The organism is Kitasatospora sp. NPDC057965 (genome assembly GCF_042887135.1).
Classification (GTDB): Bacteria; Actinomycetota; Actinomycetes; order Streptomycetales; family Streptomycetaceae; genus Kitasatospora.
Window position 1 is genome coordinate 1 of record NZ_JBHVPZ010000030.1, and the last position, 105,194, is coordinate 105,194.

95 protein-coding genes, 1 pseudogene and 1 riboswitch are annotated in these 105,194 nt (G+C 74.3%); of the genes and pseudogenes, 56 read left to right on the forward strand and 40 right to left on the reverse strand.

The features are described 5' to 3' along the window. Positions 1-53 precede the first annotated feature (53 nt). The 3 genes from ACFVVU_RS30785 to ACFVVU_RS30795 all read right to left on the reverse strand — a co-directional run bounded on the left by ACFVVU_RS30785 (position 54) and on the right by ACFVVU_RS30795 (position 4,360). Positions 54-1,451, reverse strand: coding sequence for a delta-60 repeat domain-containing protein (locus ACFVVU_RS30785; protein ID WP_387793518.1), 1,398 nt, complete (start codon positions 1,449-1,451; stop codon positions 54-56). Between the two features lie 649 nt (positions 1,452-2,100). Beyond that, entirely contained in the window at positions 2,101-3,267 is a 1,167-nt protein-coding gene (locus tag ACFVVU_RS30790) for a serine hydrolase domain-containing protein (protein ID WP_387793519.1), read from the reverse strand. 256 nt (positions 3,268-3,523) lie between these two features. Beyond that, complete coding sequence (locus tag ACFVVU_RS30795) at positions 3,524-4,360, reverse strand: SDR family oxidoreductase (protein WP_387793520.1); 837 nt, start codon at positions 4,358-4,360, stop codon at positions 3,524-3,526. 130 nt (positions 4,361-4,490) lie between these two features. Here ACFVVU_RS30795 and ACFVVU_RS30800 point away from each other — a divergent pair, with 130 nt between their 5' ends. Next, the gene (locus tag ACFVVU_RS30800; RefSeq protein ID WP_380687198.1) at positions 4,491-5,162 is read left to right on the forward strand and encodes a TetR/AcrR family transcriptional regulator; all 672 of its coding nucleotides are present in this window, start codon (positions 4,491-4,493) and stop codon (positions 5,160-5,162) included. 38 nt (positions 5,163-5,200) lie between these two features. Here ACFVVU_RS30800 and ACFVVU_RS30805 read toward each other — a convergent pair. After that, a pseudogene (locus tag ACFVVU_RS30805) lies at positions 5,201-6,007 on the reverse strand (arylamine N-acetyltransferase); the annotation flags it as partial. Positions 6,008-6,258: 251 nt separating this feature from the next. On the opposite strand from ACFVVU_RS30805, the gene ACFVVU_RS30810 reads away from it, so the two are divergent. Next, positions 6,259-6,471 carry a helix-turn-helix domain-containing protein gene (locus ACFVVU_RS30810; RefSeq protein WP_387793521.1) on the forward strand — a complete coding sequence of 71 codons (213 nt, stop codon included), beginning with the start codon at positions 6,259-6,261 and terminating at the stop codon, positions 6,469-6,471. An 83-nt stretch (positions 6,472-6,554) separates the two neighbouring features. On the opposite strand, the gene ACFVVU_RS30815 is transcribed toward ACFVVU_RS30810, so the two are convergent. Continuing rightward, positions 6,555-7,214: a TetR/AcrR family transcriptional regulator gene (locus ACFVVU_RS30815; protein ID WP_387793522.1), complete on the reverse strand. Its 660-nt coding sequence runs from the start codon at positions 7,212-7,214 to the stop codon at positions 6,555-6,557. A gap of 87 nt (positions 7,215-7,301) precedes the next feature. On the opposite strand from ACFVVU_RS30815, the gene ACFVVU_RS30820 reads away from it, so the two are divergent. From ACFVVU_RS30820 to ACFVVU_RS30855, 8 genes are all read left to right on the forward strand, one after another. Further along, a complete protein-coding gene (locus ACFVVU_RS30820) occupies positions 7,302-7,823 on the forward strand; it encodes a DUF1453 domain-containing protein (RefSeq protein ID WP_380687192.1) in 522 nt (173 codons plus the stop codon). A 148-nt stretch (positions 7,824-7,971) separates the two neighbouring features. Then, positions 7,972-8,520 carry a hypothetical protein gene (locus tag ACFVVU_RS30825; RefSeq protein WP_387793523.1) on the forward strand — a complete coding sequence of 183 codons (549 nt, stop codon included), beginning with the start codon at positions 7,972-7,974 and terminating at the stop codon, positions 8,518-8,520. Positions 8,521-8,608: 88 nt separating this feature from the next. Then, complete coding sequence (locus ACFVVU_RS30830) at positions 8,609-9,271, forward strand: class F sortase (protein WP_380715481.1); 663 nt, start codon at positions 8,609-8,611, stop codon at positions 9,269-9,271. Positions 9,272-9,395: 124 nt separating this feature from the next. Further along, on the forward strand, positions 9,396-10,310 hold the full coding sequence (locus tag ACFVVU_RS30835; protein WP_387793524.1) for a hypothetical protein: 915 nt from the start codon (positions 9,396-9,398) through the stop codon (positions 10,308-10,310). Further along, positions 10,307-11,074, forward strand: coding sequence for a two-component system response regulator CseB (gene cseB, locus ACFVVU_RS30840; protein ID WP_387793525.1), 768 nt, complete (start codon positions 10,307-10,309; stop codon positions 11,072-11,074). Before ACFVVU_RS30835 ends, cseB begins: the two co-directional genes overlap by 4 nt. Next, the gene (locus ACFVVU_RS30845; protein ID WP_387793526.1) at positions 11,071-12,324 is read left to right on the forward strand and encodes a sensor histidine kinase; all 1,254 of its coding nucleotides are present in this window, start codon (positions 11,071-11,073) and stop codon (positions 12,322-12,324) included. The genes cseB and ACFVVU_RS30845 overlap by 4 nt, the downstream gene beginning before the upstream one ends. A 309-nt stretch (positions 12,325-12,633) precedes the next feature. Continuing rightward, positions 12,634-14,043, forward strand: a complete 1,410-nt coding sequence (locus ACFVVU_RS30850; protein WP_387793527.1) for an LAETG motif-containing sortase-dependent surface protein — start codon at positions 12,634-12,636, stop codon at positions 14,041-14,043. 119 nt (positions 14,044-14,162) lie between these two features. Next, positions 14,163-15,230: a hypothetical protein gene (locus tag ACFVVU_RS30855; RefSeq protein ID WP_387793528.1), complete on the forward strand. Its 1,068-nt coding sequence runs from the start codon at positions 14,163-14,165 to the stop codon at positions 15,228-15,230. Between the two features lie 91 nt (positions 15,231-15,321). Here the strand turns inward: ACFVVU_RS30855 and ACFVVU_RS30860 are convergent, their stop codons facing one another. Then, a complete protein-coding gene (locus tag ACFVVU_RS30860; RefSeq protein WP_387793529.1) occupies positions 15,322-16,563 on the reverse strand; it encodes an FAD-dependent monooxygenase in 1,242 nt (413 codons plus the stop codon). Positions 16,564-16,677: 114 nt separating this feature from the next. Between ACFVVU_RS30860 and ACFVVU_RS30865 the strand changes: the two genes are divergently transcribed. After that, positions 16,678-17,277, forward strand: a complete 600-nt coding sequence (locus tag ACFVVU_RS30865) for a TetR/AcrR family transcriptional regulator (protein WP_380683757.1) — start codon at positions 16,678-16,680, stop codon at positions 17,275-17,277. Positions 17,278-17,329: 52 nt separating this feature from the next. Here ACFVVU_RS30865 and ACFVVU_RS30870 read toward each other — a convergent pair whose 3' ends face one another. Then, positions 17,330-17,974, reverse strand: coding sequence for a TetR family transcriptional regulator (locus ACFVVU_RS30870; RefSeq protein ID WP_380683758.1), 645 nt, complete (start codon positions 17,972-17,974; stop codon positions 17,330-17,332). A gap of 47 nt (positions 17,975-18,021) precedes the next feature. On the opposite strand from ACFVVU_RS30870, the gene ACFVVU_RS30875 reads away from it, so the two are divergent. After that, positions 18,022-18,966 (forward strand): oxidoreductase, encoded by a 945-nt coding sequence (locus ACFVVU_RS30875; protein WP_387793530.1) that lies wholly within the window; start codon positions 18,022-18,024, stop codon positions 18,964-18,966. Between the two features lie 13 nt (positions 18,967-18,979). Here ACFVVU_RS30875 and ACFVVU_RS30880 read toward each other — a convergent pair whose 3' ends face one another. From ACFVVU_RS30880 to ACFVVU_RS30905, 6 genes are all read right to left on the reverse strand, one after another. Further along, positions 18,980-19,618 carry a chloramphenicol phosphotransferase gene (locus ACFVVU_RS30880; RefSeq protein WP_387793561.1) on the reverse strand — a complete coding sequence of 213 codons (639 nt, stop codon included), beginning with the start codon at positions 19,616-19,618 and terminating at the stop codon, positions 18,980-18,982. Between the two features lie 257 nt (positions 19,619-19,875). Beyond that, positions 19,876-21,267, reverse strand: a complete 1,392-nt coding sequence (locus ACFVVU_RS30885; RefSeq protein WP_387793531.1) for a cobyrinate a,c-diamide synthase — start codon at positions 21,265-21,267, stop codon at positions 19,876-19,878. A gap of 19 nt (positions 21,268-21,286) precedes the next feature. Further along, complete coding sequence (gene cobO / locus ACFVVU_RS30890; protein WP_380683761.1) at positions 21,287-21,892, reverse strand: cob(I)yrinic acid a,c-diamide adenosyltransferase; 606 nt, start codon at positions 21,890-21,892, stop codon at positions 21,287-21,289. Between the two features lie 6 nt (positions 21,893-21,898). Continuing rightward, positions 21,899-24,019 (reverse strand): putative cobaltochelatase, encoded by a 2,121-nt coding sequence (locus ACFVVU_RS30895; protein WP_387793532.1) that lies wholly within the window; start codon positions 24,017-24,019, stop codon positions 21,899-21,901. Next, positions 24,016-25,554 (reverse strand): cobyric acid synthase, encoded by a 1,539-nt coding sequence (locus ACFVVU_RS30900; protein ID WP_380683763.1) that lies wholly within the window; start codon positions 25,552-25,554, stop codon positions 24,016-24,018. The genes ACFVVU_RS30895 and ACFVVU_RS30900 overlap by 4 nt, the downstream gene beginning before the upstream one ends. After that, a complete protein-coding gene (locus ACFVVU_RS30905) occupies positions 25,551-26,537 on the reverse strand; it encodes a cobalamin biosynthesis protein (protein WP_380683765.1) in 987 nt (328 codons plus the stop codon). Before ACFVVU_RS30905 ends, ACFVVU_RS30900 begins: the two co-directional genes overlap by 4 nt. A 33-nt stretch (positions 26,538-26,570) precedes the next feature. Further along, a riboswitch (cobalamin riboswitch) is annotated at positions 26,571-26,783 on the reverse strand. 180 nt (positions 26,784-26,963) lie between these two features. On the opposite strand from ACFVVU_RS30905, the gene ACFVVU_RS30910 reads away from it, so the two are divergent. Further along, positions 26,964-28,079 (forward strand): alpha/beta hydrolase family protein, encoded by a 1,116-nt coding sequence (locus tag ACFVVU_RS30910; protein ID WP_380683766.1) that lies wholly within the window; start codon positions 26,964-26,966, stop codon positions 28,077-28,079. 420 nt (positions 28,080-28,499) lie between these two features. Then, positions 28,500-29,774 carry a hypothetical protein gene (locus ACFVVU_RS30915; RefSeq protein WP_380683767.1) on the forward strand — a complete coding sequence of 425 codons (1,275 nt, stop codon included), beginning with the start codon at positions 28,500-28,502 and terminating at the stop codon, positions 29,772-29,774. 106 nt (positions 29,775-29,880) lie between these two features. Here the strand turns inward: ACFVVU_RS30915 and ACFVVU_RS30920 are convergent, their stop codons facing one another. The 9 genes from ACFVVU_RS30920 to ACFVVU_RS30960 all read right to left on the reverse strand — a co-directional run bounded on the left by ACFVVU_RS30920 (position 29,881) and on the right by ACFVVU_RS30960 (position 41,377). Next, positions 29,881-30,759, reverse strand: a complete 879-nt coding sequence (locus tag ACFVVU_RS30920) for a CDP-alcohol phosphatidyltransferase family protein (protein ID WP_380690165.1) — start codon at positions 30,757-30,759, stop codon at positions 29,881-29,883. Continuing rightward, positions 30,746-31,438 (reverse strand): phosphatidylserine decarboxylase, encoded by a 693-nt coding sequence (locus tag ACFVVU_RS30925; protein ID WP_030398303.1) that lies wholly within the window; start codon positions 31,436-31,438, stop codon positions 30,746-30,748. Before ACFVVU_RS30925 ends, ACFVVU_RS30920 begins: the two co-directional genes overlap by 14 nt. Positions 31,439-31,895: 457 nt before the next feature. Beyond that, positions 31,896-33,107, reverse strand: a complete 1,212-nt coding sequence (locus ACFVVU_RS30930) for an acyl-CoA dehydrogenase family protein (protein WP_387793533.1) — start codon at positions 33,105-33,107, stop codon at positions 31,896-31,898. Positions 33,108-33,265: 158 nt separating this feature from the next. Then, positions 33,266-33,769: a MaoC family dehydratase gene (locus tag ACFVVU_RS30935; RefSeq protein ID WP_380687594.1), complete on the reverse strand. Its 504-nt coding sequence runs from the start codon at positions 33,767-33,769 to the stop codon at positions 33,266-33,268. 28 nt (positions 33,770-33,797) lie between these two features. Next, positions 33,798-34,757 carry an HpcH/HpaI aldolase/citrate lyase family protein gene (locus ACFVVU_RS30940; protein ID WP_380687596.1) on the reverse strand — a complete coding sequence of 320 codons (960 nt, stop codon included), beginning with the start codon at positions 34,755-34,757 and terminating at the stop codon, positions 33,798-33,800. A gap of 23 nt (positions 34,758-34,780) precedes the next feature. Next, positions 34,781-36,808 (reverse strand): protein meaA, encoded by a 2,028-nt coding sequence (locus ACFVVU_RS30945; RefSeq protein WP_387793534.1) that lies wholly within the window; start codon positions 36,806-36,808, stop codon positions 34,781-34,783. Positions 36,809-36,818: 10 nt separating this feature from the next. Beyond that, positions 36,819-38,156 (reverse strand): crotonyl-CoA carboxylase/reductase, encoded by a 1,338-nt coding sequence (gene ccrA, locus ACFVVU_RS30950; protein ID WP_387793535.1) that lies wholly within the window; start codon positions 38,154-38,156, stop codon positions 36,819-36,821. A 360-nt stretch (positions 38,157-38,516) separates the two neighbouring features. Further along, positions 38,517-39,422: a TetR family transcriptional regulator gene (locus ACFVVU_RS30955; RefSeq protein ID WP_380690420.1), complete on the reverse strand. Its 906-nt coding sequence runs from the start codon at positions 39,420-39,422 to the stop codon at positions 38,517-38,519. A gap of 179 nt (positions 39,423-39,601) precedes the next feature. Beyond that, positions 39,602-41,377, reverse strand: coding sequence for a 3-hydroxyacyl-CoA dehydrogenase family protein (locus tag ACFVVU_RS30960; RefSeq protein ID WP_380687347.1), 1,776 nt, complete (start codon positions 41,375-41,377; stop codon positions 39,602-39,604). Between the two features lie 501 nt (positions 41,378-41,878). Between ACFVVU_RS30960 and ACFVVU_RS30965 the strand changes: the two genes are divergently transcribed. From ACFVVU_RS30965 to ACFVVU_RS30975, 3 genes are all read left to right on the forward strand, one after another. Further along, positions 41,879-43,378, forward strand: a complete 1,500-nt coding sequence (locus ACFVVU_RS30965) for a glutamine synthetase (RefSeq protein ID WP_387793536.1) — start codon at positions 41,879-41,881, stop codon at positions 43,376-43,378. Between the two features lie 229 nt (positions 43,379-43,607). Beyond that, positions 43,608-44,720, forward strand: coding sequence for an amidohydrolase family protein (locus tag ACFVVU_RS30970; protein WP_387793537.1), 1,113 nt, complete (start codon positions 43,608-43,610; stop codon positions 44,718-44,720). Positions 44,721-45,022: 302 nt separating this feature from the next. Then, a complete protein-coding gene (locus tag ACFVVU_RS30975; RefSeq protein ID WP_380687341.1) occupies positions 45,023-46,513 on the forward strand; it encodes a S8 family serine peptidase in 1,491 nt (496 codons plus the stop codon). A 152-nt stretch (positions 46,514-46,665) separates the two neighbouring features. Here the strand turns inward: ACFVVU_RS30975 and ACFVVU_RS30980 are convergent, their stop codons facing one another. Beyond that, positions 46,666-47,559: a HipA family kinase gene (locus ACFVVU_RS30980; protein ID WP_387793538.1), complete on the reverse strand. Its 894-nt coding sequence runs from the start codon at positions 47,557-47,559 to the stop codon at positions 46,666-46,668. Positions 47,560-47,718: 159 nt separating this feature from the next. Between ACFVVU_RS30980 and ACFVVU_RS30985 the strand changes: the two genes are divergently transcribed. The 9 genes from ACFVVU_RS30985 (at position 47,719) to ACFVVU_RS31025 (ending at position 58,589) form a co-directional block, all read left to right on the forward strand. Beyond that, positions 47,719-48,159, forward strand: coding sequence for an SRPBCC family protein (locus tag ACFVVU_RS30985; protein ID WP_355373574.1), 441 nt, complete (start codon positions 47,719-47,721; stop codon positions 48,157-48,159). Positions 48,160-48,326: 167 nt separating this feature from the next. Then, positions 48,327-49,484: a glycosyltransferase gene (locus ACFVVU_RS30990; protein WP_387793539.1), complete on the forward strand. Its 1,158-nt coding sequence runs from the start codon at positions 48,327-48,329 to the stop codon at positions 49,482-49,484. Between the two features lie 335 nt (positions 49,485-49,819). Beyond that, positions 49,820-51,343, forward strand: a complete 1,524-nt coding sequence (locus ACFVVU_RS30995; RefSeq protein WP_387793540.1) for an exopolysaccharide biosynthesis polyprenyl glycosylphosphotransferase — start codon at positions 49,820-49,822, stop codon at positions 51,341-51,343. 8 nt (positions 51,344-51,351) lie between these two features. Next, positions 51,352-52,671 carry an O-antigen ligase family protein gene (locus ACFVVU_RS31000; protein ID WP_387793541.1) on the forward strand — a complete coding sequence of 440 codons (1,320 nt, stop codon included), beginning with the start codon at positions 51,352-51,354 and terminating at the stop codon, positions 52,669-52,671. Beyond that, on the forward strand, positions 52,668-54,404 hold the full coding sequence (locus ACFVVU_RS31005) for a lipid II flippase MurJ (RefSeq protein ID WP_387793542.1): 1,737 nt from the start codon (positions 52,668-52,670) through the stop codon (positions 54,402-54,404). Before ACFVVU_RS31000 ends, ACFVVU_RS31005 begins: the two co-directional genes overlap by 4 nt. Positions 54,405-54,420: 16 nt before the next feature. Beyond that, entirely contained in the window at positions 54,421-55,356 is a 936-nt protein-coding gene (locus tag ACFVVU_RS31010; RefSeq protein ID WP_387793543.1) for a polysaccharide deacetylase family protein, read from the forward strand. A gap of 3 nt (positions 55,357-55,359) precedes the next feature. After that, complete coding sequence (locus tag ACFVVU_RS31015) at positions 55,360-56,523, forward strand: glycosyltransferase (RefSeq protein ID WP_387793544.1); 1,164 nt, start codon at positions 55,360-55,362, stop codon at positions 56,521-56,523. A gap of 15 nt (positions 56,524-56,538) precedes the next feature. Further along, positions 56,539-57,423, forward strand: a complete 885-nt coding sequence (locus ACFVVU_RS31020; RefSeq protein WP_387793545.1) for a hypothetical protein — start codon at positions 56,539-56,541, stop codon at positions 57,421-57,423. Continuing rightward, positions 57,420-58,589, forward strand: a complete 1,170-nt coding sequence (locus ACFVVU_RS31025) for a GNAT family N-acetyltransferase (protein ID WP_380683595.1) — start codon at positions 57,420-57,422, stop codon at positions 58,587-58,589. The genes ACFVVU_RS31020 and ACFVVU_RS31025 overlap by 4 nt, the downstream gene beginning before the upstream one ends. 20 nt (positions 58,590-58,609) lie before the next feature. On the opposite strand, the gene ACFVVU_RS31030 is transcribed toward ACFVVU_RS31025, so the two are convergent. Beyond that, entirely contained in the window at positions 58,610-59,740 is a 1,131-nt protein-coding gene (locus ACFVVU_RS31030) for a glycoside hydrolase family 26 protein (RefSeq protein ID WP_387793546.1), read from the reverse strand. Positions 59,741-60,116: 376 nt separating this feature from the next. Between ACFVVU_RS31030 and ACFVVU_RS31035 the strand changes: the two genes are divergently transcribed. The 9 genes from ACFVVU_RS31035 to ACFVVU_RS31075 all read left to right on the forward strand — a co-directional run bounded on the left by ACFVVU_RS31035 (position 60,117) and on the right by ACFVVU_RS31075 (position 67,088). Beyond that, the gene (locus ACFVVU_RS31035) at positions 60,117-61,049 is read left to right on the forward strand and encodes a hypothetical protein (RefSeq protein ID WP_380683593.1); all 933 of its coding nucleotides are present in this window, start codon (positions 60,117-60,119) and stop codon (positions 61,047-61,049) included. Positions 61,050-61,255: 206 nt separating this feature from the next. Then, positions 61,256-62,854: an ABC-F family ATP-binding cassette domain-containing protein gene (locus ACFVVU_RS31040; RefSeq protein ID WP_355373543.1), complete on the forward strand. Its 1,599-nt coding sequence runs from the start codon at positions 61,256-61,258 to the stop codon at positions 62,852-62,854. A 403-nt stretch (positions 62,855-63,257) separates the two neighbouring features. Beyond that, positions 63,258-63,491 (forward strand): helix-turn-helix domain-containing protein, encoded by a 234-nt coding sequence (locus ACFVVU_RS31045; RefSeq protein ID WP_350548483.1) that lies wholly within the window; start codon positions 63,258-63,260, stop codon positions 63,489-63,491. 232 nt (positions 63,492-63,723) lie between these two features. Further along, entirely contained in the window at positions 63,724-64,530 is an 807-nt protein-coding gene (locus tag ACFVVU_RS31050; protein ID WP_380684620.1) for an enoyl-CoA hydratase/isomerase family protein, read from the forward strand. Positions 64,531-64,694: 164 nt separating this feature from the next. Continuing rightward, entirely contained in the window at positions 64,695-65,210 is a 516-nt protein-coding gene (locus ACFVVU_RS31055; protein ID WP_355374676.1) for an Asp23/Gls24 family envelope stress response protein, read from the forward strand. Between the two features lie 40 nt (positions 65,211-65,250). Further along, complete coding sequence (locus ACFVVU_RS31060; protein WP_355374673.1) at positions 65,251-65,442, forward strand: hypothetical protein; 192 nt, start codon at positions 65,251-65,253, stop codon at positions 65,440-65,442. Beyond that, entirely contained in the window at positions 65,442-65,801 is a 360-nt protein-coding gene (locus ACFVVU_RS31065; RefSeq protein ID WP_387793547.1) for a hypothetical protein, read from the forward strand. The genes ACFVVU_RS31060 and ACFVVU_RS31065 overlap by 1 nt, the downstream gene beginning before the upstream one ends. 43 nt (positions 65,802-65,844) lie before the next feature. Further along, the gene (locus tag ACFVVU_RS31070; RefSeq protein WP_380684623.1) at positions 65,845-66,447 is read left to right on the forward strand and encodes a DUF6286 domain-containing protein; all 603 of its coding nucleotides are present in this window, start codon (positions 65,845-65,847) and stop codon (positions 66,445-66,447) included. After that, positions 66,444-67,088 (forward strand): alkaline shock response membrane anchor protein AmaP, encoded by a 645-nt coding sequence (locus ACFVVU_RS31075; protein WP_387793548.1) that lies wholly within the window; start codon positions 66,444-66,446, stop codon positions 67,086-67,088. Before ACFVVU_RS31070 ends, ACFVVU_RS31075 begins: the two co-directional genes overlap by 4 nt. 16 nt (positions 67,089-67,104) lie before the next feature. Here the strand turns inward: ACFVVU_RS31075 and ACFVVU_RS31080 are convergent, their stop codons facing one another. Next, positions 67,105-67,878 (reverse strand): SDR family oxidoreductase, encoded by a 774-nt coding sequence (locus ACFVVU_RS31080; RefSeq protein WP_387793549.1) that lies wholly within the window; start codon positions 67,876-67,878, stop codon positions 67,105-67,107. A 154-nt stretch (positions 67,879-68,032) separates the two neighbouring features. Here ACFVVU_RS31080 and ACFVVU_RS31085 point away from each other — a divergent pair, with 154 nt between their 5' ends. Then, positions 68,033-68,476 carry a MerR family transcriptional regulator gene (locus tag ACFVVU_RS31085; protein ID WP_380684626.1) on the forward strand — a complete coding sequence of 148 codons (444 nt, stop codon included), beginning with the start codon at positions 68,033-68,035 and terminating at the stop codon, positions 68,474-68,476. Positions 68,477-68,479: 3 nt separating this feature from the next. After that, entirely contained in the window at positions 68,480-68,812 is a 333-nt protein-coding gene (gene trxA / locus ACFVVU_RS31090) for a thioredoxin (protein ID WP_355374656.1), read from the forward strand. Between the two features lie 32 nt (positions 68,813-68,844). On the opposite strand, the gene ACFVVU_RS31095 is transcribed toward trxA, so the two are convergent. Both ACFVVU_RS31095 and ACFVVU_RS31100 read right to left on the reverse strand, forming a co-directional pair. Further along, positions 68,845-69,642 carry an SURF1 family protein gene (locus tag ACFVVU_RS31095; RefSeq protein WP_380684627.1) on the reverse strand — a complete coding sequence of 266 codons (798 nt, stop codon included), beginning with the start codon at positions 69,640-69,642 and terminating at the stop codon, positions 68,845-68,847. Between the two features lie 31 nt (positions 69,643-69,673). Then, a complete protein-coding gene (locus ACFVVU_RS31100; RefSeq protein WP_380684628.1) occupies positions 69,674-70,672 on the reverse strand; it encodes a DEDDh family exonuclease in 999 nt (332 codons plus the stop codon). 183 nt (positions 70,673-70,855) lie between these two features. On the opposite strand from ACFVVU_RS31100, the gene ACFVVU_RS31105 reads away from it, so the two are divergent. The 4 genes from ACFVVU_RS31105 (at position 70,856) to moaA (ending at position 75,206) form a co-directional block, all read left to right on the forward strand. After that, on the forward strand, positions 70,856-71,899 hold the full coding sequence (locus ACFVVU_RS31105) for a zinc-dependent alcohol dehydrogenase family protein (protein ID WP_380684629.1): 1,044 nt from the start codon (positions 70,856-70,858) through the stop codon (positions 71,897-71,899). A 263-nt stretch (positions 71,900-72,162) separates the two neighbouring features. After that, on the forward strand, positions 72,163-72,519 hold the full coding sequence (locus tag ACFVVU_RS31110) for a DUF485 domain-containing protein (RefSeq protein ID WP_380684630.1): 357 nt from the start codon (positions 72,163-72,165) through the stop codon (positions 72,517-72,519). Further along, on the forward strand, positions 72,516-74,126 hold the full coding sequence (locus ACFVVU_RS31115; RefSeq protein WP_380684631.1) for a cation acetate symporter: 1,611 nt from the start codon (positions 72,516-72,518) through the stop codon (positions 74,124-74,126). The genes ACFVVU_RS31110 and ACFVVU_RS31115 overlap by 4 nt, the downstream gene beginning before the upstream one ends. Before the next feature lie 90 nt (positions 74,127-74,216). Continuing rightward, positions 74,217-75,206 carry a GTP 3',8-cyclase MoaA gene (gene moaA, locus ACFVVU_RS31120; RefSeq protein ID WP_387793550.1) on the forward strand — a complete coding sequence of 330 codons (990 nt, stop codon included), beginning with the start codon at positions 74,217-74,219 and terminating at the stop codon, positions 75,204-75,206. A gap of 73 nt (positions 75,207-75,279) precedes the next feature. Here moaA and ACFVVU_RS31125 read toward each other — a convergent pair whose 3' ends face one another. The 6 genes from ACFVVU_RS31125 to ACFVVU_RS31150 all read right to left on the reverse strand — a co-directional run bounded on the left by ACFVVU_RS31125 (position 75,280) and on the right by ACFVVU_RS31150 (position 81,127). Then, positions 75,280-75,519, reverse strand: a complete 240-nt coding sequence (locus ACFVVU_RS31125; protein WP_380686838.1) for a hypothetical protein — start codon at positions 75,517-75,519, stop codon at positions 75,280-75,282. A gap of 258 nt (positions 75,520-75,777) precedes the next feature. Beyond that, on the reverse strand, positions 75,778-76,167 hold the full coding sequence (locus tag ACFVVU_RS31130) for a DUF3099 domain-containing protein (RefSeq protein WP_380686835.1): 390 nt from the start codon (positions 76,165-76,167) through the stop codon (positions 75,778-75,780). 104 nt (positions 76,168-76,271) lie between these two features. Further along, positions 76,272-76,820 (reverse strand): RNA 2'-phosphotransferase, encoded by a 549-nt coding sequence (locus ACFVVU_RS31135; protein WP_387793551.1) that lies wholly within the window; start codon positions 76,818-76,820, stop codon positions 76,272-76,274. Between the two features lie 26 nt (positions 76,821-76,846). Further along, entirely contained in the window at positions 76,847-78,253 is a 1,407-nt protein-coding gene (locus tag ACFVVU_RS31140; protein ID WP_387793552.1) for a metallopeptidase TldD-related protein, read from the reverse strand. Further along, positions 78,253-79,860 carry a TldD/PmbA family protein gene (locus ACFVVU_RS31145; RefSeq protein WP_387793553.1) on the reverse strand — a complete coding sequence of 536 codons (1,608 nt, stop codon included), beginning with the start codon at positions 79,858-79,860 and terminating at the stop codon, positions 78,253-78,255. Before ACFVVU_RS31145 ends, ACFVVU_RS31140 begins: the two co-directional genes overlap by 1 nt. 121 nt (positions 79,861-79,981) lie before the next feature. After that, positions 79,982-81,127, reverse strand: coding sequence for an MBL fold metallo-hydrolase (locus ACFVVU_RS31150; protein WP_387793554.1), 1,146 nt, complete (start codon positions 81,125-81,127; stop codon positions 79,982-79,984). A 374-nt stretch (positions 81,128-81,501) separates the two neighbouring features. Here ACFVVU_RS31150 and fabG point away from each other — a divergent pair, with 374 nt between their 5' ends. Beyond that, on the forward strand, positions 81,502-82,221 hold the full coding sequence (gene fabG, locus ACFVVU_RS31155) for a 3-oxoacyl-[acyl-carrier-protein] reductase (RefSeq protein WP_380686824.1): 720 nt from the start codon (positions 81,502-81,504) through the stop codon (positions 82,219-82,221). Between the two features lies 1 nt (position 82,222). Next, complete coding sequence (fabI, locus tag ACFVVU_RS31160) at positions 82,223-82,990, forward strand: enoyl-ACP reductase FabI (RefSeq protein ID WP_355374622.1); 768 nt, start codon at positions 82,223-82,225, stop codon at positions 82,988-82,990. A gap of 76 nt (positions 82,991-83,066) precedes the next feature. Here fabI and ACFVVU_RS31165 read toward each other — a convergent pair whose 3' ends face one another. The 4 genes from ACFVVU_RS31165 to ACFVVU_RS31180 all read right to left on the reverse strand — a co-directional run bounded on the left by ACFVVU_RS31165 (position 83,067) and on the right by ACFVVU_RS31180 (position 87,456). Next, positions 83,067-84,122, reverse strand: coding sequence for a hypothetical protein (locus ACFVVU_RS31165; RefSeq protein ID WP_387793555.1), 1,056 nt, complete (start codon positions 84,120-84,122; stop codon positions 83,067-83,069). Next, the gene (locus tag ACFVVU_RS31170) at positions 84,119-86,287 is read right to left on the reverse strand and encodes a DUF6571 family protein (protein WP_387793556.1); all 2,169 of its coding nucleotides are present in this window, start codon (positions 86,285-86,287) and stop codon (positions 84,119-84,121) included. The genes ACFVVU_RS31165 and ACFVVU_RS31170 overlap by 4 nt, the downstream gene beginning before the upstream one ends. 4 nt (positions 86,288-86,291) lie before the next feature. After that, entirely contained in the window at positions 86,292-86,630 is a 339-nt protein-coding gene (locus ACFVVU_RS31175) for a WXG100 family type VII secretion target (RefSeq protein ID WP_380683186.1), read from the reverse strand. Between the two features lie 151 nt (positions 86,631-86,781). Continuing rightward, positions 86,782-87,456 carry a FadR/GntR family transcriptional regulator gene (locus ACFVVU_RS31180; protein ID WP_387793557.1) on the reverse strand — a complete coding sequence of 225 codons (675 nt, stop codon included), beginning with the start codon at positions 87,454-87,456 and terminating at the stop codon, positions 86,782-86,784. A gap of 84 nt (positions 87,457-87,540) precedes the next feature. On the opposite strand from ACFVVU_RS31180, the gene ACFVVU_RS31185 reads away from it, so the two are divergent. The 3 genes from ACFVVU_RS31185 to ACFVVU_RS31195 all read left to right on the forward strand — a co-directional run bounded on the left by ACFVVU_RS31185 (position 87,541) and on the right by ACFVVU_RS31195 (position 89,684). Continuing rightward, entirely contained in the window at positions 87,541-88,842 is a 1,302-nt protein-coding gene (locus ACFVVU_RS31185; RefSeq protein ID WP_380683188.1) for a CynX/NimT family MFS transporter, read from the forward strand. Positions 88,843-88,906: 64 nt separating this feature from the next. Further along, entirely contained in the window at positions 88,907-89,029 is a 123-nt protein-coding gene (locus tag ACFVVU_RS31190) for an SGM_5486 family transporter-associated protein (protein ID WP_355374605.1), read from the forward strand. 127 nt (positions 89,030-89,156) lie between these two features. After that, positions 89,157-89,684 carry a histidine phosphatase family protein gene (locus ACFVVU_RS31195; RefSeq protein WP_355374602.1) on the forward strand — a complete coding sequence of 176 codons (528 nt, stop codon included), beginning with the start codon at positions 89,157-89,159 and terminating at the stop codon, positions 89,682-89,684. A 94-nt stretch (positions 89,685-89,778) separates the two neighbouring features. On the opposite strand, the gene serB is transcribed toward ACFVVU_RS31195, so the two are convergent. After that, a complete protein-coding gene (gene serB / locus ACFVVU_RS31200; RefSeq protein ID WP_387793558.1) occupies positions 89,779-91,053 on the reverse strand; it encodes a phosphoserine phosphatase SerB in 1,275 nt (424 codons plus the stop codon). Positions 91,054-91,356: 303 nt separating this feature from the next. On the opposite strand from serB, the gene ACFVVU_RS31205 reads away from it, so the two are divergent. The 3 genes from ACFVVU_RS31205 (at position 91,357) to ACFVVU_RS31215 (ending at position 95,990) form a co-directional block, all read left to right on the forward strand. Then, positions 91,357-93,930: an FHA domain-containing protein gene (locus ACFVVU_RS31205; protein ID WP_380683190.1), complete on the forward strand. Its 2,574-nt coding sequence runs from the start codon at positions 91,357-91,359 to the stop codon at positions 93,928-93,930. Positions 93,931-94,249: 319 nt separating this feature from the next. Beyond that, positions 94,250-95,347 (forward strand): GAF domain-containing sensor histidine kinase, encoded by a 1,098-nt coding sequence (locus ACFVVU_RS31210; protein ID WP_387793562.1) that lies wholly within the window; start codon positions 94,250-94,252, stop codon positions 95,345-95,347. Continuing rightward, positions 95,340-95,990 (forward strand): response regulator transcription factor, encoded by a 651-nt coding sequence (locus ACFVVU_RS31215; protein ID WP_355374594.1) that lies wholly within the window; start codon positions 95,340-95,342, stop codon positions 95,988-95,990. The genes ACFVVU_RS31210 and ACFVVU_RS31215 overlap by 8 nt, the downstream gene beginning before the upstream one ends. Here the strand turns inward: ACFVVU_RS31215 and ACFVVU_RS31220 are convergent. Then, complete coding sequence (locus ACFVVU_RS31220) at positions 95,987-96,787, reverse strand: hypothetical protein (protein ID WP_380683192.1); 801 nt, start codon at positions 96,785-96,787, stop codon at positions 95,987-95,989. The genes ACFVVU_RS31215 and ACFVVU_RS31220 overlap by 4 nt on opposite strands. Positions 96,788-96,936: 149 nt before the next feature. Between ACFVVU_RS31220 and ACFVVU_RS31225 the strand changes: the two genes are divergently transcribed. The 6 genes from ACFVVU_RS31225 (at position 96,937) to ACFVVU_RS31250 (ending at position 102,642) form a co-directional block, all read left to right on the forward strand. After that, the gene (locus ACFVVU_RS31225; RefSeq protein WP_355374589.1) at positions 96,937-97,728 is read left to right on the forward strand and encodes an ABC transporter ATP-binding protein; all 792 of its coding nucleotides are present in this window, start codon (positions 96,937-96,939) and stop codon (positions 97,726-97,728) included. 208 nt (positions 97,729-97,936) lie between these two features. Next, positions 97,937-98,359, forward strand: a complete 423-nt coding sequence (locus tag ACFVVU_RS31230) for an NfeD family protein (protein WP_355374586.1) — start codon at positions 97,937-97,939, stop codon at positions 98,357-98,359. 10 nt (positions 98,360-98,369) lie between these two features. Continuing rightward, positions 98,370-99,428, forward strand: a complete 1,059-nt coding sequence (locus tag ACFVVU_RS31235; protein ID WP_380683193.1) for an SPFH domain-containing protein — start codon at positions 98,370-98,372, stop codon at positions 99,426-99,428. A 179-nt stretch (positions 99,429-99,607) separates the two neighbouring features. Continuing rightward, the gene (locus tag ACFVVU_RS31240; RefSeq protein WP_380683194.1) at positions 99,608-100,366 is read left to right on the forward strand and encodes a sulfite exporter TauE/SafE family protein; all 759 of its coding nucleotides are present in this window, start codon (positions 99,608-99,610) and stop codon (positions 100,364-100,366) included. Positions 100,367-100,472: 106 nt separating this feature from the next. Beyond that, positions 100,473-100,775, forward strand: a complete 303-nt coding sequence (locus ACFVVU_RS31245; protein WP_380683195.1) for a 4a-hydroxytetrahydrobiopterin dehydratase — start codon at positions 100,473-100,475, stop codon at positions 100,773-100,775. A 109-nt stretch (positions 100,776-100,884) separates the two neighbouring features. Further along, on the forward strand, positions 100,885-102,642 hold the full coding sequence (locus ACFVVU_RS31250; RefSeq protein ID WP_387793559.1) for a PQQ-binding-like beta-propeller repeat protein: 1,758 nt from the start codon (positions 100,885-100,887) through the stop codon (positions 102,640-102,642). A 111-nt stretch (positions 102,643-102,753) separates the two neighbouring features. Here ACFVVU_RS31250 and ACFVVU_RS31255 read toward each other — a convergent pair whose 3' ends face one another. Next, a complete protein-coding gene (locus tag ACFVVU_RS31255; protein WP_387793560.1) occupies positions 102,754-103,290 on the reverse strand; it encodes an HNH endonuclease in 537 nt (178 codons plus the stop codon). Positions 103,291-103,592: 302 nt separating this feature from the next. Between ACFVVU_RS31255 and tyrS the strand changes: the two genes are divergently transcribed. Further along, the gene (gene tyrS, locus ACFVVU_RS31260) at positions 103,593-104,855 is read left to right on the forward strand and encodes a tyrosine--tRNA ligase (protein ID WP_355374682.1); all 1,263 of its coding nucleotides are present in this window, start codon (positions 103,593-103,595) and stop codon (positions 104,853-104,855) included. Positions 104,856-105,194: the final 339 nt, after the last annotated feature.

Below are 105,194 nucleotides of genomic sequence, written 5' to 3' on the forward strand. Positions count from 1 at the left end.
GCCCGAACCCCAAGGGGTTCGGGCCGCCGCCTTTCGCATCGTGCGCCGCTGGGTCAGTTGGTCTGGTAGCGCGCGGCGGTGAAGTCGAAGCCGGGGGTGAGGTCGGGCTTGGTCACGGTGGCGGTGCCGGCGGTGACCAGGCGGTTGCTGGAGTCGATGGCGGTGCCGCGGGCGGAGGCGCCGCCGGTGCCGAACGGCGTGGTGACGATGCCGGACGCTCCCCAGCTGGTGTCGAGGAGGCCGTTGGAGGTGTAGCGGACCACCGTCTGCACCCCGGTGTTGGGGTCCAGCGGGAAGGGCGAGACCTCGCCGCTCTCGCCGGCGGCGTAGATCCTGCCGGAGGGGCCGATGGCGATCGAGCGGGCCTCGTCGCCGAGGAGGGTGATCTTGGTGGTGGTCTTGCCGAGGGTGCCGAACGAGGTGTTGAGGCTGCCGTCGGCGTTCAGTTCGGTCAGGCCGAAGGCGCCCGCGCCGATGATGTTGAACGGGTCGGGCGACTGCGCCAGTCCGCCGAGGACGATCTTGCCGTTGTTGCCCCCGTTGGTCAGGGCGAGGCTGAACGCGAGGTCGGACAGCACTCCGAAGGAGACGTTGGTGGAGCCGCTGGTGCCGAAGGTGGTGTCCAGGCTGCCGTCGGGGTTGAACCTGGCGGCGAGGAAGTTGTCCGCGCTGGTCACCGTGTTGACGGAGAACCCGCCGGCGACGAGCTTGCCGTCGTTGCGCTGGGCCAGGCCGAAGAAGTGGCTGGTGGTGCCGAGCTGCAGCGTCGTGAGGCCGAGCCCGCCGCCGAAGGTGGAGTCCAGGGTGCCGTTGGGGTTCAGGCGCACCAGCAGGGCATTGGGTCCCGCCGCGCCGGCGCCGACGATCTTTCCGTCGGGCTGGATGACCAGGCTGCGGATGCCGTCGCCGAGTCCGCCGGAGACGTTGAGCAGGACCTTGCCGCCGGTGCCGAAGGAGGTGTCCAGGCTGCCGTCGGTGTTCAGGCGCGCGACCGCGACGTTGGCGGTCTGCTCGTTCGGGCCGGCCAGCCCCGCGACGACGATCTTCCCGTCGGAGGGCTGGATCGCCACGGCCCGGGCGAAGTTGGTGTTGGGCGCGGCGAGGAACGAGAAGGCGACGGTGCCGGGGACGGTGCTGGTGGGGCCGAAGGTGGTGTCCAGGCTGCCGTCGGTGTTGTACCGGGCCAGGGCGAACTGGGCGTTGCCGCCGGCGGCCGGGACGTTGATTCCGTGGCGGCCGGCGGTGACGATCTTCCCGTCGGAGGGCTGGATCGCCAGGGCGTTGGCGATGTCGGGCAGCGAGGGCGTGCTGCCGAAGTCGGTGGTCACCTTGCCGCCGGTGCCGAAGGTGGTGTCCAGCGCCCCCGGGGTGGCGCCGGCGGGGACGGCGGTGATGAGGGCGATGGCGACTCCGGTCGCGGCGGCGAGGCGCCGCGCGTTGAGCATGCGCATGACAGAATCCTCTTTCGCTGAGGGGGAGGCCGGGGCAGGGGCCCCGATAGCGGTGTGTGCCCACGGGTGCGCTCCGTTTGCGCGCATGCCCGAGCAGGCTGGAGGGAAGGATTGGTGCGGAACGTCCGACCGCACAGCGGCATCGGTGGATGCGGGCTGCGGGCCAGGAGGGGCACGCCACACGGAGGGAGACGGATCCGTCCGGGGAGTCAGGCGGCGGTTGGGCGCCTGCCCGGGCAACACGGGGCCGCCCCCCGTTGGCATATGCCGGAGGTTCAGGCCGACGACCGGTCCTGCGGAACCGGCCGCGTCGCCATCGTGGCGCACCGGCGCGCGCCGGGGCAAGGCTTTCCGGCCGCAAGCTTCCGTTCGCTCGGAAGTGGCGGGTGAGCGGGGGTTGATCGAACTCCCGTACGTCTTCGGGGCCCCGCGCGACCAGCGGATTCGCCGCCTTCGGACCCGGCCGGCCGGAGTTCCCTCCATCGGCGCGTTGCACCATCCCGCACGCCCCCTGGCGCACGCCCCTACGGCGTCGCAAGCGCCGGGAGCGTGAAGTCGCACCCGTGGAACTCCCGCGCCGGGACAGGAGTGCGGCCCCTCGCGCCGGACGAGCGCGAGGGGCCGGGGCGGCGTTCGGCCGCGGCGCCGCTCAGTGGCAGAACTCGGCCTCCCCGAGGGCGCGTTCACCCTCGACCCAGTCGGCGTTGGTGTTGAACACCGCCGCGTGGCGCCCGTCGCGCGTCGTGAGCGCGATGGTCGAGGAGCCGTGGATGGTGCCGCTGTGGCCCCAGACGGTGATCCCGCAGCTGAGCTTCACGCTGCCGATACCCAGCCCGGGACCGCCGGCGGCGGGAACCATCTCGTCCAGCTCGGCCTGCGGCAGCAACTGCCCGCGCATCAGGGCGGAGTAGAAGCGGGTCAGGTCGGCGGTCGTGGAGATCATCTCCCCGGCCGATCCGCCCCACGACGGGTTGAGTTCGGTGGCCTCCAGCGGCGTCGGCGAGCCGCCGAACAGCGTGGAGTAGCCGAGCGCGTGCGGCTGCGGCAGACCGGCGGCGGTGCCGGGCAGGGTCGTCGCGGAGAGGCCCAGCGGCCGGATGATCCGCTTCTCGATCTCCTCGCCGTACGGGCGGCCGGTCACCTTGGCGATGATCATCCCGGCCAGGACGAAGTTGGTGTTGGAGTACGAGCGGGACGTTCCCGGTGCGAACACCGGGGGGTGCGAGACCGCCGTCCGGACCAGGTCCTCGGGCCGGTAGGTGTCGAAGCGGTGGACCAGGAAGTCCGGACTGGCCAGCCGCTGGATCATCGTCGGATCCTCGTCGTAGGAGAACAGTCCGCTGGTGTGCCCCAGGAGCTGCCGGACCGTGATCCCCGCCCCGTCGTTCCCGTTGCCCTGCACCACGCCCGGCAGCCACTTCTCGACCGTGTCGTCCAGGGAGAGCCGCCCTTCGGCCCGGAGCTGGAGCACCACGGTGGCGGTGAAGGTCTTCGTCAGACTGCCGATCCGGAACCTTTCCCGGGGCGACCGGGGCTGCCCGGTCGCGGTGTCGGCGGCCCCGACCGCCGCCGACCAGCTGTCGCGGCCCTCGCGGACCCCGGATATCGTCCCGGGCAGGCCCTCGGCCCGGACGAGCTCCGCCATCGCCGCCCGCGTCGCGGCGTGCGGGCCGCCGTTGTGGGTGCCGGCCGTGCCGGCCGTGCCGACCGTGCCTGCCGTGCCGGCCGCCGCGGCCGATGTCACCGTTCCCGCCGTCACCGCGGCGGCCACCGCCACCGCGCCGAAGCCGCGCCGAAGCGCCCCCTGCCGAGCCATGCCGACCTCCAAAGGTCCGAATCGCCCGTCCCCCGTGATTGGATCAACGCCCCCTCGGCTCGGGGTGGTTCCCGTCCGATGTATCGTCAGCCAGAGCCCGCGGGCCGCCGTTGCACGTGCCGTTGGGGGCGCTGATGTTCAGCCTGAGCGCGCTGGACCCGGGGCGGAGCCTGTCCGCCGGCACGCGCCACGGCCGGTGACGGCGAACGGCGGCCGGGCCGGGACCGCTCCCGGCCCGGCCGCCGCCCGAGCCGTCTCAGAAGGTCAGCGCGGTGGGCTGGGCGTCGGGGCGGACCGCCGCGTCGGTGCCGCCGTCCACGAACAGGGTGGCCCCGGTGGTGAAGCGGGCCTCGGGCCGCAGGAACTGGTGCACCCAGAAGGCGATGTCCTCGGGCCGGCCGAAGAGGCCCAACGGCATGGGGGTGGGGAAGTCGTCGGCGTCCGGCTCCTCGCCCGCGCCGGTGGACCCGAGCATCAGCGGGGTGATCACCGCGCCGGGCGCGATGACGTTGAGCAGCACGCCCTCGCGCGCCCACGCCGGCGTGACGGCCGTCCGGCGCACCCAGCGGGCCAGGGCGAACTTGGAGGTCGCGTAGGCGGAGATGCTCGGCGCACCCTGCGCCGCCTGCGCCGCCTCGGCGGGGAGCGCCGCCAGGGCCGCGCGGGCGTGCTCGCGGGCCGCGTCCTCGTCGCCCGAGAGCAGCAGCTCGACGAGCTTCTCGTCGATCATCGGGACGGTGGTCGAGGAGTTGGAGCCGATCACCACGGCGCGCCCCGCCGAGGAGCGGGCGAGCGCCGGGCGCAGCCCCTCCAGCAGGTCGACCGGGCCGAAGTAGTTGATCGAGGCCACGGCGGCGGGGTCCTTCATCGCGGGGCCGACGCCGGCCACCGCGGCCACGCCGTCCAGGACCCCGTTGGAGGCGTCCAGGATCCCCTGGACGGCGGCGCGGCGGCCCTCGACGGTGCCGAGGTCGGCGGTGATGTCGGCGTCACGGAGGTCGACGCCGATGACGGTGTGGCCGGCCTCCCGGAGGGCGGCGGCGCTGGCGGCGCCCATTCCCGAAGCGGAGCCGGTGACGGCGTAGGTACCCATGGTGCGAGCCTCTCGATCACTGTGCGCGTGGGGGCGCACGGGACTGGCGGCGCGCCCTTCAGGGCGCTTGCCAATCAGGATTCAATCACTGATTGGATAGTAACTCGGGTTCCTGTGGTGCAATGGCGGCATGCCGGATGGAACAGCTCAGGACCAGAACCCGATCCCGGACACCGCCCCGGCCCCGGACGCCGGATCGACCCGGGACCGGCTGCTCGCCGCCGCCGAGCGGCTCTTCCTCCGGCGCGGTGTGGGCCAGGTCTCGGTCCGCGCGATCAACGCGGAGGCCGGCCTCAATCCGGGCGCGGTGCACTACCACTTCGGCTCCCGCGAGGGCCTGGTCGCGGCGCTGCTCGGGCGCGAGCTGATGCCGCTCTGGCAGGGGCGGCTGGAGGCGGCCACCGTGAACCCCGGGGCGACGGGGCCCGCGCAGGTGCGGACCCTCGTGGCGGCCGTCGCCGCACCGTTCGACGAGCTGGTGCGGACCGAGCGCGGCCGGATGCTCTGCCGCCTGCTCGCGCAGGCCATGCTCACCGCCGACCGGCCGCTCAGCGGCTCGCCCTGGGCGGGCACCGCTCCGTTCGAGGTCGTCCTCGGCCGGGCCCTGCCCGACCTGACCGTCCGCGAGATCACCGACCGCTGGCGGCTCGCGTTCACCACCCTCCTGGAGGCCTACGGGCGCCCGCTCGCCGCCGAGGTGGATTCCACCGCCGAGCCGTCGTTCCCCGAACTCTCCACCGTGGTGGCGTTCCTGACCGCCGGTCTGACCGCGCCCGGGGCGGCGGGGGGATCGGCGGGCTGACGGCCGGGGTGGAGGCCGGGGGGAGGGGTGATGCCGAACTCGGACTCCAGGACCGCCCGGATCCCCTCCGCGCCGTCGAGCTCCTCCACCGTCACGGTGCCGTCGTCCGCGGTGCGGGTGAGCCTGGTGCCGTCCAGCGACAGGTGTCCGTCGTCGAGCGTCCGCTGCGCGAAGAGGCGGCGGAACGGCGAGCGCGGGTGGGTGGCGACGTACCAGTTGGCGATGTTGATGTCCGGCGCCGGCGCCGGGTCGAGGGTGAACGACACCAGCTGCCGCCACTCGTCGCCGTGCCGGGCCTCCAGCACCCAGACCGGCACGGGGGCGTCCGCTCCCTCCAGCACCAGCCGGTGCCGACGGCCCCGGCCCTCCCGGGCCAGGCCGGGGATCATCGGCAGCGGCTCCAGCAGCCCGTCCGCCGACCCGAAGCCGACGTCCACGAGGTAGTCCGCCCCGTCCGCCCCGTTCGTGCCCTCCGCCTCGCCCGCCCCGTCCGCCCCGGGCACCCGGACGACCAGCACCAGGTGGGTGCGCGGCCGTATCTCCCCGGGCCGCGCGTTCACCCGTACCCGGCCGGTGTGCCGGTCGACGCCGTAGCCCAACTGCTCCAGCACGGCGGCGAACAGCGTGTTCTGCTCGAAGCAGTAGCCGCCGCGCGAGCCTGCGACGATCTTGGCCTCCAGATCGGCGACGTCCAGCGACGGCACGGTGCCCATCACCACGTCGATGTTCTCGAACGGGACGGCCAGCACGTGCGCGTGCTGCAGCGCCCGCAGCGTGGCCAGGGTGGGCGCCCGCCCGCCGTTCCACCCGACCCGCGCGAAGTACTTGTCGAGGTCGACGCTCATACCGCCACGGTACGGACCCGGCGGCGCCCCTGCCTCCGGCTGCGGTTCGGCCCGCCGTGGACCCTGCGACCTAGGACCCGACTCGGGCGGGGTACCGCCGTGATCCCGGCCCGGCACGGGAGAACGGGCGCTAGGTGTACTGACCACGGAGGTTGGTGACAGGGCTCACGGCGTAGTGATCTTGAGATGAGTGAGGGCCTTCTGGCCAGGTGTGGATTGCGACATCTGCACCTACAGCCAGAAAGGCCCTCATGCCACACCGTAACGCACCGCTGACCGAGACCGGACGCCTGCGCCTGGCCCGCTGCGTGGTCGAGGAAGGCTGGCCGCTGCGGCGGGCCGCCGAGCGCTTCCAGGTCTCGCCGACCACGGCCAAGTGCTGGGCCGACCGCTACCGCACGCTCGGCGAGGCCGGCATGAACGACCGATCTTTGACTCGGCGCCCCGCGGTCTCGTGTGAATGACTGAAGGCGGCGCCCATGGCCCCGACCGTGCTACGGGTGTCCGTACAGAGCGACGGCAAATCCGGCCCTGTGGAGCGAGCCCTTCATCGCGCGTCGTCACCTCGCCGTTCGGCCAGGTCGTGGAGGTGGCGGCGGAGGATCGGCAGGGCGGTGTCGGGGGCGACGCCGTCCGGGTGGAGGACCATGCCGAGGGCGAGGCCGTCCAGGAGGGCGGCGAGCCGTTCGGTCTCCAGGGGGAGGTCGAGGCCGGCGGGGACTCCACCGGAGCGGCGGGCCTCGTCCAGGACGCGGGCGACGAGGCGGCGGGTCGACTCGTGCAGCAGGGCCGCGCCGGGCCGCAGTTCGGGGCGGGTGCGGGCGGCGGTGGTGAAGGCCAGCCAGAGCACCGCCTCCTCGCGGCGGGGATCGTCCAGCGGGAGCAGCTCGGCCAGCAGGGCCTCGACGGCGGCGCGCCGGTCGAGCGGGGCGGCCGGGTCGGTCGGGTCGGCCGCGGCGGCCGGGTCGAGCAGTCGCTCGGCGTGGCCGCGCACGCGCTCGCCGATGCGCCGGCACAGCTCCTCCATCGCGAAGATCACCACCTCGGCCTGACCGTCGAAGTAGTGGCGCACCGAGCCGATCGCCAGGCCCGCCTCGTCGGCGATGTTGCGCAGCGAGGCGTGTTCCAGTCCGTCCCGGCCGACGATGCGCAGGACGGCGCGCGCCACGTCCTGGCGGCGGGCTTCGGGGCTGATGACCTTGGGCATGTTGTTGTTATAGCACGGTCGAGCTAAATTGAGCCGCAGGACCTCCGGGGCGGCAGACGGCCCGGGAACGCAAGGGGGGTGCGGGCCGTGAACACCTGGCTGCTCGTGACGGTCATCGCCGCGGCCGCGGTGGCCGTCGTCGTCAAGCGGTTGATCGGCGAACCGGTCAACGTCCGCGATCTGTTCGGCCCGCCGGTGGTGCTCACCGCCCTCGGCGTCTGGTCGCTGCTGGAGGCCGAGGACCTGAACGGCGCGGACGTCGGCTGGGTGGTCGGCGGCTGCCTGATCGGCCTGGGCCTCGGCGCGTTGCGCGGCGGGACGGTCGCGCTGTCCACCAGGAACGGCGTCCTCCACCAGCGCTACACCGGGAGGACCTTCCTCGTGATCGCCGTCGCCCTCCTGGCCTCGGTGCTCTACGGACTGCTCGCCCGCGAGCTCGGCATGCACGAGGACGCCCGCCCGCTCAACCTCTCCATCGGTGTCGGCTTCCTCGGCGAGGCACTGGTCATCGGCTACCGCGGGCTGCGCGGCGGGACGCCGTTCGCGCCGGAGAAGCCCGGCCCGCTCGACCGCTACGGCGAGCGGATCGACCGGCTCACCCGCCGCTGAGCGCCGACCCGAAAAGTCGTTACGCAGCCGATGAGCCGCTGTGACACGACCGGCCGGGGACCGCGACACGGGCTTTCTACCGTCGCTCTCGACGCACCGGCCACACCCGGCCGGGACCCGCGTCACCGAGGATGAATGGAGAGTTCGCATGGCCACGCGTACCACCAGGAACCGCGCCGTTCTGCGGATGTCGGCCGTCTGCGCCCTGACCGGCGCCGCGCTGCTGACCGTCGTCACGGGCGGGCAGGCCTGGGCCGACGGCGGCGCCGGTGCCGCCACCCCGACCGCCACCCCGTCCGCCAAGGCCCCGGCCGCGGCGGGCAGCACCGGCGGCGGCACCGCCCAGCCGGCCCCGGCGCCGCCGACCGTCGCCCCGGCGCCGCCGACCGCCGTTCCGTCGCCGTTCGTCTCCGCGGTGCCGACGGTCTCCCCGGTGCCGAAGGACGCCACGCGCCCGGTCGCTCCGCTGCCGTCGCTCACCCGCGACGCCAACGGCGCGCCCGTGCCCGCCCCCGACCCGGCCTCCGGGCAGCCGCAGGTCCGTGAGGTGCCGAAGGGCGCCGCCCAGGCCGGTGACGGGTCCACCGCCGGTGACTCCTCCGGCCTGAAGCTGGTCGGCGGCGGCGCGGTCGCCGCCGTCGGCGCCGGGGCGCTCGGCTTCGCCGTGCTGCGCCGCCGGTCCGGTGCGCGCGGCTGACGACGGCCACCGTGGCGGGCGTCGTCGTGGGGGGCGCGCCCGGCACGGCGGGCCGCGGCCGTGCGGGCTGAACCGGAGCGTCTTCGGGGTGGCCGGGCTGCTCTGCCTGGCGCTCGGCGCGACCGTCGCGCTCTCGGACCACCGGGAGCCCCCGGTGGTCCGGGTGGAGACCTCGGCCCGGCAGGGCGCGGGGGACACACCGTCGACGGGGACCGGGACCGCCGCTCCGGCCGCCACCGACAAGGGGACCGGGACTACCGCCCCGCGCCCGTTCGCGGCCTCGCCGCCGACCCGTCTGCTCGTCCCGGCGGCCGGCGTCGACGCCCCGGTGACCGGCCTCGGCCTGAACACCGACGGCACCGTCGAGGTGCCGTCCGCCGAGCGTGCCGGTGAGGTCGGCTGGTACCGCAACGGTCCGACCCCGGGCGAGACCGGGCCCGCCGTCCTGATCGGGCACTACGACACCGCGCACGGCCCGGCGGTCTTCCGGGGACTGCCGAAGCTGCGGGCGGGGGACCGGATCCAGGTGCGGCGAGAGGACGGCAGCACGGTGGACTTCCGGGTCCGCGAGCTGGTCCAGGCCGCCAAGGACGCGTTCCCCACCGACCTGGTGTACGGCAACACGACGGCGCCCGAGCTGCGCCTGATCACCTGTGGGGGCCGGATCGGGTCCGACGGTCACTGGACGGACAACATCATCGTCCTGGCGGACCTGGCCGGTCCGGCCGACCCGGCCACCTCCGCCGGCTGATCGGGCTCCGGCTACGCTGCCCGGACGGCACCCGCCGGGAAACCGGCGGGTGCCGTCCGGGCGATCCGCCGACCGGACACGAACCGACATCACCGCAGACCAGGACCAGGAGGGCCACCGGAGGATGAGCACCGCCGTCCGTCGTTCACCCGCCCTCCTCCTCGCCCTGCTCGCCGCCGCGCCGCTCGCCCTGGCGGTCGGCTGCGCCGCCCCCGGCGAGCTGCGCGACCACGGCGCGGCCGACGCCGTCGCCCGCCCGCCCGCCCGGATCCCGCTCTGGCCGGGCCAGGCCACCGCCCCGCCGCCGGACCTCGCGGCGGGCCGCACCCCGGAGCCGGCCCCGCAGCCGGTCCCGGACGTGACCGTCCCCGGCCAGGACGTCACCGCGGTGGACGTCCGCACGCTGCTGACCAAGGACCCCGGCGTGAGCCAGGACGAGCGGCGGGCCCTGGAACCCTGCACCGGCTGCGAGGTCCGCAACGCCGAGTACCGCGACCTGACCGGCGACGGACGGCCCGAACTGCTGGTCGTCGTCGGGCTCGCCGACACGGACGTGCTGCACGTCTACACCGCGGCCGCCGACCGGCTGCTGCCCGTCCTGCGGGTGCAGCTGCTGAAACGGTTCGGCGCTGAGACGCTCGGCACCGAGCTCTGGCTCTACGAGCCCACCACCATCCGGTCCCGGACCATCCGTCGCTACGGCTGGGACGGCGCGCGGCTGGTCCTGACCGACCAGAAGGTCGAGGGCACCGGGCCGACCCCCGAGCCCGAGCCGACGCCGACCATCGGCCCCGGGGAGCGGCCGAGCAGCCTCCGCCCGGGCGGAGGTGCCTCGCCCGCACCCATGCCCAGCCTGCCCGTCGTCCGCCGGCCCGACGGCTCCGACCCGGGATCGGGCGCGGGCACCCCGACGGCCATGCCCACGCCCGTGCCCAAGGCGCCGCAGCCCGGCCAGCCCCGTCCGATCGTGCCCACGGTCGCGCCCACCGCGCAGCCGCCCACCGCACAGCCGCCCGCCCGCCCGGAGACCACGCCATGAACCCCACGGCGCCCAGCCACCCCCGCATCCTCATCGTCGAGGACGACGAGGTGATCCGGGAGGCCACCCGGATGGCCCTGGAACGCTACGGCTTCCCGGTCTCCACGGCCGCCGACGGGCTGGAGGGGCTGGAGATGTTCCACGCCGTGCGGCCCGATCTGGTGCTGCTCGACGTGATGCTGCCGCTGCTGGACGGGGTCGGCCTCTGCCGGCGGATCCGCGAGGAGAGCCAGCTGCCGATCCTGATGATGTCGGCGCGCACCGATCCGGTCGACGTGGTGTCCGGCCTGGAGGCGGGCGCGGACGACTACGTGGTCAAGCCGTTCGAGAGCGCGGTGCTGGTCGCCCGGATCCGCACCGTGCTGCGCCGCATCCGCGTCGTCCCGGCCGCGCCCGCGCCCGCGCCTTCCCCCTCGCCGGCTCCTGCACCGGAGCCGCCCGCGCCGGAACCCGCCGTCCCCGAACCCCGCACGCCGGTCCGCAGCTTCGACGGCCTGGAGGTGGACACCGACTCCATGGAGGTCCGGGTGCACGGCAGGCTCGTCCCGCTCACCCCCACCGAACTGCGTCTGCTGCTGGAGTTCACCGCCGCGCCCGGCATCGTGCTGGAGCGTGCCGTCCTGCTGGAGCGGGTCTGGGACTACGAGTGGGGCGCCGACACCCGCGTGGTCGACGTCCACGTGCAGCGGCTGCGCGCCAAGATCGGCGGCGGACGGATCGAGACCGTCCGCGGCTTCGGCTACAAGCTCCGGCGTTCCGAATGACGCTGCGCCGCCAGATCGCCACCGCCGTCGCCGCCATCTCCGTCCTGGTCGCGGTGGCGGTCGGGTTGCTCGTCCACCAGGCGATGGTCCGTCAGCACGTCGATCAGGCACGCGGATCCGCGCTCACCGCGCTGGACGCTGCGCTCGGCGCCTACGGCCGCGGCGAGGACGTCACGGGCGGCGGCCGGCACGCGCTGGACGACCCGGTGCTGCCGACCAGGCTGCGCGCCCTCGCGGCCGAGGGGCGGCGCGGGTCGCTGCTCGCGCAGGGGCCGGAGGGCGAGTCGATGTGGGCGGCGGGCGCCACCCGCGACGGCGTGCTCTCCGTCCGGCTCGACTTCACCCAGGACCGGCAGTCGATCGCCGACCTGGACCGGATCATCCTGATCACCGTCACCGCCTCCGTCTTCACCACCGTGCTGGTCGGGGTGCTGGTCGCGGACCGGATCAGCCGGCGGCTGCGGACGGCGGCGACGGCGGCCCGGGGCATCGCCGCCGGGCGCACCGACACCCGGATCGGTGAACTCGTCGACGGCCGGGACGAGGTCGCCGACCTCGCGGCGGCCGTCGACCTCATGTCGCGGGAGCTGCACCGGCGCCTGGAGGACGAGCAGCGGTTCACCGCCGACGTCGCCCACGAGCTGCGCACCCCGCTGACCGGGCTGGTCACCGCCGCCGAACTGCTGCCCCCGGGTCGGCCCACCCAACTGGTGCAGAACCGGGTGCAGGCGCTGCGCGGGCTGGTCGAGGACCTGCTGGAGGTCTCCCGGCTGGACGCCGACGCCGAACTGCCCGACCTCTCGGCGGTGCCGCTGGAACGCGCGGTGCGCCGTACGGTCGCGCTGACCGGCCTGGACGTGACGGTCGAGGTGGCGGCCGACGCGTCGGTGCGCACCGATCTGCGCCGGCTCGACCGCATCCTCGGCAACCTCCTCCTGAACGCCGACCGCCACGGCGGCGGCACCATCCACCTGCGCGTCGACGGCCACCGCATCACCGTCCGCGACCACGGCCCCGGCTTCCCCGACGAACTCCTGCGCGACGGGCCCCAGCGCTTCCGCACCAGCGTCCGCGAACGCGGCAAGGGCCACGGCCTCGGCCTCACCATCGCCCAGGGCCACACCCGCGTCATCGGTGCCGCCCTCACCTTCACCAACCACCCCGACGGCGGCGCCCTCGCCACCCTCCTCCTCCCGCCGGCCGACGCGGACGCCGACGAGGGCGCGGACGACCCGGCGTCCGCGCTCTGACCCTTCCCTCCGGGCGGAGTTCGAGGGCGAATCACCCGGTTCGGCAGGGTTGTTCCGGGCGGTTCGGGGCTCCTTCGAGGCCCGGGGAAAATTCTTTCCGTCGGTGTGCAACCGTTCCGCCCCGCGTGATGTCTGACAGACCACAAGGTGCGAACAAGCCTTGAGCGCAGGGGCCGAGGAGGGGTTCACGGTCCGGCGCACCGTCACTCCCGGGTGGGTCGGGACGATGTCCGCCCGCCCGTGGGAAATTCATTCGATTGACCGTCTGCTGAGGGCTCCCGCCCGCAGCAGAATGGGGGGGAAGTTCTTATGCGCACTACTGCTTACGGCCGTCGGAACCGCACGCGCCGCGCCGCCGCCACCGTCCTCGCGACCGTCCTCGCGGGCGGGACCGTCCTGCTCGCGGCACCCGCCGCCCTCGCGGCGGACGCGGTGCCGGACGTGCCGACGGTGAAGGTCAAGGCCGACGCCCCGGCCGTGATCGGACTCGCCGGCCAGCCGGTCGAGTTCACCGAGACCGTCACCAACACCAGCTCCATGGATTCCGGGTTCCACCTCTTCCTGAACGCCGTCACCGGCGCCGGCCTGCCGCTGACGGACGGCATCGCCATCGACTACCGCGACCCGGCCGACGGCGCCTGGAAGTCCCTTCCGCTGACCGACGTCGAGGGGTCCGCCTTCCACGGCGCGTTGCCCTACACCCTGGAGATCCCGGCGCACCGCAGCGCGAAGGTTCAGTTGCGGATCGGGCTGCCGATGGGCCGGCCGCACCACGGCGCCAGCAACGGGGGGATCCAGTCGCTGGCCCTGGAGTCGTCCGTGGCCATCGGTGCCCACGGGGCGCCGGCGGACCAGGTGACCGACACGATCAAGGTCGACGGCCTCACGACCGGGCTGTCCCGCGTCCCGGCCACCGCGGTCGCGGGCGGCGCGCCCATCGAGTTCGACGCCGTCCTGAAGAACCCCACGGCCTCGAACTACGTCAACGTCGCCAACGTCCTGGGCATCGACCCGCACGCCACCGTCCAGGTCCGCAAGGGGAACGGTGCCTGGACCGCGCTGAAGCCGGTCCAGGGCGGCGGTGTCGACGACGGCCTCGGGGTCTACCTGGAGGGTCGCGACTCCTCCATCGGCGCCAACTCGACGACCACCCTGCGGGTTCGGATGTCGTTCGACGCGGCGACTCCGCTCGGGCCGGTGACGGTGAACCCGTGCGTCTTCGTCAACGAGAACCCGGAGCGACCGTTCTCGGGGACGACGATGTGCGCCCAGCGGGCGACCGTGAAGATCGTCGCGCCGGACGCGTCGGCGTCCAAGGAGCAGCCGCCCGTGAAGGAGGCGCCCGTGAAGGAGGCGCCCGTGAAGGGGGCGTCCACCGGCAAGGGCGCGCCCGCCGTGCAGGCCGTCCCCGCCGTGAAGGGCGCGTCCACGCGCAAGGACGCGCCGGCCGGGCAGGCCGCTGCGCCGGCCGCGCCCGCCCCGGCCGCCGCGCCCACCGCCCCCGCCGCGACCGCTGAGGCGACCGTGGCGGCCCCGGCCCCGGCCCCCGTCCTGGCTGCCGCGGGCACCCCCGCGCCGGTGGCCCCGGCCCCGGCCACGGTCGAGCTGGCCTCGACCGGCTCGTCCGAGCAGACCCCGTCGTACGCGGCGGCCGGCGTTGCTCTGCTCGCTGTCGGCGGCGGCACCGCCTACTGGGTCGCCCGCCGCCGCCGCGCCTGACAGCAGCGGCCGGGGGGGCTCCGGTGCCGCCGGAGCCGCCCCGACGTGCAGTACGTCCATTGCGAAATCACCGTTTGCTGCCGGCAGGGGCCGGCAGCGGAAACTGGGGGGAACTTCCCATGCGTACCACTGTTTTCGGCCGCCAGGGCCGCTCGCGCCGCACGGTCGGGCGGGCCGCCGCCACCGTGCTGGCGACCGCGCTGGCGGGCGGGACCGTCCTGCTCGCGGCGCCCACCGCCTCCGCGAGCCCCATGCCGACGGGGAAGCTCAAGGTGAACGCCCCGGCCTCGGTCGGAGGCGCCGGGCAGCCGGTCGAGTTCACCGAGACCATCACCAACACCGGTTCCCAGAAGGCCGACTACCACCTTCACCTGAGGGTCACCGGCGACGGACAGGTGCCGGGCGAGCACGCCATCGTCATCGACTACCGCGACCCGGCCAAGGGCACGTGGAAGTCCGTTCCGCTGAACGTCGACCGCACGGGGAGCCTCGCCTACGACGGGGAGGTGCCCCGCGCCTTCGAGATCCCGGCGCACAGCAGTGTGACGCTCCGTCTGCGGATCGGCGTCCCGATGGGTCTGCCGCACGACGGCGCCAGTAACGGCTGGCTCCGGTCGATGGCCCTCGAGTCGCGCTTGGGTATCGGCGCCCGCGGGGCCGCGGCGGACATCGCGACCAAGACGATCAAGGTCCAGAACATCTCGCCCTCGCTCGGCCGCGTCCCGGCCACCGCGGTCGCGGGCGGCGCGCCCATCGAATTCGACGCCGTCCTCAAGAACCCCACGCCGTCGAACTACATCAACGTCGCCAACACCCTGGGCGTCGACTCGCACGCCACCGTCCAGGTCCGCCAGCCGAACGGCACCTGGACCACCCTGAAGAAGTTCTACAACAGCGCCGACGAGGGCGCGGGCGTGTACCTGCAGGGGCGTGACTCCAGCATCCGCGCCAACTCGACCACCACCGTCCGGGTCCGGGTGTCGTACGACGCCGGCACCCCGCTCGGGCCGACCGACATCGGGCGGTGCGTCTACGTCAACGAGAGGCCGACCCTGCCGTTCCGGGGGACGACGACCTGCGTTCAGGGCGCCACCGTGCAGATCGTCGCGCCGGGCACCAAGGGTGCCAAGGGCCAGTCGTCGGTGAAGCCGGCGCCCAGCACCAAGGGCACCTCGGCCGGCAAGTGAGCGGCGACCTAGCCTGACGGCGGTGCTCAGGGGGCGGTTCCGGCACTCGCCGGGGCCGCCCCCGCGGCATGCCGTCCACTGTCCGCCCCGGTCAGGCGGCCCGGGGGCCGTCGAGCACCGGCGGGTGCCAGTCGTAGACGGGGGCGGCGCGGTTGAGGAGGACGCGGTCGGGGAGCAGGCCGGCCGCGGTGAGGGCGAGGTCGCGGGCGAGGGCGGTGAGGGGGGAGCGGCGGGCGACCAGGGCGCCGACGGCGCGGGAGCCGTTGACGATCGCGGTGGCGCGGGGGAGCCGGGCGGCGGTGTAGCCGGGCAGGGCGGCGGCCGGGTCCTCGCCGGGCCGGACACCGGCGGCCAGCACGACCGCGTCCTCGATGGCCTGGCAGGCGCCCTGGCCCTGGAAGGGGCACATCGCGTGGGCGGCGTCGCCGAGCAGGGCGACCCGGCCGCGGTGGTAGGCGGGCAGCGGGTCGGCGATCTCCCAGACGTCGTGGCGCAGCACCCTCGCCGGGTCGGTGGAGGCGAACAGCTCGGGGACGGGCGCGCACCAGTTGCCGTAACGGCGCAGGAGTTCGGCGCGTTCGTCGCCGTCGGCGGCGCGGGCGCCGGCCGGGGCGAGGGCGGCGCCGTAGACGTACACCCGGCCGTCGGCGAGCGGGACGACGCCGGCGAGCCGGCCGCGGCCCCAGACCTCGCCGGCGGCGAACGGCGGGCGGGGCGGGCGGGCGATCACCGAGCGCCAGGTGGTGAAGCCGGAGTAGCGCGGGCCGGGGTGGTGCGGGAAGAGCAGGCCGCGGGTGGCGGAGCGGATGCCGTCGGCGGCGACGACCAGTTCGGCGGGCCGCTCGCCGTCGGCGGTGCGGACGAGGGCGGGGGTGCGGTCGTCGCCGGGTTCGACGAGTTCGGCCCGCGAGCCGGTGCGGACGGTGCCGGCGGGCAGCGCGTCGACCAGGGCGTCGATGACGTCGGCGCGGGCGACGGCGACCAGCTTCTCGCCGAAGTGGGCCTCGACGGCCTCGGTGCCGGTGCGTGCGAGCCAGCGGCCGGAGGGGTGGCGGATGCCGATGGCGGGGTGCGGGGCGGCGAGGGCGCGCAGCCGGTCGCCGACGCCGAGCAGGTCGAGGGCGCGCAGGGCGTTCGGGGCGAGCACGAGGCCGGCGCCGACGGGCTCCAGCGAGGCGGCGCGTTCGTGGACGGTGACCGGGACGCCCTGGCGGTGGAGCGCGAGCGCGGCGGTGAGGCCGCCGATCCCGCCGCCGATGACGACGGCGTGCGGTGCCGGTTCCGGTAGGCCGCGGTGCTCCGGGGCGCGGTGGTCCAGATCGCGGTGGTCCATGGGGACTCCTCTCGGACGCGGAACTACACCTGTAGTTCCGATCGCATGGATCGACCGTACTACAGCTGTAGTGTGAGTTGGGCGCCGGCCCCGGGAAGGGCGATGATCGGACCCATGACCAGCAGCGCCGCGCCCGCCGGACCTCAGCGCCAGACCCTGATCGCCGACACCGCCGTCGCGCTGATCGCCGAGCGCGGCCTGCGCGGGCTCACCCACCGCGCCGTCGACGAGGCGGCCGGCCTGCCCACCGGCTCCACCTCCAACCTCGCCCGCACCCGCGCCGCCCTGCTGGAGCTGGCGATCACCCGGATCGCGGAGCTGGAGTCACCGGCGTACGCGATGGAGCTGCGGCCGCCCACGGTGGAGCATGCCCGGGAACTGCTCGCCCAGCTCGCCGCCGACGCCGTCCACCAGGCGCTCACCGTCGGCCGCGCGCTCACCGTGGCCCGCTTCGAGCTGGCGCTCGAAGCCACCCGGCGCCCCGAACTGCGCGTCGTCTACAACCGCCTGGGGGCGGGCCTCCTCGGCCTCGCGGTCACCCTGCTGACCGAGTGCGGCTCCCGCGCGCCCGAGGCGGACGCCCGCCGGCTGGTGCGCTGGGCGGACGGCGTGCTCTTCAACGTCACCGCCGGCAGTGGCGCCGGCCACGTCCCCGATCCGGCCGAACTCGGTGCCGAGGTCGCCCGTTACCTCGCGGCGCTGCTCGACGGCTAGGACCGACGGCCAGGGCCCGGAGGCCAGGGCGCGACAGCCAGGGACCCGACGGCTAACCCGCGGGCGCGTCCAGGGCCGGGGCGAGGACGGCGAAGGCCCGGGCGGTGAGCTCGGCCGGGTCGGCGGCGCCGTCGCTGTCGCTCCACCGCTCCAGGACGGCGCCGAAGGCGGTGAGCGCCATCCCGGCGGCGAGCCGGGGGTAGAGGTCGGCGGCGGGGTCGCGGTCCAGCCGGTGGGCCAGCTCGGCGGTCAGTTCCTCGTGCCACCCGGCCTGCCGCTCCAGGAAGCGGGCGTGCAGCGCCGGGGTGCGCAGGATCAGCTGGACGGCGCGCAGTGCGCGGTCGCCGTGCTCGCCGCAGGCGGCCAGCGGCACCGAGACGGCGTGCCGCAGGGCGGCCGAGGGCGGCTCGGCGGCGGGGCGGGCGGCCAGTTCGGCGCGGATGCCGGCGCCCAGTTCGGCCAGGAACCGGACGATCACGTCCTCCTTGGACGCGAAGTAGCGGAAGAACGTCCGCTTGGAGACGCCGGCGCCGGCCGCGATCTCGTCCACGGTGACGGCGTCGAACCCCTGGGTGGTGAGCAGCCCGAAGGCGGCTTCGGTCAGCTCGTCCACGACGAGTTGACGCTTGCGCTCGGCCAGGCTGACGGCGGGTCGAGAGGTCACCCGACGATGGTAACGCCATGACGCGAGTGTCATCCAGTAGCGCCTTGACACCGAGTGACACGAACGGCAGCATCTGCCACATGAAGCCTTTGGAGTCAACAGGCGGCGGTGCGGGCCGGCGCGGGCGTGTGTTCGTCGTCACCGGAGCGAGCAGCGGGCTGGGACTGGCCACCGCCCGGACGCTGGCCGAGCGGGGCGGGCGGGTGGTCCTCGCGGTCCGCGACGAGGAGCGGGGGCGTGCGGCCGCCGCCCGGATCGCCGCCTCGCTGCCCGACCCCGGTGTGCCGGACCGCCTCGACGTCCGCCGTCTCGACCTGGCCGACCTCGACAGCGTCCGGACCTTCGCCGAGCGGCTGCGCGCCGACCGCCCCCGGCTGGACGTCCTGGTCAACAACGCGGGCGTGTTCGCCCCGCCCCGGGCGCTCAGCCCGCAGGGCCACGAGCTGCAGTTCGCCGTCAACCACCTCGGCCACTTCGCCCTCACCGGCCTGCTGCTGGACGTCCTCGCCGCCGGCCGCGACCCGCGCGTGGTGACCGTCAGCTCGCTCAACCACCGCAAGGGGCGGATCCGCTTCGACGACCTCACCGGGGCGCACGGCTACACGCCGATGGGGTTCTACGACCAGTCGAAGCTCGCCAACACGCTCTTCGGCCGTGAACTCCACCGCCGGCTGGCCGCGTCGGGCAGTCCGGTGCGCAGCGTGCTCGCGCATCCCGGCTACACCGCCACCAATCTGCAGACCAGTGGGCCGACCGGCCTCACCCGGCTGCTCTTCGGGCGGCTGCTGCGGCCGCTCGCCCAGCGCCCGGAGGAGGGCGCGCTGCCCCAGCTGTACGCCGCGACCGATCCGTCCGTGCGCGGCGGGGAGTTCATCGGGCCGGACGGCCGCGGCGAGTTGCGCGGCGCGCCGACCCGGGTCCGGCTCGCGCCCTCGGCCGAGGACGCCGAGGCCGCCCGCCGGCTCTGGGAGCTTTCGGAGGAGTTGACCGGTGTGCGGTTCGGCCTGGGGGAGGGCGCGGCCTGACGCGCGCGGGCGCTCAGTGGGCGCGGGCGTCTCCGAGCACCCGCTCGGCGATGAGCCGGGCGCAGGCCGCCGCGTCCTGTAGGGCGGTGTCCACCTCCAGGTCGTAGCGCACGCCCCGGTGCACCGCCTCGGCCTGGGCCGCGGCCATGCCGGCGACGCGGTCGCCGCGGGCCCGTTCGCGGGCGGCGGCCACCTCGGGGGCGCAGCGCACGCCGACCCAGAGCACGTCCAGACCGTCCAGTGCCTCGCGCCAGCGCCGTTGGGAGGCGGTGGTGCCGAGGAACACCTCGTCGACGACGATCCGCGCGCCGGCCCGGGCCATCGCCGCGACGCCCAGCGTCCACGCGGCGTCCAGGGCGGCGAACGCCGGTCCGACGCTCACCGTGCCGTCGCCGTCCTCCAGACCGCCGATGCCGGGCGGCCCGTCGGGCTCGTCGGGATCGCCGGGACCGCCGCCACTGCCCGGTCCGGCCTCACCATCCGCGCCGGGCGCGGCTGCGGCGGAGCCACCGCCGGAGCCGCGCAGCGCGGCGGGCAGGGCGGCGATCAGCGTGTCCACCCCGAGGGTCAGCCAGGGATCCGGCAGCACCTCCTGCAGTCGGCGGGCGATGCTGGACTTCCCCGAGCTGGAGCCCCCGTTGAGGACGATCACCTGACAATCGGTCATCCGACCACCCTAAAGGGGCGGCCCAGGAGCGGCCGGGTCACTCGACGGTCACGCTCACCTCCGTCCGGTCCGCCCCCGGTGTGCCGGCGGCGTCCGTGGTGACGCCGCTCCAGATGCTGTCGGGCTCGTCCGGTACCGGTATCGACGGCGAACGGGGCGATATGAGGTGTATGTTCCATTTTGACGCCCGGTGCGGCCCCGGCGCCAGACCCAGGACCCCGCCGGTTTCCGCCGAGGGTGCCTCAGCCCGCCCGGTACGCCGTGGCCGCCGCCGCGAAGGAGGCGGCGAGCTGCGGGTATCCCGCCCAGTGCAGATGCAGATACGAAGCGTGAACGTTCTCCGCGCCGGCCGCGCCCGCGAATCCCTCGGTGTGCGGGCCGGCCGGCAACCGCCAGCCCCAGGCGGGTCGTTCACCGGACCCCGGCTCGCAGACCGTCCGGTGGAACTCGTGCCCGCGCAGCCTGGCGCCGGCCGGGGCCAGTGGCGAGTCGTGCAGCGCGACCGCCTCGCGGTAGCCGAGGGTCAGCCGCTCGGTCATCCGGGCCGAGGTGTCCAGCACCCCGCACATCGGCAGGCCGTCCAACGCGCGCCCGAGGTACAGCAGTCCGGCGCACTCGGCCGCGACCGGGCCGCCGGAAGCCGCGAACGCGGCGATCGCGGACCGCAGTTGACCGTTCGCGCTGAGTTCCCGGACGTACAGCTCGGGGAACCCGCCGCCGATCACCAGGCCCGCCGTGCCCTCCGGCAGGGCGTCGGCGTGCAGCGGGTCGAACGGCACCACCTCGGCGCCGGCGGCGGTCAGCAGCTCGGCGTTCTCGGCGTACGAGAAGGAGAACGCCGCACCGCCGGCCACCGCGATCCGCGGCGCGCCGCTCGGTGACGCACCGGACGCGCCCACCTCCACCGCCGGGTCCCACGGCTCGGCCCCGGCCAGCGGCGGCGCCGTCCGGGCCAGCGCCAGCACCGCGTCCAGGTCCACCGAGGCGGCGACCAGCTCGCCCATGTCGGCCACCGCCCGCAGCGCCTCCGCCGAGCGCTCCACGGCCGGGATCAGCCCCAGGTGCCGGGAGGGCGTGGCGACCGCCGCCGAGCGCCGCACCGCGCCCAGCACCGGCACCCCCGATCCCTCCTCCAGGGCCTCCCGCAGCAGCAGCTCGTGCCGGTCGGAGGCGACCCGGTTGAGGATCACCCCGGCCAGCCGCACCTCCGGGTCCCAGGAGGCGAAGCCGTGCACCAGCGCCGCCACCGACCGGGACTGCGAGGAGGCGTCCACCACCAGCACCACCGGCGCCCGCAGCAGCTTGGCCACGTGCGCGGTGGACGCCAGCTCGCCGCGCCCGGAGGCGCCGTCGAACAGGCCCATCACGCCCTCGACCACCGCCACGTCCGCCCCGGCCGCGCCGTGCAGGAAGAGCGGGGCGATCCGCTCCGGCCCGCACATGAACGCGTCCAGGTTGCGGCCCGGCCGCCCGGCGGCCAGCCCGTGGTAGCCGGGGTCGATGTAGTCCGGGCCGACCTTGTGCGGCGAGACGGCCAGCCCGCGCGCGGCGAGCGCGGCGATCAGGCCGGTGGCGACGGTGGTCTTGCCGGCGCCCGAGGAGGGCGCCGCGACGACGAGACGGGGGACGTTCACGTGGCTCGGCTCTTCCCGGCTACCACTCGATGCCGCGCTGGCCCTTGCGGCCGGCGTCCATCGGGTGCTTGACCTTGGTCATCTCGGTGACCAGGTCGGCGAACTCGGTCAGGGCCTGCGGCGCGTACCGGCCGGTGATGACGACGTGCTGGCTGCCCGGACGGTCCTTCAGCACGGCCACCACCTCCTCCGGGTCGACCCAGCCCCAGTGCATCGGATAGGTGAACTCGTCCAGCACGTAGAAGCGGTAGGTCTCGGCGGCCAGGTCGCGCTTGACCTGCTCCCAGCCCTCCTTGGCCGCCGCCTCGCTGTCCAGCGCCATCGCGTCGGAACGCTGGATCCAGGACCAGCCGGAGCCCATCTTGTGCCAGTCGACGGTGCCGCCCTCGCCGGAGGCGCCGAGCACCCGCAGCGCGTTCTCCTCGCCGACCTTCCACTTGGCGGACTTCACGAACTGGAACACCCCGACCGGCCAGCCCTGGTTCCAGGCGCGCAGCGCCATGCCGAACGCGGCGGTGGACTTGCCCTTGCCGGGGCCGGTGTGCACGGCGGTGATCGGCAGGGTACGGCGCTGACGGGTCGTCAGGCCGTCGTCGGGGACACTCTCGGGGACACCCTTGGGCATGTCGGCTCAGGCCGCCTTTCGCGCTGCGGTGGTGGTCGGACGGTTCTCGCGGACGAGCGAGGCGACGCCGTCGGCGCGCAGCTCGTCCAGGGTCACGGAGGTGGCGCGCAGCCGGGCCGCCAGGGCGCCGGCCAGGCCGAGCCGGACCGGGCCGGACTCGCAGTCCAGCACCACGCTCGCCACGCCCTGCGCCGCCAGCAGCCCGGCCGCCCGGTGGGACTGCGCGACGGCGTCCCGGCCGCCGCCGGTGGCCCGGCCGTCGGTCACCACGACCAGCAGCGGGCGGCGGTCCGGGTCGCGCAGCCGCTCGACCCGCAGCACCTCGTGGGCCCGCAGCAGGCCGGCCGCCAGCGGGGTGCGCCCGCCGGTGGGCAGCGACTCCAGCCGGGCCGCGCCGACCTCCACCGAGGAGGTGGGCGGCAGCGCCAGCTCGGCCGAGGCACCCCGGAAGGTGATCATGCCGATCTTGTCGCGGCGCTGGTAGGCGTCCATCAGCAGCGACAGCACCGCGCCCTTGACGGCGGTCATCCGCTGCCGGGCCGCCATCGAGCCGGAGGCGTCCACCACGAACAGCACCAGGTTGGACTCCCGGCCCTGGCGCACCTGCTCGCGGAAGTCGTCCTTGTGCAGCACCAGCGCGCGCGAGGAGCGCCCGCGCGCCACCTGGTGCGGGGCGGCGGCGCGCAGCGTGGCGCTCAGGTGCAGCCGGGCGAGCCGGCCGCGCGGGCGGCGGGCCCGGACGGTGTGGCCGCCGTCGGTCTCGGCGGGGGAGCGGCGGCCCTGGGCGCCGCGCCCGGTGCCGTCCACCGCGAACAGCCGGGTGCGGTACGGGTCGCCGGCCGCGACCGGCGCCGACTCCCGGGCCGGGGCGGGGTGCTGGGCCGGGACGGGCTGCGGGGCGGTGTCCTCCGCGGCCGCCGGGTCGGCCGCCTCGACGGGCGGGCCGTCCGGACCGGCGGGCTCCGGCGCGCCGCCGCCACCGCCGTCGGGGCCGCCGTCCTGCGGGCCGTCGCCGCCCGGGCCGTCCGGGTCGTCCGGACCGTCCGGGCCGCCCTCCGGGTCCTCCTGCGCCCCCTCGGCGGTCGCGGGCTCGGGCTGCGCCTCGGGCTCCGGCTCGGCGTGCTCCTCCAGCACCCGGTCCAGCTGCTCCTCGTCCAGTCCGGGCGCGTCGAAGGGGTTGCGCCGGCGGCGGTGCGGCAGCGCCAGCTGGGCGGCCTTGCGGACGTCCTCGGCCAGCACCTCGGTGCGTCCGGCCCAGGCGGCCAGCGCGACGGCGGTGCGCGCCATCACGATGTCCGCGCGCAGCCCGTCCACCTCGAACGCCGCGCAGACGGCGGTGATCTGGCGCAGCGCCGTGTCGGTCAGCTCCACCCGCGCCAGCAGCTCGCGCGCGGCGGTGATCCGGTCCGCCAGCGCGCGCTCGTCCTCGGCGAACCGGGCGGCGAAGGCGGCCGGGTCGGCGTCGTAGCCGAGCCGGCGGCGCACCACCTCGGCGCGCTCCGCCGGATCGCGGGTCGCGGCGATCTCCACCGTCAGGCCGAACCGGTCGAGCAGCTGCGGCCGCAGCTCGCCCTCCTCCGGGTTCATCGTGCCGACCAGCAGGAAGCGCGCCGCGTGCCGCACCGAGACGCCCTCGCGCTCGACGTAGGAGCGGCCCATCGCGGCGGCGTCCAGCAGCAGGTCCACCACGTGGTCCTGGAGCAGGTTCACCTCGTCGATGTAGAGCACGCCGCGGTGAGCCCGGGCGAGCAGGCCCGGCTCGTAGGCCTTGACGCCCTCGGCGAGCGCCCGCTCCAGGTCCAGCGAGCCGACGATCCGGTCCTCGGAGACGCCGACCGGCAGCTCGACCAGCCGGGCGGGGCGCTCGGAGACCGGGGCGCCGGCGTGCGCGCCGTCCGGGCACTGCGGGTCCGGCGCCGCCGGGTCGCAGGCGAAGCGGCAGCCGTCGACGGTCGCGATGGACGGCAGCAGCCCGGCCAGCGCGCGCACCATGGTCGACTTGGCGGTGCCCTTCTCACCGCGCACCAGCACCCCGCCGACCGCCGGGGAGACGGCGTTCAGCAGCAGGCCGAGCCGCAGGTCGGCCATGCCGACGATCGCGGTGAACGGGTAACGGACGTCACTCATGCAGTCTCCCCAGGGGCTCCGGGCGCGAGGAACGGCAGCGATCCGGCCGCCGGCACCCCGCCCTCGATCAGCTTCCACAACGCGTCGGTGTCCGCGTGCTCCTCGATCAGCTCGCCCAGCCGGTCCAGCCGGGCCTCCCGCGCGGCGGCGAAGGAGGTGTCCGGCGCGGGCACGAAGGCCCGGCCGGCGGCCTGCGCGACCTCGCGCAGCAGCGCCCGCCGGAAGCCGTCGTTCTCCAGCACGCCGTGCCAGGTGGTTCCCCACACCTGGCCCACCCGGCAGCCGTCCAGGCCGTGTCCGTGGTCATCGGAGACGAACGGCTCGCCGCCGTCCACCGCGACGACGCCGTGGTGGATCTCGTAGCCCTCGACCCGCTCCCCGTACGCCTCGCCGACCGGCCGTCCGAGCACCTTCTCCGGGCCGAACCGCACCCGCGTCGGCAGCAGCCCGAGGCCGTCCACCGCGCCCGCCTTCGACTCGACCTCGTCCACGATCGAGTGCGCCAGCATCTGGTAGCCGCCGCAGACGCCGAGCACCGGCCGCCCGGCCGCCGCCCGCGCCTTGAGCACCGGTTCGAGGCCGCGCTCGCGCAGCCAGCGGAGGTCGGCGACGGTGGCCCGGGTGCCGGGCAGCACGACGAGGTCGGCGTCGGCCAGCTCCTCCGGCCGGGTGGCCCAGCGGACCAGTACGCCGGGCTCCTGGGCGAGCGCGTCCAGGTCGGTGAAGTTGGACAGCCGGGGGAAGCGCAGCACGGCCACCCGCAGCACGTCCGCGCCGAACGGGCCGCGCGCGGCGGTCCGGTCGACGACGGTGGACAGGTCGAGCGAGTCCTCGGCGTCCAGCCACAGGTCCGGCAGCATCGGCAGGGTGCCGAGCACCGGACGGCCGGTCAGCTCGCGCAGCATCTCCAGCCCGGGGGCGAGCAGCCGCGCGTCGCCGCGGAACTTGTTGACGAACCAGCCCGCCACGTGCCGCTGGTCCTCCGCCGACAGCAGCGCCAGCGTCCCGTACATCGCCGCGAACACACCGCCGCGGTCGATGTCGCCGACCACCACGACCGGCAGCCCGGCGGCGGTGGCCAGGCCCATGTTGGCGATGTCGCGGTCGCGCAGGTTGATCTCGGCGGGCGATCCCGCGCCCTCGCAGACCACCACGTCGAAGCGGGCGCGCAGGTCCGCCAGGCACTCCAGGGCGCGTTCCAGCAGCACCGGCTTGCGCTCGCGGTAGTCCAGCGCGCCGACCTCGGCGACCGGACGGCCCAGCAGCACCACCTGGCTGCGGCCGTCGGCGCCGGGCTTGAGCAGCACCGGGTTCATCGCCGCCTCCGGCTCGACCCGGGCCGCCTGGGCCTGCATCGCCTGCGCGCGGCCGATCTCGGCGCCGTCCGCGGTGACGAAGGAGTTCAGCGACATGTTCTGCGCCTTGAACGGCGCGACCGCGACGCCCTGCCGGGCCAGCCAGCGGCAGATGCCCGCGGTGACCACGCTCTTGCCGGCGTCCGAGGTCGTCCCGGCGACCAGCAGTGCCTTGCTCATGCCCTACCCCTCCGCATCCCGTCCAGGGCCGCCCGGAGCAGCAGGTGCCCGGCGACCGTCGTACCCAGGGCCAGCGCGCCCACCCGCCGGGAGAGCACGCAGGCCCGCTCGATGTCGTCCACCCCGACGGGGCGCAGCTCCCCGCCCAGCACGGGGCGGTGCTCCACCCGCTCGCCGTACCGCAGCGTGCCGCCGAGGCGCACGCCCACCGCGCCCGCGAAGGCCGACTCGGCCTGGCCGGCGTTCGGGCTGGGGTGCGCCGAGCCGTCGCGCCGCCAGACCCGCCAGGCGGTGCGCGGCTCGGGGGCGGCGGCCACCGTCAGCAGCGCGGTCAGCCGGGCGCCCGGCCAGCCCGCCACGTCGTCCAGCCGGGCCGAGGCCCAGCCGAACCGGGCGTAGCGGGGCGAACGGTGACCGACCATCGCGTCCAGGGTGTTCACCGCGCGGAACGCCAGCAGGCCCGGTGTGCCCGCGAGGCCGCCCCAGACCAGGGCGTTGACCACGGCGTCGGCGGTGTTCTCGGCCACCGACTCGACGACCGCGCGGGCCAGCTGCGGCCCGTCCAGCGCGCTCGGGTCGCGTCCGCACAGGTGCGGCAGCCGTTCCCGGGCCGCCGTCAGGTCGCCGGCCGCCAGCGAACGGCCGATGGTGCGGGCCTCCCGGGTCAGCGAGGTGCCGCCGAGCACCGTCCAGGTCGCGGCGGCGGCGAGGGCGGCCCGGCCGAGCGGACGGTGGGCCAGCAGCCGGTCGGCGGCGAGCGCGCCGGCCGCGACGGTGCCGACGGCGAGGGCGGTGAAGGCGGTGCCGGCGGCGCGGTGGTCGCGCCAGAGCCGGCGTTCCAGCCGGCCGGCGGCGGAGCCGAAGCCGGCCACCGGGTGGCCGCGGCGCGGGTCGCCGAAGCGGGCGTCGGCCAGGAAGCCGGCGACGGCGCCGGCGCCGAACGCGGCGGCCCGGCACAGCGGGCGCACGGCAGGGCGCAGCATCGCGTGCGTGTCCTCACTCAGGGTCCGCGCCCTGGATCGACGAACCGGGGGCGAGAGTCTCCTGGCTTCCGGGTCGAACGCACACCCCGGGCCTTCCAGCGGCTTCTGACGGCCCGCCGTGGCGTGTTCCGGTCGTGCTCCCCGGTGACAGTGGCGGGACCGCGCCGGACTTGCACCGGCTTCCTCTGCATGCCTCCGTATTGGCTGAAGGATCCCATCACGGGCCCGAACCGGGAGTCAACCGAGGTCGTGGCGGGTGTTGGTCACACCTCGGACACCCCCGACGTGCCGGTGTGATTTTCCTCCCGGAACAACCCGTACGGCCGTGTCCTACTGGCTTCCCCCCGCCCGCACGGGTGGACTGAGGGGTGGGTCCGGACACCGGGCCGGACGCCGAGCCAGACCACCGAGCACCGGGGAGCGAGTATGCGTTGGGGAATCGCGGCCACCGTGGCGGCCGCCGCCGTCGGCACCGGGGCCGCCGTGCTGGTGATCGGCCGCCGGGCGTCCGAGCGGATGGTCCGCCCGGCCGAGGAGGCCCGCGCCCGCAGCGGCCCGGTGCTCGTCCGCGGCCTCGGTGCCGGCGAGGTCACCTTCACCCGCACCCCCGTGAGCGAGCGTCCCGGCCGCTGGGCCGTCGAGTGGGGCGAGGACGGCCACGCGGTCGTCGAGGAGGTCCTGCGTCGCGACGGGCAGGGCGTCACCCGCCGCCTGGTGCGCGCCGACCGCGGCACCCTCACTCCCGGCACCGAGGTCCGCTTCACCCCCCGGGTCCACCTCGGCGACCCGGCGCAGGCGCTCGGCCTGCCGTTCGCCGAGACCGCCGTCGAGGGCGAGCTCGGCGCGATGCCCGCCTGGCGGCTGGACGGCAAGCGCGGCACCTGGGTGGTCTTGGTGCACGGCCCCGGCGCCGACCGCGCGCAGACCCTGCCCGTCCTGCCCGAGCTGCAACGGCTGGGCCTGCCCGTGCTCGCCGTCACCTACCGCGGCGACGCCGGCGCGCCCGCCTCCCCGGACGGCCTCGGCCACTTCGGTGAGACCGAGTGGCGGGACGTCGAGGCGGCGGTGCGCACCGCCCTGGACGCCGGCGCGGGCCGGGTCGTCCTCTACGGCTGGTCGCTCGGCGCCACGATGGTCCTGCACACCGCGGCCCGCTCGGACCTCGCCCCCTCGATCAGCAGCCTCGTCCTGGACTCGCCGGTGCTGGACTGGCCGGCCACCGCCCGCCGGGACGCCGCCCGGGCGGGTTTCCGGGGCGCGGCCGCCGAACTCGGCGCGCTCGCGGCCGAGGGCCGCACCGGCGTGGATCTGGCCGACTTCGCCCGCCTGGCGGAGGGTGCCGACCTGCGGGTGCCCACCCTGGTGCTGCACGGCCCCGACGACCCGGTGGCCCCGTTCGCCGCGGCCGAGCGCCTCGCCCACCGCCGTCCGGACGTGGTCAACCTCCAGGCCTTCCCCGGCGGTGACCACGCCGCGCTGTGGAACACCGACCCGGACCGCTACGCCGAGACCCTCCGCCGCTGGCTCACGCCGTTCTGCTGACGCGCTTCCGCCCCCCCTGACGGGGTGGATTCCGCGGCGCGCGGGTTCCTTATGGCATGAACCCGCCATAGAGATCAAGCCAGCCGGTTTGGCCTCTGTTGCCCGATCTTGTCGAGCCCCCGCGCCCCCCGTCCGCCCCCCGCGGACAACCGGATGTGACAGAAGGCCGGTGCAAGGGGAAGACTGCTCGACGTGACGTCTCGGAATCCGCGCGACCGTGATGCCCCGCTCCCGCCGACGATCGGTACCGGTGCGACGGTGACCCGTCTCCCCGGAACGGCCCACCGCCCCGCCGGCGCGAGGCCGGGGACCCCGGGCGTACCCCGCCGACGAGGCCCCGCCCCCGCACCCGGCCGTGGCCGGGTCCCCGTCCCGGAGGGCTTCCCCGCCCCCGCCGAACTCGCTCCGCTGGCCCGCCGCATGCTGGTCGACGCCGTCCGGATCGCCCGCTGGGCCGGCGATCTCGACGAGGTCGACAAGCGCGGCGAACTGCTCCCCGACGACGCCCGCGCCGCCGGCCGCGCGCTCGCCATGACGGTGGGCGCCGCCGCCAAGGCGTGGGGCCAGGCCCTGCTGGTCGGCCTGGTCGAGGCCCGGGACGGCGGCGCCGGCCCCGGCTGGCGCCTGCACGCCTGGGAGCACGACGACGAGGCGGTGGTCCGCGGCTGGTCGGCGCTGTTCGACGCCTGGACGCTGCTCGCCCCGGTCCCGCCCGCCGCCCTGCGCGGCGTCTTCGCGGTGCTCGCCGGGCAGGCCGTCGACCAGGCGCCGCAGCTGCTCTCCTTCCTCCACCTGGTGGACGGCCCGGTGGCCGACGCCGAGCTGCTGGAACTGCTGCGGCGCGGCCTGGACGAGCGCCGGGTCGGCGGCGGCGAGGGCACCTTCGGACTCTCGCCCGTCCCGCACGCGGCCTCCGCCGTCTCCGCCGTGCGCGGCACCTGCCGCGAGCCGCAGATCGACACCCCGGCCTCCCCGGCCGACGTCGCCGCCGTCCTGGACTGGATGCTGGACGGCCTGGCGGCCGTCGGCGCACTGGTCCGCCGGGACAACGCGGCCGAGCTCTCCCCGCTCGGGCACTGGGCGGTGCGGGCCAAGCTGGAGGAGATCTGCACCGTCGCGCAGACCGCCGCCGGCCACATCGAGCAGAGCGCGCTGGCACTGCTGAGCGCCTGCGCCGACTACTCGCCCGGCCCGGCCCGCGCCGAGTACCGGGCCTGGCTGGCCGCCCGCCCGGCCGACCGGGCGGTGGCCGAGCTGCTGGAGGCCGCGCAGGGCGAGGACGCCCTGGTGCGCGGCCTGGCCTTCGAGGCGCTGCGGGTGGCCGGCGTGACCGCCGAGCAGGCCGTCCGGGCCGCCGCCGACGAGCCGGTGCTGCGCCCCTACGCGCTGCTCTGGCTGGCCGAGCGCTCGGACGAGGGGGTCTCCCCGGCCGATGTGCTGGGCGCGGAGGACGCCGCCTGGCTCTGGGTGGACACCGCCGCGGCCGTGCTCGACCACGGTGAAACGGAACTGCTCGTCGGCCACGTCGAGGGCGCCTCGGCCGGCGACCCGGTGCGGCTGTTCGCCCGGGCCCGGCAGTCCGGGCACCCGCGGGCGGCCTCGGTGCTGACCGCGGTCTCCGGCGTCCACCCGGACCCGGGGGTGGCCCGCGCGGCCCGCCGCTCGGCCTTCAGCGTCCACCGCGGCGGCGCGTAGCGCCCGGCGCCCCGGACCGCGCCCCGGACCGACCGCGCCCCGGACACGCACAAGGGCCCGGCTCCCCGAGGGGAACCGGGCCCTTGTGCATGCCCGAGGGGGACCGTCAGCCGATCCGCGACTCCGCGCGGCGGGCCCGGACGTCGCCGACCTTCTGGCCCACCTTGCGGCGGATCACCAGCAGCGGCGCCATCGCGGCGAGCGCGATCTGCGCGAACGCGCCGATGTGCATCAGGTTGTCGCCGCCCGGCAGACCGGTCGCCCAGGCCGCCAGGCAGCCGATCGAGACCACGATCCAGCAGAGCGTCGCGGTGGCCAGCAGGCCCTGCGGCTTCGGGTACTCGATCCGGCTGACCATCAGGTACGCCGCGCCGAAGATGGCGAGCAGACCGGGCAGGAACGGCGGGTCGAGCAGCACGATGGCGATCACCGTCATGGCGCCCATCGGGCAGGGCATGCCCTGGAACACCCCGGGTCGCATCTTGACGGCGGAGAAGCGGGCGAGCCGCAGCACCACCGCGAGCAGCACGGTCAGCGCGATCAGCGCCGACAGCCGGCTGTCGGAGCCGGGCGAGACCATGCCCCAGACCGCGACGAAGTAGGCCGGCGCGATGCCGAAGCTGATCAGGTCGGCCAGGTTGTCGAGTTCGGCGCCGAGCGCGGAGGAGCGCAGCTTGCGCGCCACCAGCCCGTCGAACAGGTCGCACATCGAGCCGATCAGCAGCAGCGTCACCGCGGTGGCGGCGCTGTGCTTGTCGGGCGCGGCGTCCGGGTTGGTGATGTACGGGACGAGCACCCCGGTGGTGATCGAGTAGATCGCCAGGAAGCCGCAGACGGCGTTCCCCAGGGTCAGGAAGTCGGCGGTCGACAGGTGCTGCGGCGAGCGCGGCGTGCGCAGCTCGCGGTCGCGTGCCCAGCGGCGGCGGCGCAGGGCCGTCTCCTCGTCGTCCAGGCCGACGATCGTCTCAGGATCAGTCACGGTCAAGGCGCGTCACCCCGGCGGTGGTCTTCTGGCCGACCTCGACGCCGACCTCGACGCCGGCCGGCAGGTAGGTGTCGACCCGGGACCCGAACCGGATCAGACCGATCCGCTCGCCCTGCTCGACCTTGGTACCGGCGTCCACGTACGGCACGATGCGGCGCGCCACGGCGCCCGCGATCTGCACCATCTCGATGTCGCCGAGCTCGGTGTCGAAGTGCCAGACGACCCGCTCGTTCTGGTCGCTGTCCTTGTTGAACGCGGGCACGAAGCCACCGGGCACGTGCTCGACGGAGGTCACGGTGCCGGGCAGCGGGGCCCGGTTGACGTGGACGTTCAGCGGGCTCATGAAGATCGCCACGCGGGTCCGGCCGTCCGGCCACGCGTCGATGCTCTGGACCACGCCGTCGGCGGGGGAGATCACTCTGCCCGTGCCGATCTCACGCTCGGGGTCGCGGAAGAACCACAGCATGCCGGCGCCGAGCGCACAGGCGGGTACCGCCGCCAGGGCCCACTTGCCACTGCGCCGGGTGAGGGCGGTGGTCACGGCGGCCGTGGCGAGGGTGGGGACGAACCAGGGGGTGGCTCCGCGCGCGATGGTCACGCGGGGTCGCCGACCGGCCGTCGTGGCTGCGAGGGCATCGCGGTCCGTGACGGAGGTGTGAGGGGACGGGCTGATGGGCATCGAAGACCTTTGTCGCGGGGGATCATGGCCGCTGGACGGGGGCCACCGCGGGATCGGGTAATAGAGGGACGTCTGCTGTCCCGGTGGATGCTATCGGGAGCAGACGGTGGGTGAGCAACCCGCCTGCTCGTCATGTGACCTGGCGGAGACGCGGCAGCGTCCCTTCTGTACGACCGTAGCTCGCCCCGCTCCGGTTCCCAAGGGACCGGGCGAAGCTGGTGACTCATGTCTCAACCGTGCCCGTACGGCCGTTCGGAGCCGTCCGCCGGGGGCACCTCCGGAGCACGGCGGGGGATGCCGGAGCGGCCGCAGGGCGCGTGACAGCAGCTGTACGCCCTGCGGCCGCTCCGGTGGGCCGTGCCGGACCCGGGGCGGACCGGGCAACCGGGCCGGGGCACGGCATCCTGCCGGGACGGGCCCGCACGCCCGTCGACCGGCGGCTCCGGTGACCTGCCGGTCACTGCGCGATGCGGTACTCCTCCAGCAGCCGGCGCCCGACGATCATCTTCTGGATCTCCGCAGTACCTTCACCGATCAGCAGCATCGGGGCCTCCCGGTAGAGCCGCTCGATCTCGTACTCCTTGGAGAAGCCGTAGCCGCCGTGGATCCGGAAGGCGTCCTCGACGACCTCCTTGCAGTACTCGGAGGCGAGGTACTTGGCCATGCCGGCCTCCAGGTCGTTGCGCTCGCCGCCGTCCTTCTTGCGGGCGGCCATGACCATCATCTGGTGGGCGGCCTCGACCTTGGTGGCCATCTCGGCGAGCTTGAACTGGATCGCCTGGTGCTCGGCGATCTTCTTGCCGAAGGTGGTGCGCTGCTGGGCGTAGGCGATGCCCAGCTCGAAGGCGCGCCGGGCGACGCCGCAGCCGCGCGCGGCCACGTTGACCCGGCCGACCTCGACGCCGTCCATCATCTGGTAGAAACCGCGGCCGGGGACGCCGCCGAGGATCCGGTCGGCCGGGACGCGGACGTCCTGGAGGACCAGCTCGGTGGTGTCGACGCCCTTGTAGCCCATCTTCTCGATCTTGCCGGGCACGGTGAGGCCGGGGACGCTCGGGTTCGGTCCGAAGCCCGGGGTCTTCTCGATCAGGAAGGTGGTCATGTTCTTGTAGGGGGTGGAGCCGCCCTCGTCGGTCCGGCACAGCACCGCGACCAGGGTGGAGGTGCCGCCGTTGGTCAGCCACATCTTCTGGCCGTTGAGGACGTAGAACTCCCCGTCCTCGCCGTCCTTGACGCCCTTGGTGGTGATCGCGGCGACGTCGGAGCCCAGGCCCGGCTCGGACATCGAGAAGGCGCCGCGGACCTCGCCGGTCGCCATCCTCGGCAGGAAGTGCTCCTTCTGCTCCCGGGTGCCGTGCGCGTTGATCATGTGCGCCACGATGAAGTGGGTGTTGACGATGCCGGAGACGGACATCCAGCCGCGGGCGATCTCCTCCACCACCAGGGCGTAGGTGAGCAGCGACTCGCCGAGGCCGCCGTACTCCTCGGGAATGGTCAGGCCGAAGAGGCCGAGCTGCTTCATGCCCTCGACGATCGCGGCCGGGTACTCGTCCTTGTGCTCCAGCTCGGTCGCGACCGGGATGATCTCCTTGTCGACGAACTCGCGCACGGTGGCGAGGATGTCCCGCTGGATCTCGGTGAGGCCGTCGGTCTGTGCGAGGCGTCCCATCGTGCGGCTCCTGTCATGACTGAGGGAAAAGAGAGAAGAGGAGTGAGGGGGGCGGGGGCTCCGCGGGCGTGGCTTCCGCGGAGCCCCCGTGAACCGGTCCGGGGCACGGCCGATGACGGCGGCCGGCCCGTCCGGGGCTTTTTCCTGCGGGGGGGGGATCAGTCGAGCGGGACGGGGCGGCCGGGCTGCTCGCCGCCGCGCGCCTCGATGTACGTCGCGGTCGGCACCATCACCTTGCGGCGGAAGACGCAGACGACCGTGCCGTCCTGCTTGTAGCCCTTGGTCTCGACGTACACGATGCCGCGGTCGTCCTTGGACTTGGACGGCCACTTGTCGAGCACGGTGGTCTCGCCGTAGATCGTGTCGCCGTGGAAGGTCGGCGCGACGTGCCGCAGCGACTCGATCTCCAGGTTGGCGATCGCCTTGCCGGAGACGTCCGGGACGGACATCCCGAGCAGCAGCGAGTAGACGTAGTTGCCCACCACCACGTTGCGGCCGAAGTCGGTCGTCCGCTCGGCGTAGTTGGTGTCCAGGTGGAGCGGGTGGTGGTTCATGGTGAGGAGGCAGAAGAGGTGGTCGTCGTACTCGGTGACCGTCTTGCCGGGCCAGTGCTTGTACACCGCGCCGACCTCGAACTCCTCGTAGGTGCGTCCGAACTGCATGTCTCAGTGATCCTCGGGGTCGGGGCTGTCAGGCCTGCGGGGGCTCGAACTTGGAGGTGCGCTGCAGGCCGGCGGCCCGGCCCTTGCCGGAGACGACCAGCGCCATCTTGCGGCTGGCCTCGTCGATCATCTCGTCGCCGAGCATCGCCGAGCCCTTGAAGCCGCCGGCCTCGGAGGTGCACCAGTCGTAGGCGTCGAGGATCAGCTCGGCGTGGTCGTAGTCCGCCTGGGAGGGCGAGAAGATCTCGTTGGCGGCGGCGACCTGGTCCGGGTGCAGCACCCACTTGCCGTCGAAGCCCAGCGCGGCGGCGCGGCCGGCCACCTCGCGGTAGCCCTCCTGGTTGCGGATCTGCAGGTAGGGGCCGTCGATCGCCTGGAGGTCGTGGGCGCGGGCGGCCATCAGGATGCGCATCAGGATGTAGTGGTAGGCGTCGGCGGAGTAGCCGGGCGGCTGCTCGCCGACCACCAGGGACTTCATGTTGATCGAGGCCATGAAGTCGGCCGGGCCGAAGATGATGGTCTCCAGCCGGGGCGAGGCCTGGGCGATGGCGTCGACGTTGATGAGGCCCTTGGCGTTCTCGATCTGCGCCTCGATGCCGATCCGGCCGACCTCGAAGCCCATGGTCTTCTCGATCTGGGTGAGCAGCAGGTCGAGCGCCTTGACCTGCTCGGCGTCCTGGACCTTGGGCAGCATGATGCAGTCGAGGTTGGGGCCCGCGCCCTCGACGACGGTGATCACGTCGCGGTAGGTCCAGTGGGTGGTCCAGTCGTTGACCCGGACGACGCGGGTCTTGCCGCCCCAGTCGCCGTTGTTCAGCGCGTCGACGATCGAGTGCCGGGCGCTCTCCTTGACCAGCGGGGCGCAGGCGTCCTCCAGGTCGAGGAAGACCTGGTCGGCGGGCAGGCCCTGGGCCTTCTCCAGGAAGCGCGGGTTGCTGCCGGGTACGGCGAGGCAGGAGCGGCGCGGGCGCAGGCGGTTGACAGTCATGGTGGGAGAGGGTCCTTCCGGGGTCAGCTGGTCGTCGTGGCCGGGGCGGGCGTCCAGGGCTGGAGCCTGTTGGCCAGCCGGATCTCGTCCACGATCCGGCCGATGATGGTGGTGATGCCGAAGTCCTTCGGGGTGAAGACGGCGGCGACGCCGGCGGCCCTGAGGGCCTCGCCGTCCGCTGCCGGGATGATGCCACCCACGATCACCGGGACATCCTCCACCCCGGCGCGGCGCAGCCGGTGCAGCACGTCCGGGACCAGCTCGGAGTGGGCGCCGGAGAGGATCGACAGGCCCACGCAGTGGACGTCCTCGGCGACGGCGGCCGAGACGATCTGCTCGGGGGTGAGCCGGATGCCCTGGTAGACCACCTCGAACCCGGCGTCGCGGGCCCGGACGGCGATCTGCTCGGCCCCGTTGGAGTGGCCGTCCAGCCCGGGCTTGCCGACCAGCAGGCGCAGCTTGCCGGCGCCCAGCTCGGCGGCGGTCACGGCGACCGCCTCGCGGACCGCGGCCAGCTCGCCGCCGGGCTCGGCGGCGACCGCGACCGGGGCGCCGCCGACGCCGGTGGGCGCGCGGTACTCGCCGAACACCTCGCGCAGCGCGAAGGCCCACTCGCCGGTGGTGACCCCGGCCCGGGCGCAGGCCAGGGTGGCCGGCACCAGGTTGGCGTCGGTGGCGGCGACGGCCTTGAGCTCCTCCAGGGCGCGCAGCGCGGCGGCCTCGTCGCGTTGCCCGCGCCAGGCCTCCAGGGCGGCCAGCACGGACTGCTCGGCGGCCGGGTCGACGACCGTGATCGCGGTGTCGAGGTCGGCCGTGAGCGGGCTCTCCTCGGTGGTGTCGAAGCAGTTCACCCCGATGATCCGGTCCTCGCCGGACTCGATCCGGGCCCGGCGGGCCGCGTGCGAGGCGACCAGGTTGGACTTCAGGTAGCCGGACTCGACGGCCGGGATCACCCCGCCCATCCCCAGCACCTTGGCGATCTCCGCCTCGGCGCCGGCCAGCAGCTCGGCGGTCTTGGCCTCGACGACGTCGGAGCCGTTGAAGAGGTCCCCGTACTCCAGCAGGTCGGACTCGTAGGCGAGCACCTGCTGGATCCGCAGCGACCACTGCTGGTCCCACGGACGGGGCAGGCCGAGCGCCTCGTTCCAGGCGGGCAGCTGGACGGCGCGGGCGCGGGCGTCCTTGGAGAGGGTGACGGCGAGCATCTCCAGCACGATCCGCTGGACGTTGTTCTCCGGCTGCGCCTCGGTCAGGCCGAGCGAGTTCACCTGGACGCCGTAGCGGAACCGGCGCTGCTTGGGGTCCTCGATGCCGTACCGCTCACGGGTGACCTTCTCCCAGAGCCGGCCGAAGGCCCGCATCTTGCACATCTCCTCGACGAACCGCACGCCGGCGTTGACGAAGAAGGAGATCCGGGCGACCACCTCGCCCATCCGCCCGGCCGGCACCTGGCCGGAGTCGCGGACGGCGTCCAGCACCTCGATCGCCGTGCACATCGCGTAGGCGATCTCCTGGACCGGGGTGGCCCCGGCCTCCTGGAGGTGGTAGCTGCAGATGTTGATCGGGTTCCACTTGGGGATGTTCCCGACCGTGTAGGCGATCATGTCGGTGATCAGCCGCACCGAGGGGCCGGGCGGGAAGACGTGCGTCCCGCGCGACAGGTACTCCTTGACGATGTCGTTCTGGGTGGTGCCGGTGAGCGCGGCGATGTCGGCGCCCTGCTCCTCGGCGACCACCTGGTAGAGCGCCAGCAGCCACATCGCGGTGGCGTTGATGGTCATCGAGGTGTTGGTGCGTTCGAGCGGGATGCCGTCGAACAGGGCCCGCATGTCGCCGACGTGGCCGACCGGGACGCCGACCCGGCCGACCTCGCCGCGGGCGAGGACGTGGTCGGAGTCGTAGCCGGTCTGGGTCGGCAGGTCGAACGCCACCGAGAGGCCGGTCTGGCCCTTGGCGAGGTTCCGCCGGTACAGCGCGTTGGAGTCCGCGGCCGTGGAGTGCCCGGCGTAGGTGCGCATCAGCCAGGGGCGGTCGCGCTTCTGATCGATCATCAGGTCACCCTCAGATGTTCCGGAAGCGGTTGATCGCGTCGACGTGCCGGGCGCGCAGCTCGGTGTCGCGCACGCCCAGGCCCTCCTCGGGGGCCAGGCAGAGCACGCCGACCTTGCCCTGGTGCTTGTTGTGGTGCACGTCCAGCGCGGCCTGGCCGGTCTGCTCCAGCGGGTAGACCTTGGAGACGGTCGGGTGGATCTTCCCCTTGGCGACCAGCCGGTTGGCCTCCCAGGCCTCGCGGTAGTTGGCGAAGTGCGAGCCGACGATCCGCTTGAGCGACATCCACAGGTACCGGTTGTCGTACTGGTGCATGAAGCCGGAGGTGGAGGCGCAGGTGACGATGGTGCCGCCCTTGCGGGTGACGTAGACGCTCGCGCCGAAGGTCTCCCGGCCGGGGTGCTCGAAGACGATGTCGACGTCCTCGCCGCCGGTCAGCTCGCGGATCCGCCCGCCGAGCCGCTTCCACTCGCGCGGGTCCTGGGTCTGCTCGTCCTTCCAGAACCGGTAGCCCTCGGCGGAGCGGTCGATGATCGCCTCGGCGCCCATCGCCCGGCAGATGTCGGCCTTCTGCGGGCTGGAGACGACGCAGATCGGGGTGGCGCCGCCGGCCAGCGCGTACTGGGTGGCGTAGGAGCCGAGGCCGCCGCTGGCGCCCCAGATCAGCACGTTGTCGCCCTGCTTCATGCCGGCGCCGTTCTGCGAGACCAGCTGGCGGTAGGCGGTGGAGTTGACCAGGCCGGGGGAGGCGGCCTCCTCCCAGGTCAGGTGGGCGGGCTTGGGCATCAGCTGATTGGTCTTCACCAGGGCCAGCTGGGCGAGGCCGCCGAAGTTGGTCTCGAAGCCCCAGATCCGCTGCTCCGGGTCCATCATCGTGTCGTTGTGGCCGTCGGAGGACTCCAGCTCGACGGAGAGGCAGTGCGCGACCACCTCGTCGCCCGGCTTCCAGGCGTTGACCCCGGCGCCGGTGCGCAGCACCACGCCGGCGAGGTCCGAGCCGACGACGTGGTACGGCAGGTCGTGGCGCTTGGCGAGCGGGGAGAGCCGGCCGTAGCGCTCCAGGAAGCCGAAGGTGGAGACCGGCTCGAAGATCGAGCTCCACACGGTGTTGTAGTTCACGGCGCTCGCCATCACGGCGACCAGGGCCTCACCCGGGCCCAGCTCGGGCAGTGCGACCTCGTCGAGGTGGAGGGACTTGCGGGGGTCCTTGTCGCGGCTGTCGAGGCCGGCGAACATCTGCTCCTCGTCCTTGTGGAGCGTCACCGCCCGGTAGGACTCCGGCAGCTTCACGTCGGCGAAGTCCGCCGAGGTGCTGTCGGGGCTGAGGATCGCGTCGAGGATTTCCTTCATGGCTGCCTCCGAAGGCGTACCTGTGTGAGGGCACAGGGCGTCTGGGGGAGCCGGGAGCGGACACCGGCTTCGCTGAACGGGGTGGTGGGTGGGTGGCTGGTGGGCCTGGCACTGCGGTGGGTCGCTCCCGGGGTTGGGGGAGCGCCGGTACGACGGCGCGCCGAGGTGGGGAGCCGCGGCGCCGCGACTGGTGGGTAACAAGGTAGTGGCACCCTGTGCCACTCGTAAAGACACGGCGTGCCAGCAATTCCGGCGGGCCGCGGCCCCCTCGACGGGTCCCTCGAAGGGCATCGGAAGGGCCCGCGCCGATGGTCCGGCGCGGGCCCTGGAAACTGCTGTGAGCTGCGAAAACTTCGGCTATCAGGCCTGCTTGGCGCCCTCCAGGGCGGCCCGCACGGCGTCCACCACGACCTCCAGCGGGGCGTCCGTGCGGGCGACTGTGATGAGCACCTCACCTCCGGGGCTGGCACTCAGTGCGCTTGCCGTCGCGGCCTCTGCCTCGGTCGCACTGGCACCGGGTGCCACAACGGCACCGCGGCGCCGCGCGCCCGGCGAGCTGGACGCCCAGAAGGTCCGCCGGATCACCTCGAAGGAGTGGTCCAGCTGCGCCTCGACGTCGCCCCGCCCGCCCGCCCGCAGCCAGCGCCGCAGCACGTGGTTGTGGGCCGCGACCACGGCCGCCGCCGACACCTCGGCCAGCATCGAGTCGTCCTCGCCGGCGCGCTGCCAGCCCGAGGGGATCTCCCCGGCGGTGTCGAAGCGGCCCAGCAGGTACCGGGTGAACAGCCGCTCGTAGCGGGCCACCACGGCGATCTCCCGCTCGCGCAGCGCCGGCACCTGACGGATCAACTGGTACCGCGCGACCGACACCCCGGGCGTGGAGGCGTACATCCGCAGCACCTCCTTGATGCCCCGGCAGACCACGTCCAGCGGGTGCTCCTCCGGCTCGGCACTGGCCAGCAGGTCGGCCACCCGGACCAGGGTGTCGTCGTGGTCCGGGAAGATCGCCTCCTCCTTGGACCGGAAGTACCGGAAGAAGGTCCGCCGGGCCACCCCGGCCGCCGCCGCGATCTGGTCGACCGTGGTCTCCTCGTAGCCCTGCGAGGCGAACAGCTCCATGGCGGCGGTGGCCAGATCCTGACGCATCTGCTGGCGCTGCGCCGCCGCCCGGCGGCCGCCCGGGCCCCCGTCCTGGCCGGTCCCGGCCGGCCGGCCGTCGCGCGCCGGGGCGGATTGCTGCGGGGAGACTGACTGAACCCGATCCATGCCCGGAACGCTACACGCCCCCGGCGCCGCGCCCGGGGGCCTTTCCCGGCGGACCGGCGGGACCGGTGCGCCCGCCGCGGGTCCGGGCCGGCGCGCCGGGGCCGCGCCCGGCCACCAGCCGGCCCGCTCCGGGCGCACCGGCGGCCGGCCGGGCTGCCGCCCGGAGGGTGGCGGGGCGGTCATCGGCGCGCGTGGTCGCGGAAGCCGCGGCCGGTCTTGCGGCCCAGGCAGCCGGCCGCCACCAGGTGCTCCAGCAGCGGCGCCGCGGCCAGGCCCGGCTCCCGGAACTCCTGGTGCAGCACCTGCTCGATGGTCAGCGAGACGTCCAGGCCGACCACGTCCAGCAGCTCGAACGGGCCCATCGGGTACCCGCAGCCGAGCTTCATCGCGGTGTCGATGTCGTCCACCGTCGCGTAGTGCTCCTGGAGCATCCGCACCGCGTCGTTCAGGTAGGGGAAGAGCAGCGCGTTGACGATGAACCCGGCGCGGTCCCCGCACTCCACCGGGTGCTTGCGGACCTTCGCGCACAGCTCCAGCACGGTCGCGGTGACGTCCGGGGCGGTCAGCACCGTGGAGACCACCTCCACCAGCCGCATCGCCGGCGCCGGGTTGAAGAAGTGCATGCCGATCACGTCCTGCGGCCGGGAGGTCGCCGAGGCGCAGCTGATCACCGGCAGCGAGGAGGTGGTGGTGGCCAGCACCGCGCCCGGCTCGACGATCGCGTCCAGGGTGGCGAACAGTTCGCGCTTGACCGCCAGGTCCTCGGCGACCGCCTCCACCACCAGGTCCACCCCGGCCAGCTCCTCGTACCGTCCGACCGGAGTGACCAGCGCCAGCGCGGCGTCCCGCTGCTCGGCGGCCAGCCGGCCCTTGGCGACCGAGCGCTCCAGCGACTTCGCCAGCTGCGCCTTGGCCCGCTCCGCCTTCTCCTGGCTGCGGGCGGCCAGCAGCACCGGGAACCCGGCCTTGGCGAACACCTCGACGATGCCGGTGGCCATGGTGCCCGAGCCGCAGACGCCGACGCTGCGCACCTCCCGCCCGGGGACCTTCGGCCGGGCCGGGCCGGCGGCGGCGTCGACGGCCTTCGAGGAGCCGGGCGCCTCGTAGGCGTAGAAGCCGCGGCCGGACTTGCGGCCCAGCAGCCCGGCGGAGACCAGCTGGCCGAGGATCGGCGCGGGCGCGTGCAGCCGGTCCTTCGACTGCTCGTACATCGCCTCCAGGACGGTCCGGGCGGTGTCCACGCCGATCAGGTCGAGCAGCGCCAGCGGGCCCATCGGCAGGCCGCAGCCCAGCCGCATCGCGGCGTCGATGTCCTCCCGGGTGGCGTACCGGGACTCGTACATCGCGGCGGCCTGGTTGAGGTAGGCGAAGAGCAGGCCGTTGACCACGAAGCCGGGCCGGTCGCCGGCCGCCACCGGCTCCTTGCCGAGGTCCCGGGCGAGGGCCGCGGCCTGCTCGGCCACCTGGGGGGAGGTGAGCACGGTGCGCACCACCTCGACCAGCCTCATGGTGTGCACGGGGTTGAAGAAGTGCAGGCCGAGCACCCGGTCCGGGCGGGCGGTGGCGGCGGCGATCCGGGTCACCGACAGCGCGGTGGTGCCGGTGGCCAGCACGGTGTCGGCCGGGCAGATCCGGTCCAGCTCGGCGAAGAGCTCCCGCTTGAGCTCCAGCCGCTCGGGGACCTCCTCGATCACCAGGGCGGCCCCGGCGGCGGCCTCCAGCGCGTGGCCGACGGTGATCCGGGCCAGCAGCCCGGTCCGCTCCTCGGCGGTGAGCCGCTCGCGGGCCACCGCGTGCGCGGTGGCCTCCTCGATCCGGGCCAGCGCCCGGGCGGCCGAGGCCTCGTCGGCCTCGATGCCGATCACCCGCCGGCCGCTCCTGGCGACCGCGACCGCGACGCCGGAGCCCATCGTGCCGAGCCCGACCACGGCGACCGTGGGGAAGGGACGCTCCATCTGTCCTGACTCCTTGTCATGGAAGGCCCGCGCGCGCTCCGGAGGGCGCGCCCCCGGAGGAGGGTCCGCGCGCGGGTGCGGGGGGATGACGGTTGCGGCCACCGTGCCGTCGCCGGTCCGCTCCGGCGGTGCTGCGGGTGTGCCGTGGTACTCAGGCGCTCGACGTGGGGCAGCGGCTCTGAACACGGAGGAGAGAAGTCCCGGCTGCGGCCGCGGTCCGCGGCGCCCACCGGTGAACGAGAGCACCGTCGCGCGCAGCCCGCTCCGCGCGAGTCCCGCGCGGCGGACGGCGCCCCCGTCGGTGCGGCTCCCGAAGCCCGACGGTGGTGCGTGCCGACACTGTAGCGAAGCTACCGGCCGGTAGGAAGGGGGTCGGGCGCTGATTCTCCGCCGCTCACGGCCGGGCGATCACCCGCACGGGGGACGGGGGTGGACGGACGTCCGTTCGGACCACCCGATAGGGGAGTTACGCGCCCCCGCGGGCCGGGGGAGCATGAGGGCATGAGCACCGGAACCGTCGCCGCGGGCCGTCCCGATCCGTCCGCCGAGTCCAGCAGGGGGGCCGGATCCAGCAGGGGGGCCGACCGGGCGTCCGCCGAGGCGCCCGCCGCCGGGCCCGAGGGCGGCGCCGTGCCGCCCCGGGTCGACCGGGCCGAGCGCGGGGAGCGCGCCCAGCTGGCGGTCGACCGGCTGCGGACCGCCGGGGTCGAGGCGGTCGCCGTCACCTGGGTGGACAACGCCGGGATCACCCGGGTCAAGGCGGTGCCGCTCGGCGGCCTGGTGCACGCGGCCCAGTGGGGCGTCGGCACGGCCCCCTGCTTCGACGTCTTCCTCGCCGACGACACCATCGTCACCAGCCCGCTGATCGGCGGCCCCACCGGGGACCTGCGGCTCTACCCCGACGTCGAACGGATCGTGCCGCTCGCCGCCCAGCCGGGCTGGGCCTGGGCGCCGGGGGACCGCTACACCCAGGGCGGCGCCCCGCACCCGGGCTGCCAGCGGCTCTTCGCCCGCCGGGCGGTCGCGGCCGCCGCCGCGCAGGGGCTGACGCTGAAGGCCGGTGTCGAGATCGAGTGGGTGGTCGCGCTGGCGGGCCCGCCCGAGGAGGAGCCCCGCTACCCGACGGCCGGCCCGGCCTACGGCATGCAGCGGCTGACCGAGCTCTCCGACTACCTGCGCGACGTGCTGCGCGCCCTCGGCGAGCAGGGCCTGACCGTGCTCCAGATCCACCCCGAGTACGCGGCGGGCCAGTTCGAGGTCTCGCTCACCCCCGAGGGCCCGGTCGAGGCCGCCGACACCTCGGTGCTGGTGCGGCAGACGATCCGCGCCGTCTCCGCCCGGCACGGCCTGCGGGTCTCCTTCGCCCCGGCGGTCGAGGCCGGTGGTGTCGGCAACGGCGGCCATCTCCACCTCAGCCTCTGGCGGGACGGCCGCAACCTCGCCCACGGCGGCCCCGGCCCGCACGGCCTCACCGCCGAGGCCGAGGGCTTCCTCGCCGGGGTGCTCGGCGCGCTGCCCGAACTGCTGGTGCTCGGCTGCTCCAGCCCGGCCGGCTACCTGCGGCTGGTCCCCTCGCACTGGGCCGGCGCCTACCAGTGCTGGGGCCTGGAGAACCGGGAGGCCGCGCTGCGGCTGGTCACCGGCTCCGCCGGCGAGCGAGCCTCGGCCGCCAACGCCGAGGTCAAGTGCTTCGACGCCACCGCCAACCCCTATCTGGCGGTCGGCGGGGTGATCACCGCCGGCCTCGCCGGCCTCGACCAACGGCTCGCGCTGCCGCCGGAGTTCACCGGTGACCCGGCGCAGGCCGAGGCCGGCGCGGTCCCCCGGCTGCCCTCGGGGCCGGGCGAGGCGATCGCCGCCTACCGCCGGTCCGCGCTGCTGCGCGAGGCGCTCGGCGAGGCCCTGTACGGGGCCGTGCTCGCCGTCCGGGAGGCCGAGGCCGACCAGTACGCCGACGCGCCCCCCGAGGAGCTGGCCGCCGCCACCCGCTGGCGGTACTAGGGCCTCTGTTTCGGACCACGCCGGGCGGTCGCCACCGGAGCACGCACGCCCCCAGCCTCCGGCCGGGAGGTACCCCCACCGCATGGACTCCGCCCCCAGCCTCCGGCCGGGAGGTGCCCCCACCTCCGTGCCGCCGATGCACGCTCCCTCCTCGCCCGCCCACGGGCAGGAGGGGCCCATCAACGACGCCCGCTGGTCCGGCGTGATCCGAAAGAGAGGCCCTGTACGCGTGCTGGACGTCCCCGCGCTGGTCGACCACCACTGCCACAGCGTGGTGACGGCCGAACTCGCCGGCGACGCGCTGGCGGGGCTGCTCACCGAGTCCGACCGCCCGCCGGCCCCGGGCACCTCGCCGTTCGACAGCGCACTCGGCCTCGCCGTCCGCCGCTGGTGCCCGCCCGCGCTCGGGCTGCCGGCGCACGCGTCGGCCGAGGAGTACCTCGCCCGGCGGCGCGAGCTCGGCGCCGTGCGGGCCACCCGCCGGCTGCTGGCCGCCGCCGGTCTGGACACCTGTCTGGTCGACACCGGGCTGACCGCCGCCGCCGGCCGTCCGCTGCTGCCGCTCGGCGAGTTCGCCGAGGCGGCCGGCGTCCGGGTGCGCGAGGTGGTCCGGCTGGAGACGATCGCCGAGACCGTCGCCGCCCCGCCCGGCGCCTGGGCCGGGGCCGTCCGCGAGGCGCTGGCCGGGGCGGCCGTCGGCGCCGTCGCGGTGAAGTCGGTGGTGGCCTACCGCAGCGGCCTGGCGGTGCCCGCCGAACGCCCCTCCCCGGCCGAGGTCACGGCCGCCGCCGCCGGGCGGCAGCGCGCCGGGGGCGGCCGGCTCACCGACCCGGTGCTGCTGCGTGAACTGCTGTGGACCGCCCTGGAGGTCTGCGCCGTGCTGCGGCTGCCGCTCCAACTGCACACCGGCTTCGGCGACCCCGACGTCACCCTGCACCTCGCCGACCCCTCGCTGCTGGCCGGCTTCGTGCGCGCCGCCGAGCCGAGCGGCGTCCCGCTGGTGCTGCTGCACGGCTACCCGTACCACCGGCAGGCCGCCTGGCTGGCGCAGGCCTTCCCGCTGGTGTACACCGACCTCGGCCTGACCACCTCCTACGTCGGCCCCCGGGCGGCGGCGGTGCTCGGGGAGATGCTGGAGCTGGTGCCGTTCGGCAAGCTGCTGTTCTCCACCGACGCCTACGGCCTGCCCGAGCTGTACCTGGTCGGCGCGGCCCAGTTCCGGCACGGCCTGGGCGCCCTGCTGGACGGCTGGCGCGCCGACGGCGCGTGCTCCGCGGCCGACTCCGACCGGCTGGCCCGTCAGGTGGCGGCCGACAACGCCCGCCGACTGTACGCGCTCTGACCGTCCGCCGCTCCGGCTTGGCGATGATCCGCCACTGGCCGTTTCCGGCCGCTCCGCACGCCTGTTCCGCCGTCGGCCCGGCTGAATAGGGTGAGGCTCCCGACGCCGGTGTGCCTTCGTGGTCGTCGGATCGCCCGGCCTGCCCAGCAGAGGCGGAGTCATACCTTCCGTCGGTGGCGGGGTTGTGACGATTGGATGACTACCTCTTGCGGATTGCAACACTTGTTCACTAACGTCCCGATCATTCCAAGTGCACCTGCCAACCGCAGCTGCTGCATGACGACTCGGGAGGGCCAACCCCTATGAGTGTTCCTCGGATCAGCCGGACCCGGTATGCGGCGGTGGGCCTCGTCCTCGCCACCGCCGGCGCCCTCGCGCTGCCGGCCGGCACCGCCGTCGCCGCCTCCGGGTCGCAGTCGACGACCGGTCCGCTGCTCAGCTACGTCGTCAACACCAAGGCCAACCACGGCCAGGTGCAGAAGGTCGAGAAGGCGATCACGTCCCTCGGCGGCACCGTCGTGTACTCCTACGAGCAGATCGGCGTGGTGATCGCCCGCTCGGACGACACCCGGTTCGCCGCCAAGCTGCGGCAGGCCAAGGGCGTCGAGTCGGTCGGTGCCAGCCGCACCAAGGGCATCACCGCCTCCGAGGACCGGGTCGCCGAGGTCGTCGACGCCCCGGCCGCCGCCGCCGTCGCCGGCGAGGAGCCCCTCTGGGCCAACCAGTGGGACATGCGCCAGATCGGCGTGGACAAGGCCCACAAGCTGTCCCTGGGCAGCAACAAGGTCACCGTCGGCGTGCTGGACTCCGGCATCGACGGCACCCACGAGGACCTCGCCGCCAACGTCGACGCCTCGCAGTCGGTCTCCTGCATCGACGGCGGCAAGCCGAACACCGCCTGGGAGGCCTGGCAGCCGGGCGTCGACGGCGACCACGGCACCCACGTGGCCGGCACCATCGCCGCCGCCAAGAACGGCAAGGGCATCGAGGGCATCGCCCCGAACGTCAAGCTCGCCGCGGTGAAGGTCGTCGACGACGGCGGCTTCATCTACCCGGAGTACGCCATCTGCGGCTTCGTCTGGGCCGGTGAGCACAAGTTCAAGGTCACGAACAACAGCTACTTCGTCGACCCGTGGATGTTCAACTGCCAGAACGACGCCGACCAGGCGGCGATCTCCACCGCCGTCCGCCGCGCCGTCGAGTTCTCGCAGCGCAAGGGCGTCCTCAACGTCGCCGCGGCGGGCAACGAGAACATCGACCTGGCCCACAAGACCAAGGACGTCGCCAGCCCGGACGACACCACCCCGGTCGAGCGCCCGATCACCCAGGACTGCCTGAACCTGCCGACCGAGCTGGACGGCGTCGTCGCGGTCTCCTCGGTGGGCGTCAACGGCGACAAGGCGTACTACTCCAGCTACGGCAAGGGCAAGGTCACGGTGGCCGCCCCCGGTGGCGACCGCCGCTACCAGATCCCGAACACCCCGGACAAGAACGGCCGCGTGCTGTCCACCATCCCGGGCGGCAAGTACGGCTACATGCAGGGCACCTCGATGGCCTCGCCGCACGCCGCCGGCGTGCTCGCCCTGCTCGCCAGCACCCACCCGTGGGCCAGCGCGGACGAGCTGACCGAGCTGCTCACCAACCAGGCCGAGTCGCACGCCTGCCCGTCGGCCCCGTACAACCCGGGCGGCGCCGGCGAGTGGACCGCCACCTGCGAGGGCGGCGCGGACGACAACGGCTTCTACGGCGCCGGCATCATCAACGCCGAGAAGGCGGCCCAGTGGTGGCGGTGAGCCATCGCTGACCGGCTGACACCCTGAGTCACGGCGACGGGGGCGGGACTTCGAGTCCCGCCCCCGTCGCGCATGCCGTTCCCCGTGCCGTCCCGCAGGCCGTTCCGCAGGTCGTTCCACGGGCCGGTTCCCGAGCGGCCCGGGTGCCCGGCTCACTCGAAGTGGTGCTCCCAGACCGTCTCCACCGACGGCTTGCCGTGCAGGTCCGGCACCTCCTGCAGCCAGGCCGGCCGCCCCGCCCTGCTCCGCGCGGCCCGCCGCCGCTCCGCCTCGCGCAGCTGCTCGGGGGTGGAGAACCCCTCCGGCAGCCATTCGGCGGAGAGCACCGCCCGCGCCGCCAGCTGGTTCACGTAGGCCCGGCGCAGCTCCTCGACCGAGCCGAACCCCGGCTCGTCGGCCAGCCAGGCGTCCGGCACCAGCGCCACCACCTCCTCCAGCAGCCCGACCGTGACCAGCGGCCCGAGCTCCTCGTCGGCCAGCCGGACGTCCGGCCGGTACCCGCCGAGGGCGTGGGCGCTGAGGTCGTAGCGCTTGCCGACGGACGCCTCGGCGCCGGACCAGCGGTGGTGGAAGACCAGCGCGGCGCCGTTGTCGATCAGCCAGAGCCTGTCGTGCCAGACCATGAGGTTGGGGTTGTGCACCGTCCGGTCGACGTTCCCGGTGAGCGCGTCCAGCCAGATCACCCGGCCGGCCTCGACCGGGTCGACGTCGATCATGCCGGGCCGGAAGTCGCGGGAGCCGGGCAGCAGGTCCATGCCGAGGTTGATCCCGCGACTGGCCCGCAGGATGTCCTGGACCTCGGGGTCCGGCTCGCCGTCGGCGACCGCCGGGTCGAAGTCGACCAGCCGCAGCTCGGGAACCCGCAGGCCGAGCCGCCGCGCCAGTTCGCCGACGATCACCTCCGCCACCAGCGCCTTGCGCCCCTGGGCGGCCCCGGTGAACTTCACCACGTAGGTGCCCAGGTCGTCGGTCTCCACCACGCCGGGAACGGAACCGCCGGCCCGCAGCGGGTCGACGTATCGCACTGCTGTCACCTGTTCGAGCACACCCGCCACCCTAACGCCCGCTCCGCCGGGGAGGGCGCCGCCCGCCACCGGCGGCCCGCTGTGATTGGCTTGCCGGTACCACCCCGACGACCACCCGGCGCCGGGCGACCGCGAGCCGGGCCACCGGGCGCCGGACGACCGTGACAGGAGAGCACGACCATGGGACAGGTGCAGGCCACCACCGAGCGGGTCTACGACGCGGCCCCCGAGCGGGTGTACGAGGCCCTGGCCGACTACCAGGTGACCCGCCCCAAGCTGCTGCCCGCGCAGTACAGCGAGTACGAGGTCCGGGTCGGCGGCACCGGCGCCGGCACCCAGGTGCACTGGAAGCTGCAGGCCACCGAGAAGCGGATCCGCGACTGCCTGTTCACCGTCTCGGCGCCGCGCCCGGACCAGCTGGTGGAGAAGGACGCCAACTCCAGCATGGTGATCACCTGGACCGTCGCGGCGGCCGGCGAGGGCCGCTCGAAGGTCACCGTCACGGCCACCTGGCAGGGCGCCACCGGCATCGGCGGCTTCTTCGAGCGCACCTTCGCGCCCAAGGGCCTGAACCGGATCCACGACGAGGTGCTCACCAACCTGGCCGCCGTGGTGCGCTGAGTCGCCGCGGGTTCCGGCCTTCCGGATCCCACCCTCAACTCGTCCAGGGATTCGACGAGTTCGTCCACCCGTGCGAGCGGCGTGCCGTACGGGTGGACGCCCCGCCACCTGCGGGTGACGACGGCGCCCGGCCGCGGTGCGGCCACCCTAGGCTCGCCGCCGTGCATATGACGATCCTTCACATTTCCCAGCCGGTCGACGGCGGAGTGGCCCGCGTCGTGGTCGACCTGGTCCGCGGCCAGCGCGCGGCCGGCCACCGGGTGCTGGTCGCCTGCCCCGTCGGCGGCCGGCTCGCCGAGGAGGCCGCCGCGGCCGGCGCGCTGGTCCGCGACTGGCCGGCCCGGCGCTCGCCCGGCCCCGCCGCCATCGCCGCCGAGGCCTGGCGGCTGCGCCGGATCGTCCGGGCCGCCGGACCCGACCTGGTCCACCTGCACAGCGCCAAGGCCGGACTGGCCGGCCGGCTGGCCGTGCGCGGCGCGGTGCCGACCGTCTTCCAGCCGCACGCCTGGTCCTTCGCCGCCGTCGACGGCCCGCTCGCCGCGGCCACCCTGCGCTGGGAGCGGTACGCGACCCGCTGGGCGCACCGGCTGCTCTGCGTCTCCGTCCAGGAGCGGGCCGACGGCGTCGCGGCCGGCCTGCACGCCGACTGGGCGGTGGTGCCCAACGGCGTGGACGTGCGCCACTACGCGCCCGCCGACCGCCGGGCCGCCCGGATCGCGCTCGGTCTGGAGCCGGCCGGACCGCTCGCGGTCTGTGTGGGCCGGCTCTGCCGCCAGAAGGGGCAGGACGTGCTGCTCACCGCCTGGCCCGAGGTGCGGCGCCGGGTGCCGGGCGCCCGGCTGGCGCTGGTCGGCGGCGGCCCGGAGGAGGCCCGGCTGGCCGCCATGGCCCGGGAGGGCGCCGGGCCGTCGCGGGTCCGGCTGGTCGGCGACGTCGCCGACCCGAGGCCCTGGCTGGCCGCGGCCGACCTGGTGGTGCTGCCCTCGCGCTGGGAGGGCATGGCGCTGGCCCCGCTGGAGGCGATGGCCTGCGCCCGGCCGGTGCTGCTGACCGACGTGCCGGGGGCGCGCGAGTGCCTGCCGCCGTCCGAACGCGCGTCCGCCCTGGTGCCGTCCGAGGACGTGTCCGCGCTCATCACCCGAATGGCCGAAGCGCTGTCCGATCCGATCGAATGCGAGCGGCGCGGCACCCGGCTGCGCGAGCACGCCGCGGCCCGTCATGACGTTCGATCGGTCGTCGAACAGGTCGACGCGCTCTACCGGGACCTGCTGGGCGCCGGGCGGGTGCCCGGGCGGCGCCGCGCCCGTGTCCCGCAGCGGATCTGATCGTTTCACATGCCGTGAATGCCCCGCCGCTCCGGCGCTGCCGTATTCGCACCCTCCGCCGGTTGTGGGTGAGGGGGCCAAATCGGAAATACCTATTAATGGGCGGCTGGAATGAAACGGCAAGTCAACTTCCAGCATTCAAGCCGGTTTTCGGTAACGTCTGATTATGCCTGCTTCGTTTCGATTTCACGCCGGGAATTCGCGAGAAAACCGAAAGTCGCCAGCGGTAGCAGGTGCTGTCAGGACCGCGCTCACCGGGCCTGGACGGCCACCCCGGGCCATCGGGTACCGGACCGCCGTCACCCCGGGCACACAGCAGGGGAGTTCGTCCGCCGATGACCATTGATCACGACAGCGTGCCACGGCCCGGCCGGACCCTGTCCGGCCCGCGCCGCCCCGCCACCGGGCTGCTCGACCGTCCGACGCACGCCGACCGGATCCGCAGCGCCCCACCGGTCCACCGGCCCCGCCGCCCGGTCCGCGCCCGGCTCGCGCTGCCCGCCGCCCTGGTCGCCGTCGACGCGCTCGCCCTGTGCACCGCCACCGGCACCGCCAACCGCGTCCTCGATCCGGCCGTCCGGGTCGCGCCGCTGCTCGGCGTCGCCGCGCTCCTGCCGCTGCTGGTCCTGCTCAACCTGGCCGGCGGCCTCTACCGCACCCGCCTGACCCTCTCGGTGCTCGACGAACTGCCAGCCCTCGCCGCGCGGGCGCTGGTCGCCGCCGCCTTCGCGATCAGCCTGGCCGGCTGCCTGGAGGGCCGCTGGCCCGACTACGGCCCGGCCACCCCGTCCCGGCTCACCGTCCTGCTCGGCACCCAACTGGTGCTCTCCGTCTGCGGCCGCGCCGTCCTCTACCACCTGGTGCGCCGGATCCGCCGCAGCCGCCCCAGCGCCGTCCTGGTGCTCGGCGCCGGCCGGCTCGGCCGCCGGGTCGCCGCCGCCCTCAGCGAGCGCGGCGAGTACGGGATGCGCCCGGTCGGCTTCCTCGACGCCGACCCGCCGCTGCTCGCCGGCGACACCGACGTGCCCGTGCTCGGCGGCCGGGAGGCCCTGGAGCGCGAGGTCCGCCGCCACCGCGTCCAGCACGTGGTCGCCACCGCCGGCGCCGCCGACGAGGCGGAGACCGCCGCCACCCTGCGCGACGCCGCCCGGCTCGGCTGCCAGGTCTGGCTGGTCCCGGCGCTGCGCGAGTACGGCTCGCTCGCCGCCGGGCGGCTGGCCGGCGCCGACCAGCTCTGGGGCTTCCCCTGCCTGCGGGTGGGCCGCGCCGCGATGCGCCGCCCCGGCTGGGCCGCCAAGCGGACCCTGGACGTGACCGCCGCCGCGATCGGCCTGCTGCTGCTCGCGCCGGTCCTCGCCCTGTGCGCGCTCGCCGTCCGCTTCGACACCGGCCCCGGCGTCCTCTTCCGCCAGCAGCGCACCGGGCTCGACGGCCGGGTCTTCACCCTCCTCAAGTTCCGCACCCTGCGGCCCAGCAACGAGCACGAGTCCGCTACCCGCTGGAACATCTCCCAGGACCACCGGATGGGCGCCGTCGGCCGGCTCATGCGCCGCAGCTCCCTCGACGAGCTCCCGCAGCTGTGGAACGTGCTGCGCGGCGACATGAGCCTGGTCGGCCCCCGCCCCGAACGCCCCTACTTCGTCATGCGGTTCAGCCAGGCCTACCCCGAGTACGCGGACCGCCACCGCGTCCCGGTCGGCCTCACCGGCCTCGCCCAGGTCAACGGCCTGCGCGGGGACACCTCGATCGAGGACCGGGCCCGCTTCGACAACCGCTACATCGAGAGCTGGAGCCTCTGGCAGGACGTCAAGATCCTGTGCCGCACCGCGGTCCTCATGCTCCACCCGGACGGGAGCTGATCAACTCCGTGGCCCTGACCCTCGCCGCACCCCCGCGCCCCGCCAGGCTGTTACGGCGCGCGGGGGGCGTCGTCCACCGACGCCCCAGCCTGCTGGCCGCCGCCACCGTGCTGCTGGTCTGCGTGCCCACGGGGGAGAAGGACGTCGCCGCCGCCGTCCACGTCACCGCCGCCGACCTCGCCTCGCTCGCCCTGGTCGCGCTCACCGCCGTGAACCTGCTGCGCGGGCGCGCCCCCGCGATCGGGCGGGCCGACGCCGTCCGCTTCGGCGCGATCGTGCTGGCCGCCGCCGTCGCGACCGTCGGCTCGATCGACCCGGCGACCAGCCTCACCGGCTTCGTCCGGCTCACCCAGGTCTTCGTGCTCGTCCCGGCCGCCGTGCTGTGCGCCCTGCGCGACCGCACCGACCAGCGGCTCGTGCTCGGCTCCTTCGTGATCGCCGCGCTGATCCAGGGCCTGGTCGGCGCCCACCAGTTCCTCACCGGCACCGGCGCCTCCTACACCGGCCGCCCGATCCGCGCCGTCGGCACCTTCGGCGCCCTCGACATCATGGCGATGTCCACCGTCGTCAGCTACGGACTGCTCGCCGCCCTGGCCCTCGCCCTCGCCGAACGCGGGGCCGGGGGCGACGCCCGGCTGCGGCGGGCGCTGTTCGCCGCCGCCGCCTTCCTCACCTTCCCGCTCGCCGTCTCCTTCAGCCGCGGCAGCTGGATCGCCACCGCCGCGGCCGCCACCGTCCTGCTGCTGCGCGCCGACGCCCGGCTCGCCGTCCGCTCCGCCGTCCTCGGCACGGCCGCCGCCGTCGTCCTGGTCGGCGGGCTCGGCCTCGGCGGCTCCGGCGTCACCGCCCGGCTCACCTCGATCGGCTCCGTCTCCGAGGCCCCCGACCAGTCGGTCTCCGACCGCTACGACCTGTGGGCCACCGCCGGGCGGATCTGGCAGGACCACCCCGTCTCCGGCGCCGGCCCCAAGGCCTTCCAGCGACTGCGCGACAGCCACGCCCCGCTGCGGCTCTCCTCCGGCAGCGACGCCGCCGACGCCACCATCGGCTTCCAGCGCGAACCGCTGCTCTCCCCGCACAACATGTACTTCCTGGTGCTCAGCGAGCAGGGACTCCTCGGCATCGCCGCCTACGGCCTGCTCTTCCTCGGCCTGTTCCTCGGCTGCCTGCGCACCGCCCGCGGCGCCGGCCTCGCCGCCCTCGCCCTGCTCACCTGGGTCCTGGTCGACTTCCTCTACGCCGACATCGGCGGCACCACCACCGTGCTGACCTCGATCGTCCTCGGCCTCGCCGCCCACGCGGCCCGCCCCCGCGGGGCCGCGGCATGACCACGGACCGGCCCACCGCGCTCAGCCCCGCCCCGCTGCCCGCCCCCCGGCCGGCACCGGCCGCCGCCGCGCCCACCACCGGTCCGCGCCGCGGCTTCCTCGCCAAGGCCTTCGGCGTCACCGCCGTGCTCAGCGCCGCCGGCTCCGCCCTCGGTCTGCTCCGCGACCTCCTGCTCGCCCGCTACTTCGGCGCCAACCAGGGCACCGACGCCTTCCTCGTCGCCTGGACCGTGCCCGAGACCGCGGCGCCGCTGCTCATCGAGGACGCCATGTCCTTCCTCATGGTGCCCGCCTTCGCACTCGCCCTGGTGCTCCGCGAGGAGCGCCCCGACGGCCCCGACCCGGTCCGCCAGCTGGTCCGCGCGACCCTGCCCTGGCTGCTGCTCGCCCTCTCCACCCTCTCGCTGACGGCCGCGCTCGGCGCCCCCCGGCTCGTCGACCTGCTCGCCCCCGGCCTCGCCGACCCCGGGCTCGCCGTCACCTGCACCCGGATCACCGCGATCACGGTGTTGCCGTTCGGCGTGGCCGGCTACCTCGCCGCCGGATTGCGCGCCCACCACCGGTTCACCGCGCCGGCCGGCATCTACGTCGCCTACAACCTCGGCATCCTCGGTGTGCTGCTCACCTGCCACGCGCTGTGGGGCGTGCGCGCCGCCGCGGTCGGCGTGGCCTTCGGCAGCCTGCTGATGGCCGGACTGCTGGTCGGACCGTTCCTGCGCCGGCTGCGGGCCGGTACCGGACGACCCGGCCGCGCCGCCCGCCGCTCCCGCAACGCCCTGGTGCTGATCCCGCTCGCCCTGCTGCCGGTCGGCGTGTTCACCCTGACCCGCCAGGCCCAGGTCTTCATCGAGCGGTTCCTCGGCTCGGCGCTGCCGCCCGGCACCATCTCGCACCTCAACTACGCCGCCAAGGTCTCCCAACTGGCCATGACCGCCGGGATCCTGATCTGCACCGTGACCTTCCCGCTGGTCGCCCGGGCGCTCGCCGCCGGGGACCTCACCGCCGCCCGCGACCGGGTGGAGAAGGACCTCGGCCAGGCGGCGGCCGTCGTCCTGCTCGGCACCGCCTTCCTGATGGCCTGCGCCCCCTCGGTGGTGGCGCTGCTCTTCGAGCGCGGCGCCTTCGGCCCCCGGGACACCGCCGCCACCGCCGCCGTCATCCGGGTCTACAGCTTCGGGCTGCTCGCCCAGACGCTGATCGGGGTGATGATCCGCCCCTACTTCTCGCTGCGCCCGGTGGTCCGACGGGCCGGCGACCCCCGTCCCGAGGACGGCGGCCGCCGGCTGCTCGACTGGTACCCGGCCGCCGCCATGGCGCTCGGCCTGGTCGTCACCGTCGTCGTCGGGGTGCTCGCCACCCCCCGGTTCGGCGCCCTCGGCCTGGCCGCCGGCAACGCGGCCGGCATCACCGGCACCGCGGCGCTGCTGCTGCACGGCCTGGTCCTGCGCGGCATCCCGCTGCGGCTGCGACGGGTCCTCGGCGGCCACGCCCGCCTGCTGGCCACCGCCGCCGGCGCCGCCGCGCTCGGCACGCCCGCCGCCCGCCTCGCCGCCGACCCCCTGCTGTCCACCGCGCTCGGCGGCCTCACCGTCGCGCTGGCCTTCGCCGCCCTGGGCACCGGCCTCGGTGCCCACGAGGTGCGCGGTCCGGTCCGTGCCGCCCTCCGGGTCCTGGGGCCGGTCCCCGGCCCGTCACCTGTCGCCGATGAAGGGAAGCCTCCCCATGGATGCTGAACGGGGATCAGTCCGGTTGTTCCCGTCGGGCACACGCCGCCCCGCCGCGCCGGCGGCCGGCGGCCGGCGCACCGAACCACCGCGCACCGAACCACCACGTGCCGACCCGCCACGGACCGGCACGCCGCGCTCCGGCAGCCGCAGACCGCCGACCCAACTGCCCAGAAGCCGGCGCCCGCTGCCCGAGACGCCGGTCACCGACACCACCTCGCCGTGGATCCTGATGTACCACTCGGTGGCCGTCGAGAAGGAGGACCCGTACCAGCTGACCGTCAGCCCCGAACGGTTCGCCGAGCAGATCGCCTGGCTGCACCGGCGCGGATGGCGCGGCGTCTCGGTCCGGGAGCTGATGCGGGCCAGGGCGGCCGGGCGGGCCGACAGACTGGTCGGCCTCACCTTCGACGACGGCTACGCCGACTTCGCCCGCCACGCCGTGCCGATCCTCCAGGCGTACGGCTTCGCCGCCACCGCGTACGTGGTCGCCGACCTGCTCGGCCGCGCCAACGACTGGGACACCGAGGGCCCCCGGAAGACCCTGCTCACCGTCCAGGAGGTCACCGACCTCGCCGCCGCCGGGTGGGAGATCGGCTCGCACGGCCTCGGCCACCAGGCGCTGGCCGGACTGCCCGCCGATGTGCTCGCCGCCCAGACCCGGGAGAGCCGGCGGGTCCTGGAGGAGGTGGTCGACGGCCCGGTCACCGGCTTCTGCTACCCGTACGGCGCCGTCGACCAGGCCGCCGCCCAGGCCGTCCGGGACGCGGGCTACGACTACGCCTGCGCGATCGCGCACTCCCCGCTCACCGGCCGGTACGCCCTGCCGCGCTGCTACGTCGGCGACCGCGACGGCGCCTGGCGCCTGCGCGCCAAGCGCGGCCGCCACCGCCTGCGCGACACCGTCGCCGAACTCCGCCAGCGCCTCGCCGAACCCGAGCACCGGCCCGGGGCCAGGTGACGGGTGCGCATCCTGCACATCGTCACCGGGCTGGCGTCCGGTGGGGCGGAGCGCCAGCTCCAGCTGCTGCTCCGCCATCTGCCGCCCCACCAGCACTGCGAGGTGCTGGCGCTGACCAACCCCGGCGCGGTGGCCGCCGCGCTGCGCGCCGAGGGCGTCACCGTCCACCACCTCGGCATGCGCGGCAACCGGGACGTCGGCGCGCTGCCCCGGCTGGCCCGCCGGGTCCGGGCCGGGCGCTACGACCTGGTGCACACCCACCTCTACCGGGCCGGGCTGTACGGCCGGCTCGCCGCCCGGCTGGCCGGGGTGCGGGCGGTGGTCGCCACCGAGCACTCGCTGCACCCCGGGGTGATCGAGGGCCGGCCGGTCACCCGCGGCGTCAAGGGCCTCTACCTGGCCGGCGAACGCCTCGGCACCACCACCGTCGCGGTCTCCCGGCAGGTGGCCCAGACCCTGCACGCCTGGGGCGTCCCGCCGGCCAGGGTCGAGCTGATCCCGAACGGCATCGACGCCGCCCGCTTCCGGCGTCCGCCCGCCGACCGGGCCGCCACCCGGGCCCGGGTGCGCGCCGAACTCGGCCTGCCGCAGGGGAGCCGGGTGATCGGTGGGATCGGCCGGCTGGTCCCGGGCAAGCGCTTCCACGTCCTGCTGGAGGCGCTGGCCGGGCTGGACGGCGCGGCCCGCCTGGTGCTGGTCGGCGAAGGCCCCGAGCGGTCCGCCCTGGAGCGGCGGGCCGCCGGCCTCGGCGTCCGCGACCGCCTGGTGCTCACCGGCGAGCGCGACGACGTGCCCGATCTGCTCACCGCCCTGGACGTGCTCGCCGCCCCCTCCACCGAGGAGACCTTCGGCCTCGGGGTGCTGGAGGGGCTCGCGGCCGGCCTTCCGGTGTGGCACAGCGCCTGTCCGGCGCTGGACGAACTTCCGCCCGGCGCCGCCCCGCAGGCCCGCCGGATCCCCTCCGAGGCCGCCGCGTACACGGCCGCGCTGCGGGAGCTGCGCGACCACCGTGACCTGTGCGACCCGCTGCCCCGGCCGGCCGCGGTCGGCCACTACGACATCGTCCGGGTGGCCGCCGAGCTCGGCGCCCTCTACGACCGGCTGGCCCGGGGCCGGGCCGACTGCACCCCCGCAGACGCCGGGCCGCCGGCCGGTCGGCCCTCATAGTCAAGGAGTCCCCCCATGACCGAAGCGATCAGAAGTGCCCGCCGGCTGGTCGGCCGCTGGTGGCCGGTGGCCCTCGCGGTGCCACTGGGCGCCGTCGCCGGCGCCGGGTACGCCCTCGTCGCCCACCCCTCGTACGCCGCCAACTCCTATGTGATCGTGGTGCCCGAGACCCAGGGCGAGGGCACCACCGCGGTGAGCTTCGCGCAGGCGTACGGCCGGCTGGCCGGCCAGCCGCAGGTGCTCGCGGCGGCCGCCGCCGAGACCGGGCACGGGCTGGGCAAGCTGCAGTCCCTGGTACACGGCACCACCTCGCCGGACGCTCCGATGATCGAGATCACCGGGACCGGACCCCGGCCGGAGGAGGCCGTCCGGGCGGCGGACGCGGTGGCCCGCTCGCTGGTCGCCTTCGCCAACAACAGCAGCCGGGAGAGCGGCGTGCGGCTGGTCCCGCTGGCCGCCGCCGCGGAGCCCGCCAAGCCGACCACGCCCTCGGGCAGGCTGGACGTCGCGGTCGGCGGCGCGGCCGGGGTGCTGATCGGGGCGCTGGTGATGATGACCCGCCGCCGGAACACCGCGTCCGCCGACGGGGAAGCGCCCGCCGAGTCCGTCGCGCCCGCCGAGTCCGCCGAGTCCGCCACGCCGGTCGAGACGGCCGCGCCCGTCGAGCCGTCCGAGCCCGCCGCGACCGCCCCGCGTCCGCGCGCCGCCGAGCCGGCCCCCGTGGCCGCGCCCGAGCCCGAGCAGGCGAAGCCCGGGGCCGTGAAGTCCGCGCCCGCGGTGCCCGAGCCCGCCAAGTCCGCGCCGGCCAAGTCCGCGCCCGCGGTGTCCGATCCTGCGGTGCCCGAGCCCGCCGCCCCGGAGCCCGCCAAGGCCAAGGCGCCCGCCCGGAGCGGGCGATGAGCACCGGGGCCGTCACCTCCGCCACCGGCCTCCCCGCCCAGCCCCGCGCCGCCGCCCGCTGGACCATCGAGCTGCGCCGCGAGGACGACGCCCTCGACTCCCTGGCCGAGGAGTGGGACGACCTGGTCGCCCGCTGCGCAACGGCCACCTTCTTCCAGTCCGCCGTCTGGCAGTGCTCCTGGTGGCGCCAGTACGGCAGCCCCGGCGCCCTGCTGGTGGTGCTGGTGCGCCGGGACGGCCGGCTGGTCGGCGCGGGCGCCTTCCGCCGGCGCGGCGGCCCGTTCGGCGGTCTGACCGGCCTGGGCGCCGGGCTGATCGACTTCACCGACGTCCTGCTCGACGACGACTGCGCCGAGCGCGCCGCGGCCGAGTTCGCCGCCGCCCTCCCGCTCAACCGGCCGTGGCACAGCCTGGAGCTGCGCGAGGTGCGCCCGGAGGCCGCCGTCCAGCGGGTCTTCGAGCAGTGGCGCGGCCGGCGCAGCCGGTTCACCGACTCGCTCTGCCAGTACCTGCCGGCGGCCCCGATGGACCAGCTGCTCAAGCGGGTCCCGGGCAAGACCGCCCAGCGCAGCCGGGTCAAGCTGCGCAAGATCGCCGAGGCGGGCGTCGAGGTGCGGGCGACGGGCCCGGAGGAGGTGCCGGAGGCGCTGGACGCGCTGCTGCGGCTGCACTTCCTGCAGTGGCAGGAACGCGGCGTCACCCCGGAGCACCGCACCGAGCGGTTCCGCCGCCACCTCGCCGAGTCCACCACCGGGCTGGTCGCCACCGGCCGCGCGGCCGTCCACCGGTTCTGGCTGGACGGCGAACTGGTCGCCGTCGACCTGGTGCTGCTCTGCCCGTCCTTCAGCGGCCTCTACCTCTACGGCGCGCACCCGGGGCTGCGGGAGCGGCTGGACATCGCGGGCCTGCTGTTCGGTGCCGCGCTGGACGAGACGCTCGGCGCCGGGATCCCGGTGATAAGCCTGCTGCGCGGTCAGGAGCCGTACAAGCAGCGCTGGCGTCCGGACCAGCTGCCCAACCAGCGGCTGCTGTTCGGCCCGCGCGGCGCGGCCCCGGCGGCCGCGGCCCGCAGCGGGGCGGTGCGCGCCCGGCGGGTGGCGGTGCGGCTGCTCGCCACCCGGGCGCCGCGGCTCAAGGAGGCGCTCGCCGCCCGTCGCCGCGGCTGACGCCGTCCACCCCGCCCCCGCTACCGCCGCCCGGGCAACACCGGCGCGGTGGGGGCGGTGGGGGCGGCCGGTGCGGTGGGGGCGGTGGGAGCCGTCGGCAGGGCCGGCTCCGGGGCGCCCTGCGAGCCCGTCATCAGCTGCCGGAAACGGGCGCTGGAGCGCGGGTTGCGGTCGCACTGCCAGAAGCCGTGCGGACAGTAGTCGGTGACGGTCTGGTACGCGGTGTCGTGGGTCCGGATCCACTCCACCATCCGCTGTACGAACTCCGGGTTGTCCCCGTTGCGGAACAGCCCCCACTCCGGGTACGAGACCGGCTTGCCGCGCTTGGCCGCGAACTCGACCTGGTCCTGCAGCCCGTACGGCTCGCGCACGTAGTCGTCGAAGGTGCCGCCGGCCGGCTGGTCGTAGTTGTCCATGCCGATGATGTCGACCATGTCGTCGCCCGGGTAGCACTTGGTCCACGGGATCGCGTCCAGCCCGCGGTTGGGCGCGAAGTCGAAGCGGAAGCGCTGCCCGGGCACCGAGCGCATCACCGTGACGATCCGCCGCCAGTAGGTCTTCCAGGCGGTCGGGTCGGGCTTGCAGCGGTGGGTGTAGGTGACGCCGTTCATCTCCCAGCCGAGGGTGATCACGGTGTCCGCGCCGCCGAGGGCGACCAGCCGGCGGGCGAGGGTGAGGAAGTGCCGGTCGTAGTCGCCGCGGGCGCCCTGGCCGAGCAGCCGGGCCACCTCGCCGTCCGGCACCTCGGCCTCGTTCGGCACCAGCATCGGCACGCCGAGCACGAGCATCCGGGACGGGTCGGTCTGCCGCCACTGCGACCACATGGCGAGCACCGCCGGCTCGCCCTCGATGTCCGCCCAGCCGTTGCCCGCCAGATAGGTGTGGCCGACCTGGAGGTTGGCGTCGCCCAGCCACTGCGCGTACCGGCCGATCTGCGGGATGTAGCTGTCCCAGGAACCGACGAAGGCCCCGAACGGCGGCTCGTGCGCCGGACGCTGGACCGGCGGGCGGGGTGCCGCGCCGCGCGGCGCGATGGCGTCGGAGGAGAGGGCGTGCCGCTCGGTCTGGCCCAGTGGTGTCCCGGCCGGGACGCTGGCGGTGGTGAGCAGCAGCAGGGTGGCGGCGGCGAGCGCCAGGCGGCCGAATCGCATGGTGTCTCCTCGGGCGGCGCCCCGGACGGTGCCACGGGCTGGGCGGAGCAGGGCGGGGAGGGGCACGCACGGTGCCGGCCTCGTCGCCGACAGTAGGCCGCCCGGGCGAGGAAATGCCGGATGTCACCCTAAAGTGGGCGATATTCGAACGTCCTCGCCGTGTGCCGTGTATCACCTCCGTAACGGTCCTCGCGGCCCTGGGAGCCCTACCGCGGAGCCTTTCTCCCGGGCCCGCGGCGGCCGGAGGGGGCCCGACGGCGCAGGTCGCCGGGCGGTCGCGCGCGGGGCGCGGGGAACCGGCGGACGGGGTTCGGCCGTTCGGCCCTACGGGAAAGTCCGGCTGACTCGCGCGGGCGGCGAAAGGTACGCTCCGCCCGTGTCCTGGAAGTCGCGCGCCCTCAGCCCCCGATCGATCCTCCCTGCCCTGGCGGTGCTGGTGGTCCTTGTGGCGGGCGCCGCCGCGCACGCCAACAAGCCGGTCCCGTTCGGCGACCGGGTGGCCGCCAAGGGCACCGCGGACGCGAGCGCGGACCCCACCGCCTCCCTGGACGCGGCCGCCCTGGACCTGCGGGTGGGCCCGGGCCTGGAGGCGTACCACCGGGACACCGGCGAGCACGCCTGGTCCTACCACCGGGAGGGCGCCACCGCGCTCTACCTCTCGATGGCCGGGGAGAACGCCGTGGTGGTCTGGGACGACGGCCTGGTCACCTCGGTGCGGCCGGGCGACCAGCAGGTGCGCTGGCACCGCGCGGTGCCCGGGCTGGCCGACTGGCTGCGCGGCGCGGGCGAGCCCGGCGCCGACAAGCGCACCGAGGAGCAGCGCAAGCAGCTGGCCACCGAGCGGGCCGCGGCCTCGCTGCGCACCGTCCGGGAGTCCACGCCCTGGGTGGCGGTGGTCACACCGGAGCTGACGATGGGTTTCCGGGACGCCGACGGTGACCTTCGCTACAACTCCAAGCCGCCCGGCAGCTGCGTCTACGACCCGGTGGGCACGGTGGCCACCGACTACGCGGTGCTGGTGCCGCGCAACTGCGTCAACGGCAGCGGGCAGCCGGTCTCCGGGGGGATCTCCGGCTACCGGCTGGACAGCACCGGCTGGCAGCTCAACGCCGGTCCGGGGGCGTCGATGAAGGCGTTGGACGGCCGCCGGGTGCTGATCTCGGACGGGCCGATCGTCACGCCCAAGGTCTTCGACACCTGGGCGGCGGCGCCCGAGGCGGCCTGCGGCAGCGCGGCCGAGCCGTTCGCGGCCGTCCGTCCGGTCACCGGCTGCGCCGGGGACACGGCGCGGGAGGCCCGGGAGCAGTAGTCGCGGGGTACCCCGGTCGGGTGATTCTCCGGGGTCGCTCGCGCGGCCCGCTAGACTTGCCGTCATGGCTGATTTCTCCGGGGCATGACGGGCGAGCGGCGCCGCCCCCCGCGCGGTTCCCGCAGAGCCCCGTCGACGACCCCCTTCCCGTCCCGGGTCCGGACCCGTCCGGTCGCCCGCCCACGTCCCAGGAGTAGTACCCAGCCATGATTTCCGCCAACGGCCTCGAACTGCGTGCCGGCGCCCGGATCCTGATCGAGTCCGCGAGCTTCAAGGTCGCCCCCGGTGACCGGATCGGCCTGGTCGGGCGCAACGGCGCCGGGAAGACCACGCTCACCAAGGTGCTGGCCGGCGAGGGCATCCCGGCGGCGGGCACGGTGACCCGCTCGGGCGAGGTCGGCTACCTGCCGCAGGACCCGCGCACCGGCGACCTCGACGTGCTCGCCAAGGACCGCATCCTCTCCGCCCGCGGCCTGGACAGCGTGCTGCGCAAGATGCGCGAGAACGAGGAGCGGATGGCGAACGGCAAGGGCGCCACCCGCGACAACGCGATGAAGAAGTACGCGCGCCTGGAGACCGAGTTCCTCACCAAGGGCGGGTACGCCGCCGAGGCCGAGGCCGCCACCATCGCCGCCGCGCTGGGCCTGCCGGACCGCATCCTCAACCAGCAGCTGCACACCCTCTCCGGTGGTCAGCGCCGCCGCGTCGAGCTGGCCCGGATCCTGTTCTCGGACTCCGACGTGCTGCTGCTCGACGAGCCGACCAACCACCTCGACGCCGACTCGATCGCCTGGCTGCGGGACTTCCTGAAGACCTACAAGGGCGGCTTCATCGTCATCTCGCACGACGTCGACCTGGTCGAGACGGTCGTCAACAAGGTCTTCTACCTGGACGCCAACCGCTCCGCCATCGACGTCTACAACATGGGCTGGAAGCAGTACCAGCAGCAGCGCGAGGACGACGAGAAGCGCCGCAAGCGCGAGCGGGCCAACGCCGAGAAGAAGGCCGCCACGCTGAACGCGCAGGCGGACAAGATGCGCGCCAAGGCGACCAAGACGGTGGCCGCGCAGAACATGGCCCGCCGGGCGGAGAAGCTGCTGTCCGGTCTGGAGACGGTGCGGGCCAACGACAAGGTCGCCAAGCTGCGCTTCCCGGACCCGGCGCCGTGCGGCAAGACCCCGCTGACCGCCAGCGACCTGTCCAAGTCCTACGGCTCGCTGGAGATCTTCGCCGGCGTGGACCTGGCGATCGACCGCGGTTCGCGGGTCGTCGTGCTGGGCCTCAACGGCGCGGGCAAGACCACCCTGCTGCGGATGCTGGCCGGGGTCGAGAAGCCGGACACCGGCGAGGTGATCCCGGGCCACGGCCTGAAGATCGGCTACTACGCCCAGGAGCACGAGACCCTGGACGCGGAGCGCACGGTCCTGGAGAACATGCGTTCGGCGGCGCCGGACATGGACCTCGTCCAGGTCCGCAAGATCCTCGGTTCCTTCCTGTTCTCCGGGGACGACGTCGACAAGCCGGCCGGGGTGCTCTCCGGCGGCGAGAAGACCCGGCTCGCGCTGGCCACCCTGGTGGTCTCCAGCGCCAATGTGCTGCTGCTGGACGAGCCGACCAACAACCTGGACCCGGCCAGCCGCGAGGAGATCCTCGGCGCGCTGCACGAGTTCTCCGGCGCGGTCGTGCTGGTCACCCACGACGAGGGCGCGGTCGACGCGCTCCAGCCGGAGCGGATCATCCTGCTCCCGGACGGTGTCGAGGACCTCTGGAGCCCGGCCTACGCCGACCTGGTCACGCTGGCCTGAGCCCGCCTGGCCTGATCGCGCTCTCCCGGGGCCCGGTCGTCCGTACGGACGACCGGGCCTCCGGCTTCCCGCCCGGCCGGCCGTAGACGTGCCCTCCGTTTTTTGGGCCAGAAAAACTAGTCCTTTCGGCGTGTCTGGGAATGAAGAGGTCCCGCATTCCGTTTGAGGAGCTTCCGTCGGCCCACCACCCGATCGTGGCCGGACCCACGCTGCTGATCAGCCCTTTCGCGTCGAACGGCGGTGCGCCCCCGGGGGCGTGCACTCAGCGTGAGCGCCCTTGTGCGCTCGGATCACCACCGCAGGACCGCCCGTTGCGGACATGGACCTTGTCGAATGGGTGGCCAGGACGCGGTGGATGGGTGATCATGGGAATCTGACCGAGCAACGCTACGAGGAGGCACGGGTGGCCGAGACTCTGAAAAAGGGCAGCCGGGTGACCGGTGCCGCGCGTGAGAAGCTCGCGGCCGATCTCAAGAGGAAGTACGACTCCGGGGCGAGCATTCGCGCCCTCGCGGAGGAGACCGGTCGTTCCTACGGCTTCGTGCACCGCATGCTGAGCGAGTCCGGGGTGATTCTCCGGGGCCGCGGCGGTGCCACGCGGGGCAAGAACAAAGCTCCTGCTGGAGCTGGTTCCTGACGCTCCGTCAATCAAACGGACGGATGACTCGGCGGCAGGGCGCCGACCGGGGGGACGACCGTTGATCGTCCGCCCCCGGCCCGGGCGAACCGGCCGCCGATCGTCATGCCGCGACCGAGTGCAGACCCGGCCGCCCGTCGCCGCGAGGTGCCTGGCGGCCACCCCCTGCCGTCGCGCCGCCAGTTTTGTTACTCTCCGGTAGCCACGCACCCTCGCCACCGGAGGTTCCCGCATGACCGCTCCCGCCACCGATCCGCAGACCCCGCACCGGGAGCAGGACGGCGTCCGCCTGGAGATCGACGGCGAACTCGCCGTCGTCACCCTCTGTCAGCCCAAGCGGCGCAACGCCCAGTCGCCCGCCCTGTGGCGCGCCCTCGCCGCCATCGGCCGCGAGCTGCCCGGAACCGTCCGGGTGGTGCTGCTCCGCGCCGAGGGCGTCTCCTTCTCCGCCGGCCTCGACCGGGCGATGTTCACCCCCGAGGGCATCCCCGGCGAGCCCAGCTTCCTGCAGCTGGCCGCCGCCGGTGACAAGGAGCTCGACGAGACCATCGCCGGCTACCAGGAGGCCTTCACCTGGTGGCGCCGCCCCGACGTGCTCACCGTCGCCGCCGTCCAGGGGCACGCCGTCGGCGCCGGCTTCCAGCTCGCCCTCGGCTGCGACCTGCGGGTGGTCGCCGAGGACGTCCAGTTCTCCATGAAGGAGACCTCGCTCGGCCTCGTCCCCGACCTCGCCGGCACCAAGCCGCTGACCGAACTCGTCGGCTACGCCAGGGCGCTGGAGATCTGTGCCACCGGTCGCTGGGTCGGCGCCGAGGAGGCCACCGCGATCGGCCTGGCCAACCTCGCCGTCCCGGCCGCCGAGCTGGACGCCGCCGCCCGCGACCTCGCCGCCGCCCTGCTCGCCGCCCCGCGCAACGCGGTCATCGAGACCAAGGCGCTGCTGCAGGGCGCCGCCGGCCGCTCCTACGACGAGCAGCGTTCGGCCGAACGGGCGGCGCAGGCCCGCCGGCTGCGCGACCTCGCCGGCCTCGGCGACTGACCGCCCGCCGCCGCGCCGGGAGGCCCGGTCCCATGGGGAACACCCATCGGGCCGGGCCTCCCGGCGTTCGCGCTTCCGGCTGCTCCGGGGGCGGGATTCGTGGCGAAATGCCAGAGTTGGAGCGATTTGGGATATAGCTGGAGCCGCACGACGGGAGATGAGCCATGCCTGACACTCCGACGCCCGCCACCCTGCACAAGAACGCCCCGCACGCCCACGCCGCCGCCCCCGCCTCCCCGGCGAGCTCGGAGGCCGGGCACGCGGTCGGCGAGCGCGGTCGCACCGCCCTGGCGGTCGGCGTGGTCGAGAAGATCGCCGGGATGGCCGCGCGCGAGGTCAGCGGCATCCACGCCCTCGGCTCCGGCCTCGCCCGCACCTTCGGCGCGATGCGGGACCGGGTCCCCGGCGGGCGCGGCAGCGTCGGGCGCGGCATCAAGGCCGAGGTGGGGGAGAAGCAGACCGCCATCGACATCGCGCTGGTCGTCGAGTACGGCGTCGTCATCCCCGAACTCGCCCGCCAGGTGCGGGAGAACATCATCGACGCGGTCGAGCGGATGACCGGGCTGGAAGTCGTCGAGGTCAACATCGCCGTCAACGACGTCCACCTGCCCGACGAGCCCGACGTCGAGGAGGAGGAAGAGGAGGAGCCCTCCTCCGGGCAGCGGCCCAAGCTGAAGTAGCCGGGAAGAACGGTCGGCGGTGGAAGACGAGGTGGAACGGATGAGCCTGGCCATCGTCGGCCTGGTGGTGGGCATGGCCCTCGGGTTCGCGGGGTACTTCGGCGGCTTCGCGGCGTTTCTGCTGGTGGCGGCGCTCGGGGTGGTCGGATTCGTGGTCGGCCGGCTGCTGGAGGGCGACATCGAACCCGGCGAGCTCGGCGACCTGCTGCGCGGCCGCGACCGGCGCCGCTGATGGCGGCCCTCGTCCCGGCGCCCGCCCACCGGGAGCCCGGCGCCCGTGGCCGGCTGCGGATCGCCGACCGCGTCCACGCCCGGATCGCCGCCCGCGCCGCCCGGGAGGCGCTCGCCGACGCCTGGCACGACCGGACCGTGCGCGGCGGCCCGCCGAAGGTCTCGGTCACCGGCCCCGCCACCCCGAGCAGCCCCGTCACCGTCCGGGTCTCGGTCGACCTCCCCTTCCCGGCCGACCTCGCCGCCCTCGCCCGCGCCGTCCGTGACCGCGTCGCCGCCGACATCCGCACCATGACCGGCGCCCGGGTGGGGGAGGTTGTGGTGGTGGTCGAGCGGTTGGTGGCGGAGGCCGCCCGGTGAGGGCGCGGGTGGGGGCGGGGGCGTGGATGGCGGAGGGGGTGTGGTGAGCGCGGGGGAGGGCGGCTCCGAGGCGGGGGTGGGGAAGGCGCGGCGGCCACGGGCGCTGCGGACCACGGCGGCCGCCGTGGTGGCCACCGTGCTGCTGGTGCTGGCCGGGGCGCTGCTGTACGACGTGATCGCCGTCCGGACCGGGCACCGGGCCCGGCAGTGGCGGGCGGAGCTGGCCGACGAGCTGGCCACCCGGCACCTGGACGACCCGGCCGTGCTGCTCGGCGCCGGCGCGGGCGTGCTGCTCGGCGGTTGGCTGCTGTGGCTCGCCCTCGCGCCCGGACTGGGCCGCTGGCTGCCGCTGCGCCCGCACGGGGACACCGCGGCGGCGATCGACCGCTCCGGGGTGGCCGCCCTGCTGGCCGACCGGGCCGCCGGGCTGCCGGGCGTCGAGCACCTGCGGGTGCGGGTCGGCCGGCGCCGGGTGCGGGTCAGGCTCGTCGGTCCCGCCGATGCCGCCTCGGTGCAGCGCCGGCTGCGCGAGGAGCTGGCGGCGGTCACCCTGGCCCGGCCGCTGCGGCTGGAGGTGCGGACGGCCGGCCGCCGAGGACGGGCGAAGCCGACGGCGGACACCGCGGCGGACGGGGGCACCGGGTGAACCGGGGAACGGTCAACCGGCTGCTGCTGGGCGTGGTCGGGCTGGCGCTGCTGGCGGCCGGGGCGCTGGTGCTGGCCGGCGGGCTCGACCTCTACGGGCACCTCGGCGTCGACCCGCCGTCCTGGTGGCCGCTCACCTCGCCCGACCAGCCGGTGCTGAGCGCCAGCTCGCGCACCCGGTGGGCCGGCTCGGCGTGGTGGTGGCCGGTGGTGATCACCGGGCTGGCCGTGGTGGTCACGGGCACCGCCTGGTGGCTGGTGGCCCAGCTGCGCCGCAGCGGTCCGACGACCGTGGTGCTGCCGACACCGGGGGCACCGGGCCTGCGGCTGCGGCTGCGCACCAGGGCGCTGGAGGAGGCGGTGGAGAGCGGCGCCGTCGAGCTGCCCGAGGTCGAGCGGGTGGGCGTCCGGCTGGTGCGGGGGGCGCGGCACCCGCGGCTGCGGGCGGCCGTCCGGATGACCCCGGGCGGTGATCCGGCCGCGCTCGCCGAGCACTTCGAGACCGGCCCGCGCGCCGGGGCGCTGACCAGCCTGGGGCTGCCGGACCTGCCCGCCGACCTGCGGATCCGGGTGATCGCGGCCCGCCCGGAGGTCACCGGGCGGCGCCACCGTCGCCGCGGCCGGCCGCCGCGGGTGGTCTGACGCCGCCCGGCGCCGCTCAGAGGCCGCGCAGCGCGCCGCCGTCCACCGGGATCATCACCCCGGTGAGGTAGGAGGCGGCGGGGGAGAGCAGGAAGGCGGCGACCTTGCCGAACTCCTCGGGGGTGCCGTAGCGGCCGAGCGGGATGTCGGCGCTGTGCCGGGCGCGGGCGGCCTCGACGTCGCCGCCGAGGGCGTCCAGCTCGCGCACCCGGTCGGTGTCGATCCGGGCCGGCAGCAGGCCGACCACCCGGATGCCGCGCGGGCCGAGTTCGTCGGCGAGCGACTTGGCGGCCATCGCCAGGCCCGGGCGCAGACCGTTGGAGATGCCGAGGCCCGCGATGGGCTGGCGGACCGAGCCGGAGAGCACGAAGCCGATCACACCGCCGTCGCCGAGCGCCGCGGCGGCGGCGCGGGCGATCCGCAGGGCGCCCAGGAAGACCGACTCGAAGGCGTCCCGCCAGGCCTCCTCGGGGGCGGTGGCGACCGGGCCGGCCTGCGGTCCGCCGACGCTGATCAGCACGCCGTCCAGCCGGCCGAACCGCTCGACGGCCGTCGCGACCAGCCGCTCGGCGGTCGCCGGCTCGGCGTTGTCGGCCACCAGCCCGTGCACCGCCTCCGCTCCGCCGCCGAGGGCGGCGAGTTCGGCGACGGCCGCCTCCACGGCCTCCGGCTTGCGGCCGGTGACCAGCACCCGGGCACCGTCGGCGGCGAGTTCACGGGCGGTGGCCAGGCCCAGGCCCCGGGTCGCGCCGGTGACCACGTACACCTTGTTCTGCAGTCCAAGATCCATGGAGCCATCCTGCCGCTTCGGCCCGGGCGCTGGGCAGCGGGCCCCGCGCGGCGCGCCCGGCCCGGTGCGCCGGCGCTGGCGTTGACGTGCGCGTCAAGGTCTACCGTCGTTCCCGGCGGCGTTCGAACGGCTGCCGGAAGGGCAGGGTCCGGACATGCGGATCGGTGAACTGGCGAAGCGGGCGGGGACGACCACCCGGGCACTGCGGTACTACGAGCAGCTCGGGCTGCTGCCCGCCCGGCGGGCCGGCAACGGCTACCGCGCCTACGGGGAGGCGGACCTGCGGCTGCTGCGGCAGATCCGCACCCTGCAGGACTTCGGCTTCGGCCTGGAGGAGACCAGGCCGTTCGTCGAGTGCCTGCAGGCGGGGCACCCGCACGGCGACTCCTGCCCGGCCTCGCTGGAGGTCTACCGGAGGAAGCTGTCCGAGCTGGACGAGTGCATCGCCCGGCTCCAGGAGGTCAGGACCCGGGTGTCCGAGCAGTACGCCCGGGCCGAGCGGGAGCGCGACGCGCTCGCCGCGGGGGCCGCCTCGGAGCCGCCGCAGTGCGAGTGGGCCGCAGCCGCGGTCCACGACCGGGACGCGTGGGAGAGGTAGGACATGGTGCAGATCGCAGGAGTGGCGGCGGTGACGGACGAGACCTTCGCCGCCGAGGTGCTGGCGGCCGAGGGGCCGGTGCTGGTGGACTTCACGGCGGACTGGTGCCCGCCGTGCCGGCAGATGGCGCCGGTGCTGGCGGAGCTGGCCCGGGAGGAGGCGCACCGGCTGACCGTGGTCAGCCTGGACGTCGACCACAATCCGCAGACCCAGGCGGCGTACGGGGTGCTGTCGATGCCGACACTGATGGTGTTCCGCGGCGGCGAGCCGGTGAAGTCGGTGGTCGGGGCACGGGCCAAGGCCCGGCTGCTGCGCGACCTGGATGACGTGCTCTGACGGTCCCCCGGGGAGCCGACCCCGGGGAGGGATCAGGCGGGGACGGCGACCGCCAGGCCCTCGGCCTCGGCGGCCTCCTTGCGGCGGTCCTTGGCCTCCCGACGCGCCATCACCGCGAACCCGACCGGGATCAGGGCGGTGAACAGCCACCACTGGATCGCGTACGCCATGTGCGGGCCGATGTCGGAGTGGTTGGGCTCGGGGAGCAGCTCGGGCTGCTCGGCCGGGGCCGGCTCCGTGGCGGTGAGCTCCAGGTAGCCGCCGAGCAGGGCGGCGCCGTTCTCCTTGGCCTGCTGGGTGCTGCTGATCAGGTTGAACTGCCGGTCCGGCAGGCCGGCCCGGTCCTTGATGCTGCCGGAGGCGGCCTCGTCGGCGCGCAGCCGGCCGGTCAGGGTGACCTGGCCGGCCGGTGCCGCCGGGACGGCCGGGTACTCGGCGGCGGAGGTGCCGGAGGGCACCCAGCCGCGGTTGACCAGCACGCTCCCCCTGCCGTCGGCGAGCACCAGCGGGGTGACCACGAAGTAGCCGATCTTGTCCCCGCTGGAGTCGGTCCGCTTGCGGACCACGAACTCGTGCGCCGGGTCGTACTGTCCGGTGGCCGTCACGGGGCGCCAGGTGAGGTCCTTGGGCACGGTGAAGCCGGGCGCGGCCGACAGGGTGTCGAACGGCACGGGCTCGGCGGTGAGGGACCGGGCGATCAGCTCGTTGCGGTCCACCCGCGCCTCGTGGCGGTGCAACTGCCAGAACCCCAGCCGGATGGTCGTGGGGATCAGCAGCAGGGCGATCAACAGGGTGATCAGCCAGCGCCGGGAGAGCAGAAAACGGTACACATGGGCACCGTACGCCCTGCTCACCACCGGCTCACCCACCGGGGTGCGGGGCGACCTCGCGCAGCAGCTGGAGGAAGGCGTCCTCGCCGACCACCGGTGTGCCGACCTCGCGGGCCTTGCGGGCCTTGCCGCTCCAGCTGTCCGGCTCGTTGGTGACCAGCAGGCTGGTGAGCCGGCTCACCGAGGTGGCGATGTGCAGTCCGGCCTCGACGGCGCGGTCCTCCAGCAGCTCGCGGTCGGTGGCGGTGTCGCCGGTGAACGCCACCCGCATGCCCTGCACCAGCGGCTTGCCGTCCTCCCAGCGTCCGGGGTTCGGGTACGGGCACGGCGGGCGCTTCCTGGCCTGCCGGTACGCGGCTCCGGTCCAGGAGGCGCGGCCCGGGGAGGCGGGCGCGTCCTCGCCGAGGTCGGTGACGGCCACGCAGGACTGCAGCGGCAGCGGGACGCCCCCCGAGCGGGCCAGGTGGAGGCTGGGGCGGAAGGCCTCGGCGAGCACCCGGGCGTCGTCCAGCGCGTTGTGCGCCTGCCGCTGGTGGACGCCGAAGTAGGCGGCCAGCGAGGACAGCTTGCCGTTGGGCAGCGGCAGCCGCAGGTCGCGGGCCAGCACCATGGTGCACAGCCGCTGCTCGACCGGGGCGTGCAGGCCGGCCCGGGAGAACTCGCGGGAGATCATGTTCCAGTCGAAGAGCGCGTTGTGGGCGACCATCACCCGGCCGCGCAGCCGCTCGGCGAACTCGTCGGCGATCTGCGGGAAGGTGGGCGCGCCGGCCAGCTGGTCGTCGGTGAGGCCGTGGATCCAGACCGGGCCGGGGTCGCGCTCCGGGTTGACCAGGGTGTACCAGTGGTCGACGACGTCGCCGTCCTCGTCCAGCCGGTAGACGCCGGCGGAGATGACGCGGTCCGTGCGGCCGAGGCCGGTGGTCTCGACGTCCACCACCGCGTAGCCGCCGGCGGGGGCGGCGGAGCGCTGGGCCGGGACCGCGGCGGTCCGGGGTGCTGCGCCGGGGGTCTCGGGCTGGATCGCGTACATGGTCCAACAGGATAAGGCCCGCCGGTGACCGCGGACGGCGGTTCGCCGGTGACGGGGGTCGCCCGGAAGGTCGGCCCGGACGCGCCGGAATAGAGTGGACGGTGCAGTCGTCGTACATCTGGTCGATTGTTTTCCGGTCGCCCGCGGTACCCGTGCGGGCACCTCTGGTAAGGACGAACCCCCATGCGCGCCACGGTCATCCACGGTCCCAACGACATCCGGATCGAGGAGGTGCCGGACCCGGTCGTCCAGCAACCGACCGACGTGGTGGTGCGGGTGGTGAACGCCTGCATCTGCGGCAGCGACCTGTGGGCGTACCGCGGGGTCGCCGCGCGGGTGGCCGGGCAGCGGATCGGGCACGAGTTCCTCGGGGTGGTGGAGGAGGCCGGCGCCGAGGTGCGCGGCTTCCGGCCGGGCGACCTGGTGGTGGCGCCGTTCGTCTGGTCGGACGGCACGTGTGACTTCTGTCGCGAGGGGCTGCAGACCTCCTGCCCGCACGGCGGCTTCTGGGGCCAGGTCGGCTCGGACGGCGGGCAGGGCGAGGCGGTGCGCGTCCCGTTCGCGGACGGCACCCTGGTGAAGCTGCCCAAGGAGGCGCAGGGCGACGAGAAGCTGCTGCCGGGGCTGCTGGCGCTCTCCGACGTGATGGCGACCGGGCACCACGCGGCGGTCTCGGCGCGGGTGCGCCCGGGCGCCACGGTGGCGGTGGTCGGCGACGGCGCGGTGGGCCTGTGCGGGGTGCTGGCCGCCCACCGGCTGGGCGCCGGGCGGATCATCGCGCTGGGCCGGCACACCGCGCGCACCGACCTGGCCCGCCGCTTCGGCGCGACCGACGTGGTCGCCGAGCGCGGCGAGGCGGCGATCGAGGCGGTCCGCGAGCTGACCGGCGGGCAGGGCGCGCACGCCGTGCTGGAGGCGGTCGGCACCGAGGAGTCGATGCGCACCGCCGTGTCGATCGCCCGGGACGGCGGCGCCGTCGGCTACGTGGGCGTGCCGCACGGCGGCAGCGCCGGCGTCGACATCGGTCAGATGTTCGGCCGGAACGTGTCGCTCAACGGCGGGGTCGCGCCGGCCCGCGCGTACATCCCCGAGCTGCTGCCGGACGTCCTGTCCGGCGCCATCGAGCCGGGCCTGGTCTTCGACCGCACGGTGGACCTCGACGGCGTCCCGGACGGCTACCGGGCGATGGACGACCGATCCGCGCTGAAGGTACGGGTGGCTTTCTGACGCACCGCTGTTGACGCACCACCAGGGGTGGCTCCGGTTGACCGGGGCCACCCCTTCGCCATGTCCCGGATGCACCCCGGACGGGTGGTTTTCGGTCAATCGGCTACTGCGAAGGAGCGAACGAATGGCTGAACACGGTCAAACCCTTCCGGGTGACGCCTCACCCTCCTAGCATTGCGCGGCGCGCATCGGACCTGTGACTTCGCTCACGTTCGATCGTTTCCACTGGTGCGACCACTACGCCGAAGGAGTGAGGAGTCAGAGTGGAATCGCCGCCGATCGACACCGCCCCCAGCGAAACCCAACTCATCGAGGAGAGCGAGGAGTTCCGAACCCTCCGGCGCTCGTTCCGGAACTTCGCGTTCCCGGTCACCATCGGTTTCGTGCTCTGGTACCTGCTCTACGTGCTGCTCTCCGGCTACGCCCCCGCCCTGATGGGCACCAAGGTCGTCGGGCACGTCAACGTCGCCCTGGTGCTCGGGCTGCTGCAGTTCGCCACGACCTTCGCCATCGCCGCCTGGTACGCGCGCTACGCCGACCGGAGGATCGACCCCGGCGCGGCCGCGATCCGCGAGGCGCGCGGTGCGGTCGTCCACGCGCCCCGGGAGGCCGCCGAATGAACCTGCTCGCCAGCTCCGCCACCGACCACCGCGGCCTCACGATGACCCTGTTCGGGATCTTCGTGCTCACCACCCTCGGCATCACCGTCTGGGCCGGACGGCAGACCAAGGACGCCGCCGACTTCTACGCCGGCGGCCGGGCCTTCTCCGGCTTCCAGAACGGCCTCGCCATCTCCGGCGACTACATGTCCGCCGCCTCCTTCCTCGGCATCGCCGGCGCCATCGCGCTGTTCGGCTACGACGGCTTCCTCTACTCCATCGGCTTCCTGGTCGCCTGGCTGGTCGCACTGCTGCTGGTCGCCGAGCCGCTGCGCAACTCCGGCCGCTACACCATGGCCGACGTGCTGGCCTTCCGGATGCGCCAGCGCCCGGTGCGCACCGCCGCCGGCATCTCCACCATCGTGGTGTCGATCTTCTACCTGCTCGCCCAGATGGTCGGCGCCGGCAGCCTGGTCGCCCTGCTCCTCGGGGTCAGCGGCGACGGCGCCAAGCGCTGGACGATCGTCGCGGTCGGCGCGCTGATGGTCCTCTACGTCGCCATGGGTGGCATGAAGGGCACCACCTGGGTGCAGATCGTCAAGGCGGTGCTGCTGATCGCCGGCACCGCGCTGATGACCGTCCTGGTGCTGGCCAAGTACCACTTCAACCTCTCCGCCCTGCTCGGCGCCGCCGCCGACGCCAGCGGCAAGGCCGACGCCTTCCTCGAACCGGGGCTGAAGTACGGCGCCACCGGCACCAGCAAGCTCGACTTCCTCAGCCTCGGCCTGGCCCTGGTGCTCGGCACCGCGGGCCTGCCGCACATCCTGGTCCGCTTCTACACCGTGCCCACCGCCAAGGCCGCCCGGAAGTCGGTGCTCTGGGCCATCGGCATCATCGGCGGCTTCTACCTGATGACCCTCGCGCTCGGCTTCGGCGCCGCCGCGCTGGTCGGCCCCAAGGCGATCAAGGCCGCCAACGCGGCCGGCAACACCGCCGCCCCGCAGCTCGCCGAACAGCTCGGCGGCGGCGCGGGCACCACCGGCGGCGCGGTGCTGCTCGCGGTGATCTCCGCGGTCGCCTTCGCCACCATCCTCGCCGTCGTCGCCGGACTCACCCTCGCCTCCTCGGCCTCCTTCGCCCACGACCTCTACGTCAACGTCTTCCGGCGCGGCAAGGTCTCCGAGCGGGAGGAGGTCCGGGTCGCCAAGTGGGCCGCCGCCGGGATCGGCGCGGTGGCGATCGTGCTCAGCCTGTTCGCCGACAAGCTCAACACCGCCGCCCTGGTCGCCCTGGCCTTCGCGGTGGCCGCCTCGGCGAACCTGCCCACCCTGCTCTACTCGCTGTTCTGGAAGCGCTTCAACACCGCCGGCGCGGTCAGCTCGGTCTACACCGGCCTGGTCACCGCGGTGGTGCTGGTGGTCTTCTCCCCGGTGGTCTCGGGTGCCAAGAACTCGCTCTTCCCGCACTCCGACTTCCACTGGTTCCCGCTGGAGAACCCCGGCCTGGTCTCCATCCCGGCCGGCTTCCTGGCCGGCTGGATCGGCACCGTGCTCTCCCGCCGCCCGGCCGACCCGGCGAAGTACGCTGAACTCGAGGTGCGCTCGCTCACCGGGTTGGGCGCCCACTGACGGACGGGCGGTGACTAAGCTGGCCCGGCCCCGCCGTGACGGAGGCCGGGCCGGCCGCCCTGGCGGCACCTCACTCGGGAAGGGACCGCCGTGCTGCTCGACACCTTCGGCCGCCGCGCCGTCGACCTGCGGGTCTCCCTCACCGACCGGTGCAACCTGCGCTGCACCTACTGCATGCCCGAGGAGGGCCTGCAGTGGCTGGCCAAGCCCGAGCTGCTCACCGACGAGGAGATCGTCCGGCTGGTGACCCTCGCCGTGCGCGACCTCGGCGTCCAGGAGGTCCGCTTCACCGGCGGGGAGCCGCTGCTGCGCCCCGGGCTGGTCGGCATCGTCGAGGCCTGCGCGGCCCTCGACCCGCGCCCCGAGCTGTCGCTCACCACCAACGGCATCGGCCTCGCCCGCACCGCGGCGGCGCTGCGCTCGGCCGGCCTGGACCGGGTCAACGTCTCGCTGGACACCCTGGACGAGTCCACCTTCCAGGCCCTCACCCGGCGCCGCCGCCACCACGACGTGCTGGCCGGCCTGGCCGCCGCCGAGGCCGCCGGGCTCGTCCCGGTGAAGCTCAACGCGGTGCTGATGCGCGGCGTCAACGAGCACGAGGCGCCGGACCTGCTCGGCTGGTGCCTGGAGCGCGGCTACGAACTGCGGTTCATCGAGCAGATGCCGCTGGACGCCCAGCACGGCTGGGACCGCTCCGCGATGATCACCGCCGAGGAGATCCTGGAGCGGCTGTCCGCCCGCTTCACCCTCACCCCCGAGCCCTCGGACCGTCGCGGCGCGGCGCCCGCCGAGCGCTGGGTGGTGGACGGCGGCCCCGGCCGGGTCGGCGTGATCGCCTCGGTGACCCGCCCGTTCTGCCGCGCCTGCGACCGCACCCGGCTCACCGCCGACGGCCAGATCCGCAACTGCCTCTTCGCCACCGGTGAGACCGATCTGCGCACCGCCCTGCGCTCCGGCGCGGACGACACCGAACTGGCCGCGCTGTGGCGCGCGGCGATGTGGGGCAAGAAGGCCGGCGCCGGCATCGACCAGCCGGACTTCCACCAGCCGGGTCGTCCGATGTCGGCCATCGGCGGCTGAGACGCCGGCCGGCGAGCGGGCCGGGGGACGGGCCGGGGGACGGGTCGGCGAGCGGGCCGGCGTCGGCCGGGGCTCAGGCCCCGGGGGTCCCCTCGCCCCGGCCGGTGAACGGCAGGACCTCCTTGAGGAAGCCGCGCACCCCGAGGAACTGCGCGAGGTGCTCGCGGTGCTCCTCGCAGGCCAGCCAGGTCTTGCGGCGGTCCGGGGTGTGCAGCTTGGGGTTGTTCCAGACCAACTCCCAGACGGCGTCCGCGCGGCAGCCCTTCGCGGAGCAGATCGGGGTCTGCGGCTGGGGGGCGTCGGGGAGCAGCATCGGCGGTCGTCCTCGGGCGGTCGGCGGGGTGGTCGTCACCGCCAGTCTGTCACGCACCCCGGCACGCGCACATGGCGACGCCGGGCAGCCACGGGGGGAGCCGCCCGGCGTCGGTCCGTCGCTCCGACGGGGGATGCGGAGCGCGTACGCAGTATGTCACGGGGCGGGGTGGGCATGGGGAGGTCTTGCATGATTAATCTGAGCTTCTTTTGAGCTTTCCGCCCAGGCAATCGGTGGAAAGCTGAGCAAAACGGACGCTCAGTTCCGACTCTGTGAAGAATCGGTGGGCATACGCCCGGCCCCATCAGCACCCTGCGTCACATCCGCCCCCTGAGGTCCGCTGCCGCCGGGGCCCAGCATCAGCGGCGTGGTCGCCGGCACGTCGAAGGTGGACGGCAGGCCCGGCGCCTTCTCCCGGCCCGCGTTGGCGAGCAGCACCGCGAAGTACGGCAGCAGCACCCCGCCCGCCAGCGCCACGAACGCCAGCCACCGCTGGACGTCCCACAGCACCACCGCGAGCAGCACGCAGACGGTCCGCAGCAGCATCGAGGCCACGTAGCGGCGCTGGCGCCCGCGGACGTCCTCGCTGAGACTGCTGCGGGCTCCCGTGATCCGGTAGACCTGCCCGCCGTCGGCGCTCTTGCCCATGTCCCAAACCGCCTTCGTCCGCGCACCCGCGCGCCTCGTCGCGCGGCCTCCTCACCGTACGCCGGGAGCGGGGCGACGACGAGACCGGGGCCGCGTGCGTACGCCTATCGGCCCTGGGAGAGGTACTGCGGAGGCACCGCGTCCGTCAGCCAGACCCCGTTGGCGCTCACCCGGAACTCGTGTCCCGCCCCGGCCATCGCGGCCGCGTCGACCAGGAGCACCACCGGCCGGCCGTGCCGGGCGCCGACCCGGGTGGCGGTCTCGACGTCCGCCGACAGGTGGACGTCCTGCCGGGCCATCGGGCGCAGGCCCTCCCGGAGGATCGCCGCCAGGCTCCGGGTCGCGGTGCCGTGGAACAGCACCGGCGGGGGCTCGGTGGCGGCCAGACCGAGGTCGACCGTCACCGTGTGCCCCTGGCTGGCCCGGATCGAGAGGCCGTCCGGCGAGTAGGCGAAGCGGCGCTTGTTGTTGGTCGCCACCACGTGGTCCAGCTCGGCCCTGGTCAGCCGGGTGCCCCGGGCCGCCAGCGCGCCGAGCAGCACGTCCACCCGGACCCATCCGGCCGGGTCCAGGGTGACGCCGACCCGGCCGGGGTCGTGCCGCAGGATGCGCGCCAGCATCTTGCTGGTCCTGACCGTGCGCTTCTCGTCCACGCCTCTCGATCCCTCCCGACCGGGCCCTACGAGGCCTGGCTGACCGAACTCATGTTGAACCCCGGGACCCGCACCGGCGGCATCGCCGTCCGGGTGAACCAGTCGCTCCACTCGCGCGGCAGGCAGCGCTCGGTGCGGCCGACCTCGGTGATCCGGCCGAGCAGGTCCACCGGCGACTCGTTGAAGCGGAAGTTGTTGACCGCGCCGACCACCTCGCCGTTCTCCACCAGATAGACGCCGTCCCGGGTGAGACCGGTCAGCAGCAGGGTCGCCGGGTCCACCTCGCGGATGTACCAGAGGCAGGTGAGCAGCAGCCCGCGCTCGGTACGGGCGATCATCTCCTCCAGGGTCGGCGCGGCCTCCTGGTCGGCGGTCTCCAGGACGAGGTTGTCGACCGCCGGGCGCACCGGCAGCCCGCCCAGCGCCGCCGCGTGGCGGCTGCTGACCAGGGCGGTCAGCTCGCCGTCGCGGATCCAGTCGGTGGCGGTCAGCGGCAGGCCGTTGTCGAACACCGAGGACTCGTCCTCGCTGGCGTGCACCAGCGCGAACGGCGCGGACTCCAGGCCCGGCTCCTGCGGGTCGGAGCGCAGCGTCAGCGGCAGCCCGGCGAGCTTGTCGCCGATCCGGGTGCCCCCTCCCTTGCGGGAGAAGACGGTGCGCCCCTCGAAGGCGTCCCGTCCGCCGGCCGACCAGGTCAGGTACACCATGAGGTCGGCGACGGCGGACGGCGGCAGCAGCGTCTCGTAGCGGCCGGCCGGCAGGTCGATCCGGCGCTCGCCCCAGCCGAGCCGCCGGGTCACCTCGGCGTGCAGGGCGGTGACGTCCACGTCGGAGAAGTCCCGGGTGGCGGCGCCGGTCCAGGCCGAGCCGGACAGGTCCGCGGTCTTGGCGTTCAGCTCGACCGTGCCGGTCGGCTGGTCGTGGCGCAGCCGCAGGCCGGTGGAGCTGCCCAGGTAGCTGGTGACCAGCTCGTGCCGGGCGAAGCCGTACAGCAGCTCGCCCTGCTCGGCGGCGCGGGCGAAGGCCCGGCCGAGGGCCGGTCCGAACTCCGCGAACACCTCGATCGAGGTCTCCCCGGGCGGCTCGGTGAAGTGCGGCGAGTTCGGCTGCTCGGCGACGGTGACCAGCGGCTGCGCGTCCTCGGCCGGGCCGGCCGCGCGGGCGGCCTCCTCGGCGGCCCGGACCAGCTCGGCCACCTCCTCCGGTCCGACGGCCTCGCGGGAGACCACGCCGGAGGCGGTGCCCTCGGCACCGGCCACCGTGGCGATCACGGTCAGCCGCCGGCCCCGGGTGACGCCGTTGGTGGTGAGCGCGTTGCCGGCCCAGCGCAGGTTGGTGCTCGACTCCTCGTCGGCGATCACCACGCAGCCGTCGGCGCGGGAGAGGCCGAGCGCCAGCTCGACGAGTTCGTGGGGCTGCGTCGTCGCGGTCATCAGTGACCCGCCTCCTGCTGGGTGTTGAGCACGTTGACGTTGCGGAACAGCGCCGAGGGACAGCCGTGGCTGACCGCGGCGACCTGGCCGGGCTGCGCCTTGCCGCAGTTGAAGGCGCCGCCGAGCACATAGGTCTGCGGGCCGCCGACGGCCGCCATCGAGCCCCAGAAGTCGGTGGTGGTGGCCTGGTAGGCGAAGTCCTTGACCTGGCCGGCGAGCTCGCCGTTCTTGATGGCGTAGGCCCGTTGCCCGGTGAACTGGAAGTTGTACCTCTGCATGTCGATCGACCACGAACGGTCTCCGACGATGTAGAGGCCGTTCTCGACGCCCGCGAACAGGCCCTCGGTGGACGGGCCGCCCGCGACCGGCTGGAGCGAGACATTGGCCATCCGCTGCACCGGGACGTGCGCGGGGGAGTCGGCGAAGGCGCAGCCGTTGGAGCGCCCGAAGCCCTTGAGCCCGGCCATCGCGCGGTCGAGCTGGTAGCCGACCAGCACACCGTCCTTGACGAGGTCCCAGGACTGCGCGGCCACCCCCTCGTCGTCGTAGCCGACGGTGGACAGGCCGTGCTCGGCGGTGCGGTCGCCGGTGACGTGCATCAGCTCGGAGCCGTACTTCAGTGAGCCGAGCCGGTCGAAGGTGGCGAAGGAGGTGCCCGCGTAGGCGGCCTCGTAGCCGAGGGCGCGGTCCAGTTCGGTGGCGTGGCCGATCGACTCGTGGATGGTCAGCCAGAGGTTGGACGGGTCGATCACCAGGTCGTAGCGGCCCGGCCGGACGCTCGGCGCCTTCATCTTCTCGGCCAGGTGGACGGGCAGCGCGGCGAGCTCGGCGTCCCAGTCCCAGCCGGTGCCGGTCAGGCTCTGTCCATCGGGGGACGACCCCCGCGCCCCCGTCAGATACTCCCAGCCGCGCCCGGCCGGCGGGGCCAGGGTGCGCATCGAGTCGAAGGCACCGGTCTGCCCGTCCACCGAGCTGGCCTCCAGCACCGGGTGCAGCCGGATCCGCTGCTGGGTGGTGACGGTGCCGGCGGTGTCCGCGTAGAACTTGTTCTCCTGGACGGTCAGCAGGGTCGCCGAGACGTGCGAGACGCCCTCGGCGGCCAGCAGCCGGGCGCTCCACTCGGAGAGCAGCGCGGTCTTTTCGGCGTCCGGCACCTCGAAGGGGTTCACCTCGTACGCGGAGACCCAGGTGGCGTCCCGGTGCACCGGCTCGTCGGCCAGCTCGACGCGCTCCGTCGAGCCCGCCGCCCGGCTGATCCCACCGGACAGCCGGGCCACCGCGACGGCCTGCTCGGCCACCCGGGCCGCCGCGTCCGGGGTGAGGTCGACCCCGGCGGCGAAGCCCCAGGCGCCGTCCAGCAGCACCCGCACGGCGAAGCCGAGCTGGACGCTGTCGGAGGTGCCGGCCGGGCGGGCGTCGCGCAGCCGCCAGGAGGCGCTGCGGACCCGCTCCAGGCGGAAGTCCGCGTGCCCGGCGCCGAGTTCACGGGCCCGGGTGAGGGCCGCGTCGGCGAGGGCGGTCAGCGGATAGCCGAGGAACAGCGGGTCGACGGCGCGCGGGACGCCGCCGTGGGACGGGGGCGTGGCGGTCGGGGGCAGCGGAGGCATCGGGCTCCCTGGTCGGGCGGACGGCGGTGCGGCGCCCCGGTACCGACAGGGGCGCCCGAACCGCATCATTGCCCGCCAAGGGGCTTTCGGCCAGCGTATTTCCGGTGCGGCGGCCGGCCGGCTACCCGATGCCCTCCCACCAGCCGTCCAGCTCCGGCGGGTTGTCGACGTCGACCCGCTCGCCGGGGCGCGGGACGGCCAGCCGCACGCCCTGCTCCTTGGCCGCCACCAGCAGCCGCTCGACGGGCTCGGCCCACGGGTGCAGGCCCAGGTTGAAGGTGCACCAGTGCACCGGGAGCAGCAGTTCGGCGTTGAGCTCGCGGTGGGCGCGGACGGCGTCCTCGGGCGTCATGTGGATGTCCGCCCAGGCCGGGTCGTAGGCGCCGACCTGGACCAGCGCGGCGTCGAACGGGCCGTGCTCGGCGCCGATCCGCGCGTAGCCCTCGAAGTAGCCGGAGTCGCCGGTGTAGTAGACCTTGCGGCTCGGCCCGGCGACGACCCAGGACCCCCACAGGGTGGTGTTGCGGGTCAGGCCGCGGCCGGAGAAGTGGTGGGCGGCGGTCAGGGTGAGCGCCAGGTCGCCGAGCGTGCAGGTCTCGTCCCAGTCCAGCTCGATGATCCGGTGCTCGGGCACGCCCCAGCGGCGCAGGTGGGCGCCGATGCCGAGCGGCACCGCGAACGGCGCGGACTGACTGCGCACCAGCCGCCGGACCGTCGCCATGTCCAGGTGGTCGTAGTGGTCGTGCGAGATGAGCACCGCGTCGACCTGCGGCAGCTCCTCCAGTTCCACCGGCACCGGGTGCAGCCGGCGTGGGCCGACCTGCGCGGCGGGGGAGCAGCGCTCGCTCCAGATCGGGTCGAGCAGCACCCGGGAGCCCTCGACCTCGACCAGCGCCGAGGCGTGCCCGTACCAGGTGACCGCCACGCCCTCGGCGGCCGCACCGGCGGCGTCGGCCGGGCGGACGACGGGCACCGGGCCGTTCGGGGTGCGGCCGTCGCGCTGGAACAGCACCCGGCGCACCGTCTCCGGGTCGATGCCGGACGCCGCGGCCGTCCGGGCCAGCTCGGAGGGCGCGTTGTGGAAGACGCCGTCGCGGTACTGCGGGGAGTTGCGCAGCCGCTCCTCCCGCTCGCCGTCCGGCCGGCGGCCGAATGCCGCCGGGAGGTCGCGCAGCGCCCAGGCGACCGCTCCGGCGCCGACCGCCAGCGCGGCCAGGGCCGCCAGTCGTCCGCGTCGGTGGGTGGTCCCGACCCGTGCCTCGCTCATTCCGCGTTCCGCCTCCGCTCGTCACCGGGGCCGGCTGTCCGGCTGCGGGCCGCCGTCGGCCCCGGTGCGGCGGCCCCGGCGTCGTGCCGCACCAGGGGGCACAACGGGCGCGCACCGTCGTGGGGTTCCCGGACGGGCCGCTCAGTGGACACGACAATCCGGTGCGGACGGGTGGGCGAATCGCGTGAAAACCGGTTGGACGTGAATTGTCGGGTACTGACAGTTCCGTCGCTGCGGCGCTGTCGGAGACCGATTCGCCGCCGCGCCGGAACGACCGATAGCGTCACACCGCGTACTCGTTGCGATGTACGTGGACATCACGAAGTGGTGCGCGGGCATCACGGCGTGCGCACACAACGGAGAGAGGTGGATCGTTGAGCCGCTCGGTTCTCGTCACCGGAGGCAACCGGGGCATCGGCCTCGCGATCGCCCAGGCCTTCGCCGAGGCGGGCGACAAGGTCGCCATCACCAGCCGGTCGGGTGAGGTCCCCGAGCAGCTGGCCAAGTTCGACGTGCTCGCGGTGCGCTGCGACATCACCGACAGCGCCCAGGTGGACGCGGCCCTGACCGAGGTCGAGGCCGCGCACGGCGCCGTCGAGGTGCTGGTCGCCAACGCCGGGATCACCAACGACACCCTGCTGCTGCGGATGTCGGAGGAGGCCTTCACCTCCGTCCTGGACACCAACCTCACGGGCACCTTCCGGGTCGTGAAGCGCGCGTCCAAGCTGATGATGCGTGCCCGTAAGGGCAGGATCGTGCTGATCTCCTCGGTCGTCGGCCTCTCCGGCTCCCCGGGCCAGGCCAACTACGCCGCGTCCAAGGCCGGCCTGGTCGGCTTCGCCCGTTCGCTGGCCCGCGAGCTGGGCCCGCGCAACATCACCGTCAACGTGGTCGCTCCCGGCTTCGTGGACACCGACATGACCGCGGTGCTCAGCGACGAGCGCCGCGCGGAGATCGTCGCCGACGTGCCGCTGGGCCGTTACGCGGCGCCCGCCGAGGTCGCTTCCACCGTGCGGTTCCTCGGTTCGGACGAGGCCGCGTACATCACCGGAGCCGTCATTCCCGTCGACGGCGGATTGGGCATGGGTCACTGACATGAGCGGAATCCTTGAAGGCAAGCGCATCCTGATCACCGGTGTGCTGATGGAGTCCTCCATCGCCTTCCACACCGCCAAGCTGGCCCAGGAGCAGGGCGCCGAGGTCATCCTGACCGCCTTCCCGCGGCCGAGCCTGACCGAGCGCATCGCCAAGAAGCTGCCGAACCCGGTCAAGGTCCTGGAGCTGGACGTCTCCAGCGAGGAGCAGCTGGCCGGCATCGCCGACCAGGTGCGTGAGCACCTGCCGAGCCTGGACGGCATCGTCCACTCGATCGGCTTCGCCCCGCAGGACGCCCTGGGCGGCAACTTCCTGAACACGCCGTGGGAGTCCGTGGCCACCGCCATGCACGTCTCGGCGTTCTCGCTGAAGTCGCTGACCATGGCGCTGCTGCCGCTGATGCAGGACGGCGGCGCGGTCGTCGGCCTCACCTTCGACGCGCAGTACGCCTGGCCGCAGTACGACTGGATGGGCCCGGCCAAGGCCGCCCTGGAGTCGACCAACCGCTACCTGGCCCGCTACCTGGGCGAGCGGGACATCCGCTGCAACCTGGTCTCGGCCGGCCCGCTGGCCTCGATGGCCGCCAAGTCCATCCCGGGCTTCCCCGACCTGGCCGCCACCTGGGACACCCGCTCCCCGCTGAAGTGGGACCTGAGCGACCCGGAGCCGGCCGGCCGCGGCGTCGTCGCCCTGCTGTCGGACTGGTTCCCGAAGACCACCGGCGAGATCGTCCACGTCGACGGCGGCCTGCACGCCATCGGCGCCTGACGCCCCTCGCACACGCCGCTGCCCGGCACCCCTTCCGAGGAGGAGGGGTGCCGGGCAGCGGCGTTCTCGTGCCGGGCTACCTCGGGGCGATCGGCTCGCAGCCGCGCTGTACCGCCACCGCGTTCGCCCAGGAGGTGAACAGCGGCGTGCCGTAGCCGGCCGGGTCCACGGGGTCGACGAGGTCGCCGCGCCCGGCCAGCTGGAGGAACAGGTCGTCCTTCCCGCACGGCGCGTGCACGGCGCTGTACGAGCCGGTGCCCCGCCAGCCGGCCGGCAGCGGCGCCGTCAGCTCCTCGCGCCCGGCGGCGAAGGCCGGGTAGCGGGTCTCGGCGGTGGTGGTGAAGCGGATCGCCGGCTCCGCCATGGTCCCGCTGTAGATCCAGCAGGACTGCAGCGGCGCCGCCGGATCGCTGACCCGCTGGGCGAGTTCCGGCAGGTCCTTCCCGGTCCCGACGCCCGGCAGGCCGCACAGCCGCCCGTCGGTGGCGGGTCCGGCGGCCGGGCCGGCGGCGGTGAGGTGCATGTCCGGCGCGTCGGCGGCGCCGCAGCCGGAGGAAGCGGCGACCGCCGAGCCGAAGTCACCGGCGAGCCGGGCGAGGGCCTCCCGGGTCGGCTGGTCCGGGGCCTCCCCGGCCGGGTCGTCCTGCCGGCGGACCCCGCCCTCGCCGCGGTGGCGCACATCCGCGCTGAGCACGTCGGCGTCCCGGTCGGGGAAGTCCTCCGACGCGCCGTCGGCGGGCTTGCGGCAGCCCGCCGGCAGCACCAGCCAGCCGGTGTCGTTGGCGAAGGCGCCGATCGGGCCCCGGTCCGGCTGCGACATCCCCGGATCGACCTGGCTGCGCCGGTCGGCGACCTTGACGCCGTGGGTGCGCAGGGTGAGGTCGGCGCCGTCGCGGGCCTCGATCACGCAGCTGCCCTCCGGCCGCTCACGGTCCGTCGACCGCTCGCTGCGGACGACCTCAAGCCGGCCGCCGCCCAGCACCGCCCGGACGTCCCCGGTCGCGACGGCGCCGTCGCAGAGCCGGTCCGGGAGGAACAGGCCGGTGTACCGCCACGCGGCGAAGCCGCCCGCGCCGAGGGCGAGGACGAGCACGCCGGCGAGGACCGCCCAGGTACGCCGGGAGGGCCTCACTGCTGACCGTTCCGTCCGAGCGCGCTCATCGCGTTGGCGTGCCCGTTGGTGTGGCCGTTCTCGATGTTGGAGTAGACGAGGTCGGCCCGGGCGTCCGTGGTGTAGCCGTTGGCGCGGCCCCAGCCGAGGGACATCTCCTTGCTCTGGTTCAGGGCCGCGAAGTGGTGGTCGGAGGACGCCTTGTTGCCGGTGTCCTGGGCGTCCTTCTTGACGTCGTCCGCCCACTTCTCGATGCCCATGTCGACGAGCGTGCCCGCGATGTCGCCGACCTCCGGGATGAACCCGGTCACGGTGCCGTTCATCGAGGAGGCGAGCGAGCTGGTCTTGTCCGCCCACTCCATCCGGTCGTCCTTGTTGTCCAGGATGACGTCCGAGCGGATGGCGTCGTAGGCGCCGAGCGCCGTGCCGACGCGCTGGGCCGGGACGTCGACCGCGTCGCGGTCCGCGCGCGGGTCGGCCGGCAGGCCGCCGATGACCTCGGCGGCCTTGGCCCGCTCGGCGCTGTAGAGCAGCGCGTAGGCCTCGGGCTCGTCCGAGACGCCGCGCAGGACGCGGACCAGGCTGTCGGCGCCGCCGTCGATGTGGCCCTCCCCGTTCACCTCCTTGACCCCGCCGCCACCGCTGCTGACGTGGTCGCTGAGGATCTTGTGGGTGTCGCCGACGTAGTCCGACAGCGCGTTGGCGAGCGGCATCTTCAGGTCGTCGTGGATCTCGCTGCCCTTGCCGTCCCCGTCCAGGGCCGAGATCACGCCCTCCATGACGCGGGCCTGGGCGGGGGTGTGCGGGCCTCCCTTGTGGGTGCCCTCGCCGGGGACGTCGCCGGTGGCGGCGGCCTCCAGGGCGGCGGCCAGACCCTCCTGGTGGGTGGCCTTGTCCATGATCGGCGGGCCGTACAGGGTGTTGGTGAACGTGGTGGGCCACGTGCGGTCGCGCAGCAGGTACTTGAGGCGGTCGTCGGCCCCGGGCGACTTGGGGTCCAGGAACATCGTGGCGGCGTCCGGGTTCTGGCCCATCAGCTTGAGCACGCCGTCCACGGGGTCGTACACGAGGTCCGGGCGCGGGCCGTTGAACTGGTGCATGCCCCAGCGGTTCTTGTCACCGCGCTCGGCGCTCAGGATGTCGGTGCCGAGGTCGTTCAGGAACTCCTTGCCGTACCCGGCGTTGCCGTGCTGGAGCAGGGTGGCCAGCGTCTGGTAGCCGTAGATCGGCTCGGCGCCGCCGCCGAAGTGGCGCTCGTTGATGTTCTTGACGCCGGCTTCCTGCAAGCCCTTGCGGAAGTCCTGGTAGAACTTGCTGTTGCTGTCCCGGGTGGCGCCGGCGATGGTGTTGGCGAGGTTGGTCTGCAGCTCGCCGTACTCGCCCTTGTTCTTGCCGTCCCGGTCGTTGAGCCGCAGCTCCAGCTCGTCGGCGAGCAGCAGGGTGCCCTCCGGGCCGAGCGCGTTGAGCAGGGTCTGGCCGTAGACCGGGCTGCCGGAGTTGGCCTTCATCAGGTTGTTGAGCTCGGCGAGCTCCTCCGGGGTGAGGGTCTTGCCGTCCTTGATCCGGGCGGCGAGCTCGGCGGCCCGCTTGCCGTCCGCCTCGTCGCCGCCGCCGGCGGCCTGGCCGTTGAACTGGTTGGTCGGGTCGCCGACCTTGGCGGCGCGGCGCAGCTGGAGGGCGGCCCGCTGGTCGGCGGCGGTCGCCTCCTCCAGGGCGATCTTGATCTGCTGCGCCCACTTCCCGGCGGCCTCGCTGCGCTCCTGCTGGTAGTCCCGGTCGTGGCGGTACTCCTGCTTGGTGGCCGGGTCGAGCGCGCCGACGTCGAACATCACGGCGCCGGTGCCGGTCACCTTCATGCCGTCGGCCTGGGCGCCGGCGACGGCCTCCTTCAGCTTCTTCTGCGCCGCCTCGAAGTCGTTCTTGGCGTCGGTGATGATCGAGGCGACGGCCTTGGCCTCGGTCTGCGCGTCGATGCTCTGCTGGCGGGTGGCGCTCACGTGCATGTTGGCGGCGAACGCGGTGGAACCCATCCACAGGCCCTGGTTGCCGGTGACCGAGAGCACCTCGGTCTCCAGCCGGTGCTGGATCTGCAGGTACTTCCCGGCCATCGCGGTCCAGTCGGCGGCGGCCTTGGCCATCGCGGACGGGTCGGCCTTCATGACGTCCTCGTAACCGAGCAGGCTCATCGGTTCACGCCTTCCCGGTGAACGACGTGGCGATGCCCTGCTCGACGTTCAGGTAGTTGGTGTGGGTCTGCCGCATCATCCCGGCCTCCTGGTTGAGCCGGCCGTTGAGCTGCGACACCTGCTCGTGCCACTCCTTGACCGCGCCGCGCAGCGCCGCCGCGGTGTCCCAGCCGCTCAGCCTCCCGGCCGCCGCCTCGGTCGACTCGTCGGCGCCCTTGCCGGCCGCGGTGCTGTCGTTGGCGATGCCGTCCAGTGCGGTGGCCGCCTTGTCGAGGGCCGGCGTCGACACCTTGGTCGGCCCCCCGCCCGGTCCCTGGCCCAGTTTCAGGTCCGGATCCGCCATCAGTTCTCCCCGTTGTGTGCACACCCGACCGGAGTACGGCCGTCCGCGAATTTTCACGGGACGTTAGCACGCCAAATCCGGCCTCCGGCAAGGTGCGAGGCCGTCCCCGGGGGAGCCGGGCGGGGGCGGGTCCCGGGGCCGGACCTCGGCGTCAGGCCTCGGGGTCGTTGCAGGGGCCGATGGCGCGGCCGGCCTCGTGCGAGGCGCGCTGGGGGTCGCGGGCGCGGATGGCGTCGACGATCTTGTCGTGGCCGAGGTAGCGCTCGGCGATGAGCTCGGGGCCGACGTCGTGGCGCAGATGGGCCCGGGTGACCTCGCCGAGGTCCGCGTAGAGGGCGGCGAGCACGTCGTTGTGGGCGGCGGCGACGACGGCCTGGTGGAAGGCGGCGTCGGCCTGGACGAAGTCCTCGGCGTCGCCCGCGCGCCAGGCGTCCTCGCGGCGGGCGAGCGCGGCGTCGATGAGCACGAGGTCGCGCTCGGTGCGGCGGGTGGCGGCCATGCCGGCGGCGGAGGTCTCCAGGGTGGCGCGCAGCTCGGCGACCTGGGCGCGTTCGGCGTCGGCGAAGCGGCGGTGCATCACGCCGGCGAGCTCGCTGGTGGCCAGGACGTAGGTGCCGGAGCCCTGGCGGATGTCCAGCAGCCCGTTGTGGGCGAGCGCGCGGACGGCCTCGCGGACCGTGTTCCTCGCCACACCGAGCTGTTCGACGAGGGCGGCCTCGGTCGGGATGCGCGAGCCGACCGGCCACTCGCCGGAGGTGATCTGGGCGCGCAGCTGGGCGATCACCTGGTCGGACAGCGGGGTGCGCCTCGGCGAGGACAGCGCCACAAGGACTCCTTGGGTCGGACGGGTCGGGCCATCATGCCAATTCACGGGTGCACTAATTCATCCCATCATTCTATGATGACTCGCATGTCGTCCGCAGCAGACACCGCAGATCCCGCCACCGCCTCCCCCCGCGCCGGGGGCCGGCCGCAGCCCGAGCGGCCCGCCCCGACCGGCCGCAGCTCCGCCGGCTGGCTCTTCGCCCTCGCGATCGCCGCCGCCGCGTTCAACCTCCGCCCCGTGGTCACCAGCCTCGGGCCGATGCTCGACCAGGTCCGCGCCGACCTCGGGATGAGCCCGACGGTGGCGGGCCTGCTCACCGCCGTCCCCTCGCTCTGCTTCGCCCTGTTCGGCTTCGCCGCGCCCGGCCTGGCCCGCCGGCTCGGCCCGGTCGCCGTGGTCACCGCGGGCATCGGCGCGATCACCGCCGGCGTGCTGGCCCGCTCCTTCGCCGGCAACACCGCCGTCTTCCTGCTGCTGACCGCGCTCGCGCTGGCCGGCGTCGCGGTCGCCAACGTGCTGCTCCCGGTGGTGATCAAGCGGTACTTCCCGGACAAGGTCGGGCCGATGATCGGCCTGTACTCGATGGCGCTGTCCGGCGGCACCGCGCTGGCCGCGGCCGTCGCCGTCCCGCTGACCAGCGCGCTCGGCGGCGACTGGCGGGTCGGCCTCGGGGTGTGGGCCGCGCTCGGCGCCCTCGCCCTGCTGCTCTGGGTCCCGGTGCTGCTCACCCGCCGCAAGCAGGGCGGCGGACCGTCGGACGGCCAGGGCTCCGGGGTGAAGCTGCCGATCACCCGCAGCCGCACCGCCTGGGCGCTGGCCTGCTTCTTCGGATGCCAGGCGACCGGCGCCTACGTGGTGATGGGCTGGCTGCCGAAGATCTTCCAGGACTCCGGCATCTCCGAGGGCACCTCCGGCGTGCTGCTGGCACTGACCATGGTGATCGGCGTGCCGGTCTCCTTCATCCTGCCCAACCTGGCCGCCCGCCGCGGTGACCAGCGGCTGTTCGTGGTGGTGCTGGCGGCCTTCGGCATCGCCGGCTACCTCGGTCTGGCGTTCGCCCCGGCCGCCGCGCCGTGGCTGTGGGCGGTCCTGGTGGGCCTGTCCAACTGCGCCTTCCCGCTGGTGCTGACCCTGATCGGTCTGCGCGCCCGGTCGGCCGGCGGCGTCGCCCAGCTGTCCGCCTTCGCCCAGGGCGTCGGCTACCTGATCTCGATCCCCGGTCCGATCCTGATCGGCCGGCTCTACCAGGCGACCGGCGAGTGGTACCTGCCGCTCGGCTTCCTGGCGGTGCTGCTGGTGCCCCAGATGCTGTTCGGCCTGCGGGCGGCCCGGGCCCGGCACATCGAGGACGAGGCGGTCCCGGCCCAGGCCGCGGCCGCGGCCTGACGGGCCCGGGCGGCGCGACGGGGTCGGTGGTGGACGGGCGTGTCCGGGATGGGAGAATCCGGGCATGCCCGTTCTCGAACCGAACCCCACCGACGGCCACAAGAAGCTCGGCCAGATCGCCGCGATCATCGGCGGCATCGTCGTCCTGCTGATCATCGTCGCGACCGTCGCCCAGAACCTCGGCTGACCGGAACCCGGTCGGCCGGACGACGACCTCCGGGTGAACCCCGCATGATGGCACCGCCCGCCCCGTCGGGTGGCGGCATCGGGCAGCATCGCGCTCCCGGCCGGCTTTTCTGCCAAGCTTGCTGGGTATGAGCGCCGACACGCCCCGCAGGATCATCGTTCTCCGCCATGCCAAGGCCGACTGGCCGAACGGCGTCGACGACCACGAGCGGCCGCTGGCCGACCGGGGCCGCCACCAGGCCCCGGAGGCCGGACGCTGGCTCGCCGACTCCGGGATCAACCCCGACTACGTGCTCTGCTCCGACGCCCTGCGCACCCGGGAGACGTGGAAGCTCGCCGCGCACGAGCTGCCGAAGCGCTCGCGCCGCACGGTGTACGAGAACCGGGTCTACGAGGCGACTCCGGGGGAGATCATCGCCGTCCTCCAGGAGACCCCGGACGACCACGCCGACCTGGTCCTGGTCGGCCACAACCCGGGAGTGCTCGGCCTGACCCAGGTGCTGGCCGGCGACGAGGGCGACCGGGACGCGCTGGAGCGGCTGCGGCTCGGCGGCTTCCCGACCGCCGCCATCGCGGTGCTCAGCTTCTCCGGCTCCTGGAAGGACGTCGAGCCGGGCGTCGCCGCGCTGGTCTCGTACTTCACGCCGCAGGACTAGGCACACGGGCGAAACGCCGAGGGGCGTGCGGACCAGGTGTCCGCGCGCCCCTCGGTGTCTGCCACGCAGGGCCCCGTCGGCCCCGTCAGCCCCGTCAGACGGTCGCCGCGGCGCCGTCCTCGGCCGGACCGTCCAGCACGTCGGCCGCCTCGACCTCCTCGCGGGTGATCCCGAGCAGGTACAGCACGGTGTCCAGGAAGGGCACGTTCACCGCGGTGTCCGCCGCCTGCCGCACCACCGGCTTCGCGTTGAACGCCACGCCCAGCCCGGCCGCGTTCAGCATGTCCAGGTCGTTGGCGCCGTCGCCGATCGCCACCGTCTGCTCCAGCGGCACCTTGGCCTGCTCGGCGAACCGGGTCAGCCAGCGCGCCTTGCCCGCCCGGTCGACGATCTCGCCGACCACCCGGCCGGTGAACTTCCCGTCCACCACCTCCAGGGTGTTCGCCGCCGCGAAGTCCAGCCCCAGCTGCTCCACCAGGTGGTCGGTGACCTGGGTGAACCCGCCGGACACCACCGCCACCTGGAAGCCCAGCCGCTGCAGCGTGCGGATCAGGGTGCGCGCGCCCGGGGTGAACCGGACCTCCGCGCGCACCTTCTCGGTCACCGCGGCGTCCAGCCCGGCCAGCAGCGCCACCCGGGCGTGCAGCGACTCGGCGAAGTCCAGCTCGCCGCGCATCGCCGCCGCCGTCACCTCGGCGACCTCCGCCTCGCAGCCCGCGTGGGCGGCGAACAGCTCGATCACCTCGTCCTGGATCAGCGTCGAGTCGACGTCCATGACGACCAGCCGCTTGGCCCGCCGCTCCAGCCCGGCCGCCACCACCGCGACGTCCACCCGCTGGGTGGCCGCCTCCTGCGCCAGCTCGGCCCGCAGCCGGTCGGTGGCCACGCCCGAGACGGCCAGCTCGACGGCGGTCACCGGGTACTTGGCGAGCCGGAAGACGCGGTCGATGTTGCCGCCGCCCTCGGTGATCCGGGAGGTGAGCGCGGCGACGGCGGAGGCGGTGAGCGGGTGGCCGAGGACGGTGACGTGCGAGCGGCCCTCCCGGCGCGGCCGGTTGTCGCCGATGCCGGAGATGATCTCGGCCTGGAGCTTCTGGTCCTCGGCCCAGCGGTGCACCAGGGCCCGCAGACCGCCCTCGGCGCCCGCCGCGTCGGGCGCGGTGACCAGGGCGCACAGCGTTATCCGGCCACGGGTCACCACCTGCTCGATGTCGATGACCTCGACGCCGTACCCGGCCAGGGTGGCGAAGAGCCCGGTGGTGATCCCGGGGCGGTCCTTGCCGAACACCTTGACGAGCAGGGTGCGCCCGTCCTCGGTCCGGGGCTGCGGTGCGGGGAGCGGCTCGGCGGCCAAGGGCGATGCGTTCATGGTGCCTCCCACGCTACCCGCAGCCCGTCGCGGCGACGGCACCCGTCCGGGTCGTGGACGGGCCCGCGGACCCGTCCACGGACGGGCCGGGGGAGGGCCCCGCGGACCAGCGGCGGAGCCGGCCGCCGGAGGTGGTCCGCCGGTGGTCCGCGAATCGTTGCCGCCTGGTCACAGTCCGCGGGGGCGGCTTTCACCCGTGCCCGGCGGGCTGGAATGATTCCCCCGTCAGATTCACGATCATTTTCGCCCCCACCTGACCGGGGCGCACCATCGGGGGAACCGAGAGAGCGGGGCAGACGAGCAGTGCCGCAACTCGTCATCGAGATCAACGGACAGCAGCGGGTCCTGGAACCCGGGCGGTCCTACACCATCGGTCGCAATCCGCAGTCGGACTTCCAGTTCGACGACGCGCGGGTCTCCTGGCAGCACGCCACCATCTCGTTCAACGGGGCGGGTTGGCAGCTGGACGACCACGGGAGCACCAACGGCACCTACACCGGCGGCGCCCGCACCCTGCAGGCGCAGCTGTTCCCGGGCGCCGTGGTCAACCTCGGCAACGCCGAGAACGGCCCCCGGCTCGCCTTCTCCGCGCCGGCCGCCCAGCCCGCCGCCCAGGCCCAGGCCTGGCACGAGGCGACCACCAGCCGCAGCCCCGCCCCGCAGCAGCAGTGGCAGGCCGCGCCGGCGCAGCAGCCCGTGCAGCCCTACCCGCAGCAGGCGCAGCAGTACGCGCAGCCGCCCGTCCAGCACGGCCGGCAGCCCGTCCCGCCGCAGCACGGCCAGCAGCCGTTCCCGCAGCAACAGCAGGGCTTCCCGCAGCCGTCGCCCGCCGCCCACGACGGCGGCCCGCAGCCGACGATCATCCGCAACCTGACCGCCGGCATGAAGACCATCCGGATCGGCCGCGCGCTCGACAACGACATCGTCGTCTCCGACCTCCAGGTCTCCCGCCACCACGCCGAGCTGCGCCAGCTGCCGGACGGCCGCTACGAGATCGTCGACCTCGGCAGCCACAACGGCATCTTCCTCAACGGCCAGCGCGTCGAGCGTCAGCTGATCGGCGCACAGGACCGGCTGACCGTCGGCCACTCCAGCTTCGTGCTGGTCGGCGACCAGCTGCAGGAGTTCGTCGACACCGGCGCGGTCTCCTTCTCCGCCCGGCACCTGACCGTCGAGGTCGAGCACAAGGGCGCCAAGAAGATCCTGCTCAACGACGTCAGCTTCGGCGTCCCGGAGAAGTCCCTGGTCGCGGTCATCGGCCCGTCCGGCTCCGGCAAGTCGACCCTGCTGCGCGCCCTCACCGGCTACCGCCCGGCCGACCGCGGTGACGTCCTCTACGACGGCCGCAACCTCTACAAGCAGTTCGCCGAGCTGCGCTCGCGGATCGGCCTGGTGCCGCAGTCGGAGATCCTGCACAAGGAGCTGACCGTCCGCACCGGCCTCAAGTACGCGGCCCGGCTGCGCTTCCCCGGCGATACCGAGCCGCGCGAGCGCGAGGCCCGGATCGACGAGGTGCTCTACGAGCTGCGTCTGGACAAGCGCGCCGACAACCGGATCACCGCGCTCTCCGGCGGCCAGCAGAAGCGCGTCTCGGTCGCGCTGGAGCTGCTCACCAAGCCCTCGCTGATCTTCCTGGACGAGCCCACCTCGGGCCTCGACCCGGGCATGGACCGCGAGGTCATGCAGATGCTGCGCGGCCTCGCCGACGACGGCCGCACCATCCTGGTCGTCACCCACTCGGTGGCCGAACTCGCGCTGTGCGATCGGCTGCTGGTGATGGCACCGGGCGGCTCGGTGGCGTACTTCGGCCCGCCGGACGAGGCCCTGCACTTCTTCGGTTACGAGACCTGGGCCGATGTCTTCCAGGCCTTCGAGAACTACCCGGACCACGACTGGGCCGGCCGCTACCGGGGCTCGGTGCACCACCAGCAGTACTCGGCCGACGTCGAATCCGGCGCCGCGCAGCCGGTGCAGTCCGCGCAGATCGTGCAGGAGGCCGTCCGCCCGCCGAAGCCGCAGAGCTGGGGCTCGCAGCTGTGGACGCTGATCCGCCGCTACGTCTCGGTGCTCGCCTCCGACCGCGGCTTCCTGGCGCTGTCGATCCTGCTGCCGGCGGTGCTCGGCGCGGTCAGCGTGCTGATCCCCAACGAGCCCGGCCTGGCCCGCAACCCCAAGACGCAGCTCGGCCTGAACAGCGGCGCCGCGACGATCATGCTGATCCTGGCGATCGGCGCCTGCTTCTCCGGGGCGGCCAACTCGGTCCGCGAGCTGATCAAGGAACGGGCGATCTACGAACGGGAACGGGCCACCGGGCTCTCCCGCTCGGCGTACATGATGTCCAAGATCATCGTGCTGGGCTTCTTCAGCGTGATCCAGGGCGCGATCATCTCCGCCGTCGGCTTCCTGCCGCGCAAGCTGCCCGCCGAGGGCCTGGTGATCAAGAACCTGCCGATCCTGGAGATGAGCCTCGGCCTGATCCTGCTCAGCTTCGCCTCGATGATGTTCGGCCTGGCGATCTCCGCCCTGGTGAAGACCGCCGAGAAGACCATGCCGCTGCTGGTCATGTTCGCGATCATCCAGGTCGTCTTCACCGGCTGTCTCTTCCAGGTCTTCTCCAAGCCCGGCCTGGAGCAGTTCGCCTGGCTGATGCCGGCCCGCTGGGGCACCGGCATGGTCGCCACCACGCTCGACCTCTCGCACCTGCTCGGCCCCTGGAACAAGGACTTCCAGAACCCCGAGTACGACGCGATCTGGGGCCACAACGCCGGGCAGTTCTGGTTCGACGCCGGGATCCTGATCCTGATGTCGGTCGTCATCGGCATCGTCGTGACCCGCCTGCAGCGCCGTCACGAGCCCGAGGTCATGCAGAAGGGCTGACCCGCCCGCCGACCGCCCCCGGGGGCGGCCCGCCCCGCCGGGGGAGGGCCGCCCCCGCGGCGTTCCCGGGGCCACCCGGCGAGACCCGGGCCCTGGGCCCTAGGTCCTCAGACCCGGGCCCGGCCCGGCCCCGGGACGGACGCGCGGGCCCCGCACCCGGCGGTAGGTTGGCGTCATGCCCACCGTGCCACGCGACCACCGGCACGCCGGAGCGCTGCCCACCGACCGGATCCCGGTCGGCCCGCCGCCCGACGGCACCCTGCCCGCCTGCGAACCCTGCCTCGCCGGCATCGAGGCCGTCAGCCAGGCACTGCTCGCGATGAGCCGCCACCTGGAGGTCCGCGAGGTGCTGCGCCGGATCACCGCCTCCGCCCGCCGCCTGCTCGGCGCCGAGTACGCGGCCCTCGGCGTCCCCGACGACCACGGCGGCTTCGCCCAGTTCGTCGTCGACGGCGTCACCGACGAGCAGTGGAAGGCCATCGGCCCGCTGCCCCGCCAGCACGGCGTGCTCGCCGCGATGTTCCACGAGACCGGCGCCGTCCGGCTCGACGACGTCCGCAGCGCCCCCGCCTTCGGCGGCTGGCCGGACGCCCACCCCGAACTCGGCGCCTTCCTCGGCATGCCGATCCTCGACCCCGACCACGCCGAGGACGAGCCCGGCGTCCTCGGCGTGATCTACCTCGCCAACAAGCAGGGCGGCGGCGGCTTCACCGACCACGACGAGGAACTCCTGCGGATACTCGCCGCCCACGCGGCGCTCGCGCTCTCCAACGCCCGCCTCTACGAGCGCAGCCGCGAACTCACCCTGGCCGGCGAACGCGCCCGGATCGCCCACGACCTGCACGACGCCGTCTCGCAGAAGCTCTTCTCGCTGCGCCTCACCGCCAAGGCCGCCGCCAAGCTCGTCGACCGCGACCCGGCCCGCGCCCGCGAGGAGCTCGCCGAGGTCGCCCGGCTCGCCGCCGAGGCCGCCGACGAACTGCGCGCCGTGGTCGTCGAGCTGCGCCCCGCCGCCTTGGAGGAGGACGGCCTCAGCGCCACCCTGGCCTCCCAGGTGCAGGTCCTCGACCGCGCCCACGCCGCCGACATCGCCTTTGCCGCCGACCGGGTCCGCGCCCTGCCGCAGGCCCAGGAGGGCGCCCTGCTGCGGGTCGCCCAGGAGGCCCTGCACAACGCGCTGCGCCACTCCGGGGCCCGCCGGGTCACCGTCACCCTGGCCGGCACGCCCGCCCGCGGCGCCGTGCTGCGGATCAGCGACAACGGCCGGGGCTTCGACCCCGACTCGGTCCGCCGGGCCGGCCGCCACCTCGGCCTGGCCTCGATGCGCGACCGCGCCGCCGCGGTCGGCGGCCGGCTCACCCTGGACTCCGCCCCCGGAAGGGGCACGGTCGTCGAGATGGAGGTCCCCGGTGCCTGACACCGTGCCCGCGATCCGCGTCCTGCTGGTCGACGACCACCAGGTGGTCCGCCGCGGCCTGCGCACCTTCCTGGAGGTGCAGGACGACATCGAGGTGGTCGGCGAGGCCGCCGACGGCGCCGAGGGCGTCGACCGGGCCCGCGCCCTGGACCCCGACGTCGTGCTGATGGACCTCAAGATGCCCGGCGTCGACGGCATCGAGGCGCTGCGCACGCTCAAGGAGGAGGGCAGCCGGGCCCGGATCCTGATCGTCACCAGCTTCACCGAGCACCGCACCATGGTCCCCGCCCTGCGGGCCGGCGCCGCCGGGTACGTCTACAAGGACGTCGACCCGGAGGCGCTGGCCGGCGCGATCCGCTCGGTCCACGCCGGCCACGTGCTGCTCCAGCCGGAACTCGCCGAGGCGCTGCTCGCCGACGACGGCCCGCGCCCCCCGCAGGGCCGCGGCGGCACCCTCACCGAGCGCGAGCGCGAGGTGCTCGGCCACATCTCCGACGGCCGCTCCAACCGGGAGATCGCCCGCAGCCTCCACCTGTCCGAGAAGACGGTGAAGACGCACGTCTCCAACATCCTCATGAAGCTGGACCTCGCCGACCGCACCCAGGCCGCCCTCTGGGCCGTCCGGCACGGCGAGACGCGCTAGCCCCGCTCCTCGTCCACCAGCGCGTTGTACGCCGCCACCTGGGCCCGGCGGGCCGTGCGCCACAGCGGCGCCAGCACCGCCTGCCGGGCCGCGATCTCCGAGGCGCTCACCGCCGCGCCGTGGCTGCCCGAGGCGATCGACAGCAGCGCCGCCACCTGGCGCGCCGACTCCAGTACCCGCACCGCCCGCGGCGGGTACCCCGGCGCGAGCAGCTCGTCGTGGCCGCGCCGCCGAAAGGCCTCCAGCGCCCGCAGCGCCTCGGGCCCGGCCCCGGCGACGTCCAGCTGGGTCAGCAGCAGGGTCGCCCGGCGCAGCCCGTCCGCGAGCTCGAACTCGGCCTCGTGCAGCGACGGCACGTCCGCCGGCGGCGCGTCGTTCACCTCGGAGCAGCGCCACAGCACGGTCGCCGACCGGTCCCCGGCCGGGCCGAACACCTCGACCTCGGGGACCAGCCCCAGCGGCACCCCGACCGCCAGCACCGCCTCGCCGGCCGCCATCGCCCGCTCGTTGAACGGCGCCGGCCCGGTCAGACCCAGCGGGTGCCCGGCCGACGGCAGCGCCAGCCGCAGGCCCCGCACGCCCAGCACCCGCAGCCGGCCCAGCGCCCAGGTGAGCCCGTGCCGCTCGTCCGGCCCGTCCCCGGGCAGACCGGTCACCCGGTGGCCCTCGTCGGCCGCCAGAACGGCCGCGGCGGCGTTGTCGGGCGGCACCAGACCGGCCAGCAGGGCGTTGCCCCAGGCGGCCAGCCGCCCCGAACGGGGCTCTTCGTACGGATTGTCGGCAGGAGAGGCGAGCATCCGGCCAGCCTACGGAATCGGCGGCCATCCGCGTGGCGTAGGTTTGCCCATGCGTGTGCGGCGCACCCACTCCGTGCCACCGGCCACCAGGGGTAGGCTGCCCGCCCGCACCGACGGCCGAGATATCTGTTTTTGGGGAAGGCGTAGGCATGAGCGACGTGCTGGAGCTGGTGGACGTTTCCGTGGTCCGGGAGGGGCGCGCGCTGGTCGACCAGGTCTCGTGGTCCATCTCCGAGGGTGAGCGCTGGGTCATCCTCGGCCCGAACGGCGCCGGCAAGACCACCCTGCTGCAGATCGCCTCCTCGTACCTCTTCCCGACCGCCGGCAAGGTCACCGTCCTCGGCGAGAAGCTCGGCGAGGTGGACGTCTTCGAGCTGCGCTCGCGGATCGGCCTGGCCGGCGCCGCGATGTTCGACAAGCTGCCGGCCGAGCAGACCGTGCTGCAGACGGTGCTGACCGCCGCGTACGGCATGACCGTCACCTGGCAGGAGACCTACGAGCAGTCCGACGAGTCCCGTGCGCTCGCCCTGCTCGACCGCCTCGGCATGGCGAGCCTGACCGACCGCCGCTTCGGCACCCTCTCCGAGGGCGAGCGCAAGCGCACCCTGATCGCCCGCGCCCTGATGACCGACCCCGAGCTGCTGCTGCTCGACGAGCCCGCCGCCGGCCTCGACCTCGGCGGCCGCGAGGACCTCGTCCGCCGCCTCGGCGCCCTGGCCCAGGACGAGTTCGCGCCGGCCATGGCGATGGTCACCCACCACGTCGAGGAGATCGCCCCCGGCTTCACCCACGTCCTGATGATCCGTCAGGGCAAGGTGCTCGCCGCCGGCCCGATCGACACCGAGCTGACGGCACGCAACCTCTCCAAGTGCTTCGGCCTGCCGCTGACCCTGGAGCGCCACGGCGACCGCTGGTCCGCCCAGGGCCTGCCGCTCGGCTGACGCCGGATCGGCTCCGCGCGGGCTCCGGCACGGGCTCCGCGCCCGTGCCTCGGGGGGCTCCGCGCGGGCCTCGGGGGGCTCCGCCGGGGCCACCGGGCCCCAATCGAACTCGGTCGAACCGGAACCGGTCGCACGCGCGACCGGTTTCCGCCCCTCCACCTGCGGGAACTGACCGCCTCGAAGGCCCTTCCCTCCCTAGGATGGACACGTGGACAGCTGGATCTGGTGGCTTCTGGTCGCCGTCGGCCTCGGTATACCGCTGGTGATCACCGCGATGCCGGAACTCGCCATGTTCGCGATCGGCGCGCTCGTCGCGGCCGGCGTCGCGGGCTTGGGCGCCGACCCGGTCTGGCAGGTCCTGACCTTCGTCGCGGCCTCGGTCGCGCAACTGGTCGTCGTCCGTCCCGTCGCCTACCGGGCACTGCGGAAGGGCCCGCAGATCAAAATGGGCATCGAGGCGCTCAAGGGCGCCACCGCGGTCGTCGCGGAAAGGGTCGACGCGGAGGGCGGCCGGATCAAGCTCAACGGCGAGATCTGGTCGGCCCGAGCGCTCCACCCCGAGCAGGTCTACCAGCCGGGGGAGCAGGTCGACGTCGTCGAAATCCAGGGCGCGACCGCCCTGGTCGTCTAGGGGAGAGTCCGTGGAACCCGTCCTTATCGTCCTGGTCGTCCTGGTCGTGGTGGCCTTCATCGCGCTGATCAAGACGATTCAGGTCATCCCGCAGGCCAGCGCCGCGATCGTGGAGCGCTTCGGCCGCTACACCCGGACGCTCAACGCAGGCCTGAACATCGTCGTCCCGTTCATCGACCGCGTCCGCAACCGGATCGACCTGCGCGAGCAGGTCGTGCCGTTCCCGCCGCAGCCGGTGATCACCCAGGACAACCTGGTCGTCAACATCGACACGGTGATCTACTACCAGGTCACCGACGCCCGGGCCGCCACCTACGAGGTCGCCAGCTACATTCAGGCGATCGAGCAGCTCACCGTCACCACGCTGCGCAACATCATCGGCTCGATGGACCTCGAATCCACCCTGACCTCGCGCGAGGTCATCAACGCCGGCCTGCGCGGGGTGCTCGACGAGGCCACCGGCAAGTGGGGCATCCGGGTCAACCGCGTCGAGCTGAAGGCCATCGAGCCGCCGACCTCCATCCAGGACTCGATGGAGAAGCAGATGCGCGCCGAGCGGGACAAGCGCGCCGCGATCCTCACCGCCGAGGGCAACCGGCAGTCGCAGATCCTGCGCGCCGAGGGTGAGAAGCAGGCCGAGGTCCTCAAGGCCGAGGGTGAGGCCCAGGCCGCGGTGCTGCGCGCCGACGGTGAGGCCGCCGCCATCCGGACCGTCTTCGAGGCGATCCACGAGGGCGACGCCGACCAGAAGCTGCTCGCCTACCAGTACCTCCAGACCCTGCCCGAGCTGGCCAAGGGCGACGCCAACAAGCTCTGGATCATCCCCAGCGAGGTCGGCGACGCGCTCAAGGGCCTCGGCGGCGCCTTCAACGGCCTGACCGGCAACGGCGGCGGTGCCAACGGCGGCGCGGTGGCCGCCCCCAGCGCCGCCCCGGCCGCGCCGCCGGCCGCCACCCAGGTCCCGATCGACCCGGCCGCCGGCCCGCGCCCGCTGGACACCGACACCAAGGGCTCCGCACGGCCCCGGATCGACCCGCTCCGCGAGTACCGCAAGAACGACCCGCAGTGACCGGCCGGTAGGTCCCGGACGCCCTGGCGAGAGCCCGTCCCCGTTCCGCACGGGGGCGGGCCCTCGCGCGCGACGGGCCCGCGGCCGTGTGTCGTACGTCCCGAATCGCGGGTGCCTCTGGAACCCCCGCCGGTCCGTCCGGCATGATCACCGCGACGGGACCCCACGGGAGGTGGCTCATGACGGTCTGGGAGGCGATCGCCGTCCTGGCGGCAGGTGTCGGCGCCGGAATGATCAATGTGATCGTCGGCTCCGGCACGCTCATCACCTTCCCGGTGCTGCTCGCCGTCGGCCTTCCCCCGGTCACCGCCAACGTCTCCAACTCCTTCGGCCTGGTGCCCGGCTCGCTCAGCGGCGTGATCGGCTACCGACGGGAGCTGGAAGGCCAGGGCGCCCGGCTCGCCCGCTTCGGCACCGCCTCGCTGCTCGGCGGCGTGCTCGGCGCCTACCTGCTGATCGAACTGCCCAGCGCCGCCTTCGACGCGATCGTCCCGGTGCTGATCCTGCTCGCCCTCGTCCTGGTGGTGCTGCAACCCCGGGTCGCCCGGGCCGTCGCCGCCCGCCGCCGCCCCGACGGCGACCCGCACGGCGGGGTGCCGCTGCTCATCGGGATCTTCCTCACCGGCGTCTACGGCGGCTACTTCGGCGCCGCCCAGGGCGTGCTGCTGCTGGCCCTGATGGGCATGCTGCTCCAGGAGGACCTGCAGCGGATCAACGGCGTGAAGAACGCCCTCGCGATGATCGTCAACGGCGTCGCGGCGCTGTTCTTCCTCTTCACCTCGACGGTGAACTGGGCCGCCGCCGGCCTCATCGCGGTCGGCTCGCTGGTCGGCGGGCTGGTCGGCGCCAGGGTCGGCCGCCGGCTGCCGCCGCAGGCACTGCGCGCGGTCATCGTGGTCGTCGGCCTTGCCGCCGTCGTCAAGCTGCTCACCGACTGAGGCCGCGCTCCGAGGTGTCGCCGACGTCCGGGGGCCCGGCCTCTATATCGTCCTGTGCGGGCACGTCCCGAACGAACTGACAGCGACCGGCGACAGGAGTGGGCCGATGAGCCGCGAACGGCTGACCGAGGACGAGATCACCGCCGGGCTGGCCGCCCTGGCGCACTGGACGCGCGAGGGCGACACCATCGTCCGGACCGCCGACGCCCCGGACTTCCCCGCCGGGATCCGGGTCGTCGTTTCCGTCGCCGCCACCGCCGAGGCGATGGACCACCACCCCGACGTGGACATCCGCTGGCGCACCCTGCGCTTCGCCCTCTCCACCCACAGCGCCGGGGGCCTCACCGCCCTCGACCTCGACCTCGCCGCCCGGATCGACGACGCCCTGGCCGCCGAGTCCGCCCGATAGGGCCGGCCCCCGGGCACACCTGACAGAGCCGGAACCGTTCCCTCCGGGCCGCGCCGGGGCCGTGAGATGCTGGCTGCCGCAGTGCAGGCGGTCGGGAGGGACGGAACGGATGGCGCAGGACCCCCTCGGCGACGGCCACCCGCAGCCGTGGTACCCCCAGCAGGCGGGCCACCAGCAGGCGGACCCCCGGGGACCGGAGGCGCCGTACCTCCCGTACGACCCCTACCACCCCTACGGCCAGGGGCAGCAGCAGCCCGACGCCTACGTCCCGGACGCGCACCCCCACGACGGGCACTCCCAGCACCCTCAGCAGCAGTACGCGCCCTACGTCGTCGTGCCGCAGCAGCCGGTGGGGGAGGAGCTGTACGTGCCCGCCGGTGCCGAGTACACCGCCGACGGTTACGTCCAGCCGGCGCCCGAGGCCGAGGCCGACCCCGAGCCCTCGCCCGCCGCGGACATGGAGGCGGCGGCGGACCCCGTGCCCGCCGCCGTCCCGCCGTCCTCCCGGCGGGCCCGCCGTGCCGCACGGCCCGGTCCCGCCGGGTCCGCCGCCGCCCCCGGCCGGCGCGCCCTGCTGGTGCGCAGCGGCGCCGGGGTGGCCGCGCTCGGCGTCCTGGTCGCGGCCGGCCTGATGGTGAGCGCCGAAGGCGGCGGCAGCGCCTCCGCCGACAGTTCCGGCGAGCCCGGCTTCACCACCGCCCACAGCCGGACCTGGGCCGCCCGGGCCGACGCCGGCGGGCCCGGCGGCGACGACACTCTCGTCGGCAGCTGGCTGCTCGACGGCGCGGTGGTGCGCGCCGACGCCACCGGCGTGCGCGCCTACGGCCTGACGGACGGCCGACCGGTCTGGGCGGTGGAGCCGCCCGCCGCCGGCGCCGTCCCGTGCGGACTGTCGCCGACCGTCAACCGGACCGGCCTGGGAGCCGTGCTGTTCCGGCCGCAGGCCGACCCGAAGAGCCCGTGCGCCCTGGTCACCGCCGTCGACACCAAGGACGGCCGGGCGGCCTGGACCAAGCCGCTCACCGATACCAAGGGCTCCTACGGCGCGCGCGTCGGCGTCACCGACGACAAGGTGATCGCGGTCGGCGACAGCCACGCCGTCGCCTGGCAGTCGGCCGACGGCGCGGACCTCTGGCAGTACACCGGGCAGGGGAAGTTCTGCACCCTCTCCGGCGGCGTCTCCGGCGGGACCGTCCTGGTCGCCAGCTCCTGCGCCGACTCCACCCCCATCGACCAGGCCGTCGCGCTGAACACCGCCGACGGCAAGGTCTCCTGGTGGCGCGGCCTGAACAACCGGCCGAAGACGGCGACCGTGCTCTCCGCCGAGCCGCCCGTCGTCCTCACCACCGGCGAGAAGCCCGAGGACGACCGGGTGTTCGCCTGGGGCCAGGCCGGCGACCCCACCGCCGAGATCCCGGTCGCCGACGCCGACGGCCGGCTCGACGTCGCCCACGGCACGTTTTCGGCCACCCCCGGGGTCTTCTTCCACGACCGCACGATGGTCACCACGGTCACCACCGCCGCCTCGGCGAACGGCACCGGCGGGCCGGTCGCGGTGGTCGGCTACGACCTGGACACCGGCAAGCAGCGCTGGCGGACCCCCGCCCGGGAGAAGGGTGCCGCCCGGGCCGTCGGGGTGGACGGCGGCGCGCTGGTGCTCGCCGTCGACGAACGCAGGGAGCAGCCGGCGCACCTCAGCCGCTTCGCCCTGGACGGCGGGCACGAGACGGTCGGCGGCGACTTCCCGTCCGGCACCGGCTCGCTGCTGGTCTCCGGGCGCGTCCTGATCGGCGGCGGCCGGATCGTCGCCGTCCCCGAGCACTCGACCAACTTCGGTACCGCGACGGGCTTCCGGGCGAAGGAATGAGCGCGCGCCGGGCCGGGAACCGACCTCCCCCGTCGGTCCCCGGCCCGGCTTTCCCCCGTGTTTCCCCCCTGTTCGTGGTCCGTCCCGGCCGACCCGGCCCGCCCGGCCCGCTCAGGCGGCGGACGGCGCGGCCGCGGCGACGGCCTGGGCCGGCAGCCAGTCGGCCAGCTCCCGGACGTCCGAGCCGCGCAGCCCCAGCGCCATCATCAGCGTCGCCTGCGGCGTCGGGACGAACGGTTTGCGGAGCAGCTTCATCCCCGCCTGCTCCGGCGTCCGGTCGGCCTTGAGCTGGTTGTCCTCCGCGCAGGCGGCCACGGTGTTCAGCCAGGTGTCCCCGCCACCGCGCGACCTCGGCTGCAGGTGGTCCACCGTGGTGGCCCGCCGCCCGCAGTAGGCACACAGGTGCTGGTCACGGACCAGAACCCCGCGGCGGGACCACGGAGCCTGTTGTCGGAACGGCACCCGGACGTACCGCTGGAGTCTGATCACCCGCGGCACCGGTACCGTCACCCCGGTCCCGCGCATGGTGCGCAGTGGGTGCGCCTGCTCGACCACGGCCTTGTCCTGGAGCACCAGGACCACGGCGCGCTGGAGCGACACCGTCGTCAGCGGCTCGTAGCTTGCGTTCAGAACCAGCGTGCTGCGCACCTCGGCCACCCTTCCGCGGGCGTGCCACGGCGGCACGACCGTCCTCACCCACGTCACTGCCGCCGCGCGGCGGTGGGACCACTTTGAAGGGGCTCCCCGCCGTCGAACAACGGAATTTCCGGTGTCACGGAGGGGCATGACCACGTCGGAACCCGGCCCTCGCGGCGCGTCCATGCCAGTGCGGCGAAAACTCGCTGGCGGCGACCGCGTAGGCTCTACAGCGCTGGAGTCGTCCTGCACCGGGACCCGATCGAACCGGGCCCGCACCGGACGGGACGCCCGACCGAAGGAGAATCGTGACCGTGACGGACATCGTCGACGAGCTGCGGTGGCGTGGGCTGATCGCCCTTTCCACCGACGAGGACGCACTGCGCAAGGCGTTCGCGGACGGCCCGGTCACGTTCTATTGCGGCTTCGACCCGACGGCCCCGAGCCTGCACCTCGGCAACCTGGTCCAGATCCTCACCATGCGCCGCATCCAGCAGGCGGGAAACCTCCCGCTCGGCCTGGTCGGCGGTGCCACCGGTCTGATCGGCGACCCGAAGCCCACCGCCGAGCGGGTGCTCAACGACCCCGAGACGGTGGCCGGCTGGGTGGAGCGCCTGCGAGGGCAGATCTCCCGGTTCCTGGACTTCGAGGGCCCGTACGCGGCGCGCATGGTCAACAACCTGGACTGGACCTCCGGGATGTCCGCGATCAGCCTGCTGCGCGACGTGGGCAAGTACTTCCGCGTCAACAACATGATCGCCAAGGAGGCCGTCGCCCGACGGCTCAACTCCGACGCGGGCATCAGCTACACCGAGTTCAGCTACCAGATCCTCCAGGGCATGGACTACCTGGAGCTGAACCGCCGCTACGGCTGCACCCTGCAGACCGGTGGCAGCGACCAGTGGGGCAACCTCACCGCCGGCACGGACCTCATCCGCAAGGCCGACGGCAAGTCGGTGCACGCGCTGGCCACGCCGCTGATCGTCAAGGCCGACGGCACCAAGTTCGGCAAGACGGAGTCCGGCACGGTCTGGCTCGACCCCGAGCTGACCACCCCGTACGCCTTCTACCAGTTCTGGCTGAACGCGGACGACCGGGACGTCCCCAACTTCCTGCGGATCTTCAGCTTCCGCTCGAAGGAGGAGATCGAGGAGCTGGAGCGCGAGACCACCGAGCGCCCGGCCGCCCGCCTCGCCCAGCGCGCCCTCGCCGAGGAGCTGACCACCCTGGTGCACGGCGCCGACCAGTACGAGCGCGCGGTCGCCGCCTCCAAGGCGCTGTTCGGCCAGGGCGACCTCGCCGACCTGGAGGCCCCCACCCTGGCCGCCGCGCTCGCCGAGGTCCCGAAGGCCGCGGTCACCGAGCTCCAGCCGATCGTGGACCTGCTGGTCGCCGTCGGCCTCTCCCCGAGCCGTTCGGCCGCCCGCCGGACGATCAAGGAGGGCGGTGCCTACCTCAACAACGTCAAGGTGACGGACGAGGAGGCGGTGCCGGCCGAGGCCGACCTGTTGCACGGTCGCTGGCTGGTCCTGCGCCGGGGCAAGCGCAACCTGGCCGCGGCCGAGCTGAGCAAGTGATCGAACCGGCCGCGTTGGCCGGAGCACGACGCCGCTGACCTGCGGCTTCGACCCTGAGGGGCGGGATCCAGCCGGATCCCGCCCCTTGAGGTTTGACGATGTCCTCCAGGTGGCCTAGTGTTGAACGAGTCGCTGAAGCGGCCACACCACTCAGCGCACCACGCTCCAAGCATGAATTTCGAGTGACACTCGGAATGCGCTAATGTGGAGGGCGTCGCGAAAAGTGGCCCCGGACCAGTTCGGGAAATCGGATGAATGAAACTCCGGAAAACGGAGCGGAAAACGTCTGATAAGCTGGAAACACGAAAGAACGAAGCGCCCGGAGGGCCCGCTGGAAGG

Bases quoted from the DNA above. Each gene is read 5' to 3' on its own strand.
- fabI (WP_355374622.1), top strand. From the start codon at position 82,223: ATGAGCGGAATCCTTGAAGGCAAGCGCATCCTGATCACCGGTGTGCTG.
- ACFVVU_RS31080 (WP_387793549.1), bottom strand. From the start codon at position 67,878: ATGGATCTTGGACTGCAGAACAAGGTGTACGTGGTCACCGGCGCGACC.
- ACFVVU_RS31130 (WP_380686835.1), bottom strand. From the start codon at position 76,167: ATGGGCAAGAGCGCCGACGGCGGGCAGGTCTACCGGATCACGGGAGCC.
- ACFVVU_RS31115 (WP_380684631.1), top strand. From the start codon at position 72,516: ATGAACCTGCTCGCCAGCTCCGCCACCGACCACCGCGGCCTCACGATG.
- ACFVVU_RS30990 (WP_387793539.1), top strand. From the start codon at position 48,327: ATGACGATCCTTCACATTTCCCAGCCGGTCGACGGCGGAGTGGCCCGC.
- serB (WP_387793558.1), bottom strand. From the start codon at position 91,053: ATGAACGCATCGCCCTTGGCCGCCGAGCCGCTCCCCGCACCGCAGCCC.
- ACFVVU_RS30930 (WP_387793533.1), bottom strand. From the start codon at position 33,107: ATGGGACGCCTCGCACAGACCGACGGCCTCACCGAGATCCAGCGGGAC.
- ACFVVU_RS31210 (WP_387793562.1), top strand. From the start codon at position 94,250: ATGAGCCGCCACCTGGAGGTCCGCGAGGTGCTGCGCCGGATCACCGCC.
- ACFVVU_RS31060 (WP_355374673.1), top strand. From the start codon at position 65,251: ATGAGCCTGGCCATCGTCGGCCTGGTGGTGGGCATGGCCCTCGGGTTC.
- ACFVVU_RS31065 (WP_387793547.1), top strand. From the start codon at position 65,442: ATGGCGGCCCTCGTCCCGGCGCCCGCCCACCGGGAGCCCGGCGCCCGT.
- ACFVVU_RS31005 (WP_387793542.1), top strand. From the start codon at position 52,668: ATGACCACGGACCGGCCCACCGCGCTCAGCCCCGCCCCGCTGCCCGCC.
- ACFVVU_RS30985 (WP_355373574.1), top strand. From the start codon at position 47,719: ATGGGACAGGTGCAGGCCACCACCGAGCGGGTCTACGACGCGGCCCCC.
- ACFVVU_RS31225 (WP_355374589.1), top strand. From the start codon at position 96,937: ATGAGCGACGTGCTGGAGCTGGTGGACGTTTCCGTGGTCCGGGAGGGG.
- ACFVVU_RS30855 (WP_387793528.1), top strand. From the start codon at position 14,163: ATGCGTACCACTGTTTTCGGCCGCCAGGGCCGCTCGCGCCGCACGGTC.
- ACFVVU_RS30925 (WP_030398303.1), bottom strand. From the start codon at position 31,438: ATGCCCATCAGCCCGTCCCCTCACACCTCCGTCACGGACCGCGATGCC.
- ACFVVU_RS30825 (WP_387793523.1), top strand. From the start codon at position 7,972: ATGGCCACGCGTACCACCAGGAACCGCGCCGTTCTGCGGATGTCGGCC.
- cobO (WP_380683761.1), bottom strand. From the start codon at position 21,892: ATGCCCAAGGGTGTCCCCGAGAGTGTCCCCGACGACGGCCTGACGACC.
- ACFVVU_RS31145 (WP_387793553.1), bottom strand. From the start codon at position 79,860: ATGCCTCCGCTGCCCCCGACCGCCACGCCCCCGTCCCACGGCGGCGTC.
- ACFVVU_RS30905 (WP_380683765.1), bottom strand. From the start codon at position 26,537: ATGCTGCGCCCTGCCGTGCGCCCGCTGTGCCGGGCCGCCGCGTTCGGC.
- ACFVVU_RS31085 (WP_380684626.1), top strand. From the start codon at position 68,033: ATGCGGATCGGTGAACTGGCGAAGCGGGCGGGGACGACCACCCGGGCA.
- ACFVVU_RS30895 (WP_387793532.1), bottom strand. From the start codon at position 24,019: ATGAGTGACGTCCGTTACCCGTTCACCGCGATCGTCGGCATGGCCGAC.
- ACFVVU_RS30795 (WP_387793520.1), bottom strand. From the start codon at position 4,360: ATGGGTACCTACGCCGTCACCGGCTCCGCTTCGGGAATGGGCGCCGCC.
- ACFVVU_RS30800 (WP_380687198.1), top strand. From the start codon at position 4,491: ATGCCGGATGGAACAGCTCAGGACCAGAACCCGATCCCGGACACCGCC.
- ACFVVU_RS30965 (WP_387793536.1), top strand. From the start codon at position 41,879: ATGAGCACCGGAACCGTCGCCGCGGGCCGTCCCGATCCGTCCGCCGAG.
- ACFVVU_RS31025 (WP_380683595.1), top strand. From the start codon at position 57,420: ATGAGCACCGGGGCCGTCACCTCCGCCACCGGCCTCCCCGCCCAGCCC.
- ACFVVU_RS31240 (WP_380683194.1), top strand. From the start codon at position 99,608: ATGACGGTCTGGGAGGCGATCGCCGTCCTGGCGGCAGGTGTCGGCGCC.
- ACFVVU_RS31100 (WP_380684628.1), bottom strand. From the start codon at position 70,672: ATGTACGCGATCCAGCCCGAGACCCCCGGCGCAGCACCCCGGACCGCC.
- ACFVVU_RS30815 (WP_387793522.1), bottom strand. From the start codon at position 7,214: ATGCCCAAGGTCATCAGCCCCGAAGCCCGCCGCCAGGACGTGGCGCGC.
- ACFVVU_RS30910 (WP_380683766.1), top strand. From the start codon at position 26,964: ATGCGTTGGGGAATCGCGGCCACCGTGGCGGCCGCCGCCGTCGGCACC.
- ACFVVU_RS31245 (WP_380683195.1), top strand. From the start codon at position 100,473: ATGAGCCGCGAACGGCTGACCGAGGACGAGATCACCGCCGGGCTGGCC.
- ACFVVU_RS30835 (WP_387793524.1), top strand. From the start codon at position 9,396: ATGAGCACCGCCGTCCGTCGTTCACCCGCCCTCCTCCTCGCCCTGCTC.
- ACFVVU_RS31170 (WP_387793556.1), bottom strand. From the start codon at position 86,287: ATGAGCCTGCTCGGTTACGAGGACGTCATGAAGGCCGACCCGTCCGCG.
- ACFVVU_RS31105 (WP_380684629.1), top strand. From the start codon at position 70,856: ATGCGCGCCACGGTCATCCACGGTCCCAACGACATCCGGATCGAGGAG.
- ACFVVU_RS31050 (WP_380684620.1), top strand. From the start codon at position 63,724: ATGACCGCTCCCGCCACCGATCCGCAGACCCCGCACCGGGAGCAGGAC.
- ACFVVU_RS31150 (WP_387793554.1), bottom strand. From the start codon at position 81,127: ATGAGCGAGGCACGGGTCGGGACCACCCACCGACGCGGACGACTGGCG.
- ACFVVU_RS31020 (WP_387793545.1), top strand. From the start codon at position 56,539: ATGACCGAAGCGATCAGAAGTGCCCGCCGGCTGGTCGGCCGCTGGTGG.
- ACFVVU_RS31190 (WP_355374605.1), top strand. From the start codon at position 88,907: ATGCCCGTTCTCGAACCGAACCCCACCGACGGCCACAAGAAGCTCGGC.
- ACFVVU_RS31195 (WP_355374602.1), top strand. From the start codon at position 89,157: ATGAGCGCCGACACGCCCCGCAGGATCATCGTTCTCCGCCATGCCAAG.
- ACFVVU_RS31175 (WP_380683186.1), bottom strand. From the start codon at position 86,630: ATGGCGGATCCGGACCTGAAACTGGGCCAGGGACCGGGCGGGGGGCCG.
- ACFVVU_RS30845 (WP_387793526.1), top strand. From the start codon at position 11,071: ATGACGCTGCGCCGCCAGATCGCCACCGCCGTCGCCGCCATCTCCGTC.
- ccrA (WP_387793535.1), bottom strand. From the start codon at position 38,156: ATGAAGGAAATCCTCGACGCGATCCTCAGCCCCGACAGCACCTCGGCG.
- cseB (WP_387793525.1), top strand. From the start codon at position 10,307: ATGAACCCCACGGCGCCCAGCCACCCCCGCATCCTCATCGTCGAGGAC.
- ACFVVU_RS31140 (WP_387793552.1), bottom strand. From the start codon at position 78,253: ATGACCGCGACGACGCAGCCCCACGAACTCGTCGAGCTGGCGCTCGGC.
- ACFVVU_RS30875 (WP_387793530.1), top strand. From the start codon at position 18,022: ATGAAGCCTTTGGAGTCAACAGGCGGCGGTGCGGGCCGGCGCGGGCGT.
- ACFVVU_RS31055 (WP_355374676.1), top strand. From the start codon at position 64,695: ATGCCTGACACTCCGACGCCCGCCACCCTGCACAAGAACGCCCCGCAC.
- ACFVVU_RS30900 (WP_380683763.1), bottom strand. From the start codon at position 25,554: ATGAGCAAGGCACTGCTGGTCGCCGGGACGACCTCGGACGCCGGCAAG.
- ACFVVU_RS30940 (WP_380687596.1), bottom strand. From the start codon at position 34,757: ATGACTGTCAACCGCCTGCGCCCGCGCCGCTCCTGCCTCGCCGTACCC.
- ACFVVU_RS30935 (WP_380687594.1), bottom strand. From the start codon at position 33,769: ATGCAGTTCGGACGCACCTACGAGGAGTTCGAGGTCGGCGCGGTGTAC.
- ACFVVU_RS30860 (WP_387793529.1), bottom strand. From the start codon at position 16,563: ATGGACCACCGCGATCTGGACCACCGCGCCCCGGAGCACCGCGGCCTA.
- ACFVVU_RS30870 (WP_380683758.1), bottom strand. From the start codon at position 17,974: ATGACACTCGCGTCATGGCGTTACCATCGTCGGGTGACCTCTCGACCC.
- ACFVVU_RS30785 (WP_387793518.1), bottom strand. From the start codon at position 1,451: ATGCGCATGCTCAACGCGCGGCGCCTCGCCGCCGCGACCGGAGTCGCC.
- ACFVVU_RS30850 (WP_387793527.1), top strand. From the start codon at position 12,634: ATGCGCACTACTGCTTACGGCCGTCGGAACCGCACGCGCCGCGCCGCC.
- ACFVVU_RS31250 (WP_387793559.1), top strand. From the start codon at position 100,885: ATGGCGCAGGACCCCCTCGGCGACGGCCACCCGCAGCCGTGGTACCCC.
- ACFVVU_RS31220 (WP_380683192.1), bottom strand. From the start codon at position 96,787: ATGCTCGCCTCTCCTGCCGACAATCCGTACGAAGAGCCCCGTTCGGGG.
- ACFVVU_RS31185 (WP_380683188.1), top strand. From the start codon at position 87,541: ATGTCGTCCGCAGCAGACACCGCAGATCCCGCCACCGCCTCCCCCCGC.
- ACFVVU_RS31125 (WP_380686838.1), bottom strand. From the start codon at position 75,519: ATGCTGCTCCCCGACGCCCCCCAGCCGCAGACCCCGATCTGCTCCGCG.
- ACFVVU_RS30960 (WP_380687347.1), bottom strand. From the start codon at position 41,377: ATGGAGCGTCCCTTCCCCACGGTCGCCGTGGTCGGGCTCGGCACGATG.
- ACFVVU_RS31040 (WP_355373543.1), top strand. From the start codon at position 61,256: ATGATTTCCGCCAACGGCCTCGAACTGCGTGCCGGCGCCCGGATCCTG.
- ACFVVU_RS30945 (WP_387793534.1), bottom strand. From the start codon at position 36,808: ATGATCGATCAGAAGCGCGACCGCCCCTGGCTGATGCGCACCTACGCC.
- ACFVVU_RS30975 (WP_380687341.1), top strand. From the start codon at position 45,023: ATGAGTGTTCCTCGGATCAGCCGGACCCGGTATGCGGCGGTGGGCCTC.
- trxA (WP_355374656.1), top strand. From the start codon at position 68,480: ATGGTGCAGATCGCAGGAGTGGCGGCGGTGACGGACGAGACCTTCGCC.
- ACFVVU_RS30865 (WP_380683757.1), top strand. From the start codon at position 16,678: ATGACCAGCAGCGCCGCGCCCGCCGGACCTCAGCGCCAGACCCTGATC.
- ACFVVU_RS30995 (WP_387793540.1), top strand. From the start codon at position 49,820: ATGACCATTGATCACGACAGCGTGCCACGGCCCGGCCGGACCCTGTCC.
- ACFVVU_RS30955 (WP_380690420.1), bottom strand. From the start codon at position 39,422: ATGGATCGGGTTCAGTCAGTCTCCCCGCAGCAATCCGCCCCGGCGCGC.
- ACFVVU_RS30810 (WP_387793521.1), top strand. From the start codon at position 6,259: ATGCCACACCGTAACGCACCGCTGACCGAGACCGGACGCCTGCGCCTG.
- ACFVVU_RS31030 (WP_387793546.1), bottom strand. From the start codon at position 59,740: ATGCGATTCGGCCGCCTGGCGCTCGCCGCCGCCACCCTGCTGCTGCTC.
- ACFVVU_RS30915 (WP_380683767.1), top strand. From the start codon at position 28,500: ATGCTGGTCGACGCCGTCCGGATCGCCCGCTGGGCCGGCGATCTCGAC.
- ACFVVU_RS30790 (WP_387793519.1), bottom strand. From the start codon at position 3,267: ATGGCTCGGCAGGGGGCGCTTCGGCGCGGCTTCGGCGCGGTGGCGGTG.